Origin of the sequence: Spiroplasma turonicum (assembly GCF_001262715.1) — a bacterium.
GTDB lineage: Bacteria > Bacillota_I > Bacilli_A > Mycoplasmatales > Mycoplasmataceae > Spiroplasma_A > Spiroplasma_A turonicum.
In genome coordinates, this window is record NZ_CP012328.1 from 1 (window position 1) to 115,343 (window position 115,343).

Genomic DNA, 115,343 nt, shown 5'->3' on the forward strand with positions numbered 1-115,343 from the left:
TTATCCACAAAAATATCTTTTATTTATTCTTTTATAAAGTTATTAACAACTATTTATCAACAATAAATTATAATTTTATTATCAAAATAAAGGAGGTTTACAATGAAAAACTCAGAAATCTGAAAAAAAACTAAAGAATGATTAATATCATCCGATCTTGTAGAACCTAATATTTATGATGAATATATTAAAGTTGCAAATCTCGAAGAGTTATGTGAAGAAGAAAAAGTTATAGTGGTTAAATCAGAACTATCAAAGTGATATTTAGAAAACTTAGCCGAACCTATAAAAAACAACATTTCTGATAATGTTGGAAAAGACATCAAGTTAACAGTTTTAACAAAAGAGGAATTCGAAAAAGAAAAAGAAATAAAATCGATAGTTTCTTTAAAAAAAGAACGATTATTAGTAAGTGGGTACACATTTGAAAATTTTATTACTGGATCTAGTAATATAAACGCGCTTAATGCCGCTAAATCAGTAATCGAAAATTTAGGCACAAAATGGAATCCTTTATTTATATACGGAGATTCTGGTCTTGGTAAAACTCACCTTCTAAAGGCTATTTCTAATGAGGTTTCTAAAGAAAATGTTGGCTTAAATATAAAATACTTTACTTCTTCAGATTTTAGAAAAAATATCCTGGACTCTTTAATGGATGGCTTCAAAGAGATTGAAATGACTAAAACTAAAATGAACGACATAGATGTCATCTTAATAGACGACATACAATTTCTGGCAAATAGTGGTAAAACTAATGAAATTTTCTTTAATATATTTAATTCATTTGTTGAAAATAATAAACAAATAGTCCTTTCATCAGATAAATTCCCGGAACAGCTTAATGGGTTCGACAAAAGAATGGTATCAAGGTTTTCTCAAGGTCTTAGTGTAAAAATAGAAAAACTTGACAATGAAACGTCACTTAACATAATTGAATATAAATGCAAGATAGCAAACATTAATTTATCTAGCGAAAGTAAAAAATACATCTCGTCTTTTTTTGGAACAGACGTGAGAAAGATAGAGGGTATAATAAACAAAATTGAATTCTATTTTATACAAAATAAACATAAACCTGGTGAATTGATAGATGTCGATTACATATCAAAAATTCTTGAAGATTATTCTTTTGCCCCAGGTGGAGAAATAACAGTTCAAAAAATAAAAGATGTTGTCAGTCAATACTATGGTGTTAATATAAAATCAATAGACAGTAGTATAAGGGTCCAAAATGTTGTAAAAGCAAGACATGTGGCAATGTATTTAACTGGTGAACTATTGAAAAAAAATTATTCTGAAATTGGACTTGCTTTTGGTGGAAAAGACCACACAACAGTCCTGAACGCATTTAATAAAATAAACAAATTTTTGAAAGAGGACAAGCTTTTCCGCTCGGCTTTGAAAAAAATAAAAAAGGATATAGTATCGTAAACTTTTTTCTAAAATAGCAGTAAAAAACTGTGGTTTTTAAGGTTATCCACATATTAATAGTATAATAATAATAATTTTAATAATTATATAATAGGAGGAAATATGTTCTTTAGTATAAATAGAATTGCTTTAATTGAAGAAATTAACAAGTGTAATCGGATTATAGATATTAAAACGCCTTCTCCATCTATTACAGGTATATTGATAGATGTAAATATAGATTCTTTGTCTCTAACTTCGACTAATACTGTTGTTTCAATAAAAAGTCTTGTTAGACTAAATGAAATGAATTTAAATATAAAGCAAGTTGGTAGTATGTTGATAAAAGGAAAATACTTCTTAGATATTTTAAAAAAAATGGATGATGATATTGTAAACATTTCTTGTGTTGAAAACAACGTTGCAGTTTTATCTGGTAAAAAACTTGAATTTTCTTTAAATATATTAGATTTTAATGAATATCCAAATTTAGCTTTTAGAGAAAAAGGTGACTCAATCAATGTAAATTGTTTTGACCTTAAGAAGGCTCTTAATCAAACAATAATTTCTGTTAACGAATGAAAACAAAAAATAGTTTTATCAGGTTTGAATTTTGCTTTGAAAGACGGGGCTTTTTATATAACTGGTACTGATGGATATAGGGTTTCAAGAAAAAGATTGAACTTTTGATCTACTAATATTGAAAATAAGTTTGAAACAAACATTCCGTATAGAAGTGTTTTGGAAATTATCAAACTTTTGCCAGATAATGGAGAGTGTAAAATTGTAATAGTTGATAGTTATACTTCTATTGTTATAAATAACACTGTTTTTCAAACTACAATCTTAGAAGGACAATTTCCTGATGTAAATGCTGTATTTCCAAGTGATTTTAATACAACAATATTTGTTGATAATAAAAAGTTTTTTAAATTAATTTCAAGGGCTGATTTACCAAATGATGATAATTCAATACCTGTTGTAAATATGATTCTTGAAGATGAAAAAATAATCATTAAATCAAGTATTCATCAAGTAGGTAGTTTTGAAGAAACATTTGAAGAATTTGAACTTAAAGGTATTGATAGCCAAAGCATTTCTTTTAATTCTAAATATTTAATTGATTCTTTAAAAACTTTTGAAACCAAAACTCTTGAAATCAACCTTATAGATTCTAAAAAACCAATAGTGATTTCTTCTGCTGAAGATGATAGTTTAAGTCAAATAATATTACCAATGTTTACAAGTTAATCATTAATGACATGCTTTATACATAATATGCTTTAAATGTTATAATTATTAGGTAGAAAAAAGGTTATTTATGAATAATAATTATAATGCAGATCAAATCCAAATTTTAGAAGGTTTAGAAGCGGTTAGAAAAAGACCGGGAATGTATATTGGAAATACAAATAAAAATGGATTACATCATCTTGTTTGAGAAATAATTGATAATTCTGTTGATGAAGCTCTTGCTGGTTATTGTAATGAAATTACTATTGTAATTACAACTAATAATGAAATTATTGTTAAGGATAATGGAAGAGGAATACCAATTGATATCCATCCAAAAACTAACAAAACAACTTTAGAAACCATCTTCACAGTTTTACATGCTGGAGGTAAATTTGATGAAAGTACCTATAAAGTATCTGGTGGATTACACGGAGTAGGTGCTTCAGTTGTTAATGCATTATCACATTATGTAATTGCTTATGTAATGAGGAATGGTGAAATATTTAAGCAAAAGTTTTCTAATGGTGGTAAAGATGCAACTGAAATTGAAACAATTGGTAAAACAGATGGTAATGGAACAATAATCTGTTTTAAACCAGATGAAACTATTTTTAAAGAAACTACTGACTTTGACTTTGATGTTATAAAAAATAAAATTAAACAACTAGCTTTTCTTAATAAAGGTCTAAAACTTAATTTATATGATCAAAAAACTGATAAAGAAGTATCGTTTTTATTTTATGACGGTATCAAGGATTATGTAAAAGAAATTAATAGTGGTAAAGAAAAAGTTAATAACAAAATTTTTTATGTTAACAAAACTGATAATGAAATTGAAGTTGAAGTAGCAGTACAATATAACGAAAACTATGATGATAATTTATTCTCTTTTTGCAATAATATTTTTACTTCTGAAGGTGGTTCTCATGAAGAAGGATTTAAAACTTCATTATTAAAAGCAATACACTTATATATTGATAATTTGAAGCAATCTAACAACCTAAAGTTTATTTGAGATGATTTAAAAGAAGGAATTGTTGCAGTTGTTTCTATTAGACATAGAGATCCTTTGTATGAAGGTCAAACAAAAGCAAAATTATCTAACAATGATGCTAAGGAAAGTGTTTATACTGTTGTTCTTGAAAACTTCAAGGAATACTTATTAAAAAATCCTGATGATGCAAAAAAAATCATCGACAAAATCACATTATCACAAAAAGCAAGGAAAGCAGCTCAAAAAGCAAGAGAAGACACAAAAAGAAAATCAGTCTTAACAGGTTTCTCTTTACCTGGGAAACTTGCTGACTGTGAATCAAAAAACGTCGAAGAATCTGAATTATACTTGGTCGAAGGTGATTCAGCTGGTGGTAGTGCAAAATTAGGAAGAAACAGAAAAAACCAAGCTATTCTTGCTTTAAAAGGAAAAGTTTTAAATGTTGAAAAAGTTAAACAAAGCAGGGTTTTTGAAAACACTGAAATACAATCTATAATAGCAGCTGTTGGTACAGATGTTAAAAAAGATTTAGATATTAAAAAACTTAGATATGGTAAAATAATAATCATGACTGATGCTGATGTAGATGGTTCTCATATAAAAGTCCTTTTATTAACTTTCTTTTATAGATATATGAAAGAACTAATTTTAAATGGAAATATTTATATTGCTCAACCACCATTATATAAAATTTGAAATAATAAAAATGTTAACTATGCTTATAGTGACAGTGAATTAGAAGATTTAAAAAAAGAAATTTATAACGGAGTGAAATTTAATATTCAAAGATATAAAGGTCTTGGAGAAATGGATCCAATGCAACTTTGAGAAACAACAATGGACCCTTTAAGCAGAACAATGTTAAAAGTTACTGCTGAAGATGCATTTTTAGCAAATGAAGTTTTCTCTAATCTTATGGGAGATAATGCCGAAGAAAGAAGAAAATTTATTATAGAAAATGCAAAGTTTGTTAAAAATATCGATATCTAGAAGAGGTATTTTATGAAAAATATAAATAACACTAATAGCAAAATATTAGAGGTTGACATAAAAACAGAAGTTGAAAGAGACTTTTTAGAATACTCAATGAGTGTTATTGTAAGTAGAGCGCTTCCTGATTTAAGAGATGGTCTTAAACCAGTTCAAAGAAGAATTGTTTATGCAATGAATGAACTTAAAATTTTTTCAGATACTCCTCATAAAAAATCAGCACGTATTGTTGGGGAAGTTATAGGTAAATATCACCCTCATGGTGATTCATCAGTTTACGAAGCTATGGTTAGAATGGCTCAAGATTTCTCATATAGATATCCTTTAGTTGAAGGACATGGTAACTTTGGTTCAATTGATGGTGATGGTGCAGCAGCTATGCGTTACACTGAAGCAAGGCTTGCAAAGATCTCCTCATTATTATTAAAAGATATTGATATGGAAACCGTTCCTTTTGTTGATAATTATGATGCAATTGAGAAAGAACCAGTTTATTTAACTGGTTATTTCCCTAATCTATTAGTAAATGGTGCAACAGGTATAGCTGTTGGTATGGCAACTAATATTCCACCTCACAACTTAACTGAAGTTGTTAATGCAATTGTTGAAACAATCAAAGATGATAAAATAACCATAGAAAAAATCCTTACATTTATTAAAGGTCCTGATTTTCCAATGGGTGCATTAATGACAAACGGAAAAAGCATGATAGAAGGTTACAAAACCGGTAAAGGTAGTGTAACACTTAGAGCAAAAATATTAACAGAGCAAACAGAAAAAAAATCAAGAATTATAATTACTGAAATACCTTATCAAACTAATAAATTGAGAATAGTTGAGAAAATAGCTGAACTATATAAAAATAAAATAATTATTGGAATAAGTGATATTAGAGATGAATCAAATTATCAAGGGATAAGAATAGTTGTAGAATTAAATAAAAATGCAAATGTTCAATTGATAATAAAAAAATTATATAAGTATACTAATTTACAGTACAACTTTCCAATAAATATGCTTGCTTTAAATAATGGTAAGCCTGAAGTTTTAAATATTAGAGATCTAATTAAGTTGTATATTAACCATCAGGTGTCTATGATTGTTAAAAGAAGTATCTATGAAAAAAACAAGTTAGATGAAAAATTGCATATTCTTAATGCACTAAAAATTACAATTGATAATATTGAAGAAGTTATTAAAATAATAAAAGAATCAAAAACCACTTCAGAGGCAAGTATTAATCTTACTTCTAGATTTGGATTTGATGAAAGACAAATAAAAGCAATTTTAGATATGAGACTTCAAAGACTTGTGTCTTTAGAACATGAAAAAATAGTAAATGAAATTGAAGAAATTATAAAAAGAATTAATTATTTAATTACAATTATAGATTCTAAAGAAATACAAGAAAAAATACTTATAGAGCAATTAGTAGATATAAAAAATAAATTCGGCGATGCAAGAAGAACAGAAATCATTGAAGAAGAAGATACTCAAATAGAAGAAGAAGAATTAATTCAAGATGATCAATTTTTATTAACTTTAACAAAAGATGGGTACATAAGAAGAATTAAATTAGAAGAGATAAAAACCCAAAAAAGAGGCGGTAAAGGAACTCTATTGAATCCAATAAGTGAAGATGAAATTATTATATCTACAATCGGTAAAACAAAAGATGAAATTTTGTTTTTTACTAATATAGGTAAAGTTTATAAAATTAAAGGTTATAAAATTCCAATATCTTCTAAAAACTCAAGAGGTATTCCATTAGTAAATTATATAGGTATAAGTCAATCAGAAAAAGTAACTTCAGTACTGTGTTATAAACACAACAAGAGTGAAAACTTATTCTTACTAACTGAAAAAGGTATTGCTAAAAGACTTTCAATTAAAGAGTTTGAAAAAATAAATAATATTGGTAAGCTAGTTATCATACTAGATGATAAAGATAAATTAGTATCAGTAGTTTCAACAAAAGGAAATGAAAATTTACTAATTGCTTCTTTAAAAGGTAAAATTTTAAGGTCATCAGAAGATAACTTCAGAACAATGTCTAGAGGATCAAGAGGAGTTATAGCAATAAAATTAGATAATGATGATAAAGTGGTTTCTGCATGTTCAACAACAAAAAATACAATGATAGTAACTATTTCTGATTCAGGTATTTTGAAAAAAACTTTAATCGAAGAAATAAATCTTTTGGGTAGAGGATCAAAAGGTATTTTAGGAATGAAATTAAATGAAAAAACTGGAAATTTAAAATACATATTTTCAATAAGAGAAACAGATGAAATTATAATGATTTCTTCAGATGGTAAAACAATTAAACTTTTAGCTAGTGATATAAACTTACAATCTAGAAAAAGCACTGGTGTAATTGGTTTTGACATAATAGATTCAGAACACGTTTCATCAGTTTCAATAAAGTTTAATAAATAAATTGTTTCACGTGAAACATTTTAAAAATGTTTCACGTGAAACAATATTTAAAAAATATAATGTAATTCTATAAAATTATGATAATATATATTTGTCATTGTAAGGGTGACGTTCGAACTTGGTCAGGACCGGAAGGTAGCAGCCATAAGAATCTAGTGCCTTGTACATTGACTTTTTTTTACTTTTTTTAGAGGTTTTTTTATGCAAGAGAATATTTTTTTTAATACTTTATATAAATTAATTAAAAAATGTAAAAAAACAAAAGATGTTCCAGTAGCTTCAATTTTAATTAAAGAAGACAAAATATTATTTAAAAGTTATAATACTAGACAAAAAAAATATAAATTTAATAACCATGCAGAAATACTAGTGATAGATAAGGCATTCAAAAAAACAAAGAAAAAAAATTTGTCTGAATTTACATTATATGTTAATTTAAAACCTTGCATAATGTGCATTGCAACTTTAGAACAAACTAATATTAAGAACGTTTATTATTGACTTGAAAATGAGAAGGTAGACTATTCATTAATTAAGTCAAACATAAAATTTAATAAAGTATATAATATAAGTCAAGAAGAGTTGTTTAAAAAAGAGTTAAAAAACTTTTTTAAAGAATTAAGGGGTTAAAAATGGATAATAAAAAAACATTATATAGAAGATACAGACCTAGCAACTTTAATGATTTAGTTGGTCATGACACTGTAAAGGATATTCTTGAAAGTCAACTAAAAAAAAGATCAATAACACATGCTATGATTTTTGCTGGTCAAAGAGGTACAGGAAAAACATCCTTAGCAAGAATTTTTGCTAAAGTGATTCAATGTAAAAAACCTATTAATGATATTGATCCTTGTAATAATTGTAATAGTTGTAATGAGTTTAACAGAGAATCACATCCGGATTTTTTTGAAATTGATGCAGCTTCTAATAACGGGATTGATGAAATAAGAAGTATTAAGGCGAATATTACAACTTTACCAGCTTTATCAAAATATAAAGTATATATAATCGATGAAGTTCATATGCTTTCTAACTCTGCTTTTAATGCTTTATTAAAAACTTTAGAAGAACCTCCTAAACACGTAATATTCATATTGGCAACCACTGAACAAAATAAAATACCTCCAACAATAATATCAAGATGTCATGTATATAATTTCAATAAACTAAATCTTTATGATATGAAAAAAAAACTTATAGAAGTTTCTACTCTTGAAGGATATACATTAAATGAGGAAGTGGCCAACGAAATTTTTTATATAAGTGATGGATCTTTAAGAGATGCTTTAAATTATTTAGAACAATGTATGACAGTTTCTGAGAATGTTATTACAATTGATAAATTAAAAAAATTATTTTATGTCTCTTCTAAACTAGAAAAAATTAATTTGTTAATAAATGTATTTAAAAAAAATATAGACTATGTTATTACAATGATTAATGACTTTGATAAGAAAGGAATAGACTTTTCAATATTCTTATTAGGTTTATTAGAAATTTTAAAAGAAATTATAGAGTATAAAATATGTAACAATAAGCTTTATTTAAAAGTGTTAGAAGAAGAAGAAGCAAAAAACTTTTTGAGTTTTCATACTAGCTCAATAATACAATTAACAGATTTATTAACAGAAGCTTATGTAAAAACAAAAAATACAAGCATAGGTGTTCAAATAATCTTACTACAAATAACTAAATTTCATTTTAATAAACTTATAAGTGTTAATAGTGAGGCCAGTCCATTACAATATGAAAAAAAAGATTTAAATGATAAAACATTAGTAGAACAAAATAAAAAACAAAATATTAAAGAGACAGATAAGAGCAACGCTCATGTAAGTGAGAATGTATTCAATAATAAAACTATATTGTCACTTGACGATGACAAAAAAGATTATCAATTAAAAGAACTATTAAGAAATAATATTAATAATGATATCAATGTTTATTTCGACAACTCGAAAGTTATAAATGAATTAATAAATGCAAATAAAGAAAAAAGACTATTAATAGAAAATAAATTAAATGATTTTTTTAGTCTATTAGATTTAGAAAATGATTTATCAAACATTTTGATACCTTTGTATTCTTCAAAAGTAGTAGCTTCAAGCAATGAGTGTGCAATATTTGTTTTAGATAATATAACATTAACAAATTGAATTATTAATAAATTAGAAATAAATGAAATAAGAGACAAGATTTTTAATTTTTTTGAAATACAATTTTTAATCCCAATTACTAAAGAACAATGAATACATATAAAAACTGAGTTTATGGATCTAAAAAATCAAAACAAGTTACCAACATATATTAAGCAAGACTACAATAGTTTTTCATACAAAAAAACAAAACTTTCTGATGATAAGGAAGATAAATTTTTAAATGATGTAAAAGAACACTTTAATGACTTTGATATAGAGGTTGAAAAATAGGATGAAGGATTTAGTAGAAAGACTTAAGAAAATAGAAGGAATTACAGAAAAAACAAGTGAAAAAATAATTTTTGACTTAATTGAAAATGATAATAAATTAACTCTTTTGAAAGAAACTTTAGATTATATAGAGAAAAATTATAAATCATGTGAGGTATGTAATTATTATAAATTTAAAAATATCTGTGATTTTTGTGACAATAAAACAAGAGATAAAAATCTTATTTGTGTAGTAACATCAAAAAAAGAAGCAAAAAAAGTCTTTAAAAGTAATTATAAAGGTTTAATACATGTCCTTAATGGTGAAATAAATCTAAATAAAAATATATTACCAGAATCAATACACTTACCAAATTTATTTGCTAGAATAAGTAAAGAAACAGAAGTGATAATAGCCACTAATCTTACTTTTAATGGTGAAGTTACTGCAAATTATATATTAAATAGTTTAAAGAATGAGTGTAAAAAGATAACTAGATTAGCAAGAGGTATTCCATTTGGAGGTTCATTAGATTATTTAGATGATGAAACCCTTACAAATGCAATCGAAAATAGAAAAATAATAAAAAAATAAAAAAAGGTGGTTCATATGCTTTTTATTTCACTTGAAGGAATTGATGGTTCTGGAAAAACAACTATATCTAAAATGATAAAAGATAACTTATCACAAAAAGGTTTTAAAGTTTTACTTACTAGAGAACCTGGAGGAGAGACCTTCGCAGAAGATATTAGACAAATGATTCTTGATAAAAAAAATATTATAACACCTTGAACAGAAACACTTTTATACATAGCTGCTAGAAAGCAACATTTAGATAAAGTTGTTATACCTGCATTAAAGGCTGGAACCATTGTTATATGTGATCGTTTTATGGATTCAACTTCTGCATATCAAGGTTATGCAAGAAATGTTGGAATGGCAGAAATAGATGAAGTTCAAAATATTGTGTTAGGTTCTACAAAACCGGATTTAACTATTTTTTTTGATATAACACCAAAAGAAGCTCATATAAGGCTGTTAAAAAGAAAAAGAAAACCAGACAGATTAGAAAGTGAAGATTCAGTATTCCATGAAGCAGTATACGAAGGTTATCAAATCTTAATTTCAGAAAATACTGACCGTATAAAAGTGGTTAATTCAAGAAAACCAATAAATGAAGTTTTGCAACAAGTAGATTTTCTTATTAACGATGCTTTAAATGAAAGACTATCTAAAAATGACTAAAAATGATTTTCTACTTAGTTGTTCACTTTCAATGAAAAAAAAACAACTACATCATGCAATAATAGTTCTTTCAAATAATCAAACTATTTTAGATTCTTGTAAAAATGATTTTGTAAGAGTCTTATTTTGTTTAAATAACAACATCGAATATGATAATTGTGATTATTGCATAAAAAACAGTTATCAAAGTAATTTCAATATTGCAACTATAGATGGATTAAATTCAAACATAAAAAAAGAAGAAATCCTAAAAGTTATTAATAGATTTTCACACTCATCATTCAACTTTTCTGAAAAAAAACTTTATGTTTTAAGAAATGGTGAAAGTTTAAAAGAAAACGCTGCTAACACACTTCTAAAATTCCTTGAAGAACCCACTAAAAACACTTTTTGTTTAATCTTGTCAAATGATATTTCAAAAATTTTACCAACTATTAAATCAAGGTGTTTGCTGTTCAACATCACAGAAGATGTTAATATTAAACTTAATGATAATTTATGGGATTGTTATAATGAAAAAAACGAATTAAAGTTATTAAAATATTTCACTGATCTTAAGAATGTTGAAAAAAAAGAAGTTATTGAAAGATTAAATTATAACTTTAAAATATTTATACTTAAAAATAGTTTATTAGCAGAAAAAATTTTAGATTCAATTAATAACATAAGCATTTCAAATTATTACATCTTAGAGATTGAATATTTATTTAATATTTTTATTAAGGAGATAAATGAAGCTTAAAAATAATTTACTTTGTTATAAAGACTTATATATATATCAAGAAAGCAATCATTTTAATTTTTGCTTAGATTCTGTTCTCCTTGCAAGATTTGTTGTATTAAATAGTAAAACCAAGAGATTAATCGACGTAGGTACTAATAACTGTGTTATCCCTTTAATATTGTCAAGATACACATCTTCTAAAATAACTGCTGTGGAATTACAAAAAAGCTCGAGTGATATAGCAAATGAGAATGTTATGCTTAATAATAAACAAAATCAAATAGTTGTTTATAATGAAGATATAAACCAATTTTGTATAGATAAAAATAATATGTTTGATGTTGTAATTTGTAACCCTCCTTTTTTTAAAGTTAGTAAAGGTTCAAAATTTAAAGAATCTCAAGAAATATCAATTGCAAGGCATGAGTTAAAATTAACACTTGATCAGTTAATTAAAAGTTCAAGAATTTTATTAAATAATGAAGGAAAATTATATATGATACATTTGACAGATAGATTTGATGAAGTTATAACTAAATTATGTGATAAAGGTTTCGTGGCAAAAAAAGTAAGATTTATATACTCAAAGAAAAGTAGTTTAAAAAGTGATAAATTTCTTGTGGAAGCAAAGCTTTCAAACAAACAAGGTTGCACAATAATGCAACCACTCTATGTTCATAATGAAGATGGCACCTATACAGATGAAGTTAAGAAATATTTCAAGGATTAATATGAAATTAAAAAAAAATAAAAAGTACATAGTTGCTGTTTCTGGCGGACCAGACAGTATGTATCTTTTACATAATCTCGTCAAAAAAAATTTTAAAAACTTAGTAGTATGTCACGTTAATCATAATTATAGAGTTGATTCAATTCATGACCAGTTACTTGTTGAAGATTATTGTAAAAAAAACAATATTTTATTTTATGTAAAAAATATATATTATGAAACAAAAAATAAAAATTTTGAATCTTGAGCTAGAAACGAAAGGTATAGTTTTTTAAAAGAAATATTAATAAAAGAAGAAGCTGATGCAATTTTAACGGGGCATAATAAAAATGATCATATAGAAACATATTTATTACAAACTCAAAAAAACAAAATGGTTAAATTTTATGGTATAAAAAATAAAACCCATATAAACAATTGCCTAATTTTAAGACCAATATTAAATTTAAAAAAATCTACTATTATTAAAAAAATGAATAAATTTAATTTGCTCTATGCAATTGATACAACTAATTATGATACAAAATATTCTAGAAATAAAATACGCAAAAATTTATCTGAAAGCAGTTTTAAGTATTATGAAAAATTGATATATATAGAAAATAAGGAAGTAGATAAATATAATAAAACAATATTAAAATTATTGCCAAAACAAAAAAAGTATTTTGACTTAAACACTTTTACTAAAGATAATGATTTTAACCTGAGATATTTTTTTAAATATGTTGAAGAAAATTATAGAGTCACAGAAATATTAAAATCTAAAAAAGCAAGATTAAAAGAAATAATTAGACAATTGTCTTCTGATAAGAGTTACATAAATATAAGCATTAACTCTTTTAATATAATCAAAGATTATAACAGAGTATATATAGTTAAAAACTCTACGGTTGAAGTTTTTGAGTCCTTTTCTAAACCTCAAGGGTTTGAGTGAACACAAAATGAAAAAACTAATTTAATATACACTAACAATTGGGTTAAATGACAATCAAAATTATATTATAATAAAAAAAGATTAAAAGACTTTTATATGAATAAAAAATTTAGTTATTTAAAAAGATTTAAAACTATATTAGTGTTTGATCCTGTAGACAAAGTTATTTTAAATAAAATATGTTAGAATAAAATAGATTTAGAAAAAGCGAGCGGAGTTTAATGAAAAATAAAAAAACTTTATGAATTATTATTATTACATTACTTCTTTTGGTTGTTCTTGGATTTGCAATATACAGTTTTATAGCAGGTTCAGCTGAGAAACTATCATATCAGCAATTCCAAGACTTACTTAGTCAAAATAAAATTGTGACAAGTTCTCTAGAAGAAAAAATTTATAACGGTGTTCATGTTATTTCTGGGGTGTATGAAAAAAATGGCTCACCTCATAGATTTGTTGTAGGTATAAACAACCAACAATATGATTATTTGCTAAATAATCCTATGTTTAGAGACATTGTTAGTCAGATTGTAACAAACCAAGAAATAACTTCACCAATCTGAACATTAGCACAGTCATTATTACCAGTTTTAATTATGGTTGGTGTCTATGTTTGAATCTTTAGTGCTATGTCTAAAGGTGGAATGGGCGGTGGAATCCTTGGAGGAAAATCATCAAGACCAAGACAAATTAAATCAGATGTTAAGTTTTCTGATGTAGCAGGTATAAATGAAGAAAAAACTGAGTTAGTAGAATTAGTAGATTACTTAAGAAACCCAAATAAATATGCAATGATGGGTGCTAGGGTACCAAAAGGTGTTCTTATGGAAGGTCCACCAGGAACTGGTAAAACATTATTAGCAAAAGCAGTTGCCGGAGAGGCAAATGTTGCATTTTTTACAATGGCAGGTTCAGAATTCGAAGAAATGTTTGTAGGTTTAGGAGCAAGCAGGGTTAGGGACTTGTTTGGTGATGCCAAAAAAGCTGCACCATGCATCATATTCATTGATGAGATTGATGCTGTCGGTAGAAAAAGAAATACAGCAATGGGTTCTGCTACAAATGAACAAACTCTAAACCAATTACTTGTTGAAATGGATGGTTTTGGTTCAAACTCAGGTGTCATAGTAATGGCTGCAACAAATAGAGTTGATGTTTTAGATCCAGCTTTATTAAGACCTGGGCGTTTTGATAGAATTATACAAATTTCACTTCCAGATATTCGTGAAAGAGAAGCTATACTAAAACTCCATGCAAGAAACAAATCTGTTTCACCAGAAATTGATTGAAAACGTGTAGCTGAAAGAACACCAGGTTTTTCAGGGGCACAGTTAGAAAATGTTCTTAATGAAGCAGCAATTTTAGTTGTCCGTAATAAAAGAAAGATGATAACTTTAAGTGACATTGATGAAGCTATTGATAGAGTTGTCGGAGGTCCGGCTAAAAAATCAAGAGCAATGACTATACAAGATAAAAAAGTAGTTTCATATCACGAGGCTGGTCATGCATTAATAGGTTTAAAATTAGACTCTGCTTCAAAAGTACAAAAAGTGACAATTATTCCTAGAGGTAATGCTGGAGGTTACACAATAATGACTCCTAAGGATGAATCTAACTTCTCATCTAAAGAAGATCTTTTTGCCTCAATAGCAGGATATCTTGGTGGTAGGGCTGCTGAAGAAATTATGTTCGGTAAAGATAAGATTACAACTGGAGCACATGATGATCTAGATAAAGCTACTAATATTGCAAGAAGAATGGTTACTCAATTCGGAATGTCTTCACTTGGTCTTACAAAATACCTTACTATGCAAGAAGAATCATATGGTCAAACCAAAGGGGTATATTCTGATGAAGTAGCATATAAAATTGATATAGAAATTAATACTATATTAGATAATTGCTATAAAATTGCACACGATATAATCAGTAAGAATTTAGAAACTTTAGAACTAATTGCAGAATCATTACGTGTATTAGAAACAATAACTGCAGAACAAATTGAATATATTAATAAGTACAATAAACTTCCAAACGAAGTAATTCTTGAAAAAGAACGTATGGAAAAAGAAGAAAAGAAAAAAAATGCTGGTGAAATTTTAGAGTTCGAACCAGATGAGGATGAAAAAAAATAGCATTAATCTGCTATTTTTTTTAAAGAAAGGAATTTAAATAATGGATTTACAAATAAGAGCTATAAGCAACAATAGAAGTGTAAAAATATCTATAGTAGATATAACAGAGGGTTTAAAAGAAATATCAAGTTTGCAAAAACTAGATAAGGTTGCAACCGAGGCTATAGGTAAAACAATTATAAACACAAGTTTAATAAGTTTATCAATAAAAGATGGCTCAAAAGTAGTTACAAATATTAATGGAATGGGTTATTTAGGCTCAATAATAGCCGAGTTTGACAATAATAAATTTAGAGGTTATGTTCAGAACAAAACAGTTGACTTGACAAAAATTCAAGAAAGTAAAGACAGTCTACTTTCTCAATCAGTTGGTAAAAATGGCTTTTTACAAGTTTCAAGATATGAAAAAAATTTAGTTGAACCTTACACATCACGAGTGGAAATAGTTTCAGGAGAAATAAATCTAGACTTTATGTATTATTTACAAAAAAGTGATCAAATTAATTCTTTGATAACTTCAAGCGTTATTTTTGAGGACAATAACCTTAAAAAAGCCTGCGGGATTATGATTCAAATGTTACCAAATTTTAAAAATGAAGATATTGATTTCATAGAAGAAAAATTAGGAACATTGAGCCATCTTTTAGATACTCTTGAAAAGTCAACAAATTACGATGCTTTAATTAAAGATATCGCAGAAGACGCAAAAATTTTGGAAAGTAAAGAAATTAAGTTTCAATGTAGTTGTTCACTAGAGAAAGTTCTCTCTTCTATAAAACTATTAGATAAGGAAGAACTTGAGAAAGCAATTAGGGATGGTGAAGTAATTGAAGTAGTGTGTGATTTTTGCACTAAACAATATAACATATCACCTAAGGAAGTTGAAAAATTAATTGAATAGTGTGTTAAAATTTAGTTAGTGTACTTTTATAATAAGGGAGATTAATATGAACGAAAATGTTAGAGAATTTACGATAGTTGAAAAACCTGTTTTTAATGAAAACGATGAATTTAAAGAACTTAAGCAAAAAGTAAAATTTCAAAAACAAACAACATCTAAATATTCTAAAAGAATATTAACAGGAAATATTATTTCTACAACTGGTAATAAACCAGATACTAATAAGTATGTTATTGAACTTTATAATGTTAAAAAATGATACCAAACAGGTGATGTATTAACACCAGTTTTAAGAGGTGTAGATCTTAAAATTGAAAAAGGAAAGTTCATTGTAATATTAGGACCCTCTGGTTCAGGTAAAACAACACTATTAAACACAATCTCAGGGCTTGACAAAACTTCTGAGGGTGATGTTTTTGTATTAGGAAGTAATTTATCACTTCTTAAGGATTCACATTTAACAAAATTTAGACGTGAGAATGTAGGATTTATTTTTCAACAATATAATTTACTTTCTAATTTAACTGCTAAGGAAAATGCTGAGGTTGGAGAAAATCTAAGTAAAAGAAAAGATAATAAAATGTCTTTGGTTGACATATTTAAGACTATTGGAATGGAAGATCAAATGAATAAATACCCCCATCAGATGTCTGGTGGTCAACAACAAAGGGTTTCTATTGCAAGAGCACTTGCAAAAAATCCTGAAATTCTATTTGGTGATGAACCAACAGGAGCTCTTGATGAAGAAATGGGTAGAAGAGTTTTGGAAATACTTGTTGATATAAAAAATAAGTATAGAACTACTGTAATAATTGTTACACATAATCCAAATATTAGTGAAATAGGAGATACAGTAATACATGTTAAAAATGGTTTAATAGATAATATTAAACAAAACATGAATCCAAAAAAACCAACAGATATTGATTGATCATAAAATAGTACTTTTAAGTACTTTTTTATTTGCTTAATAAATAAGTATATAATAAAAATAAGAGACGGAGGTAATTATGCCAATATTTACATTTAGAGGAGAAAACCTTGATAAAGTAAAAGAATATCATAATAAAATAGGAGAATTAGCATTATTAGTTAATGCAAAAGTAGAAAATTTTGTATTTATGTTTGAACCTATAAACCTTATTACTAATGAGAGAGACTTTAATGTTCTTTATGTTACAGTTGAATGATTAGGTAGACCGCTTAAACAAGAGGTTGTTGCAAACCATTTACAAGAGTTTTTTGGCAAGCACTATTCAAGAATATATTTAAAATTTACTGAAATAAATAACTTTATGTATTTGAATGGTTCTTTAATAGGTTAATGAAAATTAAAAATATTGAGATAAATGGAAAACTCTTTCTTGGCCCTATGGCAGGAACTACTAATAGTGCATTTAGAACCATATGTCGTGAAAAAGGAGCTTCTTTAGTTTATGCAGAAATGGTGAGCATGGAAGGGCTTATTCATAATAATAAAAAAACAAAAGATATGATATATGTTTCTAAGATTGAAAAACCTACTTCATTACAAATATTTGGTTATGATGTAAATTCATTCGTTGAAGGAACTAAAATTGTAGATTTATATTCGGATTGCGATATTATAGACATTAATATGGGTTGTCCAGCTCCCAAAGTTGCATTAAGAAGCCAAGCTGGAGCAAACCTTCTTAATTATCCCGAAAGAGTCGGAGAAGTTATAAAAGCAGTTGTTCAAAATACAAATAAACCTGTTACAGTTAAGATGAGAATAGGTTGAGATGAAGAAAATAAAAATGTAGTTGAACTTGCTAAAATTGCAGAATTAAATGGTGCTAGTGCAATTGCTGTTCATGGAAGGACAAGAAACCAATTCTATAAAGGTAATGCCGACTGAAGTTGAATAAAGAAAGTTAAAGAAAATGTAAATATTCCAATAATTGGTAATGGTGATGTTGTAGATGGACCTTCAGCAAAAAAAATGTTTAAAGAAACTAATTGCGATGCGATAATGATTTCAAGGGCAGCACAAGGCAACCCATGAATATTTAAAGAAATAGATTATTACTTAAAAACAAATAATTTTTTGGATAAACCAGATTTAAATGAATGGAAAGAAACAATTATAAGGCATGCAAAATTATTAATAGAAGAAATTAATGAAGAAAAAGCAATGCGTGAGATGAGAAAACAATTAGTTTGATACATTAAATCTTATATTAAAAGCCCTAATTATAAATCAATGCAAGAAAAGGCAGTTTATATAAATACTTATGAAGATTTAGTTAATGTATTAAATTTATATTAATTTGAGAGGTTAAAAAAATGAAAAACAATTTTGATAGAAATTTTAGTGAACAGGAGTTAGTAAGAAGAAAAAAATTAGAGAGTTTAATCAATTCTGGCAAAGACCCTTATGTTGAAAATAATTATGATAGAACCCACATGATATTAAACATAATTGAGGAATTTGATAATTTTTCTAAAGAAGATCTTGTAAAAATAAGTGCTGGTAATATAATAAGCACTGCAGGTAGAATTAGATTATTTAGAGAAGCCGGTAAAAAAGCTATATTTGCTAACATTCAAGATCAGGACGCTTTAATACAACTTTATGTAAGAGAAGATGAAATAGGTGAAGAAAATTTTATTCACTTTAAGGATTTAGACCTAGGTGATATCATTGGTGTAAAAGGAATAATGATGAAAACAGACCATGGAGAACTAACTATAAGAGTAAAGGAATATACACTTTTAACTAAAGCTTTAAAACCTTTACCAGATAAATATGCAGGTATAACTGATATAGAAGAAAAATATAGAAGAAGATATGTTGATTTAATAGTTAACCCAGAAACTAAAGAAGTTTTTAAAAAAAGAAGCAAAGTTATTAGAACTATTCAATCTGTTTTGGATGAAAAAGGTTATATGGAAGTTGAAACACCAATTCTTCATCTTATAAAAGCTGGAGGAGATGCAAAACCATTTGTTACTCATTATAATGCTTTAGATACTAACTTTTATTTAAGAATAGCAACAGAACTGCATTTAAAAAGATGTATAGTTGGTGGATTTGAGGGTGTCTATGAAATCGGAAGATTGTTTAGAAATGAGGGTATGAGTACTCGTCACAATCCTGAGTTTACTTCAATTGAAATATATGTTGCATATAAAGAATTAAATTTTTTAATGAATATTTGTGAAGAGATTTTTAGAACTTGTGCATTAAAAGTAAATGGTACTACAAAAGTTAACTACGCAGGTATTGATTTTGACTTTTCTAAGCCTTTCAAAAGATGACACATGGTAGATGCTATTAAAGAAGTTTGTGGCGTTGATTTTTGAAAAAAAATGACATATGATGAAGCAAAAAAATTGGCTGATACTCATAAATTAAAATACGAAAAGTATCATTTCTCTGTAGGTCATATAATAAACCTATTCTTCGAACACTATGTAGAAGACAAAATAATTGAACCGACTTTTATAATTGGCCACCCTAAGGAAATTTCACCTTTGTCTAAACTTAATAAAGATGACAATAGGTTTACAGATAGATTTGAATTATTTATAAATAAAAGAGAATATGCTAATGCTTTTGCTGAACTAAATAATCCTATTGATCAATATGAAAGATTCTTAGATCAAATAAAACAAGCAGAGGCTGGTGATGAAGAGGCATCAGAATTAGATATTGATTTTATTGAAGCACTGGAGTATGGAATGCCTCCAACTGCCGGAATTGGAATTGGAATTGATAGGCTTGTTATGTTGCTAACTAATTCTGACTCTATAAAAGATGTTTTATTATTCCCACAATTAAGACCTAGAGGTAATTAATGAAATATGGAATTGTTCTTGGGTATGTCTCAAAATTAAATTTTAAAGAAACATTAAAAGCTATTGAGTTAATAAAAGATAGCTTGTTTTTTGATGTTCGTTCAAAATTTAAGCTAATTGCAGTTGATAGCACAATAGTAACAGATAAAAAAGAATGATTAAATGATGATTTCCAACAAACTAAAAGACCAATAGATTTTGATATAACTGAATTCAAAGACTTTGGTGAAATAATGTTATCAAATAATAAATGAAGAAGAAAAATTATTTCAAAAATTGAACACTTGGAATTAAAAAAAGGAATTATATCAAAATTTACAACAATTGATAGAGATACAAAAGCAAGCAATACTAGTTCTGTTATTTATGAAGAGTTAGGGATAGAAATTGTTTCTAAAGAAATTGATATGAAGTTTTTAGATAAAACATTAATAGATATTTATACTCTAATTTACAATGTTGATAAAAAAGTGAGTAGTGAATTTAAGATATTAAAAACCTCACATTTCTCTAAAACTTTAACATTTGTTACTTATACTAAATTACGTGAACTATATCCATTATTAACTTTTAAAGAAAGAATTAATAAATTTGCTAAGGAAAATGGTAGCTTTGTTTTGAAAGATTATGTTGAAAAAATTATCAACCACAAAAGTATGAATAACTTTTCAGAAGACGTTTTTAATTTTAAAACATACTCAAAATTGTATGTTTATAATCATGAGTGTGAAAAAGCAATGTCATTAGGGTATGCTTCATACCAAGTTGATAGAGAAGTTTTAAGAACACAAAACCTTTTACTAAAAGAAAATTATAAAAATAATACAAATTATAACTTTTTAATAAAAGCAAACAAATTACCAATTACATTAAGTGCTGGAATATTTGTAAATAGAGTTACGATGACAATTACAGAGAAACAACATATTGCTGAAGTACACTCTTCAATATGATCAAACGAATTTATTGAATATTGTAACTCTAATAAAATAAAAATACTATAATAAGGAGTTTTATGTTTACTGTAATAATAGTTGCAAATGGTGGTTCAGAAAGATTTGGAGATGAGAACAAATTACTAACAAAAATTGATGGTGATTTTCTTATTAACAAAACAATAAATGCTTTTAAAAAAATTAATGAGTTTGATCAAATCATTTTAGTTTCTAATGATGAAGTTTTTAATGTTATTGATAAAAATCTAATTACTTATGTAAAAGGTGGAAAAACAAGGTCCTTATCAGTAATGGAAGGTCTTAAATTAGTTAAAAATAATTATGTTATGATTCATGATGGGGCAAGACCATTCATATCTAAAAAACTTGTGGAAAAAATAATGTACTATCAACTTAAATTTGATGCAGTGGTTCCTACTTTACCAATAACTAGCTGTTTAAAAAAAATGGTAAATAAGAAAATTACTACAATGAATAGAGAAATTTATTTTACAACTCAAACTCCTCAGTCTTTTAAAACAGAACTAATCAAAAATGCTTATAATTGCTTAGATGAAAATTGATTAGATGATATCCAAGCTGTTGAAAAAATTAAAGGTATAAAAATAAAAACTATTAACGGAGATGAAAAGAATAAAAAAATAACCTTCAAAGAAGATATTTTTAATTATTTGGTATAATCACATTATAAGGAGTTTTTTATGAGACCAGATGGAATTTCTAAAGCCGGGGCTATAGTTTCAATTGTATTTGCTGGATTAATTATATTTGTTTCAATATTATGTGCTTTGGCTTTTGGCATAACTGCAATCGCAGCATCTAGTGCACAAGAAAACAAAAACGGTTATTCAGGTGCAACTGCAGCTGTAGCTTCAACAGTTATTATTGTGTTTTTTATTATTTATGCCTCTATTCAAATACCTACAATAGTTCTTTGTAGTTTAATGTTAAAAGGTAAATTGAAATCAAATATCGCTCCAGGAGTTGTAGCATTAATTCTCTCAGGACTAATTGGGGGAATATTAATATTATGTGGAAAAATGGAATAATTATTCTATTTTTTTTATTAAATAATATATAATAAAAAAGCGAGTTAATTTAAAATTAACTCCTTGCCTTTTTTTAGGCCAATAGACCAAAAGGAGAAACATGATTAGAAAGTATGAAATTATGTACATTGTTGACAAAGATGTTGATGATGTAAAACAAGTTGAAAAAAAATTAAATGATATTTTAACTGCTAATTCAGGTAAAATCTTAGAATCTGAAAATTGAGGTTTAAAGGATTTTGCATATGAAATAAATAAAAAGAAAAAAGGACATTATATTGTTTTAATTGTTGAAACAGATTCAACAAATATAGCAGAGTTTGAACGTATATCAAGAATTGATAAAAATGTAGTTAGATATTTAGTGATAAATACTGAAAATGAAAAAAATTATATTCAATCAACTAAGTATGCTAAAACAGATATGTCTAAATATAAGGAAGAAAGAAAACCAAATAGACCATATGAAAGAAGATTTAAAAAAGACGATAATTTTGTAGAAAAAAAAGAAGCAAAAGAAGAAGCAAAAGAATCTAATGTAGAAAAAGTAGAACCAAAAGCTTAGAAGGTGTAAATAATGAATTCTGTAAATTTAATTGGAAGAATAACAAAAGACCCAGAATTAAGAACTTCAAAAGACAATAGAGCTTTTGTTGCTTTTACACTTGCTGTAAACGAATTTTATGGTGGAAAGCAATTTACTCAGTTTGTTCCTTGTTTTGCATGAGAAAAAACTGCGGAGAACATGGCAAAGTTCATCAAAAAAGGTGGACAGTTATCTGTTGAAGGTTCATTAAATGTTAGGCAAGAAAATGTTAATGGACAATATCAACAAAATGTCTTTGTAAGAGCTAATAGAGTTCAGTTTTTATCAAGTAATAACCAAGAAGTAGCACAAAACCAAGAAAGATATTCAAACTTTACAAGTCAAGGCAATGTTTCCTTACAACAATCAAATGAACCATTGAACTTTGATATTGCAGAAGATGATAAAAACCAAGTAGATGATGACTCAATTTTATGAGATGATTAAAGGAGAATAAATAATGGTAAAAAAATTTGTAAGAAGAAAAAAAGTTAACTTTTTTGCAAAAAACAAAATTGATTATATTGATTATAAAGATGTTGATTTATTAAAAAAATTCATATCTATTAACGGACAAATCCTACCAAGAAGGGTTACAGGTACTTCACCTAAACACCAAAGAATGCTTGCAGTTGCAATCAAAAGATCTAGAACAATGGGTTTACTACCATTTATAGTTCAATAATTTAAATACACCCAATATAGGGTGTTTTTTATTTGTTATAATAATTTTGGTGATTAAATGAAAGTTATATTATTAGAAAATTTAAAAAACTATGGGAAAAAAAATGATGTTGTTGAGGTGTCTGATGGTTATGCTAAAAACTATTTAATACCTAAAAAACTTGCAAAAGTTGCATCAAAAAATGAATTAGGTCATTTAAATGTAATTAAAAACAAAGAACAAGAATATCAAAAATTAGAAAACGAAAAAATTACTAAAATTATTGAATATATAAAAGATATAACATTGAAATTTACTTTAAAACTAAATGATAATAAAGCATTTGGGACTGTTTCTTTAAACCAAATAGTTGATGTTTTAAGTAAAAGTTATAATTTAGACATAGATAAAAAAAAGTTCGAGAAACATGAAGTTTTAAATAAAGTTGGATTATATTATTTAAAAATAAAATTGGCAAAGGATAGAATTGCAACATTAAAGGTTGAAATAGAAGGTAAAAATTAGATGATTGAAAGTAACAAAAAAGGTAGTAACATTGCTTTGATTGATGCAGAAAAGACTGTTTTAGCTATAGCGATGCACTCTCCAAAAGCTTGTTTTGAAATTATGAGTCAATTACAAAAAGAAGATTTCTTTATTCATGAACATAGTTTAGTATTTAATGCTATTAATGATTTATCAACTGATAGTAAAAATATAACTCTTACAAATCTAATTGACAAACTGGAATCATCAAACAAATTAAAAGAAGTCGGGGGAATTGAATATTTGTCAAACATACTTAGCTTTTTTGTTACTGATGAAGGTTTTGAAGATTATGTTGAACTTGTATTTAAAAACTCAATAGGTAGACGTTTAGATAGAGAACTTGAAAATATTAAAAAGTTAAGAGAGACAAACACCCCAATTGAAGAAGTGTTTTTATTAACTCAGCAAAGAATATTAGACATAAAAACTGATATACATAAAGATGAAGCTACAGAAATAAAAGAAACTATAATTCAAGTAATTAAAAAAATTGAACAATTAGAGAAAAACGGTGATTTAATTAATGGTGTTCCATCTGGTTTCTCGGAGCTAGATCAAATGACTAACGGTTGACAAAATGGAGATTTTATAATTTTAGCAGCTAGACCTTCAATGGGGAAAACTGCATTTGCATTAAATTTAGCATTGAATGCAGCTTTGTATAATAAAGGAGTAGCATTTTTTTCACTTGAGATGCCTAAGGAACAACTTGTTCAAAGAATATTAAGCGCAAAATCTAAGGTTAGTTCTTCTACTTTAAAAACTGCTCAGGGAATAACACCTGAGTTATGAAAACGAATTTTTGCAAGTGGTGAAGAAATTAAAAATATGAATATTATTATAGATGACTCACCTGGTTTAAATGTTTTACAGTTACAATCTAAATTAAGAAAAATGAAAAGAGATTTCAATATTGACATATGTATAATTGATTATCTTCAATTAATTTCATCAATTTCAACGAGATTTGAAAGTAGACAAAATGAAGTAGCTGCAATCTCAAGACAATTAAAAAAAATTGCCAGAGAATTAGATATGCCAATAATATGCTTGTCTCAATTATCTAGAAGAGTTGAGACAAGAGAACAAAAAGTACCTATAATGTCTGATCTTAGGGACAGTGGAGCTATTGAACAGGATGCAGACATTATAATGTTTTTATATAGGGAAGCATACTATGACAATAAGGATATTGTTTATGACAATTCTAGTCAAACTGATGAAACTGATGTTATAATTTCAAAGCATAGAAATGGACCTACTGGTACAATAAAAATAAATTTTATGAGAGATTATGGAAAGTTCCAAGATCAAATAAAAAAATAATTATTACAAGGAGAAAATATGAAAAAACTATTATCAATAATGACTTCTATATTAGTAAGTTCTTCAACAGCTTTATCAACTATTTCTTGTGGCTCTGCTCCAACTGATAGTCTTGATATACTTGTAGCAGGAGAAAAAGAATATGAACTTAATTGAAGAGGTGAAGATAAAAAAATTGAAGCATTTGATTTATTTTCAAATGATAAAAATAAACTCTTAACTAACCTAACTATACAAATCTTAGAGGCTATAACTTACAAAGACAGTAAGTACCAAAATGCAGACAAAAGAGAAAAAGAAAAAAAATTTTTAGGGGACTCAGGACTAGGAATGTCATTAGACTATATATTGAATGATTCTTATAATGGAAAAAAAGCAAACTTAGAGTTTAATGATGACACTACTAAAAATGAATTTATAGAAGATTACACAAAATCATCTAAAAATACAAGATTTAAATCATTTAATTATGATGTAAAAGATGTAAAACTTGATGATTTAAACTTATCAGCAAAGCTTAATGATGAAAAAAACGTGACAACATTCAATGGCTCAAATACTTTTGGCGTTGCATTAAAAAAAGAGTATAACGAAAATGGAGAATTAGATTCATCTAGTGAACTTATAAATGAAGAAGGTTTTTTTGTAGAACCAAGACAAAAAAGTTTAAAAAATTATTATGATTTAACATGAGAGAAATATGTACCTAAATTATTTGAAAATGATAAAGCTAATTATTTTTCTGAATACAAAGATAAAAAAGTTTTTGCAATGTCATCAGATGATGCTGATAGTTTTTATGACACATTAACATCAAACATTACTGTAGAGTCTAAAAAACTTGTTGAAGGCACTGATAAAAAAACATTTAACTTAATCCATAAACAATTGGAAGACAAGGCCGACAAAACAGAAATTGGTTTTTTGATGCCATCAGAATTCTCATTTAAGGAAAGCAATATAAATTCAAGTTTGTCAGATTTCTCTGAAGAAGCATATGATATTTCAAATGGTGCTAAACTTTTCAAACAAAAAGAAGGTAATGATATACAAGCACAAGACTCAAAAGAAACAAAAGATAGAACATTTGTATATACAAGTACAGAAAAAATGCCTGATGTTGTCTTGGATTTTTTAGTACCAGACAATCAAAACGACAAAAGCTATGAAATAAGAATCAAAGGGATGAATAATTTGGTTGTTGGTCTATCACTAGCTAACTTTAAAATTAGTGAAGTTAAAGATGATAGCAAAGGTAAAACAAGAACTGATCAGATTTATTATTGATATGAACCAACAATATATCAATTTTCAAAAAACAGTTTTTTCAAAATAGGGTCTGAAAATATGTTTAACTCTTTAGAGGTTGAAAATGTTGAGATTATTATAAGTAAAAAGTAAATATTAGAAACTCAAACTATTATTTACTTTTTTTTATGAGATAATTATAATTATTTAAGGTGTATGCAGATGAATTATTATATTAGATTTGAAAATAATTATTTTAGCGTTGTGGATTTTAATAGTAACAATGTAATAGCATCTTTTATTAATGAAGAAGATGCTCATAGGTTCATTCAATCTGTTACTCAATTTTTTAATCCAATGTTTAATATGTTTAATTCATCTTTTAATCCAATGTTAAATAGTCCATTTAGCACTTTTCAGCCAATTCCAGAATTGGGGTTTGGATTCATGCCAACATACTATACTAATAACTTTTCTAATAATTATAGATCTTTTTTACCTATGTTCACTGACTATGCACCTCAATTAATACCTTTAAACTCATTTAATCAAATACCAACCCCACTTCAAAATAACTTAGTAGCTAATCAACCAAACAATTACCAACAACCAAACAATTACCAACAACCCAATAATTACCAACAACCCAATAATTACCAACAACCCAATAGTTACCAACAACCCAATAGTTACCAACAACCCAATAGTTACCAACAACCCAATAATTACCAACAACCAAACAATTACCAACAACCAAACAATTACCAACAACCAAACAATTACCAACAACCCAATAGTTACCAACAACCCATAGATTTCTCAGATTATAACCAGTATCAAAAATGAAATTCACAACCTCAACAAAGACGAATTAATAATAACAAATTAGATCAGTTTAAAAACAGATATGAAAATTTAAGCCAAATCAAAAACAACCCTTATGAAGATTTAGTAGATGAATATTACAAGGAAAGTTCTAATAATTTAGTACCTAAAAAACAAAGTAAATTTCTTACAAATAAAAAGAACAAGCGAGATGAAATTTTAAATAGAAATCCAATAACAGAAGAAATGCTTAAATTTGATATCTCTCCAAAAGACCCTATTATATTTAATGATGAGACTTTATCAATTGATGATACAGTTTTTAACGAAGATAAAACTGGTGCTATTGTTAAAGATTTTGAACCTGATTTGTATTTTAATAATACTGATGATGATAGTTTAGGAGAATTGTCAGCCTACAAGGACATAAATCCTGAAAAGGCAAAAAAAAAAGAACAAGAAAGTCTCGAAAACCAGGAAAACAATAAAAAAATAGACTCATTAACGAATTCTCAATTTAATACTAATGAAGAGGAAGATAATAAAGAATCTTTAAAAGATAGGATTGAAGAAATACTCAAAAAAGACAAAACTATAAATGCGCAAAAAATTGATTTTAACAATGAAGTCATTCAATCTGAACCTAAGGATTCTTTGAATTATAAAAAAGATGTTTTAGAAGACACTACTATTAATAATATTGTAAATGAAGGCTATGAAGTAGTCGATGAGATAATTGAAGACCCTTCTTATTTAAATGAGGATTCACTTATAATAAATCAGCCAACTAATATGCAAAGTATAGAAAAAGCTGATGATATTAAAGAAAATTATACTAAAACTAATATTGAACAAGTTAGTGAAACTAATGTTGAACAAGATACATATGTCAAAAATGAAACACCAAATGTTATAGATTATGGTCCTATTGAAGATGATTTTAATAGTGATGTAGTTATCAATAACAAAAGCATGAACACTCAGTCAATTTTAAGTACCGATGAATACTTAAAGCTTATTGATTTAGAAGGAAAAAGTCAACCAATAGTAAATCAAAAAATGGATAAAACAAAGTCTATAACTAGTTTATATGAAGATAATCTTGTTACAGCAACCGGTATGATCTCTAAAAATGATGACATTATTGATTTAGGTCCAGTCCAAGAAGAAGATGAGATATTTTCAACTCCTAGAAGAGATGCAGAATTAGAAGATTATGAAAATTTTGCAGTATCAAAAAAAGAAAAAAAAATATTGAAACGCATTGAAAAAAAAGAACAAAAATCAAAGAAAAAGAAAGTTTAATTTAGTTAATGGAATGAAAAAAATATATTAATAAAGATTGATTAGATGTTTTTGAACAATTAAACATAAATGAACAAATAAATACTGTATGGACAAAGATTAACGATTTTGATAAAACAACCCCAAAAAAAAATTACATATTTAATTTATTTAATCATATACATATTGATGATATAAAAGTTGTTATAATTGGTCAGGACCCATATCACGACATTAATCAAGCTGATGGTATTGCTTTTAGTACATTTGAAAATAATAAAACTCCAAAAAGTTTACAAAATATTTTTAAAGAATTAAAAAGGGACTTAAATATTGACCATAGCAAAAATAATAGTTTGTTAGGTTGAGTAAAACAAGGTGTGTTTTTGATTAATACTTGCTTGACAGTTGAGTTACATAAACCGAACTCTCATTCTAAGATGGGCTGACAAAATATAGTTTTAGATATACTTAATTATATAAATAAAAAAAATAAAAATATTATTTATTGTTTATGAGGTAATTCAGCAAAAAATATATATAATAATTTTAAGAAAAAAAATGGTAATGTTATTATGACTACTCATCCATCGCCATTTAGTTATTATAAAGGTTTTTATGAAAGTGATGTATTTTCAAAAATCAACCTTTTATTAGAAGAAAGAAAAATGAAAGTTATAGACTGAAGTTTATAAGGGGTATTTATGGAAAAGATAAGTAACTGACTTTTAGATGGCAACAATCTTGCTTATGCAATGTCAGGTTTAATCGGAGCATTCATTTTAGCCTATTTTGTTTATAATACTTTTTCTTTTGTTGTTCTTAAAGAAAGGTATCATGGTATAAGATTTACAACAAAAAATATTGCATATATAACAATGTTTACAGCAATAAATGTAAGTGTAACTGTTGTTATTTCATTGACAATACCAATTACAGTATTCCCTCCTATAAGAATTGCATTTGAAGGAGTTATGGTTAAAATTACAGGATTTATTTTTGGTCCAATTATTGGGGTTTTGGTAGCTTTAATTACAGAGGTACTTGTCATGATATTTGTACCATCATTTATACACCCAGCCTTTATAATAGTCGTTATCTCATTTGGGTTTATTGCAGGTATTGGTTCTAGTTTATTAAGACTTGGAAAAGGATATAATTGAGCTAATATGCTTTTAATTAATTTATTCTTTATATTATTTTCAGTCTTTATATTAGTAATAATTGATTATTTCACTGGAGAAATTAATATTTTCGGTATAAAAGTTACCAAGGAAGTTTACAAATGATTCTTTGCAGGATCCACATTGACCTGTTTGTTTTTTGTTTGAGTTGTTTATTTTTCTTTACTTTATAAGAAAAATACTAAATCACTTCACGTTCTTTTACCAATAATATTATTTGCTTCTGCATCTGAGTACCTTTCTACATCGATTATATCGGCATGGGGTGATGCTGGATTTTTAGGAATTGATGGTTCAAAAGGTTATAGTGCAATGCTTATAAGTAGATTAGTCCAAGCACCACTTAAAATATTGTTTAATGCCACAGTGCTTTACTTTACATACAAAGCTGTACACCCACTAATTAAAAGAGATAGATAAGGATTTTATTAATGAAAATTTTCGATTCATTTACGGGTAGTTTAAAAAATATTGACACTAAAAATATAACTATGTATACTTGTGGACCTACGGTTTATGATTATATTCACATAGGCAATGCACGTCCCTTAATATTAGCAGATACTTTAGTTAGGTTTTTTAAATATCTAAATATTAATTATAATTATTTATTAAACATAACTGACATTGATGACAAAATAATTAATAAGGCGTTGTCTTTAAAAATATCAGAAGAAGAGCTTGTTGAAAAATATAGGAATGCTTTTCTTGTAGACATGAAAAACCTTAATTTAGTTCCACCAACATCTATTATTTCAATATCATCAAAAATTGATGAAATTATTTTTTTTATAGACGATTTATTAGAAAAAAAATTTGCATATATAGTAGATGGAAGTGTTTATTTTGATATATCAAAATTTAAATCTGAGTATGGAAATCTATCAAAACAAGATGTTTCAAAATTATTGGCTGGTGTTAGAATTGATTTGGAAGAAAACAAAAAAAACCCAGGAGATTTCGTTTTGTGAAAAAAAACCGATACTGGTAAGAAATGATTATCAAAGTGAAGCCTTGGCAGACCAGGTTGACACACTGAATGTGCACTTTTAATTGATAATTATTTTAAAAAAACAATCGATATACATATTGGTGGTATTGATTTAAAATTCCCCCATCACGAAAATGAACGAATACAGTTCTTAGCTAAAAATAATATAGAAATTTCAAAAAATTGAATGCATAATGGTCATTTAGCTCTAGAAAATGTTAAAATGTCTAAGTCATTAGGTAATATAATTACCGTTAAGGATTTTTTAAGCGACTATGACGCCAATACTTTAAAGTATATATTTTTGACATCAAGTTACAGGCAACCATTAAATATTACAGAACAACACATAAAACAAGCAGAAGATTGAAATGAAAAAATATATAAATTATTAAAAACGCTTAATTGAAAATTAGCAATTAAAGAAGTACTGGAAGATTTTAAAACTCCAATTGATGATGACTTTATTCCATATAACTTTGAAGAAAAGTTTATAAATTATATGTCAGATGATTTAAACACACCTATGGTGATTACTCTAATAGATGAAATAATCAAATATTTAAATAAACAAATTAAAAATGGAAAAGTTGATTTATGTTTTTCACATTTGAAAAGTTTATTGAAATGTTTAGGCTTTAAGTATGATATAAAAGAAATTAATGAAAATGACATAAAAAATTTAATGGAATGAAAAGGCGCACAAGAAATAAAAAATTATCCTTTAGCTGATAGTTTAAGGAAAAAATTAATAGAAAGAAATATTATATAAAATGACTAAAAATGATTTAATTGCTTATGGTAAAAATGTAGTTGAAAATATAATTATAAATAGACCAAAGTTAATTAAGAGACTTTTTATTTTAAAAGGTAATTCTTTTACTCCATCTATTTTTAGTACTATAAAAAAATATAATATTTTATGAGAATCATTGGATAAAGACATTTTTATCAAAATGTTAGTTGATAAAAAAAGTGTACATCAAGGATATTTAGCCATATTAAAAGATTTTGAATATGCAAAATTCTCTTTAACTGAAAATCAAAATATTAAAACTATTTTGATGTTAGATAAGATCCATGACCCACATAACTTTGGAGCAATTATAAGATCTTCAAGTTTATTGGGTGTTGATGCAATTATAATGAAGGACATCAATCAAGTTGATGTAACTTCTTCAGTAATCAAAGCTTCATCAGGTACTATTTACAATATTCCTATAATAAAAGTCAAAAATCTATCCTCTTCATTAGATAACTTAAAGAAAAAAGGATTTTGGATCTATGCTTCTGCTTTAAATGAAAAAAGTGTAAGCTTAAATACAATCAATATATATGAAAAAAAAGTTATTATTTTAGGTAATGAAGGAGAAGGTATCTCTAATAATCTATTAAATAATTCAGATTTTGTTTTTAAGATTAAAACGACAAATGTAATTGATTCCTTAAATGTATCTGTTGCTTGTGGAATAATTCTTTATAATTTTTTTATAAATAGAACGGAAGATTAAATTGCAAAACATATATTTTAAAACAAAAAGCATATTATCTGAAATTGTTGATCAAAAGTTTAAAAATAAAATAAATGAATCAGAGCTAACTTATTTAAAAAATATTTTATACAAAACAGTAATAAATGAACATAGAAAATTATCTTTTTTACAGTTGGATGTTGATGATTTTATACACACAGTATATAAAACTCTTATTGAAGTTGATGAAAAGTACGATAAAGAAACAAAAATACCATTACCAGCGTATGCAAACTATATATTAAAAAAGAGAATATTAGATTATGCAAAGTTTCTAAGAAGAAATAAGAGGTTAGCTACAATTGAAGCTATAAATAGTAATAGAGGCGAAATGTTTGGTTCTTATATTTCAAATTTAGATAAAGACTTAGATATATTCTCATTTAACAACTATAATTATATTAAAACAAGACAGGACGTAAGGATCATATTGAACACTTATTTGAATTCTAATGCAGATTCCATATCTAAAAAAGTCGCAGTTATGATATATGAAGGTCATAGCCAAAAAGAAATAATGGAAACATTAAATATATCTAGAAGAAAGTTTTTAATTATTAAAGAAAATTTAAAAAAATACTTTAATAGTTTAATAAATTAAGATAGTAATATATAATATTGTAAGAAAGTATTGTGAGTTAAATGTCAACAAGTAAAAATAAAGTCATTATTGTGTGTGTAAATTGTTTATCAAGAAATTACACTTTTAACAAAAGTTCTTTAAGTCAATCTGAAAGATTAGAAATTAAAAAGTTCTGCCCAACATGTAATACGCATGTTCTTCATAAGGAGACAAGATAAAATGGATGACAAAAAAAAGCTTTCAAAAGAAGAAAAAGCTAAATTGAAGTTAGAAAAAGCTAATACAAAAAAAACTTTAAAAGAAGAAAAGAAAAAACAATTTGATGAGTTATTCCAAACAATCCAAGGTCATGATGGAACTCATGAAGGAAAACTTAAGGCTGCCAGAAATAAAAAAATAAAAAAACATAAAGACAAAATTAGTTTAAAGCAAGTAGCTAAAGAAGGACCTGTAAAGTTTTTAAAAGAAATAAATAAAATTAAATGATCTACAAGAGAAAACCTTAGTATGAAGTTCTTATGGGTTATTGTTTTCATACTTATATTTGGTATATTTTTCTTTTTGGTTGACTATGGACTACAACATTTATTTGTAGAAATTAAAATAATTTAATAAGGAGTATTATGGCAATAGATTTAATTAATATGGAAGAAGAGTTAGCATCATATAAGGGACAATGATTTGTAATAAACTGTAATAGCGGGCATGAAGATAGTGTTAAAGCAGATTTACTTCAAAAAATTGAATCATCAAACCTTGAAGAAAAAGTTTTTGATATAAGAATATCAAAAAGCCCTGTTATGGGAAAAAACAATAAAATCATAGATAAAAATAAATTTCCTGGATATATTTTTATAAATATGCACATGACAGATGAAACATGATTCATTATTAGAAACACACCAGGTGTAACAGGTTTTATTGGTTCATCAGGTAGAGGTGCAAAACCTTTACCACTAACTAGTGAAGAAGTTTTTAGGTTATTGAATCAAGATGAAGTCTCAAACAAAGATAAGAAATTCTCAAAAGGTAATGCAAATCAGCCAAAAAAAGAAAAAGTCTTATTTGAAGCAACTTTTAAACTTAAGGATGTTGTTTTGGTTAAAGATGGGCCTTTTGCCAATACTGAAGGACAAGTAATTGAAATGGATTTCGAAAAAGGTATTGCCATAGTAAACATTGAATTATTTGGAAGAATTACACCAACTGAATTTGAATTTGCAAGTTTAAGCCTTGCATACAAATATTAGTTTAGGAGAGTTTTGAACATAAAAAAAATAAGAATAAATCTTGAAAATGGAAAATCTATGACATTCGAATTATTCCCAGATATTGCACCATTGACTTGTGCAAATTTTATAAGTTTAATAGAACAAAATTACTTTAACGGTTTAATATTCCACCGAGTTATAAAAGGATTTATGATACAAGGTGGAGGTCTTTTTGAAGATATGTCTGAAAAAAAAGGTGCAAAAGAAATTAAAGGAGAATTCTTGTCTAATGGATGAGAAAACAAACTATCACATGATAAAGGTGTTATCTCTATGGCTAGAACAATGGTAAAAGATAGTGCATCAAGCCAATTTTTTATTGTAACAGGAAACGCTAAATTTTTAGATGGAGAGTATGCAGCATTTGGCAAAGTTGCAGATAAAGATAGCTTAGATATAGCTTTAGAAATTGAAAAAGTTGAAACAAACTCATCAAATTTTTATGATGATGTACCTGTAAAACCAATAATAATTAAAAACATAGAAATATTATAAATAATTTACACTATATGTGATATTATTATTTATGGCAGATTTTTATTGTGGAAGTATAATTAATTTTATGCGATTGGACCACAGCGAAACAGGAGGTGTTTATCGTGGCAAAAAAAATCACACGTATAGCAAAACTTGAATTTATGGCAATGCAAGCAAAACCAGGAGCAGAACTAGCTTCACTTGGTATCAATATGCCTCAATTCACACAACAATTTAATGAAGCCACTAAAGATAGAGCGGGAGAAGTAGTACCTGTAGTAATTACAGCTTATGATGATAAATCATTTGATTATGTATTAAAAACAACCCCAGCTGCATTTTTGTTAAAAAAAGCAGCGAACATTCAAAAAGGTTCAAAGAAACCGGGAACAGAAATTGTAGCAACACTTGATGTTAGCGAAATAAGAAAAATAGCAGAGTATAAGTTACCTGATTTAAATGCAAACTCAGTTGAGGCAGCAATGAATACTATAGCAGGAACTGCAAGAAATATGGGTATTAAAATTGAAGGTATGTCTTCTAAGGAAGGTAAATAATTATGCCAAAGTTAAGTAAAAAGTTAAAAGAAGCACATACTAAGGTTGATAAAACTAAACAATACCCAATTAATGAAGCTATAAAAATCGCTAAAGAAACATCAACAACTAAATTTGATTCAACAATTGATATTGCATTTAATTTGAATGTAGACCCTAGACATGCAGATCAACAAATTAGAGGAGCGCTTGTGCTTCCTGGTGGAACTGGTAAAACTCAAAAAATCTTAGTTCTAACAAAAACAAAATTAAAAGAAGCAATTGACGCAAAAGCTGATTTTGTAGGTGGTACTGAATTAATACAAAAAATTCAAAAAGAAAATTGGTTTGAATTTGATGTTGTTGTCGCAACTCCAGAGATAATGGCTGAGTTAGGTAAAATTGGTAAATTATTAGGAACAAAAGGACTTATGCCAAATCCTAAAACTGGTACTGTTACAACTGATGTTGTTTCTGCAATAAATGATATTAAAAAAGGTAAAGTTGAATATAGAACCGACAAAGAAGGTAACATACATTCAATTATAGGTAAAGTTTCATTTAATGATGAAAATATATTAAAAAATTACAATGCAATTCTAGATGTAATTAAAAAAGCCAAACCAGCAGCAGTTAAAGGTACATATATTAAAAATGTATCAATATCTACAACAATGGGACCTGGAATCAAAGTTTTAGTTGATTACTAGAATTATTAAAAAAATAATGCTATTATATTTATGCTATTCATACCAAAGAAAGTAACGGAGTAAAATCTTAATAATGTTACCGAGGAATGATCATATTTGAATTATTTCAAATGTAATTTAACCTTGGTATTAACCAAGGTTTTTATTTGGTTAATAGTAATTTTACATAGAAGGGGGAACCGATTTGGCAACTTCAAGACCAGCGCATGCAAAAAAAACACAAGTAGTTAATGAAATTGTAAGTAAAATAAAAAATTGTAAAGGTATGGTTATCGCTGAGTATAAAAATCTTTCTGTAGCACAAATTACAGATTTAAGAAATCTTGCTTTGGAAGAAAATGTATTTATAAAAGTTTATAAGGATTCATTATTCACAAGAGCAATGGAAGAACTAAAAATAAACGGATTAGATGCATTTTTAACTCAACAAAATATATTTTTATTCTCAGAGGAAGACCCAATAAAACCTGCAAAACTTGTGGCAAAGTTTAGCAAAAAAAATCCTGATTTAAAATTAAAAGCAGGAATTTATGAAGGGAATGTAATGGATACAGCTGCAATAACAGAAATTGCAATGCTACCTTCAAAAGAAGAACTATACTCTATGTTTGCTTCTTCACTTATATATCCATTGAGACAGTTTATGTTAACTGTTAAAGAAATAGCTAATACAAAAAAAGATTAAAGGAGAATTACAAAATGGCAATTACAAAAGATGATATAATTAAAGCTTTAGAAGAAATGAAGTTAACAGAATTAAATGATTTAGTAAAAGCAATAGAAGATCATTTCGGTGTTGTTGCAGCTGCTGCAGTTGCAGCGCCAACAGCAGATGGTGGAGCAGCATCAGCTCCTTCTGAAGTAAGTGTGATGTTAACAAGTGCTGGTGGAAATAAGGTTGCAGTTATAAAAATTGTTAAAGAAATAACAGGACTTGGTTTAATGGAAGCTAAAAAATTAGTTGATGGTACTTTACCTGCTGCTTTAAAAGAAAATGTTAAAGTTGAAGATGCAGAAGAAATTAAAAAACAATTAGTTGAAGCAGGGGCTTCAGTAGATTTAAAATAATTACTTAAACAACTAAAAAAAATAGCAAGCATACATGCTTGCTTTTGCATTTTAAAAAAACTAATTTAAATCTATTGAAATACGTGTCTAATTAGTATAGAATCTATGTGCGTGTATTTCATTTTGATTGGGGGACACTAAATGAACTATAAAGTTAAAAAAATAAATGCGCTTGTTGAAAGAAGAGATTACTCAAAAGTATCTGGAAACTTAGAGCTTCCGAATTTGATTGAGTTACAAACTGCAACATTTGATTGATTTAAAAAAGTTGGTATTGACGAGGTTTTCTCTGAAGTATTTCCAATTATGTCTATAGATGGAAACATTGTTCTTTCTCTTACTAATTGAGAATTTAGAGAACCAAGAATGTCAATGGTAAAAGCAAAAGAAGAATCAAAGATTTATGATGCTCCAATATATGCTGATCTTTCATTAACAATACATATGGAAGATGTTGAAATATTTAAAAGTAATATAATTGGTTCGCCTGATGCCTTCTTAAAAAACTGACTTCAAGAAAAACTTGAAGCAAATACTATTGAATTTAAAAATGGTAAAGATAATCTTTACTTTTTTGAGTTTAAAAGTAAGTATGGAGATAAAGACTCAATCCAGATTGAATTAAAAGAAGAAAAAGATGACTTCTATATTGCCACAATTGATATATATAAAACAGGTGAAGTGTTCTTCGGAGAATTTCCATTAATGACAGATAGAGGTACATTTATAATTAATGGAAGCGAAAAAGTCGTTGTTTCACAATTGGTAAGATCGCCTGGAAGTTATTTCAAACAAGAAATGAACAGAAAAAATGGGGAAATGATTTATTTTGCTGACATCATTCCATCAAGAGGTACTTGATTAGAATTTGAACTTGAAACTAAAAAAACACTTGATAATAAGATAGCAAGTATTTTTAATGTAAAAATTGATAAGTCTAGAAAAACAACTGTATCAAGTTTATTAACAGCATTCAAAATGGATAAAGATGAAGTATTGTCATTATTTGATAATAACAGAGTTATGGAATTAAGTTATGAAGCTGATACATTAACTGGAGACTTAAATATAGACTATGAAAATCAAGTACAAGATATTTATAAAAAAATTAGACAAGGTGAAACTGCAACATCAGACGGTGCGAGCAAATATCTTTATGGTCTTTTATTCGACAAAAGAAAGTATGATTTAACAAAAGCTGGTAGATTTAAATTACAACAAAAGTTAGCAGTAAAAAATAGATTAATTGGAAGAATTTTAGCTGAAGATATAATTGATAAAAATGGTAAGGTTGCATTTGCTAAAGGATTAGAAGTTTCTAAAGATAATATAGATGAAATTGATTTAGTTTTAAGTGATGGTGCAATGATTAAACACATAAACTTTAATAAAGCAATTGAATCAGGTAACGAAATTCAAGTAATAAGAGTTTATAAAGATAATGATTTAAGAGATGAAATAGAAACAATAATTGGTATTACAAAAAATTCATCTGATGAATTTATAAATATTCCTGATATAGTTGCTACAATATCTTATGCGTTAAATTTGTCTAATGGAATTGGTGAAATTGATGATATTGATCACTTAGGTAACAGAAGAGTTAGAACAGTTGGAGAATTATTACAAAACCAATTTAGAATTGGAATGATGCGTATTGAAAAAAACGTTCGTGAAAAACTAGCTACTTCAAACCCATTTAAAATGAAACCATCAGGAGTTATAAATAACAAACCGTTAACTGCAATAATTGGAGAGTTTTTTAACTTGTCACAATTATCACAATTTATGGACCAAACTAACCCACTTGCAGAACTTACAAACAAACGTAGATTAACAGCATTAGGACCAGGTGGATTAAGTAGAGATAGAGCAGCACTTGAAGTTAGGGACGTTCACCCTTCTCACTATGGAAGAATTTGTCCTATCGAAACACCTGAAGGACCAAACATTGGATTAATTAATAACTTATCAACATACGCAAAAATAAACGAATATGGTTTCATCGAAACACCATATAGAAAAGTAAAAAATAAAAAAGTATATTTAGATCAATATGAATATTTAACTGCAGACAAAGAAAAAGAATACGTTGTAGCACAAGCTAACATAAAAATGTCTGAAGATGGTACTATACTTGATGATCAAGTTATCGCAAGATATCGAGGAGATGACATCATGGTTAATGCAGCAGATGTAGACTATGTTGACGTATCTCCTAAACAGATAGTTTCTATAGCCACATCTTGTATTCCATTCCTAGAAAATGATGATGCTAACCGTGCACTTATGGGTGCAAATATGCAACGTCAAGCTGTTCCATTAATAGATCCTGAATCACCTGTTGTTGGTACTGGTGTTGAATTTGAAGCAGCTAGAGACTCAGGAGATGCTGTTGTTGCAACTGAAGATGGAATAGTAAAATATGTGGATTCTCGTAAAATTATAATTGAGCAAAATAATGTAGTTAAAAATTACGACTTAAATGATTTCAACAGATCTAATAATGGAACTGCAATAACACATATACCAATTGTTAAAGTTGGAGATAAAGTAAAAAAAAGAGATATATTAGCTGATGGTCCTTCAATGGAAAAAGGTGAACTAGCATTAGGTCAAAATGTTGTAGTAGCATTTACCACTTGAAATGGATATAACTATGAGGATGCTGTTATAGTTTCTGAAAGAGTTGTTATTGATGATAGATTTACTTCAATTCATATTGATGAATATACAATCGAAAGAAGACAAACTAAACAAGGTCAAGAAGAAATAACAAGAGATATACCAAATGTTTCTGAGACTGTGAAAAAAAACCTTGATGAAGATGGTATAGTTGCAATTGGTGCAGAAGTAAAAGTAGGAGATATTTTAGTTGGAAAAGTAACACCAAAGTCTCAAACACAATTGTCTCCAGAAGATAAATTACTACATGCAATCTTTGGAGAAAAATCAAGAAATGTAAAAGACAACTCTCTTAGAGTACCCAATGGTGGTGAAGGAATTGTTAAATCTATAAAACGATTTAGTAAAGCAAATGGTCATGATTTACCAGCTGATATATTAGAAGTTATAAAGGTTTATGTAGTTCAAAAACGTAAAATCCAAGAAGGGGATAAAATGGCAGGTAGACATGGTAACAAAGGTGTTATCTCAAAAATTCTACCTGTTGAGGATATGCCACATATGGAAGATGGTACTCCTGTTGATATTATGTTAAACCCTCAAGGTGTGCCATCTCGTATGAATATTGGTCAAGTTTTAGAAATTCACTTAGGAATGGCTGCTCAAAAATTAGGAGTAAAAATAAGTACTCCTGTTTTTGAGGGTGTAAAAGAACAAGATTTGAAAGAAATAATGACTGAAGCTGGTATGACAAACTTTGGTAAGGTTAAGTTAATTGATGGTAGAACTGGTGAAGCCTTTGACAAACCAATATCTGTTGGTGTTATGTATATGTTGAAACTTTCTCATATGGTTGACGATAAATTACATACAAGAAATATTGGTCCATATTCTTTAATAACTCAACAACCACTTGGTGGTAAAGCACAAAATGGTGGTCAAAGATTTGGGGAAATGGAAGTTTGAGCACTAGAAGCTTATGGTGCAGCTTATACTTTACGTGAAATATTAACAATAAAATCAGATGATATAAAAGGTCGTATAAAAACTTACGAGTCAATTGTAAGATCAAAACCAATTCCTAAACCTGGTATTCCAGAATCATTTAATGTTTTAACCAAAGAAATTATGGGTTTAGGTTTTGATATGCACATGATTGATGAAAATGGTAACAAGGCACCAATAAGTGCTTATGATGATACTGAAATTGATATCGATGAACTAAATGACTTTATGGAAAATAGTTCAAACAATTTAGAAAACAATGATGATTTTGATGAGTTTGTAGAACCATCAGAAGAAGAACTTCAAGACTTAGATATTGAAGATTTCACTGACATAGATTTTGATGATAAAGATTTTAGTGAATAGAAGGAGAAACTAAGGTATGGTTAATAAAAATAAAAGAATGATAAAAATTGAGCTAGCTTCTCCTGAAGTTATAAGAAGCTGATCTCGTGGTGAGGTCACTAAACCTGAAACAATAAATTATAAAACACTCAAAACCGAGAAAGAAGGTTTATTTGACGAAAGAATATTTGGACCAACTAGAAACTATGAATGTAGTTGTGGAAAGTATAAAAAAGTCAAAAATAAGGGTAAAATATGTGAACGTTGTGGTGTTGAGATAACAGAATCTATTGTAAGACGTGAAAGAATGGGTCATATTGAATTAGAAGAACCTGTTACACATATTTGAATGCTTAAAGTTGCACCTTCAAGAATTGCTTCTATTCTAGATTTAAAAACTAAGGAAGTTGAAGAAGTGGTTTATTTCGTAAGTTACATCGTTTTAGACCCAGGTAATTCAAAACACCTTAAAAAAGGTCAAGTTTTAGATTTAGGTAATGGTAAGGCAAGTATTAAAACGAGAGAAAAACTTTTAAAAACACTTGAAGACTTACGTGAAAACTTGAAACAAGAGGAATTTTCTTTTAAACGTGCTACAAAATTAATTGAGCAATTAAGTACGACACAAAGTCCTTTTTCAATGGATGAAGCAGCCACTTTTATTTCAAGACACACAAATGCAAAATTTGGTATTGGAGCAAGTGCTGTTGAAGATTTACTTAAAGGTATTAACCTTGATGAGGAAATTAAAAAAATTAAAGAAGATTTAAAAGAGAAAAAAGGTTCAACAGATCAAAGTAAGCTAATGAAAAGACTTGAAATCTTAGACTCTTTAAAAAAATCAGAATCTAGACCAGAATGAATGATTTTAAGAGTTATACCTGTTATACCTCCTGATATTAGACCTATAATTCAATTAGACGGTGGTAGATTTACAACATCAGAAATAAATGACCTATATAGAAGAATAATAATAAGAAATGAGCGTTTAAAAAAAGTTAAGGCAATGGGAGCGCCAAGTATAATTGTTAATAACGAAAAACGTATGCTACAAGAAGCGGTTGATGCACTATTAGATAATGAACGTAAACCTAGGCCAGTTATTGGTAAAGATAAGAGAGCATTGAAGTCTTTAACTTCAATCTTAAAAGGAAAACAAGGTCGTTTCAGACAAAACTTACTTGGTAAACGTGTTGATTATTCAGGAAGATCAGTTATTGCTATTGGTCCGGATTTGAAAATGTATCAAGCAGGTATTCCAAGAGATATGGCAATAACATTATTTAAACCATTTGTAATTAAAAAACTTCAAGAAGATGGACATGCTGAAAATGTAAAAGTAGCAGAAAAATTAATATTGGCTAATGACTCAAAAGTTTGAGACGTTTTAGAAGAAGTAATTAAAGATAGACCAGTTCTTTTAAATAGAGCACCAACTCTTCATAGATTAGGTATCCAGGCATTTGAACCAAAACTAGTAAAAGGAAAAGCAATAAGGCTTCACCCTCTTGTTACAACTGCTTTCAATGCCGACTTTGATGGAGACCAAATGGCTGTCCATTTACCAATAAGCGAAGAAGCTGTAGCTGAGGCAAGAGCATTGATGCTTGGTTCTAAAGCGATTTTGGGTCCAAAAGATGGTAAACCAATTGTTACTCCTACTCAAGATATGATATTAGGTAATTATTATATTACAACTGAAGAAAAGGAATCTGATAATCCGGAGTTATTAGGTCAAGGTACTTTATTCTCATCATATAATGAAGTTATATTGGCGTATGAAACAAAAAGTGTTTCTTTAAATGCAGTTGTAGGAATACCTGTTAAAGAACTACACAATAAACCATTTGATGAACAAGACCTTGATAAAATTTTAATAACAACAGTTGGTAAAATTATATTTAATCAAATGTTCACAGAGAAGTTTCCTTGAATTATTAACTCTAATATATGGAATGCAGAGGCTGAAGTTAAGAAGTTTTTAGTTAGCATAGATACAAATATAAGAGACTATATTGAAAAAGATTACGTTTTACAACAGCCTATAAAGAAAAAAGAACTATCTTTAATTATAGAACGTTATTTCCAATCTTATGGAGCGCAAAAGACAGCTCAAATGTTGGATAATATGAAAGACCTTGGATTTAAATTTTCTTCTAAATCAGGTACTACAATAAGTGCAGCAGACGTTGTTGCATATACTGAAAAATTCGAAGATTTCAAAATTGCTGATGAAAAAGTAAAAAAAATTACTGAATTTTACAATTCAGGTATGTTAACTAAAACAGAAAAAAAACGTCGTGTTATTGCTGTTTGATCTAATGTTAAAGACACAATCCAAAACAAACTTGAACAAATATTAAAACATGATTTAAAAAACCCTGTTTTTGTTATGGCTGACTCTGGTGCTCGTGGTAATGTTTCAAACTTTACACAACTTGTTGGTATGAGAGGTCTTATGAATGACCCCAAAGGTGATATTAAAGAAATACCTATTAAATCTTCATTCCGTGAAGGATTAACTGTGTCAGAATATTTCATATCTACTCACGGTGCGCGTAAAGGTATGGCAGACGTTGCCTTAAAAACAGCTGACTCAGGATATTTAACACGTAGGTTAGTTGATATATCACAAGAAATAATTGTGACTCAAGAAGATTGTTCACCTGCCAAAGGATTTTGAGTTCACTCAATTATCGAAACAAAACATGACAATGTAATTGTTCCGTTAAGAGACAGATTAATTGGACGTTATACATTTGAAGATGTTGAAGACAAAAATGAAAATGTAATTGTTAGTGCAAACGAATTAATAACTGCAGAAGTGGCTGACAGAATTATTGAATCAGGAGTTGATGATGTTCAAATCAGAACTATATTAACTTGCGATACTGAAAGAGGAGTTTGCCAAAAATGTTATGGTATTAACTTAGCAACTGGAGAAGTTGTAACAATTGGCGAACCAGTAGGTGTTATTGCAGCACAATCAATTGGTGAACCAGGGACTCAACTTACAATGCGTACATTCCATACTGGTGGGGTTGCTGGTGGAGCTGACATCACCCAGGGATTACCACGTATTAAAGAATTACTTGATATAACAACTCCTAAAGGTTCTATAGCAATAATTTCACAAATTGATGGTATTGTTAAAGAAACTAAAGAAGAGGATGGCATTGTTTCTATTGTAGTCGAATCAGACCAAGACGAAAAAAGATACAAATCTCAATATGGTGCAATCCTTCGTGTAGCTGAAGGTGAACATGTAACAAGAGGGCAAAAGTTAACTGAGGGTGCTGTTAATATTAAAGAATTATTAGAAGTAGCACGTGTTGAAGATGTTCAAAACTATATCTTGAAAGAAGTTCAAAAAGTTTATAGATTACAAGGTATAGAAATTTCAGATAAGTATATTGAAATTATTATCAAGCAAATGCTTAATAAGGTAAAAATCATTGACTCAGGGGAAACTGAATTATTACCTGGTGAAGTTATTTCAGCTAAAGCTTTCAGAAACGAAGTTAAAGAAGCTATATTGAATAATAAAAAACCACCACTTGCAAAAAATGTAATATTTGGTATTAAGAAAGCCCCACTTGAGTCTGACTCTTGACTTTCATCTGCATCATTCCAAGATACAGCAAGAGTAATAGTTAAGGCTGTTATAAAAGGAAAAGTTGATAAATTAGAAGGTCTAAAAGAAAATATTATGTTAGGAAACCTAATACCTGCAGGTACAGGTTTAACTGGAAGTGAAGAAATTATTAAAAAAGGTAAAGAAATTTACGAACAAGAATATTAGTAAATCAGGGGTGTCCCTGATTTTTTTGCAAATAAATGGTATATTTAATCTAGGAGGATTATATGAAAATATTTATAGGTAATGATCACACTGCTATTGAAATGAAAAACAAAATAGTAGAGTACTTAGAAAATAAAAAATATGAAGTCATTAATATAGGAACAGATTCTTCTTCTGCAGTAGATTATCCTGACTTTGGTTATAACACTGCAAAATTGGCAGTTGAAAATAATACTTTAGGCATTGTTATTTGTGGCAGCGGTATTGGAATCTCAATTGCTGCAAACAAAGTTAAAAACGCAAGAGCTGCTCTTTGTTATGATGAGAAAGCTGCAGAAATGGCTCGTAAACATAATGATGCTAATATATTAGCTTTGGGTGCAAGAGTCATAGCTGTTCAAAAAGCACTTGACATTATTGATGTTTTTATTAGTACAAGTTTTGAAGGTGAAAGACACCAAAATAGAGTTAATAAACTAAATAATTTATAAGAAGGAGAATATATGTCATTTAATATAATTAAACACCCATTAATAATTGATAAACTTACAAGAATGAGAAAAGTTGAAACTTCTTCAAAAGATTTCAGAGAAAACCTTAATGAAATAGGTCAATTAATGGTATATGAAATTTTTAGAGATGTTCCTGTAAAAGAAATAGATATTAACACACCTGTAATAAAAACAAAAGGTTATACAATTGATATACCTGTTGTTTTGATTCCAATAATTAGAGCGGGTTTAGGTATGACGGAAGGTATTCAAAGGTTAGTACCAACTGCTAGAATTGCACATATTGGTTTGTATAGAAATGAAGAAACGCTAGAACCAGTACAGTATTATGCAAAAAAAACAAAAAATATAGACAAAAGTTATGTCATAGTTGTAGACCCTATGCTTGCAACAGGAGGGAGTGCTTCTAAAGCAATTGAAATAGCAAAATCATGGGGCGCGAAACAAATCAAGTTTGTATGTCTAGTTTCTGTACAAGAAGGTGTAGATAAATTACAAAGAGAACATCCCGATGTAGATGTATACACTGCAAGTTTAGACCCAGTTTTAAATGATGATGGGTTCATAGTCCCAGGTTTAGGTGATGCTGGTGACAGAATTTTTGGTACCAAATAATTTAAAAAAATTTAAAATAATTATTTATTTAGGAGTAATATTAAATTGATGGAACTGGATTGAACGATGAATGTATACAAAAATAAAAAATTTTTTTTATATTTAATTAGTTTAATCTTGGTTTTCTCAGTAATCTTAACTTTAATAATACTAAAGAAAGTTAATTATCCGTGATTAGTTGGTTATTTTTTAGGAATATCTTGTAGCTGGTCTGGTTTTTTTTATAATCAATTTTTAGTTAAAAAACTATTATCAACTATTGACCCTTTCTTGTACTTAATGTTGTTTATATTAAAGTTAGGAATTTACATAGTTCCATTCCTTATAAGTTTTTATTTACAAAATATAGTTTCGCCTATTGGAATTTTAATTGGTTTGTATGGTGTTTTTTTATTACCTTTTATAAAAAATAAAACAAATAATTAAAGTCTATATAGTTGATCTATTGAAAAAAGGAGGAGGTTAGATGGTCTCATTTTTGGTTAAAGACGGATTGTTTGATGGATGATTATCTTTAACTCCGCAATTATTTTCAATTTTTTTAACATTTGTAATAATATGCACGTTTTGTATTACTTACAATGTTAAAATTAGGAACCATGATGAAAATAAAGAGTTGTCTGGTTTTTTAGTGATTACGGAAATGTTTGTAAGTAAGGTTGAAGGTATAGTTATATCTGTAATGGGCAAAGAACATAGAAAATTAACTCCATATATAATGTACATTTTTATGTATATTGTTATATCTTCTATTGTTGCATTATTTGGTTTTGAACCATTAACAACTTCATATACAACCACACTTTCACTTGCATTTGTAACATTTATAGGAATATATTATTTTGGTATAAGATATCAAAAGTTAGCATTCTTTAAAAAATACTTAAATCCTGTTGAATTAGTTGGACAGTTTGTTCCTCTTATTTCACTTTCATTTAGGTTATTTGGAAATATGCTGGGTGGAAGTGTTATATTAGCACTTTTATACACAGCATTAATAAACTTTCAAGGTAGCTTTGCTGGTGGTTCAGAATCAGTTTCTCAATCAATAATTGGGGACTGAACTACACAGTATAAATACTTTTGGTCTGGTTTAAATATATTTACCATTATATTAATGCCATGACTTCATTTATATTTTGATTTATTTGATGGAGTAATTCAATCAATTGTATTCTCAATGTTGACATTATCATATTGATCTAGTGCAGCACATGGAGAATCTGAAGAAGAGTAAAAAGGAGACACATTTATGTTTGCAGAAGTTTTAAGAAATTCTTGTATTTTAACAGGAGGTTCATTGATTACAATGTTACCTATTTATACATTATTTTCACAATTTTTATTTTTAGCTGAAGGAGACGGTTATAAATTACTAGGTGCAGGTATCTGTAGTTTTGGTATGATAGGTGCGAGCCTTGGTCAAGGGTTAGTAGGTTATGGTGCTTGTCTTGCAATTGGAAGAAACCCAGAAGTAGCTCCAAAAGTTACTTCAACATTAATTATTACTGCTGGTTTTGCAGAATCTGGTGCCATATATGCTTTAGTTATTAGTATTCTTCTAATATTTGTTGCATAGTATGATTAATTTTTTAGATGATAGTCAAAAATATGGTCTACCAAATATTATTGAGGGTTTATTTCCAAACTTACCAATATTAATAGCACACATTTTATCAACAATTGTCATTATATTATTGTTATCTAAATTAGTTTACAAACCTTTTAGACAAGCAATAAAAGATAGAAGAAAAAAAATTAATGCATTATTAGATGAGGCATCATCAAAACAAACAATTGCAAATAAAAATAATGCTGATGCAGCAAGATTTTTAGAAAAAGCAAAAGATGAAGCAAAAGGTATTGTTGACTCTGCAAGATGACAAGCTGACAGTATAAAGTTTGAAATTATTAATAATGCAAAAAAAGAAGCTCAAAATATTCAAGAACATGCTAATAAGATTTTAGATTTTGAAAAAAATGAAGCTCGAGAAACTATAAGAAAAGAAATTATAGATATTGCTTTTGATGTTGCTGAAAAAGTTGTTGCTAAATCTATATCAAAATCTGATAACGAAAAACTAATTAATGATTTTTTAGATAGTATAGACGGAAATTAAGTATGGAAAACCAAAGTGTAATTCATAATTGAGCAACAGCATTATCAGAAATTGCGAGAGAAACAAATAAGTTAGATGTTTATATTGATAATTTAAAAGATCTTCTTAATTTATTTGAAAATAACTATGAATTTGAAAAGTTTTTTTCAAACAGTTTTATAAATGAAAAGGATAGAGAATTAATTATTGATAAAACATTGAAAGATAGTTTTGACATTAACATTGTAAATGCTATTAAATTAATGATAAAAAGAAAAGTGTTTGGTTCAATTCAACCAATTTTTAAATACGCATTAAAGCAAATTTGAGAGTACAAAAAAATTGAGCACGGTATCATATATTCATCATTTGAGTTACCATCAAATACTATTTCAATGATTGAAAAAAAGTTATCCTCTAAATTAGGTAAAACTGTGAACTTTGAAAACATTATAGATAAAGATATAATAGCTGGAATAGTTGTAGAGGTTGCAAACAAGAGTTACGACTTCTCAGTTAAAGGTAAAATAGAAGATATGAAAGTTAAAATTAAGGAAAACAGAAATTAAGAGGTGATCATGATGTCGCTTAAAATTAATGAAATATCAGAAGTAATTAAAAAGCAAATAAAAGATTACGAAAAAAAAATTATAGAGTCTGAAGAAGGTAAGGTGGCAAGCATCGGTGACGGTGTTGCCTTATTGTATGGTTTAGATAATGTAATGATGGGTGAATTATTATTATTTCCAAATGATATATATGGAATGGTCCTAAACCTTGAAGATGGTGCCGTTGGTGCTGTTGTAATGGGGGATGATTCTAAAATCAAGCAAGGTGACAAAGTTCTAAGGACTAAAAAAATAGTTGAAACTGCCGTTGGTGATGAATTATTAGGACGTGTACTTAACGGAATAGGTATGCCAATTGATGGTAATGGCCCTCTAAAAAATAAAAAATTTAGTTATGTGGAAAAAATAGCACCAGGAGTTATGTCTAGAAAATCAGTTAATCAACCTTTAGAAACAGGAATACTATCTATTGATTCAATTATTCCTATTGGAAAAGGTCAAAGAGAATTAATAATAGGTGATAGACAAACTGGAAAAACAGCTATTGCAATAGATGCAATTATTAATCAAGCAGGTAAAAACGTCAAATGTATATATGTTGCTATTGGACAAAAAGAATCAACAGTTGCTCAAGTTGTTGAAAAGCTAAAAAGAGCAAACGCAATGGACTATACAGTCGTAATATCAGCATCAGCCTCAGAACCTGCTCCAATGCAATATATTTCACCATACACTGGTGTCTCAATTGCAGAAGAATGAATGGCAAATGGTGACGATGTTTTAATAATATATGATGATTTATCTAAACATGCCATAGCTTATAGAACTCTAGCATTATTATTAAGAAGACCACCAGGTAGAGAAGCTTATCCTGGAGATGTATTTTATTTACACTCAAGATTACTTGAAAGAGCTGCTAGGGTTAATGAAAAGTTTGGTGGTGGAAGTATAACTGCTTTACCAATTATAGAAACGCAAGCAGGAGATATTTCAGCTTACATACCTACAAATGTTATTTCAATAACAGATGGTCAAATATTTTTGTCAGAACAATTATTTAATTCTGGTATCAGACCTGCTGTTGATACAGGTTTATCAGTTTCAAGAGTTGGTTCATCTGCACAAATTAAAGCCATCAAACAAACTGCTGGAACTTTAAAACTTGAATTAGCACAATATTATGAATTACAAGCATTCGCCAAGTTTGGAAGTGACCTAGATGATGCAACGAAAGCTACCTTAGATCATGGTTCAAAGATTGTGGAACTTTTAAAACAAAGACAATATAAACCAATATCACAAATTGATCAAGCTATAATATTACTTGCAATTAAAAAAAGACTTATTAAATGGTTACCTCTTTCAGAAATGGGAACTTACAAAGAATCAATAATGAGTTTTTTTACAACAGATAAAAATGGCATAGCTTTAAGAAAATTATTAGAGACAGAAAAAGAGTTTAGTGAAAAACTTGAAAAAGATATTTACAAACAACTTGTTCTACTTTTAAAAACTCAAACATCAAAAATAAAAGGTTGAGTAGTTTCTGACTATGGCGATGAAAAAGAATTTCAAGGGCTTTAGAGTATGGCAAATTTAAGTGAGTTAAAAAATGAACTTAGATCAACCAAAGATATTGGTAAAATTACAGGTGCTATGGAACTTGTTGCAACAGCAAAATTGAAAAAGATATCAAAAAGATTGGGTAATATCCAAAATTATTTAACCGAAGTTTATGAAATCTTCAATTACATAATTTCACACACAAGTGATTCTAATTTTATGAAAAGAGATGGCCAAGTATTAAGTAAAACTTTATGAATAGTTATAGGGTCTAACCTTGGTCTATGTGGTGGATATAACTCAAGTGTATTGAAACTACTAAAAAAACATGTTGGCCAACAAGATTTAGTTTTCCCAATTGGTACAAAAGTATATAATTTTGCAAAGTTTAATAATTATAATATTTATAGGTCTTTAACAAACATTGATGTAGACTTTTCAAATGAACAATCTAGAGAACTTTCTATCTGACTTTTAGAAAATTATTTAAAAAAGGAATTTGACTCGATAAAAATAATATATACAAAGTTTGTAAATAATGTTACATTTGATGCGACTGTTATGAATATGTTACCGATAGAAGTTCCTAAAGAAAAAAATGATAATGATGATCTTACTCTTGAACCAGATGCATCTACTGTTTTGCAAACAAGCGTTACAATGTATCTCAACACTATCTTATTTGGAACTATTATTGAATCACAAGTTTCAGAGCAAGCAAGCAGAAGACTTGCAATGGAGTCTGCTACAAAAAATGGTAAAGAAATTGCTGATAAATTAAGTATTTTATACAATAGAAAACGACAAGAGAGCATTACTCAAGAAATTAGTGAAATTGTTGGTGGTGCAAATGCACAAAATGGTTAATGGAGGTATTTAAAATGAATAAAGTAACGGAAGGAAGAGTAGTTCAGGTTCTCGGCCCTGTTGTGGATATTAAATTTAAAAGTTCAGAATTACCAGAGTTGTTTAACACAATTGAAGTAGACAATAATGGCGTAAAACTGGTCTTGGAAGTAGTACAACATATAGGTGATGATCTAGTTAGAACCATTGCTATGGGACCTACAGAAGGAATGATAAGAGGAAAAAAAGCTGTTAATACAGGTAGACCAATCTCAGTTCCAGTAGGTGATAAAGTTCTTGGTAGAATGTTCAATGTATTAGGTGATCCAATTGATGATAAACCTCCGGTTAAAGATGCTGAATTAATGCCCATACATAGACAAGCACCCAGTTATGATGAATTAGCTACATCTGCTGAAATTCTTGAAACAGGTATTAAAGTTATCGACTTAATGATGCCATTTGCAAAGGGTGGAAAAATTGGTTTATTTGGTGGAGCTGGAGTAGGTAAAACAGTTTTAGTACAAGAGCTTATAAATAACGTAGCTAAAGCACATGGTGGTATATCAGTCTTTGCTGGAGTTGGAGAACGTACAAGAGAAGGTAATGACTTATACTACGAAATGATTGAAGCAGGTGTTATTGATAAAACTACGCTAGTTTTTGGTCAAATGAATGAACCACCAGGTGCAAGAATGAGAGTAGCACTAACAGGACTTACTATTGCTGAATATTTTAGAGATTTTAAAAAACAAGATGTTCTTTTGTTTATTGACAATATATTTAGATTCACACAAGCTGGGTCAGAAGTTTCAGCTCTATTAGGAAGAATGCCGTCTGCTGTTGGTTACCAACCTACTTTATCAACTGAAATGGGAGCATTACAAGAAAGAATTACTTCTACAAAAAAAGGTTCTATTACTTCTGTTCAAGCAGTTTATGTTCCTGCCGATGATTTAACTGACCCAGCACCTGCAACTACATTTACCCATCTTGATGCAAGAGTTGTTCTGGATAGAGGAATTGCATCGCTTGGTGTTTATCCAGCAATTGACCCTTTAGGTTCAAGTTCAAGAATGTTAGATCCACAAATAATAGGTGAAGAACATTATCAAATAAGCTTAAAAGTACAAGAAACATTACAAAAGTATAAAGAACTTCAATCAATTATTGCAATATTGGGAATGGAAGAGTTATCAGAAGAAGATAAAATAATAGTTAATAGAGCAAGAAAAGTAAGAAACTTTATGTCACAACCTTTCACTGTTGGAGAAAAATTTACAGGAAGATCAGGTAAGTACGTTCAAGTTAGTGATACTATTAGATCATTTAAAGCAATTTTAAATGGTGAATTAGATAATGTACCAGAAGTTTTATTTATGTATGCAGGTTCTATCGATGATGTTTTAGAAAGATTTAACGAGAAAACAAATGGATAAAACTCTTAAGTTAAAAATTGTTACTCCTGAAGAAACATATTTAGATGACATTGATGTCGAGTCTATAACTATTTTAACAACTGCTGGTAAAATAACTGTATACAGTAATCATGCTCCAATTGTTTCTACACTTGTTATTGGTAATATGAAATACACCATTAACAATGTAACAAAATACATACACTTACACCGTGGGATATTAAAAATTTCTCACAATCAGGTGAAAATCATAACACAACGATTATACGAAGTTGATGAAAACGGACAAAGATTATAATAAAGAAAACTTGGCTAAGCCAAGTTTTCTTTATCTTCTAATATTTGTTTTCTTTCCAAATATCTTTTTTGTTGTTCTTCATAATCACCAAGAATCATTTTTGTGAATGCCCACATTCTTTCCCTTTTCAAAAAACCCATAAATCTAACATAATTAACTCTTAATGGCCTGAAGTCGATTCTTCCGATCTCTACATTATTTAATATTTTAGTTATTTTTTTGTTTTTAAGAACATGTTCTTTGCACTCTTCTAGTTTTTTTTGTTTTTCAATTGGAAAGTCATCCATGTTTTCAAATATACTTTCTACATTTCCATATTTAGTAATTAATTTAATTGCTGTTTTATAATGAAGCCCTTTTACTCCTTTTATGTTATCTGATTGGTCACCAAGAAGTGATTTTATATCAGGTATTTGATGTGGCAAACACCCAAACTTCTCGTTTACTATATCTTTTGTAACAATTTCCCTATCAGCCTTTTTAGATTGTTGAGAAACTATAGTAACATTATCACTAACTAGTTGATAAGTATCTTTATCGTTTGAAAAGATTTCAACATCATATCCAAGTTTAACAGCAATTCTTGAAATAGTACCCATTATATCATCACCTTCATAACGTTCTTTTTCATATCAAGGTATATTTGCAGATGTTAAAAAATCTCTCACTAGTTGCATTTGTGGTATAAGCTCAGGAGGTGTATCTTTTCTTGTTGCTTTATATTCTGGATATATTTCTCTTCTTCAACATTCTTTACCAACATCAAAAGTTACTATTATTGTGTGGTATTGTTTTGACTTAATAAGTTGGTAAATATTAGCAACAAAAACATAAACTGCATTTATTAATTTACCTTCTCTATTAACAGCTACTTTTTTCCTTTTAAGACTACCATAATAACCTTTATGTAATAGATGATAACCATCGATTATTACAACTTTTTTCCTATTCATACATTCTTGCCTTTCTGTTTAAAAATAATCAAATTTTTCATATAGTATTTCTATTTTAAATAATATTTCTTTTAATAATTCCTTTGTTTTTATAAAAATAGTAGATATAACTTTTTTATCATCATATTTCAACTTTAAATCTTTAGTTTCATTGATTTTATTTATACAATTAATTATTTGTTTACTATCTTGTATGTTAAATTTAATTACAAGTTTGTAAAAAAGTTTTGCTTTTTTTATAACTATATTTGTAAGAATACTAATTGCATTTGAACAGTATGCTCTTTTTAAGTTACCAGTACCAAGTTTTACACCACCAAAATACCTTACTACTAGTATTGCAATGTTTGTTAAATTTTTGCTATTTATAATATTTAAAAGAGGTTCACCAGATGTACCAGAAGGCTCTTTATCATTGTGATATCCATATACCGCATTTTTAAAACCATATTTGTATGCATAACAATTATGACTTGCATTGTCGCTTTTGTTATTTTTTAAAAATACTTCTAATTCATCTTTATTACTGATTTTACAAATATAGGTGATAAATTTTGATTTTTTTACAACTTCTGTTTTTTCTATAACAGTTTCTATTTCTAATACATTGAAATAATCCACTTTATCTACCAATCTAATTTTATAATTATAAGTCTGCAAAAACAATAATATAGTTTTTTAAAACAAATATAAAAAGATTTTATTTTTACTAAAATATTTTTATATTTGCTTTAAGTAGTAGATTTATTGTTTAATTATATTATTGCATAAAAATAGCAAAGAATTAATATTTTATGATTAATAAGAGGTATAATTAATTTAGTTTTTTTATATAAAGGAGTTTTTTAAATGGCAAGAGACAAAGTCATAATTAAAAATCATGGTAAAACAGCAGATAAGATTATAGCATTAGAAGAAAAGTATAAAGATATTAAAGATGAAGATTTTATTAATAAAACTGCTGAATTTCGTGAAAGACTAAAAAACGGGGAAACATTAGATGATTTACTTATTGAAGCGTTTGCAGTTGTTAGAGAAGCTGCTTCAAGAGTTTTAGGATTAAAAGCTTATAGAGTACAGTTAATAGGGGCTATTATATTACATCAAGGAGATATTGCAGAGATGAGAACTGGGGAAGGAAAAACCTTAACTGGTCTTTTTCCTGCATATTTAAACGCATTAACTGGAGATGGTGTTCACGTTGTTACAGTAAATGAATATTTATCACAAAGAGATAGTGAAATAAATGGTAGAGTTTATAGTTTACTTGGATTAACAGTTGGATTAAATGGTAGATCTCTTAATAAGGATGAAAAAAGACATGCCTATGCTCAGGACATAACATATACAACAAATGCAGAACTAGGTTTTGATTATTTAAGAGACAATATGGTTTATCATTTTGAACAAAAAGTACAAAAAAAATTAAATTATGCAATAATTGATGAAGCTGACTCAATATTAATTGATGAAGCTAGAACACCTTTAATTATTTCTGGTGGTAGTCAAAATAGAATTAATTTATACAAGGCTGCAGATACGTTTGCAAAGCAAATATCTAGAGAAAAAGATATAGAAATTGATTTAGAGTTTAAACAAGTTTATTTATCTGAAACAGGAATTGAAAAAGCTCAAAGTTATTTTAGTCTAGAAAACTTATTTGACGTTAAAAATACAGAACTATTTCACTTAATTATGAATGCCTTGAAGGCCAATTATACATTTAAAAAAGAAGTTGAATATACTGTACAAGATGGGGAAATTGTTTTAATTGATCAATTCACAGGAAGAATTATGCCCGGTAGAGCATATAGTGACGGTTTACATCAAGCACTACAAGCAAAAGAGAATGTGGAAATTGAAGAAGAAACAGTTACATTAGCGACAATAACATATCAAAACTTTTATCGATTATATAATAAACTTTCTGGAATGACAGGTACTGCAAAAACAGAAGAAGAAGAATTCTTAAAAATTTATAATACAAGAGTTATTTGTTGTCCTACTAATAAACCTATTATAAGAAAAGATGAACCTGACCTAACTTTTGGTACAAAAAATGCAAAATTAAAAAAACTTGTCTCTGACTTAGTTGAATTAAATGAATTAGGAAGACCTGTTTTAATAGGTACAACGTCTGTTGAATCATCAGAACAAGTTGCAAGATATTTGGAAAAAGCTGGACTTAAATTTGAAATGATAAATGCAAAAAACCATCATAGGGAAGCAGAAATCGTAGAAAAAGCTGGTCAAGTTAAAGCAATAACATTAGCAACTAACATGGCAGGTAGGGGAACAGATATTAAATTATCAGATGAGACACGTAAACTAGGTGGATTGTTTGTAATGGGTGTTGAAAGAAACGAAGCGAGAAGAATTGATAATCAATTAAGAGGTAGAAGTGGTAGACAAGGGGACCCAGGTACTTCAAGATTTTATGTTTCTATGGAAGATGAATTAATGGTTAGATTCTCAGCTCCAAAATTAAGACAGTTATTCTTAAAATTAGGTGATGACCATATAGAATCAAAATTATTAACTCGTTCAATTACAAATGCACAAAAAAAATTAGAAGGTTTAAACTTTGATCAAAGAAAAAATGTTTTAGATTATGATAATATTTTAAGTCAACAAAGAGAAGCAATGTATTCACAAAGAGACTCTATTTTATTACAAGATGATTTAAAAAAAGTTATAGCAAGATTTCAATATACAGTTGCTTTTGAAACTGTAGAAAGCAACTCAGAACTTGTAAGGGGAGAAAGTCTTATTAACATTAATTCATTAATTAATACAATTGATTCAAAATTAGTTGCAGCAAATGCAATAAAAGAAGAAGATTTAAAAGGTTTTGAAAAAACTCAAATTGCAAAACTACTTCAAGAAAAAATGATGGATTATTATTTAGTTAAAATAAAAGATGTCCCTGAAAATGTAATTACAGAATTAGAGAGAAGAACAATTTTACAAGCATTTGATAAACATTGAACAAGACATATAAATTTATCGCAAAAATTAAGAAGTGGTATTTATCTACAACAATACGCTCAAAATAACCCATTACATGAATATGTTGAAGAATCTGCAAGGTTATTTAATAGAATGAAAGTTTTAATTGCTCAAGAATCTATAGAAAATCTAAATGAATCATTTGTAAGATCAATTGATGATAGTGAAGTCAAAGAAACTAAAGAAAAGAAAGTTATTGATGTAACAGATAAAGACATAAATGATATATTATCTGAATGAAATATTGATAAAGAGAAATTTTCAAGACCAGTGGTAGAAGAAAGATTTAATCAATTACAAGAAGAATTAAAAGATGATTTACAAAAACTTGAAAGAGTAAGATTTCAATTCTTTATATTAAATGGATTAATGACAAAACTAGATGAAATATATCAAGAGCAAAATAAAAGAAAAATGGAATTAAGTCAAGAAGATGTTGACAACCTTCTTAATAAGTATGATTTACTTGGTAAAAAGTTTACTAAAGAAGATATAAAAGAAAAGGTTGATTCTGCTTTGGTTGGTAAAAACGAAGAAGAGCGTAAAACTATAATGATTGATGCTCAAATTTTAATGGCCATATCAGAAAAATTAAATAGTGTTAAAGAGTATGTGGTTAAAGATAAAAAAGGTAAAGTCAAGAAAGTAATAAAAGTTAAAGACGATGGGTCAATTGACCCAGATGAAATAAAAGATACCGAACAAGTACAGACCAAAGTTAAAATTGGTTAATAAAGGTATCTTTTTTTTAACTTGGAACTAGAAATTATTCTTAAAATAAATTTCAATGTTGGAAAATTTATCATTAAAGAACTTTTGTTGTAGTAATCTTAATTATGGAGAGATTATTATTTCTCTATAGTTTTTATTTGTAAAACTGTTATACGTTTAAGGAGGTATACTATGGCAGAAAAATTTGCTATCAATGTTTATTCAGAAATTGGAGAATTAAAATCTGTTCTCTTACATAGACCAGGTAATGAATTAGAAAATTTATCACCCGATCTTTTAGAAAGATTATTATTTGATGATACACCTGACTTATTGGTTGCGCAAGCAGAGCATGATGCATTTGCAAAAACTTTAAAAGAAAATGGTATTGAAGTATTATATATTGAAAAACTTACAGAAGAAGTAATAACTGAAAAACCAGAATTAAGAAATTTCTTATTAGAAAAGTTTTTAGAAGAATCAGGTTGTGATCCAAAGTACTTAGAAAAATTGAAAACTTATCTTCAAAATCTTTCTAATAAAGACTTAGTTGATAAAATGATTGCTGGTGTTACAAAACATGAATTAAATGTGACTATGGATGATGGGTATCCTTTAGTAGTAGATCCATTACCAAACATTTTATTTCAAAGAGACCCATTTGCATCAATAGGTAATGGTGCAACTATAAACCAAATGCATACAATTACAAGAAGAAGAGAAACTTTATTTATTGATATTGTTCTAAAAAATCATAGTAGATTCAAAGATAAAGTTAACTTTTGATATAACAGAGATGAAGAAGGTAGCGTAGAAGGCGGAGACATTTTAGTATTAAATCAAAAAGCTTTAATAATTGGTGTTTCACAAAGAACTGATTTGAACGCTATTAAAAAAATTGCAGATAGAATTATAAATGATAATTCTATACCTTATGAAAAAGTTATTGCTCTTGACTTAAAAACTAAAAACAGGGCCTTTATGCATTTAGACACTGTATTTACAAACGTTGATTACGATAAATTTATAGCCCACCCATTAATATTCGAAAATATTAATGAGTTTGAAATTTTTGAGTTTACAAAGGAAGGTATGAAAAAAGTTGATAAAAAATTAGAAGAATACCTTTCAGAGTTAGTTAATAAACCGGTTAAATTTATCAAGTGTGGGGGAGAAGACCCAATTGCACAAGCAAGAGAACAATGAAATGATGGAACAAATGTATTGACAATTAAACCAGGTGAAGTTATTGCATATTCTAGAAACCATATTACAGTTGATAAGTTAAAAGAGGCTGGAATAAAAGTTCATGAGATAGCATCTTCAGAACTATCACGTGGTCGTGGAGGACCAAGATGTATGTCAATGCCAATTTGAAGAGAAGATATTTAGTGATAATAGGAGATTATAAAATATGGCAATAAACTTAAAAGGAAGAAGTTTTCTTAAACTATTAGATTTTACTCAAAGAGAAATTTATTACTTATTAGATTTATCTAAACAGTTAAAAGAAGCGAAATATGCAGGAACTGAGCAAAAACCTTTAACTGGAAAATCTGTGGCGTTATTATTCCAAAAAGATTCGACAAGAACAAGATGTGCTTTTGATGTTGGAGCTTTTGAATTGGGAATGCACCCAGTATATTTAGGACCCAGTGGAAGTCAAATGGGAAAAAAAGAATCTATTGAAGATACTGCAAAAGTTTTAGGAAGAATGTTTGATGGAATTCAATTTAGAGGATTTAAGCAGCAAGATGTAGAATTACTGGCAAAATATTCTGGTGTACCTGTGTGAAATGGTTTAACTGACCAATGACACCCAACACAAATGCTTGCTGATATAATGACAATCCAGGAAGCTAAAGATATAAGAAACATGGATGGTATTAAACTAGTATACTTTGGTGATTCACGATTTAATATGGCAAATAGTTATATGGTAGTGTGTGCAAAATTAGGAATGCATTTTGTTGGTTGTGCACCTAAAGAACTCTGACCAGATGAAGAACTACTTATTAATTGTCAAGAAATAGCTAAAGAAAACGGTGGATCAATAACAATGACAACTGATTATAAAACTGCTGCTATTGATGCAGATGCTATCGCAACCGATGTATGAGTTTCAATGGGTGAAGACTCTTCTGTTTGAGGTAACAGAATAAAAGAATTGACACCTTACCAAGTAAATATGGAAAAAATGAGACAAGGTAAAAAAGAAGTTATATTTTTACATTGTTTACCAAGTTTCCATGATGATCAAACCGAAGTTGCCAAGTCAGTTATTAAAGATTTTGGTGGAAATGGTGAATTGGAAGTTACAAATGAGGTTTTTAATTCAAGTTACTCAAAAGTATTTGAAGAAGCCGAAAATAGACTACATACTATAAAAGCAGTTATGTTAGCAACCATTCGTGGTTAGTTTGGAAAGGAGTAACTAACAATATGAGCGAAATTAAAACCAAAAAAAAGTTCAAATTTAAACTTCCAACTGCATTCACAATATTATTAGCAATAATATTGTTAATAATATTGATATCTTGAATACCTGGAACAACAGGTGATTACACTGATGCAGAAGGAGTTGTTCATGAAGGCGGTCCAGCAGGTATATTTGACTTATTTTTAGCGCCTATGAAGGGTTTACAAAGTAAGGTAGACATTGCAATATTTGTTTTAACACTTGGAGGTTTTTTAGGAATAGTAATCGAATCTCAAGCTTTAGACGCAGGTATTGGAAGACTTGTTAAAAAAATGAAAGGACACGAGATCTGAATAATTCCAATAATTATGTTTCTATTCTCAATAGGAGGAACTGTTTATGGAATGTGTGAGGAAACTATAGCACTTTATCCTGTTATCATTCCAGTGCTTTTAGCAGCTGGTTTTGACGTTATGACTGCAGTACTAACAATACTATTTGGAGCAGGTATTGGTGTAATATCTTCAACATTAAACCCTTTTGTTATTCAAATTGCTGTTGATAATGCTCATGTAGACGGTTTAGGAACTTCAACTGGAATAGTTTGAAGATTATTGTCTTGAATTGTATTAACATCCGGCGGAATTGGCTTTGTAATGTTTTACGCAATTAAAGTTAAAAAAGATCCAAGCAAGTCACCAATATATAAAGATAAAGACATGCATGAAAAAATGTTTGCTATATCACAAGACTTGCCAGAGTATACAAAAAAAAGAAAAGCAATTATGGCATTGTTTTCTATAACTTTTATTATAATGATAATATCTTTAATTGCCTGAGGTCAATTTGGTGTCAGTGCTTTTGATTCCATGACTATTTGGGTTAAAGATAAAGCACCATACATTTCAAGATTTTTTAGTTCAATTGGTAATTGATATTTTCTAGAAATATCAGCATTATTTTTCTTTGCATCAATTATAATAGCTTGCCTTGATTGAAAAGGTGAAGAAAATTATGTTAATAGTTTTATTAGAGGGTCAGCTGATATCTTATCAGTTTGTTTAGTTGTTGCCTTTGCTGCAGGTATTGGTTTTATAATGGAAGAAACTGGTATGCAACAAGTTTTGGTAAAAAGCTTATCGAATCCACTATCTAATCTTGGTAAAACAGGATTCATATTTATTGCCTTTATATTCTTTTTATTAATTTCAATAGTTATGCCGTCGACATCAGGTTTTGCAACAGCAGTATTTCCAATACTTGGTCCTGTTGCAAATGGTATAACCCCGGGATTAGCTTCTGGTACAATAACAGGATTTTCAATGGCAAATGGTATTGTAAATTTAATTTCCCCAACAAGTGCAATTTTAATGGCTGCTTTGTCGCTTTCTAAAATTTCATATGATAAATTCTTAAAAGCAAGTTGACCATTAATTTGTGGACTATTAGTAGGTTGTGCATTACTACTAATTATTGGAAGTTTACTTCCTTTATCAAATACTTCACCATGATTCTAGGAAAAAAAAGTGTCTAGAATTGTTGTAGCGTTAGGTGGTAATGCACTAGGAAACACCCCTAATGAACAAATTAAAATAGTCAAAGAAACAGCTAAATCTATGGTGGATTTAGTTCAAAATGGGGATGAATTAATAATTTCACATGGTAATGGGCCACAAGTTGGTATGATAAATAACTCATTTATAGAAGCTAATAAAAATAATAGCAAAATACCCTTAATGCCTTTTCCAGAATGTGGGGCAATGTCTCAAGCATACATTGGGTTCCACCTTCAAAATGCTATATTAAATGAGCTTAAACGAAGAAACATTAATAAAAATGTTGTTACACTAATTACCCAAGTCGAGGTAAGCGTTAATGATGAAGCTTTTAAAAATCCAACAAAACCAATTGGTTCATTTTATTCTGAAAGTGAAGCTAAAAAATTGTCAGAAGAAAGTAATTTAGTCTTTAAAGAAGATTCAGGTAGAGGGTGAAGAAGAGTAATTGCGTCGCCAAAACCAATTAGAATCATTGAACAAGATATTATAAAAGAACTTATTTATTCTAATTGTATAGTTATAACAATTGGAGGAGGTGGGATACCAGTCATAAAAACTAAAGATGGTTTTGAAGGGGTAGCAGCTGTTATTGACAAAGACTTTGCTAGTGCAAGGTTGGCTGAAGATGTAGAAGCAGATTGTTTGATGATATTAACAGCAGTTGAAAAAGTTGCTATCAATTATGGTAAAAATAATGAAGAGTTATTAGATGAGTTATCAATTGAACAAGCAAAGAAATACATCCAAGAAGGGCAATTTGCACCTGGTAGTATGTTACCTAAAGTTGAAGCAGCAATTAACTTTGCAACTTCAAGTTCAAACAGAAAATCAATAATTGCTGATTTATCAAATTGCAAAAATGCCTTATGCGGACTATCAGGCACTATTGTAAAGATTAAATAAATTAAATAAATTAAATAAAATAATAAAATCACAAAGAAATTTGTGTTTTTTTTAAAAAAATAGATAAATAAGTTGATTTTAATATTTATTTATGTAAAATAGATTTTACTTATTACTAGGAAAAAAACCTAGATTTTTTAGTTTTAATGGCGGTGGAAAAATGGAAAAAGAAAATAGATTATTTGATTTAGTAACAGAATACAAACCAGACGGAGACCAACCTAAGGCAATAAAAAGTTTAGTTGAGGGTTTAAATGAAAATAAAAAACATCAAGTCCTTTTGGGAGCAACAGCAACTGGAAAAACATTTACAATGGCAAATGTTATCAAGGAAATAAACAAACCAACATTAATTCTGGCGCATAATAAAACTTTAGCAATGCAGTTATATATTGAGTTGAAAGAGTTTTTCCCAAGAAATAGAGTTGAATATTTTGTATCTGATTTTGACTTTTACCAACCAGAGGCTTATGTTGCTGCAAGAGATTTATATATAGATAAAGATGCACGACGTAATAATGATTTAGCAATGCTAAGATTAAGTGCAATGAATGCTTTGGTAACAAGAAAAGATGTCATTGTTGTAGCCAGTGTTGCTGCAATATATGCAAGTCAAGACCCAAATGAATATAGTAAAGTATTTTTTGAATTAAAAGTGGGTCAACAAATATCTAAAAAAAACTTATTAACTTTTTTGGTTAGAACTGGTTACGTGCGAAATGATACATCTCTTGAAATGGGATGTTTTAGTGCTAAAGGTAATGTTATAAAAATTGCTCCAAGTTGGACAGACAGTTATAATGTTAGAATATCTTTGTTTGGTGAAGAAATAGAAGCAATTGAAATGGTAGATTCTCTAAACAATAATGTAATTGATAGATTAAGATTATTTACTGTATTCCCTGCTTCTGCTTATGTTACTAATTTTGACAAACTTAAAATAGTTATTGAAAATATAAAAAATGAGTTGAAACACCGAGTTGATGAACTAAATAAGTTAGGAAAATTTATAGAGGCAGATAGGTTATTAAAAAGAACCAATTATGATTTAGAGACAATGGCAGAGTTTGGTGTATGTAATGGAATTGAAAACTATTCAGCTCATCTTGATTTTAGAATGCCAGGAGAAGCACCATTTACAATTATTGATTATTTTGGTGATGATTTTTTAACTATAATTGATGAATCACACATGATGCTTCCACAAGTTAGAGGGATGTTTAACACAGATAGAAGCAGAAAAACAACTCTTGTGGAATATGGTTTTAGACTCCCTAGTGCTTTAGATAATAGACCACTAAACTTTGAGGAATTTTCATCAAGACTAAAAAATGTAATTTACACTTCAGCAACTCCAGGAGATTATGAGTTAGAACTTACAAATAATGAAGTCATACAACAAATAATTAGACCAACAGGTTTAGTCGATCCAATTATTGAAATCAGACCAACACTTGAACAAATTGAAGATATTATAAAAGAAATACACTTGAGAGTAGAAAAAAAGCAAAAAGTATTAATTACTACTCTAACAATTAAAAGTTCTGAAGATATATCATTTCATTTACAATCAAGAAATATTAAAGTTGCATACTTACATTCAGAATTAAAGACTCTTGAGCGTAATCAGGTAATAAACGATTTAAGAAAAGGAGTTTATGATGTTGTAGTTGGTGTCAATCTTTTAAGAGAAGGTTTAGACATACCAGAGGTTAGTTTAGTTTGTATACTTGATGCAGATAAGCAAGGATTTTTAAGAAACACAAGAAGTTTAATCCAAACAATAGGGAGAGCCGCAAGAAACTCAGAGGGAAGAGTTATTTTTTATGCTGACACAATTTCAAATGCAATGAAAGAAGCAATTGAAGAAACTGAAAGAAGAAGAACTATACAGATTGAATACAATATTAAACACAACATTACTCCTAAAACTATAAGTAAAAAAATAGTTGACATTGATGGAGAGTTTAATTTAAAAGACAAACTTAATAAATTATCAAGTGGTAAATCAAAACAAAAAAAACTTGAAAAAGAAAATATTATAAAAGATTTAAGAAAAAAAATGTTGAAAGCTGCAAAAGAGGAAAATTATGAAAAAGCAGCTGAGCTTAGAGATTTAATTATTGAAATCGAAGCTAGTTAGGAGCAAAATGCAAAATAAAATTATAGTCAAAGGTGCAAGAGAGCACAATTTAAAGAATGTTGATTTAGAAATACCTAAAGAAAAAATAGTTGTTTTTACAGGTTTATCTGGAAGTGGTAAGTCATCGCTTGCATTCAACACTATTTACGCTGAAGGTGAAAGAAGATATATTGAATCTTTATCTTCCTTTTCAAGACAGTTTTTAAAAACAGTTGAGAAACCAGATGTAGATGAAATTGAAGGCTTAAGTCCTGCAATTTCAATTGATCAAAAAACAACAAGTCATAATCCAAGATCAACAGTTGGAACAACAACTGAAATCCATGACCATTTAAGAATTCTTTATGCCAATATTGGAACACCATATTGTATTAATGGTCATGGACCAATCAAATCATCTTCATTAAAAGAAATTGTTGAATCAGTTAAGTTAGATTCTGACGAAAATGAACAACTTTATATATTAGCACCTGTTGTAAGAGACAAAAAAGGAACTCATAAAGAACTTTTTTTAAAGTTAAAAAGAGAAGGGTTTTTGAGAGTACAGATAAATGATGAAATTATCGGACTGGATAATGACATAGATTTGGAACAAAACAAAAGACATAATATTGATATAGTAGTAGATAGAGTCGTTTTTAAAAAAAACGATGAAGAACTTCAGTCAAGAATTTATTCAGCAATAGAAGTTGGTTTAAATTATTCAAAAGGTTTAATCAAAACTTATTACCCAAATAAAAATAAAACATCAAAACTATTTTCAACAAATTATTCATGTAGAGAGTGTGGTTTTGCAATACCAAATCTAGAACCGAATTTATTTTCTTTTAATAAAAAAGTGGGAGCTTGTTATACTTGTTCAGGATTAGGTGTTAATTTAGAGGCTGATCCAGAATTGATAATGCCAGACACAAGTTTATCAATAAATGAGGGAGGAGTTTTATACTATAAAAATTTAGTTGGGACTCAAAACATAGAGTGACAAAAGTTTAAACTATTATGTTATCAATATTTAATCGATTTAGATGTACCATTAAATACATTAAGTAAAAGTCAAATAAAAAATATTTTGTATGGAAGTGATGAACCTATAGAGACAAAAATTGTTACCTCATCTGGTAATATTTTAAGATCTTATGATTATATAGAAGGTGTAGCAAATTTAATTGAAAGAAGATATGTAGAGACAAAATCAGAAGATAATAGAAAGTATTATGGAAAGTACATGATGTCCAGAGTATGTAAAACTTGTTCTGGAAAAAGACTAAATGAAATTGCTTTATGTGTGAAAATAGATAAACTTTCAATATCAGATTTCACAGAATTAACTATCCAGGATAATCTAAATTTCTTGTTAGAAATTAAATTAACTGATAATCAAATGAAAATTGCAAGTTTGGTTTTAAATCAATTAATATCAAGAATAAGTTTTTTAAATGAGGTTGGTTTGGATTATCTTACATTAGCAAGATCTGCAACAACTTTATCTGGTGGTGAATCACAAAGAATAAGACTAGCCAAACAACTAGGTTCAAAACTATCTGGTGTTCTTTATGTTTTAGATGAACCTTCAATAGGTCTTCACCAAAGAGATAATGATAAATTAATTCAAACTTTAAAAAAATTGAGAGATTTAGGAAATACTCTAATAGTTGTTGAACATGATGAAGATACAATGAAGGAAGCGGATTGAATTGTAGATATTGGTCCTAAAGCTGGTATAGACGGTGGTCAAATAATAGCTGAAGGTACATACCAAGATATTTGTAACAATCCTAATTCAATCACAGGTCAATATTTATCAAAAAAATTAACTATTCCTGTACCAAAAAAAAGACGTGGTGGAAATGGTTTAAAAATTGAAATTATTGGAGCTACAGAAAATAATTTAAAAAATATTGATGTAACTTTACCATTAGGTAAATTTATTACAGTCACTGGTGTTAGTGGTAGTGGTAAGTCTACTTTGGTAGAAGAAGTTATTTACAAAGGATTAAAAAAAGAGCTACATAAAGAATTGATTAGAGCAGGTAAATATAAAAAAATAAAAGGATTTGAATATATAGATAAAATAATTTATGTTTCCCAAGACCCTATTGGTAAAACGCCTCGTTCTAACCCTGCAACATATACATCAGTTTTTGATGATATAAGAGATTTGTATGCTGAAGTCCCAGAAGCAAAAATTAGAGGATATAAGAAAGGTAGATTTAGTTTTAATGTACCTGGAGGTAGATGTGATACCTGTCAAGGTGATGGTGTTATTAGAGTTGATATGCAGTTTCTAGGATTTGTTGAAGTAGTTTGTGAAACTTGTGATGGTAGAAAATATAATGAAGAAACTTTGCAAGTAAAGTATAAAGGTAAAAATATTTGAGACGTACTTAATATGACTGTAAAAGAAGCAAATGACTTTTTTGAAAATATACCAAAGATAAAAGAGAAACTAGAAACTATATTAGCAGTTGGCCTAGGGTATATCAAATTAGGTCAAAATGCCACAACTTTATCTGGTGGAGAAGCACAAAGGGTTAAACTATCAACATTTTTACTAAAAAAACAAACTGGTAAAACATTATTTTTATTAGATGAACCAACAACAGGATTACATATTGATGATGTAAAAAGATTAATAGAAGTTTTAAACATTTTAGTAGATCAAGGAAACACGGTATTAACAATCGAACATAATCTAGATTTTATAAAAGTATCTGATTATGTAATTGATTTGGGACCTGAAGGTGGAAGTAATGGAGGTCAAGTACTTGTAACCGGTACACCAGAACAAATTATTAATTGCGAAGAAAGTTTCACAGCAAAATATTTAAGGGAGTATTTAAATGATTAAGGTAGATGATATATTTATAAAAACAAACTCTCTATTCAGTAAAAAGTATAATTTAAAAAAGTTGTTATCAGATATCGGTAATCCACAAGATAATTTAAAAGTTATAAATGTAGTTGGTACTAATGGAAAAGGTTCGACTTCTAAATTCATATATGATGGCTTATTAACAAAATATAAAAATGTTGGATTATTCACATCACCCGCCTTTCTTTATCAAAATGAAAGAATACAATTAAATAATAATTTAATTGGAGATGATGAATTAAAAAGTATTTATGACTATTATGAAAAAAACTATTTGCAATACGAACTAACTTTTTTTGAGATATGGACATTTATTGCAATACTGTTTTTCTCAAAATATAAAATGGACTATGTGGTTGTTGAAGCAGGTATTGGCGGTTTATTAGATTGCACAAATTTATTCAATAACCAAGTAGCTGTTTGTTTAACATCAGTCAGTATGGACCATGAGGAATTATTAGGTAACAGTATTGAAAGTATTATTAATCACAAAATAAAAATCACAAAAAAAAATAGTCCTGTATTTATAAGTGAAGACAATTTTATTTATAAAAATTTTATCGATAACTATAAGGATATTAAATTAATATATACAAATAAAATTAAAACAGAAGTTGATTATCAATCTGCAAATGCTGGTTTAGCAAAAGAATTGTTAAAATACTTAAATGTTGATTTTACAAATTTTATCGCGCCAGTTGGAAGATTTACAATTTTAAATGAAAACCCATTATTTTTAATAGATGGTTGTCATAATATTGATGGTGTAAAAAAGTTTGTTCAAGAAATTAAAAAATATGGGGATTTTATTTTTCTATATGCTTCAAGTAAAGAAAAAGATCATAATCAAATCATTAATTATTTAAAGGAAAATGTTAGTAATCTATATATCACAGAATTCGACCACATTAAATCTTGAAAAATATCTAATGAAATAAAAGCAAGATTCAACTATGTTAATAATTGAAAAATATTTTTGAACAAAAACATATACAATAATATTGTAGTTTGTGGAAGTTTATATTTTATCCCACAAGTTTTTGAATGATACAGGAGTGAATTAGATGAATAATTGATATGTCATAACTAATGTTATAGGTGCATTAGGTTTAGTAGTTTTATTTATAGTAGCTTTATGAATGGAAGGTTTTACATTCAAAAAAATATCTGTTAAACACATTGCTGCATTGTCAATGTTATGTGCTGTTAGTGCAGTTTTAACTGGTCTATCTTATAAAATCTCAGAAGCAATTTTTGGAGGTTTTAATATTAGATTAGCACTTGGAGATTGAATAATATTCTTAATAGGAATGCTTTTGGGGCCACTTTGTGGAGTAATCGCAGGAGTGTGTACAGATACATTAATGACATTATTAACTCCAAATAGTTTTGGGTATCATTGTGGTTATATGTTCTGTAAATCTTTATTAGGGTTAGTTGGTGCACTTGTTTTCGTTTTTCGTAATCGTAAATATATACTTGCAAAAGTAATAGTTATATATTCTATTGTATTTATTTTTCAAAGTTTAGTGTTTAATCAAATATGAATGATGTCTTGAAAAGGTAATGCTGCGTGACTAGATCTAATTGGTAAGCTAATTAAATTACCAATATCATTAAGTATATATACTTTCTTAGTTTATACTTCATTCATTGCTCTACAGCCAATATTAAATAAATGGTCTACTCATGATGTATGATGTTATAGAAAATCTGATAATAAAGAAATAAAAACTAATTTGAACGAGAAGGTATAATATGAGAATCTTAAAAGCAAAAGACATTATAACAAATTTTGGTTTAGAAACTTTATCAAGTAACGAAGAACTTTTAGAAAATAAAGTTGAAGTTTATGGTGTTAATAGAGCAGGGCTTGAATTAGCAGGTTATTTTGAAGAAGGAAAAAAATCTCATAGAATAATAATGATGTCTACAAAAGAATATCAGTATATTATGAACTTTAATGAATCTGAAAGAAAAGAAAGATACAAGAATTTATTTAAACTTAATGTTCCACTTATAATAATTACTAAAAAGTTTGCTGATTCTTTATTAATTGATTGTGCAAAGTCTAATAAAGTTTTAGTTGCAAGATCTTCATCTGAATCTACAAGTAACTTCACACAAACTTTATTGGAATTTATGGATGATTATTTTGCTCCAACAACTGAACTACATGGTTCCTTAATAAATGTATTCGGTAAAGGAGTTTTACTAGTTGGTGAATCAGGAATAGGTAAGTCAGAGATTACTTTAGACCTTATAAAAGCAAACCATTTATTTGTTGGTGATGATAGAATTGTTGTAGTTAGAAAATACAATGAGCTCTTTGGTAAAAGTCATGAAATTTTAAAAAATCTTGTTGAAGTTAGAGGTATAGGAATTGTAGATGTATCTAAGACAAACGGTTATCAGGTAATTATGAATGATACAAAAATAGATATTGTAATTGAACTATCTCAATTTAAAAACAATGGCACAGATGATTATGATAGAATTGGAAGCGATTTTCAGACTTACTCAATATTAGGTGCTAAATTACCCTACATCAAAATACCTGTTGCTACAGGTCGAAATATTCCAAATATCATTGAAGTAGCTGTAGCCAAATTAAAACTAAGACAAAACTCTAATTACCAAGACGAGATTGAACTTATCGCAGAAAGAACTCAAAACTATAATGATTAATTTCTTAAAATCAGGGGAATGAGTAAATGGAAGTCCAATTCCCGAAAACATTTTCCCTATGGAAGATGGTAGGTATTCTGATAGTCTTTCTTTTTTGTACTCTATTTTTATATTTATAGGAGTAATTGCGGTTATTGCTTCTTCAATAGTTTGTCTAAGAATAAAAAAAATACCATTGAAAGAGTTTATAAATGGTATTTACATATCTATTCCTGTTGCAATAATAGGGGCTAGCATGTTCGGAAAACTAGGTTCAACAGGTGAGGATTGAAAAATATATAGATTATTTTTTTTCTGAGAACCTGGACTAAGTTTTTTTGGTGGTATGTTATTTGGGAGTTCAGCTGCTTTTATTTGGTTTTGACATAAAAAAAGAACAACAAAAATATCTATATGGGTATATGCAGACGCCATAGTTCCAAATGTATTAATTGGTCAGTCAATAGGTAGATGAGGAAATTTATTTAATCATGAAATAATGGGTAAACAAGTATCAGATTCACAAATGAATAAAATAACTTGATTACCTGAGTTTATATGACACAGACTTTTTTATTTTAGAAATCCACAAACTGGTGAGGAACTAACTTCATTACAATTTAGAGAACCACTATTTTTGTATGAATCAATTGCAACATTTTTATTTTGAATAATAATTATTTTTTTAATCCCTAACATTTGAAAATTAATTAATAAAAAACCTTACAATTTAGACCCTTATGCATTCCCATGTAAGCGTAATAAAACTGCGAAATGATTAGTACAAGAAAAGCTAATCAACTATAATACTCAAATACCAATTGTGTATTTAAAAAATAAAAATAATGAGTTTAGTATGAGTATGTCATGAGTATGAAAGAAAGCTTTCACATTGTATGAGGCTGATAATGTTAAAAATAAAGAATTTCAAAAAATAATCGATACAAGAAAGCAAGAAGTAATTAAGGCAGAAAAAAACTACACCAAGTTAAAAAAAGACATTAAGGAAAAAATTAAAAAACTTAAGCTGCTCAATAATTACAAAGATAAAATTAAAGAATTAAAAAAAGATACTAACTTTATACAATGAAGAAAAAATAAATCAAGAATAAGAGAATTTGTAGGCAGAAACTCTAAAGAACTTTATAAAATAAACAATCCTTTAGACCTTAAAGTTTTACATTGTGGTGCAATAAGTTCAATTTATATAATATTTATATCCACATTAAGGATTTTGCTAGATTCATTCAGAGATCCTTATGAGTTATCTGTTAAAATGTTACCTGTTTTAAATTATTTATCTTTAACAGGAATTTTAATTATGGGTATAATTTTGTTAATTTTTTCACAATTTATAACACCAAAAAAATGAAGAGAAAGTGGATGATTATATGAAAAATCATATTAAAACAGATTACGACTTAGTTATAGTTGGCGAAGGTCCTGCTGGTTTATCTGCAGCTATTTATGCATGCAGGGCAGGACTTAAAACAATTTTATTAGAAAATTCTACACCCGGTGGTAAAGTAATGAAAACAGATGAAATCGAAAATTACCCAGGATTTAAAAACATCAAGGGGCCTGATTTAGGATTTCATTTTTATGAACAAGCTTTGAATCTAGGTGCTGAAGAAGCGGGAGCAGGTATAAAAGATTTTGAAAAAAAGGATGATATTTTTTTCATAACTTTAAGTAATGATAAATTAATTACTTCTTTAACAATGATAATTGCAACCGGAACAAAAGAAAATCTATTGAATATTCCTGGAGAAAAAGAATTATATGGAAAAGGTGTTTCTTACTGTGCTACTTGCGATGGAGCGTTTTATAATGAAAGTCAAGAAATAGTTGTTGTTGGTGGAGGATATTCTGCAATTGAGGAAGCAATTTATTTAACAAGATTTGCTGGTAAAGTTTACATAATTCATAGAAGAAAAGATTTCAGAGTTGATAAAAAAAGTTTAGAAAAAGCAAAAAGTAATCAAAAAATATCATTTTTATTAGATAGTGCAGTGGTTGCTATTAATGGAAACAAGTTTGTTGAATCTGTTATTGTTAAAAATCTAATTACAGAACAAGTTCAATTACTTGAAGTTGCTGCAATTTTCCCATTTATTGGTCATAATCCAAATACTCACTTTATTAAAAATAAAGAGATTTTAAATAACGAAGGATATATTATTACAAATGAAAAAATGGAAACAAATATAGCAGGATTATTTGCTGCTGGTGATGTTAGGGAAACACCTTTTAGACAAATTGCGACTGCAGTATCTGATGGTGCTATTGCAGGACAATTTGCAGTAAAATATATAGAAAATATAAACTAATTTATTAATTACTTATGATAAAATAACAAAGTTAAAGGTAGTGGTTATTAATGTTATCAAGTTGATTACAAGGCAATAATTGGTCTGAAGAAAATGTAGGCACAAGAGTTTATAGTGATTATGGATTTGTTCATATTTATGCTTTGACCATGACACTTGGTGTTATATTATCAATAGCAGGATGTGCCGTTCAATTCTATAGAAAAAAATTGAATTTTAGAGAACTTTGAATAGCGGCTGTTATTGTTGTACCAGTTGGTCTACTTGGAGCAAGCTTTTTTGGTAAATTAAATGCTCAAAATGGTAGTAATGCTGACGGCGTAGGCTTTTTTGGTTTATTTGCTTTTTGAAAGGCAGGAATGTCTATTCATGGTGCAATTTTTTCAACAGTTACAGTTGGTATAATCATGTTCAATATTGTTTCTGTACGTAACAAAGTTTCAGTTTGAGTATATGCTGATTCAATAGCTCCTAATGTACTTCTTGGTCAAGTAATTGGTAGATGAGGAAATTTTTTCAATCACGAATTATTTGGAAAACCAGCAGGTCTTTATGAAGATAAAAATGTAATGTCTTGATTACCAGCTTTTATAAGAGATAATATGGCATTTAGATATACTGGAAGTAGTACAAATGATCTTATACAAGGTCAAGTTTATGTTATGCATCCAATATTCTTGTATGAATCTTTTTTCTTATTAGTAAGTTGATTAATAATTACCCTTGTTTTACCATTTATTGGAAGATGAATTGGTAAAAAACCCTGAAAATTAAATCCAGAAAAATATAGTTTTGATATAAAATACTCATATAAATATTTTTTTACTAGAAAAAAAGAAGAAGGTAAAAAAACATATTGAGATGTTTGAGAAGAAGCAACATCTTTAAATTTTGAAGAAAAACAAAAAGATAGATATATAAAAGAAATTGATAATATAAATGATAAGAACCCAATAATAAGAAGGTTTAAAAAAGGAAAATTATTAATTGATACTAACAACCCAAACAAATATCTATTAACAAGAAGCGGTGTTGAATTTGGAGGCTATTTCTTTGCTTGAAATTTTATTCGTTTTATGCTCGAATTAGATAGACCAGATGATCACTTATTTATAATGTATCAAAAAACTTTATCATTAACACTTATAGGGTTAACTGCATTTTCAGGTTTAGTCATAATCTTTTTAACACAGTGAATACTACCTTATTTTATAAGGAAACCTGGTTATATTTATGAACAGCATTATTTTTATGTTAATAATGTAAAAGATAAAAGTGAAAATAAACATATAGTTAAAAACACTGAACCAAATCCAAAAGTTCTAAAAGCACAAGAGAAGTTAAAAAAACAATTAGAAAAGAAAAATAAATAATGTCTTTTGCTCTTGAAGTAAAAAATGAAATTTTAAGTTTAAACTTTTCAAAAAAACAAATGCATATGCTTTTAGTTGGATTTTTGAAATTTAATGGTGAAATATTATATAATAATAATGAAGTCTTATTTCAAATATCAAGTAGTAATAATAGTTTAATAAGAGGTATTTTTAAAATTCTGAAAAACTTTTACCTTGATGACTTTCAAACAGCTGTAATTGAGTTACCAAAAAACTCTAGCAACAAAAAGCTGTATAGAATTTTATTAACCAAAAATGTTAAGCAGTTTTTAACTGAAAATAATATATTTGATTTTAATAAAAATCATAAAATTATTGAGATCCCATATTTTAATATTTTTAATACATTTGAATTACATCAAGATTTAATTAGAGCATATATATCCGGGGTATTTATTGCTGTTGGTAGTGTAAATTCCCCAGATACTTCTAATTATCATTTAGAACTACAATTTAAAACTATTGATGAAGCTAATTATTTTACAAAAATAATGAGTTTTTATAAGTTTGATTTTAGAATTGTATCAAGAAGAAAAAATTATGTAGCATATATAAAAAAATCAATGTTAGTGTCAGATTTTTTAAAATTTATAGATGCTTCAGAATCAGTTATGAATTTTGAGAACAGTAGAATTAATAGGGACTTGAAAAATAATCTTAATCGATATATGAATATTGAACTTTATAATCAGAAAAATTCTATTATAACAGGTAGTAGACAAATTAAAGAGATTACATTTATTAAAGAACAAGGTGCTTTCAATTTATTGTCAGAAAAAGCACGTACACTTGCTGATTTACGATTAGAAAACCCCGACGTTTCTTTTTCTGAACTAGTTGAGTTATTAGAAGAAAGAAATATAAAAATATCTAAATCAGGTGTTAGTAATTTATTTAAAAACATAAGCAAAATATCACAACAATTAAAGGAAGGTTAACATGGAAAGAAACAATATTTTAGAAATTTTTAGTTATAATATGAAACGTTTAAGACAAAATGCAAAAATCACTCAAGAAGAATTAAGTTTTAGATCAGGATTGCACAAAAATTATATATCAGATGCTGAAAGAGGTAAAAGAAATATATCACTAAAAGCAATTGAAAAGTTAGCAAAAGGTCTTGAAATAGAATTAACAGAATTCTTTTTATTAAATAATTAATAAACAATTACTTTAGTATAATCATCATAAAAAGGATGATTTCTTATATTTTTATAACCAATATTTAAAAGTCTTACTTTGAATCCTTTTCTTTTAAGATTTTTATAAATATTCAAATTGCTTCTATAATCATTACTGATTAGAAGTATTTTTTTATTCTTATCAATTTTCTTAAAGTAATTAAAATTAAAAGTTCAATAAGGAATGTTTGTGGTGTTAATTAAATGATGTTCTTCGTACTCAACATTATTTCTTAAATCAACCACCTGTCAATTTTTATTATTAATTATACTTTTTAACTTTTTTGAATTAACAACCCTATACTTTTTATTAAAGGAATTTGATTTAAATATTTTTTGTAATAATTTAAAAATGATATCTAATCACTGCATATACAAACCTCTTTGTTAAATCTATTTTAGCATATATGTAAAACTGTTAGTATATATAAAACAAGTTATAAATCATTTATTTTTTGTATAATTTTGCAATAATATAGTAAGATATATATATTGAATGGAGGTAAAGTATGAATTTATTAGCATCAGCTTCTCAAAAAGAAATGTCTAATCAAATTATACTTGTTTTTGAAGTTATAGCATTAATTGTTTCTCTTCTTATGATAGTAGTTGGATTAATTCAAAATAAAAGTTCCCAAACAGGTTTAAGTGCTTTGAATGGTGGTAATGATGAATTGTTCTCTAACTCCAAAGAAAGAGGAACTGACAAAACAATGTCAATTTGAATGTTTAGTTTAGGTATAATTTTATTTGTAGTAACAATAGTAATTGGTATAATAACAAACACTATTCTTAAATAGTGTTTTTTCATAGAGGATAGAATTTTGGAAAATAAAATATTAAATTACCTAAAAAAAAACGAATTGACAACCCTAACAGAAATCATAAACACATTTAATAATAAAGATGAAATAACAAATGTTTTAAAAAAATTAAAAGATGAATATAAAATCGGTTGGTCTAATGATAACAAAATTTATTATATTAATAACAAATATAAAATTGGTTCTATTAGAATTAATGACAAAGGTTTTGGATTCGTAAAAAATTTTAATAATCTAGAAGAAGATTTTTTTGTTGCGCCTAATTCATTAAATGGTTGCATTTCAACAGATGAAGTTGTTTATACTGTCGAAAAAGAATCTGATGATAGAATGAAAGCTAATATAGAAGCTATATCAAATAGAATTAAAAATTCTTTAGTTGGTGAACTTGTTAAAAGCAAGTGTGGAAGATTTATTGATTTAATAATTAGTGAACAAGGTTTTAAAAATTATAGAATTGTTATGGTTAATCAAAAAGACTTTAAATTAAAACCCGATCTTATATTAAAAGTTAAAATACTTGATGTTAGAGATAAAAAGTTATTTGTAAAAATACAAAAAATTATAGGTAATTCAAATAAGGCGATTGATCGCATAGTTTCAATTGCATATGAATTTAATATTAAACCTGAGTTTTCACCATTAGCTTTAAAACAAGCAGATGAAGTAGCTACTAAAATAGATTTTAATAATAATGAAATTAAAAGAAGATTAAAAAATTCATTAACAAATAAATGCTTAGTTACAATTGATGGTGAAGACTCAAAGGATTTAGATGATGCTGTATATGTTGAGAAACTAGTCAATGGTTATAAATTAATTGTTGCAATTGCAGATGTTTCTTATTATGTAAGACCATTTAGTGAACTTGATAATAGTGCACTCTTCAAAGGAAACTCAGTTTATTTAGCAAATAAAGTTATTCCAATGTTGCCTGAAAAACTTTCAAATGGTGTTTGTAGTTTAAATCCAAATGAAGATAAATTATGTATGGTTGCAGAAATTGATTTTAGTAATGATGGTAAGGTAATTAAGAAAAAAGTTTACGAATCAATTATGAATTCCAAAGCAAGACTTACTTATAATGAGGTTAACGAAATTTATAATGGCAATAATCCAAATAAAAGAAATGATGAAATTTTGGATATGTTATTTGTAGCAAAAGAACTACATGATTTTATTGAAACAGAAAGACAAAATAGAGGTTCAATAGAGTTTGAAATTTCTGAACCAAAAATAATTTTAGATAAAGAATTTAATGTTATTGATATTGTAAAAAGAAATAGAGGAATAAGTGAAAAGTTAATTGAAAATTTTATGGTAAGTGCTAATGAGGCAGTTGCAACAATTGTATTTGATAAAGAGCTACCATTCATATATAGGAACCATGATATTCCAAAAGAAGAAAGTTTAAAAGAGTGATATTCTTCTTTAAAAGCTTTGGGAATAAATGCAAAACTAAATGATAAAGAAAAATTAAACCCTAAAAAAATTCAAAGTGCATTAAACGAAATAGAATCACAAGTTAAAGATGAAACTGAGCGGGAAGTTATAAATATAACATTATTAAGATATATGGAAAAAGCAGAATATGGTCTTGATAATATTGGTCATTTTGGTTTAGCGAGTGAATGTTACACTCACTTTACTTCTCCAATCAGAAGATATAGTGATTTATTGGTTCATAGATATTTGAAACAATATATAATAGAGCATGATTTGAAAGAAAATAAACTTAAAAATAATGAGAAGTTTATCTCTAAAGCTTCAAGTATTATAAATGAAACTGAAAGAAATGCTGTTTCTGCTGAACGTGAAGTAAATAAAGTTTGTATGTGTGAATTCATGAAAGATAAAATAAATTTTGAATATAGTGGTGTAATTTCAGCAGTGTTAAAGTTTGGTATTTTTGTCCAATTATCAAATTGTGTAGAAGGATTGGTTCATATATCAGAACTTAAAGACTATGTTTATGACACTGAAAAAGGCATTATGATTAATAAGAACAATAATACTTTAAGACTTGGACAAATTGTTAAAGTTAAAGTAAAAAATGCAGATGTTAAAAAAAGAGTTATTGATTTTGTTTTAATTTAAAGGAGCATTTTATGGGAGAGTATGTAATATTAAAAAATAAAAAAGCATATTTTAACTATTTTATCCTTGAAACTTTTGAGGCTGGTTTGGTATTATCGGGACCAGAAATTAAATCGATAAGAGCAAAAAATGTATCAATTGATGAATCATTTATTCTTATTAGAAAAGGTATTCCTGAAATAATTAACATGAATATAAAGAAGTATGAATTCGCAAATAATATTTATTTTGATGCAACCAGAAATAGAACTTTACTTTTACACAAAAAGCAAATTAAAAAAATTATTCAACAAGTCAAACTTGAAAAACTAACAATAGTTCCACTCAAACTGTATTTAAAAGGGAACTTTGCTAAACTTGAGATTGGGCTTGCAAAAGGTAAAAAATTATATGATAAAAGAGAGGTAATTAAAAAACGTGATGTTGAAAGAAAATTACAAAGATTTACAAAAAATTAATAAAAAAATTTTGGCAAAATGTTTTATAATTATCTTATGGGGGTGTCCTGGTTTCGACAGGATATTTTCACTCATAGTTGCAGTGGTTTGGTAGACCTAAATACTTCTAGGTTTGATAAAATGCAAACGAAAATAAAAACGAGTTTGAAATGCCAGCATTCATGATCAATAATGCATCAGCTGGAGTTGCATTAGCAGCTTAATAAGCAAAGGCTTATAGCATTCAACGTTAAAATGTGTTTTTGTGCTTCATATTTTAACGTATTACCTAGTACAATAGAGTTTAATTAGTGGGAATTAAACTTGAATCTCAAATCCACAAAAACTTGTAGAAGTTTTGTTAGTTTATTTCTACAAGTAAAACAAAACTAAATAAACTGTAGAAGCTATGGGTCGGAGTATTTTGGACGCGGGTTCGATTCCCGCCATCTCCACCATTTTTTTATGTTCGATTAAAGAATAAGAAAGGTTTGTGATTATTATGGATATATGATCTTCAATATTGATAATTCTTTCTTATTCCTTGATAATTTTTGTCTTTTATTTATTTACTTGAGGATTCTCAAGACATTTATTTGCTAAAATTAGTTTATATTATCAATTTTTTTTAGGAATCATTTTTGGTTTTTTATCAACATTTACAATAGCTATAAGTAGTATAATCATGGCAGATAAAACCAATTTGTTTTTAACAATATTTGTTCCAGTTATTTCATTTTGACTATTAGTGTTTTTTGTAAGTTGATATGCATCTATAGGAGTCGCTACTTGAAACATACTAAATCTATTTGTATTTTCAAGTTTATTTTCACAATATTTTGGTTCTATAAATGAAGGGTTTTCAAGAACTTTAATTATTATTTTTTATACAGTTCCATTTATAACAAGTATTTTGAAAAGATATTTTTTAAAGAAAACCTCTTTATGATTGTTGGTCTCATTAAACATACTAACTATTTTCATTGCTTTATTATCATGAAACTTTATAGAAAACAATATAGAATCGTTAAATCTTAAAATGTTAATAGTTTTAATAACAACATTTGTTTCATACATAATTTATTTATTAGCTCAGACAGTAGACCAGATCTATATTCATGCTTTAAAATTACAAAATATTGTTGTCTATGAAAATGAACATTATTTAAACTTTTCATCTGCACATTTTCAAATACTTGATTTAATAATGCAAAAAAAAATTAGATATGCAATCTATTGTAACTTTTACATTGCTAGTTTTGAAAAGTTTGAAAACAAGGTTAGTAATGTAATTAGAGATTATATATTTAGCAGTGTAGCAAGCGATTGTTATAATAACATAACTAAAAACTTTGATAATGCAATTTTTTTTAAACCTAATTATAAAACGTTTGGTGTTTTTATCCCTCTAGGTAACGATGTCAATTTACAAATAGATAAAAATAAAGATTTATTAAAATTGTTTAAATTATTCCAAAGTATAAAAAATGTATTTACAATTAAAAATCATAAAATAAAAATAAATATTAGGAGTGCTAACAGCATTTATGGTATACATTCAAATGATTTAGATAAATTAAGTGATTTCAATAATTATTTAATTAAGAATCAAGCAACAATTGTTGATGATTTTAATCTAATAGCTAAACCAAACGAAATTTTATTAGATAAAAATAAAATTAGAAAAATCGCTTCATTAAATGAGGTTGTTAATTTAAATTTACACACAACCTTATATGAACCTATTTATAATATTATTAATTGAAGTTTTGAAGGATATTATTTAAATGGGATGATTAATGGCGAAGAATTTGATTCATCCAATTTTAAACCAAATGAAAAATTAATTGATGATATGGGGTTATCAAGTTTATTTTTAAGATATATTAGTCTGAATTCTTTGAAAGATTTATCAAGAAAATATTCAAAAGAAATAATCCAAAAACTAATTTTTGTTAACTATGATAGTGACTATTTGTCAAGTTCGGAATTTGATAAAGACGAATTTTTATTTAAATTAAAAAACCTTAAACTAAATTTAAAAAACATTGTATTAAATTTTAAAATGGATAAAGAAATCAATAATAAAGTTGTTTTAAAAAACAATATAATGTTTTTAAAGAGTAATAACTTTAAAATTTCAATATCAAACTTTGGAACCGAACTATCTGATTATGGTTTAATCCATTGTTATGAACCTGATTTTATTTTTTTAGTCGAAGAGGTTTCACAGCATATAAATGGAAATGAATTTTATAAACAAATCATATTAGAAGCAATAAAAATTTCAGAAAAAATTGAATCTAAGATTATTGCAACTGGCGTTAATAGTTATATAATATACAAAAGGTTAAAAGAATTAGGTATTAAAAATTTTATGGGAGACTTAATTGGAAGCTCTTCAGAATTAAAATTAGAAGTACCAGAAGAACTTAATTATTTATTGAAAAAGTAAAGGAAAAATATGAGTACGGATACGAAAAATCAAGAAATTATAGATAAAATAAATGAGTTTATTGACAAACATGATGTTAAAAGTTTAAGAGATTATGTAGATAAATATTATCCATATGACTTAGCAGAAGCTTTATATGAATTAGAAGAGAATAAAATCATTCTTTTAATCAGACTTCTTACAACCGATCAAAGTGCGGAGTTATTTCCTTATCTTGATCCAGAAATTCAAGAAGAAGTAATTGCAGCAATGAACTCTAAAGAAATAAGTGAAATCTTTGAAAATTTATATAGTGATGATATTGTAGATATTCTCGAAGAAATGCCTTCAAACATTGTTAAAAAAATATTAAGGTCATCAACACCTGAGTCTAGAGCTCAATTGAACACAATTTTAAAATATGATGATGACACTGTTGGTAGCATTATGAATGTTGAATATATTAGATTCAGAGATAATTGAACTATTAAGGAATGTATTGAAGAGTTAAAAAATAACATTGATTCATTAGAAGAGCAAAACACTTTTTTTGTTGTTGATAAACTAAATAACTTAAAAGGAGTTGTTGATCTTAAATCTTTACTATTTGAAAGTCACGAATTGAAAGTAAATGATGTAATGGACGAAAGATTTATTTCAGCTTATACAAGAGATCATCAAGAAACAGTTATTGATTTATTTAAAAAATATGAATTATCAATAATACCTGTGACAAATAGTCAAAAAAAACTTGTAGGAGTTGTAACTTTTGATGATGTATTCGAAGTTATTGAAGAAGAAGTTACTGAAGATATTCATAAAATGGCTGCAATTACTCCTACTGAGGATGAATATTTTAAAACAAGCATATGAAAAATGATGAAGTCAAGATGTATATGACTAATATTGTTAATGACATTAGCAACATTTACTCAAGTGATTATATTTTTATTCTTAAAGGCTTTTATAAATTTAGACATTGATAATAACGGTTCATTAAATATAATGTCAGGATTTTTTTATATTGTAATTATGATTCTTCCCATTACAAATGTAATATCAAGCACTTCAGGTAACAGTGTAATCCAATCATCAACTATGGTTGTTCGGGCAATGTCATTAAAAGAAGTAACAACAAAAGATTTTGGTAGAGTACTTTGAAAAGAATTTAGAGTTTCAATCCTAACAGGTTTAGTTCTTGTTTTTATAAATTTAATACGATCACTTATAATTTATGCGATTCAATTTAAAGGTGACTTATCAGGTGCAATTGTATGATATACTATCGCAATTACATCAATTGCTCTCTTTTTAAGTTTAATAATTTCAAAACTTGTCGGTGGATTATTACCATTAATAGCAAAAAAAATGAAGTTAGATCCAGCTATAATGGCTTCACCAATTCTTTCAACCTTTATTGATATGGTTTCTGTAACTATATTTTTTGGAATAACATATGTATTTTATGTAAACGTAATACTATAGGAGAAAAATGAGATTAAGAAATAAAAATTGAACGATTGATTTTATAAAAAACAACTCTATATGAATGTTATCTAACAAAAACTATGAAGAATGTAATAACAAATTTGATAACAATAACGATATAAATATAGAGATAGGATGTGGCAAAGGAAATTTTATTATTCAAAAATCAACTACGAATGACTTAAATTTTATTGCTATTGAAAAAGAAAGAACAGTAATTGGTGTGGCTTTAAAAAAGGCTATTAGTAATTTTGAAACACCAAAAAATAATTTAAGATTTCTAAATCTTGATGCACTAAGTCTGGATACTTTTTTTTCAAATGAATCTATATATAAAATTTATTTAAATTTTTCAGACCCTTGGCCAAAAAAAAGACATACAAAATATAGACTTACATTTATAAAATATTTAGATTTATATTATAGGTTATTGAAAAAAAATGGTTCAATAGAAATGAAAACAGATAATGAAAATTTATATTTATTTACACTAGAAGAGGTTAAAAAAACTAATTTTAAAGTAATTTTAAATTGTGATGATTTGTATTCTAATCAAGAATTATTAACTGACAATATTGCTACAGAATATGAAACAAAATTTCATTCTGAAGGAAAAAAAATAAAAAAAATAGTCTTAATTAAAGAATAGAGTTTTCTTTACTTTTCTTATAGTACTCTATGTATTTAATTTTAAAGTCCTCAATTTGATTAATTAAGTAAGCAGTTACACCGAAGTACAATCAAAGGTAGACTGAATTTATACATAATAAAATTAAATACACCCAAAAGGTTTTCTTAGCAACGCTTAATCATGAATCTTTAGTTATTATTGACCCACTAGATAGTTCAACAAAATAAGCTACTACAACTAAAATTATTAAAAAAATATTTGAAAATGAAGATTTTATTACAGTTACTTCATAATCTGAATTATCATCTTCTTTTGTTATTTCAATTTTGTAAAATAAGCTTACTGAAGACTTACTTAAATTAATCATTGTTGCAATAAAATAAATTAATAGAAAATTAAGCTCAATTATGCAACAGTATACTACTTTATCTTTTTTTTCTAAGGGTAGTACTAAAATTATCACTAATGAAATTAATACCATAACAAAAGTTATTGAACCAAACCAAAGGATTGGCTTCTTTATTGGCTTCTTTATTAAGTTAAAATCCATATATTTCACCTAAATTTAATTATATATAAATATTTAAATATTTTAAGTATAATAAATTTATACTAAAAAACATTTAGTTTAAATATGGGTTTTTAAAGTTTATAAATGGTTTATTTTTTATTAAAGAAAGGATTAATAATGACACCACATATAAGTGCTAAAAAAGAGGAAATAGGGAGTATAGTTTTAATGCCCGGCGACCCTTTAAGAGCAAAAAAAATAGCAGAAACTTTTTTAGAAGATTATAAACTAGTAAATGAAACAAGAAATATGTATATATACACAGGTTTTTATAAAGGAAACAAAATCACTATTGCAGGTAGTGGAATGGGTTGCCCAAGCATCGGGATTTATTCATATGAACTTTTTAAGTTTTATGATGTTGATTATATTATAAGGGTTGGGTCAGCTGGTAGTTATAATGAAAAGATAAATGTATATGATATTTATAATGTTAAAGATGCTTTTGGCGAAAATAATTATGCTAAACTTGCTGCAAACATAGATGAAACTATTATTCCAGCCAGTAAAGAAGTTTTTGAAAAAATAAATGATGTAGCTGAAAGACTTAAATATAATATATTTACTGGAACAGCACACTCTTCTGATGTTTTTTACAGATTAGGGGACTCTCTTGAATTTGCTAATAAAAATAATTTAGATGTTGTTGAAATGGAGTCTTTTGCTTTATTTGCTAATGCAATAGTTACCAATAAGAAAGCAGGTTGTTTATTAACTGTCTCTGATAGTTTCATAACTAATCAAATAACAACTTCTGAAGAAAGACAAAATAATTTTATGAAAATGTGTGAATTAGCATTGGAATCATCAATAGAATTACTAAACAATTAATTATGTTATAATATTAATCTATAAAAATGGAGGTAATTGTATGACAAACACAAAAAATTTATCTAATGAAATATCATCAATAATATCAGTTGAAAATAATGATTTAAAAAATGAAAATGCTAACATGAGTGGAGATACTCCAAGTGGAAAAATGATGAAATTTGCATCAATTACTTCAAAAGAGTATGCTTTAGATAATTTACTTGAAAAAAAAATCGCAGATCTACATAGAAAATCACTTATACATATTCATGATTTAGATTATTATGCTACAAAATCTGCAACTTGTGTTCAATATAATCTTGATGAAATCTTTAAAAATGGTTTTTACACAAGAAATGGTTACATTAGAGAACCCAAATCTATTGCTGTATATGCAGAACTTGCTGCAATTGTATTTCAAACTGCTCAAAATGAGATGCATGGTGGACAAGCAATACCAGCATTTGACTTTTTTATGGCAAAAGGAGTAGCTAAGTCATTTATAAAAAGATTATTTGAAAACATTATTTCATATCTTGAAATCTTAGATGTAAACTTTGAAAGCGAAGTATTAAGAAATATAATTGAAAGTGCTGATTATATTGGATTGAACAACACAAATGTGGATAAACTATATGAAGAACTTAAATCATTTGAAATTCCTAAAAAAGTTGTTCAAAAACTTGTTAATAATGCAAACAAAAAAGTTATATCTGACACAGACCAAGCTATGGAAGGTTTTATTTACAACCTAAATACCCAGCATTCTAGAGGTGGAAATCAAGTTGTTTTCTCATCAATAAATTTAGGTACTGATACTTCAAATGAAGGTAGACAAGTTATAAAATCTTTATTTAAAGCACTTAGAAACGGATTAGGAAATGGTGAAACATCAATATTTCCAATAGTTATTTTTAAAGTTAAAGAAGGTATTAACTTTTCAGACTTAGATAAAAAAAGAGCTGACAATTTGAACCAAAACGATTGAGATAGTATAAATGACTGAAATACTAGAAACTTTGACTTATTTTTAGATGCTTTAAAAACAACAAGTACAAGATTATTTCCTAATTTTATGTTTTTAGATCAACCTTATAATAAACATGAAAAATGAGATATTAATGATGAAAATAGATGAATGTTTGAACCTGCAACCATGGGATGTAGAACAAGAGTTTTTGAAAATATTAATGGTGAAAAAACAAGCGTTGGTAGAGGAAATCTTTCATTCACATCTATAAATTTACCTTATTTAGCTTTAGAACTTTTAGAAGAAAAAGGATTATTGATTAATTCTTATATTGATAGAGAAAGAACTAATAGAGATGAAATAAAGTTTTTATTTCTTAACAAAGTAAATAAAATTTCAAATGATATTTGTCAACAATTATATAATAGATATAAATTTCAAATATCTGCAATTGCAAAAGAATTCCCATTTTTAATGAAAAATAATGTTTTAACTGGTGGAGAATTGTTAAAGGTAAATGACAGTGTTGAAGAAGTGTTTTTAAAAGGAACTCTAACAATTGGATTTGTAGGTTTAGCAGAAAGTTTAAAGGCACTTATTGGATTGCATCATGGAGAAAGTGATGAAGCACAAGATCTTGGTTTAGAAGTCGTTAAAGAAATGAATAAAGTTGCACAGGAATGAAAAGAAAAGACACACTTAAATTATGGAGTTATAGCAACTCCTGCTGAATCAGTCGCAGGTAGAATGGCTAAAATTACAAAATCAAGATTTGGTACAATAAATGAAGTAACATCAAGAGATTACTTTACAAATTCTAATCACGTTCCAGTTTATTACAATTTGACAGCATATAAAAAAATTATAATTGAAGCTGCCTACCACGAACTTACTTTGGGTGGAAATATTAGTTATATTGAATTAGATGGAGAAGCTAAAAAAAATCTACATGCAATCTTATCTGTTGTTGATTTTATGAAAAAAAGTGGTATAAATTATGGTAGCTTAAACCATCCAGTTGATAGATGTAAAAAATGCCATTACACATCATTAATTCAATTAAATTGTCCAAAATGTGGTGCAAATGACATTTCAAGAACTAGAAGAATTACTGGTTATTTAGTTGGTGATTTAGATGGATGAAACTCAGGAAAACAAGCCGAAGAAAGCGAGAGAGTAAAACATTTAAAACAATATAATGAAAATTCTTAAAATATTTAAGGAAACAATAAGCGATGGACCTGGAATTAGATATTCAATATATGTTGCTGGCTGTTTACACGCTTGCAAAGGCTGCCATAATTTATTAAGTTGAAGCTTTAAACTAGGTAAGGATTTTGATCAAAATTATGAAAAGCAAATAATTTCTGACTTGAAATCAAACCCACTTTTGAGCGGTGTTACATTTTCTGGTGGCGACCCAATGTTTAGTGCAAAAGAAGTTTATAAATTAATAAAAAGAATAAAAAAAGAAACGGGTCTTAACATCTGATTGTATACAGGATTTACCATTGAGGAAATTTATAATCAAAGAAATAATGGTGAAGAAGAACTATATAGATTTAAAATATTACATGAAATTGATATTTTAGTTGATGGTAGATGAGTTCAAGAACTTTATGACCCTTCATTAGATTTTCGTGGTAGTAGCAATCAACGCTTAATTGACACAAAAAAATGATTGATAGATATAAAAAACAATAAAAACCTTTAATTGGTTTTTTTTATGAAATGGGGTTTTTTAATGCTAATATTAGCCATAGAGTCCAGTTGTGATGAGTTTAGTGTCTCTGTTATGGAAAATGGAATAATTAAGTCTAACATAATATCGAGTCAAATCAAAGATCACATAATACATGGTGGAGTCGTTCCTGAGTTAGCTTCCAGACTTCATACTAAAAACTTCCCATTTGTATTGATTGATGCTATAAATGAGAGTGGAATAAAAATAGAAGATGTTGATTATATTGCATATACTAATAACCCAGGTTTAATAGGTAGTTTAATAATTGGTAGGTTAGTTGCAAATACAATTGGTTATTATTATAAAATTCCTACTATTCCTTTAAACCATATGGAAGGTCATATTTATTCTGCAAATATCGAGGAAAAATTTACTTATCCAGTTTTGTCTTTAGTTGTTAGTGGCGGTCACACACAAATACAATTTATAAAAAAACCACTAAAATTTGATATAATAGGTTCAACTATTGATGATGCTATAGGTGAGTGTTTTGATAAAGTTGCAAGGGTACTAGGACTACCTTATCCAGGTGGTCCAGAAATTGATAAAAGAGCAAAACTTGGAAGAGATGATGCTTATATATTTCCTAAAATGAAAATCATTGATAAATTTAATTACTCCTTCTCTGGTTTAAAAACAGCAAGTATTAATCTAATAAGAAAAGCTATGTCAAATAATTCGTTAGAAATTAATGATTTTTGTGCTTCTTTTCAAAAAAGTGCTATTGATTATTTACTTGAAGGGTTTGAAAATGCAATAAATTATTTTAAACCTAAAACAATATCTTTAGCAGGTGGAGTTAGTGCTAATAATTTTTTAAGAAATAGAATTTTTTCCATTGGAACCAAGTATAATATATTTAAGATACTAGTACCGAATCTTAAGTATTGTACAGATAATGCAGCCATGATTGCAGAATTATGTAATGAATATATAAAGAAAGAATTTAAAACATAAGGAGAGAAATAATGAGGTCTTTTTTAAGTAAGTTAACTACTATTGATGAAAATGATTTGACAATTAAAGAAAAGAAAATTGTAGATTTTATAAAAAGTCATTTAAAAGAAATTGTCGATACAAATATGAAAATAGAAAGAATGGCACAAGAGGCCGGAACAGGATATAGTGCAATTTATGGTTTATTAAAAAAATTAAATATTAAAGGATTTAGAGATTTTGCAATTTCTCTTGCTAATGATGTTGAAAACCAAAAAATAAATGTTGCAAAAAACGATGAAAATGTTGTTCAGGGTTATATTAATATAATCAAACAAAACTATGCATTAATTGAAAAAAAAGATATATTTCAAACATTAACTGTTATAAGAAATTCTTCAAGAGCTTTTATATGTTATTGAGAAAACTTATTATCAGGTCCTGCACAAGAATTATCAAACTTTTTTTATAAAAATAATTTAGATACTTTCTTATTGGATAGTGATCAAGATACTTTAAAAGAAAGAACAGATAGCTCTAAAGAAAATGATGTATTCATATTCTTTACAAGATATGGTAACTCAAGTAGATTAGATAAATTTATAACTGAAATTGGACGTAAAAATAGAAAAATAATTTATATATCTGGTAAAGTTGCGTCACCAAATATAGTTCAATATTTATCATCAATACATACATTAATTGTTGATAATCCTGACGAATCTATTTATAAAGGACATATATCTAATTCAGTTCCTTTTAATTATTTAAACGATTTATTAATATATCATTTTATGAATTCAGAGTCTTAGGAGATATTATGGCAGATATAATTAAAATTGAACCTTATTTTTCTAAAAAAATTTGGGGTGGTCAAAAATTAAAAGATTTTGGCTACAATATTGGAAATGACAATATCGGAGAAGCGTGAGTTTTAAGTGCACATCCAAATGGTATGTCTTATTTGATGCTAGATGATAAAAAAGTATCTTTACTTGATTTTTACAATACAAATAGAACTTTTTTTGGAAATTATCCAGGAGAATTTCCAATTTTAGCTAAAATAATTACTGCTAATGATAATTTATCAGTCCAAGTTCACCCTACTGATGAGTATGCATTAAGAAAGCACAACTCTCTTGGTAAACCTGAAAGTTGATACATTATAGATTGTGAAGAAAACTCTAAATTAATTTATGGTCATTCAGCAAAAAACATTGGTGAATTTAAAAAAGCTATAGAAGATAATAAATGAGATTCAATTTTAAATAAAGTAAGTATTAAAAAAGGGGATTTTTTATATGTTGAACCAGGTAAAATTCACGCCATAACACCAAATGTAACTCTTTTTGAGTTACAAAGGTCTAGTGATATAACATATAGGCTTTATGATTATGATAGAATTGATAATGGAAAAAAAAGAGAATTACATATAGAAGACTCTTTAAATAACATTGTCATACCTGATACTATGGAAAATATTATTACAGATAAAAAAGACTTTAATTTTGAATCTGAATTTTTTTCTATTAACAAAATAAATGTCCAAGAAAAATTTACTTACATAAAACCTTTAGATGCTAAATGAATGAACTTTACAATACTAAGTGGTGAAGGTAAAATTAATAATGTAAAATTAAAAGCCGGGGATACAGCAATATGTGACTCGCTACTAGAATTTTTTGAGATTAAAGGTAAAATAGAGATAATATTTTATTGAGTTTAGTTTTAATTTAAATAAAAGTAGCAACTAATTTAATTATTTAAACAATTATTATAAATTTAAAAAAGGAGACATCATGGAAATTTATGAACTATTAAAAGGGAAAAATATCAAAAATGAACAAGAAGTTAAAGTCGTTGCAAGAGTTAGATCTAATAGACCTGGTAAAGCAGTAGGATTTTTAGTTATAAATGATGGTACAAGTTTACTTGATTTACAAGTTGTTTATAAAAGCAATCTTGATAATTTTAATGATATTTCTCAAGTTAGAGTTAGTTCTATAATTGAAGTAATAGGTAAAATCCTTTTAACACCTGATAAAGAACAAAAACTTGAGATTCAAGCTGAAGACATAGTCATATTAGATGAAGCTTCACAAGACTATCCCTTACAAAAGAAAGAACATTCACTAGAGTTTTTAAGAGAAATATCTCATCTTAGGTCAAGAACAAAAACTTTCCAATCTATATTTAAAATTAGATCAGTTGCAGCATATGCAATTCATAGGTTTTTCCAGGAAGAAAACTATGTATATGTAACTACTCCAATAATTACTGAAAATGATGCAGAAGGTGCTGGGGAATCATTTATAGTTACAACATTGAAAAATGATGAATACGAAAAAGATTTCTTTGGTAAAAAAGCTTGTTTAACTGTTTCAGGCCAATTAAATGGTGAAGCATATGCTCAAGCATTTAAGAAAATTTACACATTTGGACCAACTTTTAGAGCAGAAAATTCTAATACTTCAAAACATGCAGCTGAGTTTTGGATGATTGAACCTGAAATTGCGTTCGAAGATTTAAATTTTAATATTGCACTTATCGAAAAAATGATTAAATTTATAATAAATGAAGTGTTTAACAAATGTAGTGATGAATTAGAGTTTTGTGACAAAAACTTAGAAAAAGGTTTAATAAATAAATTGAAGCACATTTCAAACTCTAATTTTGAGAGAATAACATATACAGATGCAATTGAAGTACTAAAAAAAGCTGTTGATAATGGCCAAAACTTTGAAGAAAAAAACATATTCTTTGGTTTAGATTTAGGCACAGAACATGAAAGATTTTTATGTGAAAAGCATTTTGAAAAACCAACATTTATCACAAACTACCCTAAAGAAATTAAAGCATTTTATATGAAACAAAACTCAGATGGAAAAACAGTTGCTGCAACTGATTTATTAGTTCCAGGTATTGGTGAATTAGTTGGTGGTAGTCAAAGAGAAGATAATTATGAAAAACTTGTTGCAAGATGTGAAGAATTGAAAATTGATGTTAAAGGTTTATCTTGATACAACGAATTAAGAAATTTTGGATATTATAAGTCATCAGGCTTTGGTTTGGGATTTGAAAGACTTATTATGTATATTACTGGTGCAAGCAACATTAGAGATGTTATTCCATTTCCAAGAACTCCAAGAAATTTATTATTTTAGAAATAAAAATATAATATAACTTAAAATAAATGAATTACTTAATGTTCATAAATAATATTTTAAATGTTCAATATTTTGAACATTTTTTTATTTTTGAATTGATATAAAACATAATAATTTTTATACTTTTTAATATAAATAATGAACCCCAGTATTTTTATACAAGTAGAACATCTAAAGCACTATTAGATTTTTTAACAAACAATGCAAAATTTTTAGAAAATTTTACAATTTTAGTAAAAAGAATTATAATAAAAATGGAGGAAATTATGAAGGAATTAGAAGACTTATTTAAAAAAGTGCAAGTTGCATTTGAAGAATTTTCACATTTTTCACAAGAAAAGGTGGATTATATATTCAAAATGGCAGCTCTTGCAGCAAATGAAAATAGAATTTATTTAGCAAAGTTAGCAAAAGAAGAAACAAAAATGGGAATTGTCGAAGACAAAATATTAAAAAATCATTATGCCAGTGAGTTTATATATAACAAATACAAAAACTTGCAGACTGTTGGTACCTTTATGGAAAATGAACCTGGTGGATTAGAAAAGGTTTATGAACCTATAGGTGTTGTTGGAGCTGTTATTCCAACAACAAACCCTACAGCTACTGCAATTTTTAAGTGTTTATTGTGTTTAAAAACTAGAAATGCAATTATCATATCACCACATCCAGGTGCTAAAAAATGTACTGTTGAGGCAGCAAGAATTGTTCTTGAAGCAGCTGTAAAGGCAGGGGCACCGAAAAATATTATAGGTTGGATTGAATCTCCTTCACTTGAAGGAACTGAGTATGTTATGAAAAACTCAAACATCATTCTTGCAACTGGTGGACCAGGAATGGTAAAGGCTGCATATTCTTCTGGTGTCCCAGCAATTGGTGTTGGAGCTGGTAATGCACCCGCAATAATTGACGATACTGCTAATATTGAACTTGCAACATCATCTATTGTACAATCAAACACATTTGATAACGGAGTTGTATGTGCAACAGAGAACTCGGTTATTGTACTGGAATCAATTTATGATAAGGTAGTTAAGTCTTTTGAAAAGAAAAATACTTATATAGTAACTAAAGAAGAAGAGAAAAATAAATTTAGAAAATCCATGTTTAAGGAAGGAAAGTTTGGTCTATTAAATGCTGAATTAGTTGGTAGAAGTGCATTAGAGGTTGCAAATTTAGTTGGAATAAAAGTACCTGAAACTACAAGATTTATATTAGTTGAAGCAGAAAGAACTGATCACGATGAAGCCTTAGCCCATGAAAAACTTTCAACATATGCAACATTATATAAAGCTAAAAACTTTGATGATGCAATTAAAAAAGCAGAGGATGTTCTGAAATTAGGTCCTGGGCACACAGCTTCTTTATTTATAAATAGAAAAAGCTCTGTAGAAAAAATAGATAAGTTTAAAACATTAAACCCTGGAAGATTATTAATTAACTCTCCTTCCTCATTAGGTGGAGTAGGAGATATGTATAACTTTATTTTGGAACCAAGTTTAACTCTTGGATGTGGAACAAAAGGAGGTAATTCATTTTCACAAAATGTTACACCCTTAAATTTATTAAATGTTAAATCACTTGTGGAAAGAAGAGAAAATATGCAATGACTAAGATTACCAGAAAAAATTTATCATAAATATGGTTCATTAGAAGTGGCTCTTGAAGACCTTAAAGACTGAAATATAAATAATGTGTTTATAGTTACTGATAAAGTTATAAACAAATTATATGGAAAAAGATTAACTTCAAGATTAGATGAATTAAAAATAAAATATACCATTTTTGATGATGTTGAACCAAATCCAATGTTATCAACTACTTTAAAAGGAGCAAAATTACTTGAATCTTTAAAAGCCGATGCAATAATTGGTATCGGCGGAGGTTCTTCGATGGATGCTGCTAAATTAATGTGATTATATTATGAAAGTGAAGAAGAAATTGATTTCAAAGATTTGGCTGTAACATTTGCAGATATAAGAAAAAGAATTGTTAAATATCCATTGACAGGTAGAAAATCTAAAATGATTTGTATACCAACAACTTCTGGTACTGGATCAGAAGTGACTCCATTCTCAGTTATAACTGATGATCAAGACCATAAAAAATACCCTCTTGCTGACTATTCATTAACACCAAATATGGCAATAATAGACCCTTCATTAACAATGACAGTACCTAAAGGCGCTACTAATGCTCCTGCTTTAGATGCTTTAACTCACTGTATGGAATCATATGTTTCGGTTATGTCTACTGATTATACAGATTCTTATGCCTTACAGGGGGCAAAAAACATTTTTGAATACCTACCAAGAGCATATAAAGACGGTTCAACAGATAAAGAAGCTAGAGAAAAAGTAATGAATGGTGCAGCGTTTGCAGGAATTTCATTTGCTAATGCATTTTTAGGTATTGTTCATTCACTTTCACATAAAGTCGGTGGTTATCATAATGTAATACATGGAGCTGCAAATGCTATACTTTTACCTTATGTAATAAGATATAATGCTGCATGTGTTATGGAGGGTGGAAAACAAGGTTACTTTTCACAATATGAGACACAAAACTCTATGGAAAAATATGCAAATATGGCCAAGTTTGTTGGTGTTAAAGGTAAAAGTGATGAAGAACTTGTTGATTCCTTAATAGAAAAAATACAAACTTTAACAAAAGAAGTAGAATTAAAGTCAAGCTTTAAAGATTATGGAGTAGATGAACAAGCATTTTTAAACTCTTTAGATAAGATGTCAGAAGATGCATTTGATGATCAATGCACTGGAGCAAATCCGAGATATCCATTAATAGAAGATATTAAAAAACTTTATTTAGATGCATATTATGGTAAAGAAGTACAAAAACTTGCAAAATAAAAAATACTAAAATTTACTAAATAAATTTTAGTATTTTTTATCAATAAACTATTCTCTATTTTATAAAATATATTAAAAAATACAACTTTTTTTAGAAAAAATTCTAATAAGGTTTATAATATATATCAAAGGAGAGAAAAAATGAAATTTAAAGAATGAGAAGGATTTCAACCTGGTGAATGGGTTGATGAAGTTGATGTTAGAGACTTCATTCAAAAAAATTATACACCTTACATAGGTGATGACTCTTTCTTGAAAGGTCCTACTGAAAATACAAATAAGTTGTGAGCAGAAATAATGGAACTTACTAAGAAGGAAAGAGAAGCTGGAGGTGTTTTAGATGTTGATGATGATGTTCCATCAACAATAACATCACATGCTGCGGGATATATAAAAAAAGAACTTGAAAAAGTTGTGGGATTACAAACAGAAAAACCTTTTAAAAGAGCTCTTATGCCATGGGGAGGAATTAACATGGCAGTTCAAGCAAATGAATCATATGGTTTCACAGTTTCAGATAGAGTAAAAGAAATTTTTACTAAGTATAGAAAAACACATAACCAAGGGGTTTTTGATGCATATACTCCAGATATGAGAAAAATCCGTAAAAGCCATATTGTTACAGGTTTACCAGACACATATGGAAGAGGTAGAATAATTGGAGATTATAGAAGATTAGCTCTATATGGATCAGATTTTCTAATAGAGCAAAAAATTAAAGATGCTACATTATATGATGGTGAAATGACAGAGGACAAAATAAAGCTAAGAGAAGAAATATCTGAACAAATTTCAGCATTAAAAGATATAACTAAAATGGCTTCAAGTTATGGTTTTGATGTTTCTAAGCCAGCTAAAAACGCCTTAGAAGCATTTAACTTTACATATTTAGCATATTTAGCAGCTATTAAACAAAATAATGGAGCAGCAGAATCATTTGGTAGAACTGCTACATTTCTAGATATTTATATAGAAAGAGATTTCAAAAAAGGAATCCTTACCGAAGAAGAAGCTCAAGAGCTGGTTGATCATTTAGTTATGAAATTAAGAATAGTAAAATTTGCTCGTACTCCTGCATACAATCAAATTTTTTCAGGAGACCCTGTCTGAGCTACTGAATCAATTGGTGGAATTGGTTTGGATGGACGTACATTAGTTACAAAAAACTGTTATAGATATATACATACTTTATCTAACATGGGACCTTCACCAGAACCCAATTTAACTATTTTATGATCAACAAATCTTCCAAATAATTTTAAAGAATTTTGTTCAAAATACTCAATTATGTTTTCATCAATGCAATATGAAAATGATGACATAATGAGAACTACTCATGGAGATGATTATGCTATTGCTTGTTGTGTTTCACCAATGAAAGTTGGTAAACAAATGCAATTTTTTGGAGCAAGAACAAACTTGGCTAAAACATTATTGTATGCAATAAATGGTGGAATTGATGAGATATCTAAGGAACAAATAACACCAATTTTTGAACCAGTTCAAACAGGTGATGGTCCATTAGACTTTGCCGAAGTTTGAAAAAAACTTGATAATATGATGTCGTGGGTTGCAGATAAATATGTAAATACACTAAATGTTATTCACTACATGCACGATAAATATTATTATGAAAGTGCAGAGATGTGTTTCTATGATACAGAGGTTCATAGGTTCTTTGCTACAGGTATTGCAGGACTATCAGTAGTTGCTGATTCATTATCAGCAATCAAATATGCTAAGGTTTATCCAGTAAGAGACGAAAATGGTATTGTAGTTTCTTATAAAACTGAAGGAGATTTCCCAAAATATGGAAACGATGATGATAGAGTTGATAACTTAGCTAAGGATATTGTTAAAATATTTATGAATAAGGTAAGATCTCATAAAACATACAGGGGTTCTGAGGCAACAATGTCAGTCTTAACTATTACATCAAATGTAGTATATGGTAAATCAACAGGTGATACACCATGTGGAAGAAGATATCCAGAGGCTTTCGCACCTGGAGCAAATCCTATGCATGGAAGAGATTGTTCAGGAGCTGTTGCTTCATTAGCATCTGTTTCAAAAATACCTTTCAAACATGCTGCTGATGGTATATCAAATACATTCTCAGTAATTCCTAATGCATTAGGAAAAGATGAAGATATGATAATACCAGGAGAAATAAAAATTTCAGGCAAATTGCCTAAATAGTTTAAAATAAACTTAAAAGATTATATAATATAAGTAAGAAAAGGAGAGATTGTTATGAAAACAAAAGCATCACAACAACAAATAGAAAACTTAGTAAATATGTTAGATGGATATATGGGTCATGGTGGACATCACTTAAATGTAAATGTTCTGGATAGAGAAATTTTAAGAGATGCACAAAAACACCCTGAAAGCTACCCTCAATTAACTATAAGGGTTTCAGGATATGCAGTTAACTTTGTTAAATTAACAAAAGAACAACAAGAAGAAGTTATATCAAGAACCTTCCATGAATCTATGTAATTAAAGAGGAATATACTTCCTCTTTTTTAGGTAAAAATGATGATAACAGAAAATAATACAGTTGGATATTATAACAGTATCGAAACTTTTGGTGCTGTTGATGGTCCAGGGTTACGTTTAGTAATATTCTTGCAAGGTTGTTTGTTAAGGTGCAAGTATTGTCATAATCCAGAAACACTTGAATTTACTAGAGATAAAATGATTACAATAGATGAAGTTGTAAATTTATATAATAAAAATAAGTCTTTTTATAAAAATGGTGGAGTCACTTTATCGGGTGGTGAAGCAACAACACAAATCGATTTTTGCATTTCATTATTTAAAAAATTAAAAGAATTAAACATAAACACATGCTTAGACACATGTTTTGGAACATATAATTCAATTGATAAAGTAAAAAATAAATGAAAAGAACTTCTTGAATATACAGATTTAGTTTTAGCAGATTTAAAACACATAGATAATGAAAAACACATTAATTTGACATCGCGACCAAACACTAATATATTAGAAGCCATTAAGTTTGTTGATGAATGCAATACAAAAATGTGAGTTAGACATGTTTTAGTACCTGGTTGAACAGATGACGAAGAAGATTTAAGAAGGATGGCAAGGTTTATGAAGGAACTTAATAATATGGAAAGATTTGAAATGTTACCATATCACAATATGATGATTCCAAAGTACGAGAACCTGAAAATGAAGTTTTATTTAAGAGATGTTAACCCACCAACAAAAGATTATATTGTTCAATGTAGAAAAATTATAGAAAATGAATTAAAAAAATAATTACACACCAATTAATGGTGTTTTTTTGATTATAAATGTAATTTTTAAACTAATAAAATAGTGTAAAATTAAATTAAAGTAGAAAGAAGAATCACTATGTTAATTTCATTTATAACAGTAATCCCTAATACAAGTGAAGAATTCAAAGAATCTATTGAAAGTGTTATTAAACAAAATAATTATGAAGATTATGAGTTAATTGTTATACTTGATAAACTTAATCACGAAACAAATATGGACGAGTATTTTATTAATTTGTTTAAAAAATATAATAACATAAAGTTAATTTTTAACAATGATAGACATGGATCTTCATATTCTTGAAACTTAGGTCTCGACATTTGTAGTGGAAAATATGTTAAGTTTATTTCTCAAGGAGATACAATTGATAATGATTTCATAAAATCTATTAAAAAGTATATTGAAGAGAATAAAAATAATATAGACATAATTGAATACAGCTTTTTGTTAAAAAGTGACAAAGACATACAGTCTAAATCTTATTTAGAACCTAATAAAGTTTATAATTTAAAAGAAGATTATAAGCCTTTTGCATATACAAATAATCTATTGTTTAATAAATTATTTAAACTTGAAATTATAAAAAATTTTAATTTCAATTTTAGAAACCAGGTAAGATTTGATATGTTGTTTATTTATAAATTATTGAGCCAGTCAAAAACATATTTATATTTAAACTCCAAAAACTATGAAAATATAATATTAAGACCAGTACAATACTCAATTTTTGATATTGTAAATCAATGAACACATATTTTTAATTACTACAGACGTATAAAGAAATATAATGAAATTTCAGACTATTTAAAATATTCTTATTATAAAACCATACTTCATATTTGAATATGAACAATCTCTAAAACTGATAATAAATTACTTATTAAAAAAGCATTAGAATTTGCAAATAGAAAATATGAAAACAAAAAATCAGATTTCATAAAAAATAATAAAGTATTTTTAGAATCAGAAGATTTAACTTTTAAAACATTAGCTGAAAATTTTTCTAGTTATTATAAAGATAAGCTTAAGAATATTAAATAGATGAAGTCAACAAAAAAAAGTATTTATCAGTATGAAATTACATTTAAGGACCCTTCAGTTTTCTTATTATTGATTGCTAGATTAATTGATTTATTAATAGCTTCATTGCCTATGATTATATTTTATATATTTTATAAAATAAATGATTTAAAAAGTGCGCTAATAGTTTTTTCTATATACCACTTAATAATCTTCTTTTATTTTGTTATGATTCCTTATTTTTCTAGTGGTAACACAGTGGGTAAGTGGATATTTAATCTTAGATTAAAACTTGATAATAAAAATAAGTATTTTTCAAAACTTTTGCTTAGAGAGTTTTATTATTTATATATACCTTTTATTGTTCAAATATTAGCAAACATAATATCAATTGTAATTTTTAAATATTATAATCCTGGTGAAAATGATTCTAAGTTAAATGGGTGAACACTTTCAATTATAGTAAGAAATATTGGAAATATCTTTTTATCCGTTTGATTTTTTTATATAGCTATCACTGTTTATTTAAACAAAAATAATAGATCTGCAATTGATTCAAGACTTGGAATTAATGTAAAGTTATTGTCTAAGAAACTTATTATCAATAATAAAAACGATAAAAAAATAATAGAAGTAAATCATCCGGGGGTTTTTAATATGGAAGATGTTTTAAAAAAAGATTTAGATAATTTTAGTAATATAAATAGTTTAATTAATAGTTGGGTAGATAGTTCTTTTATAAATGGTGCTGTATTAATTATCAAAAAAAATAATAAAGTAGTATTAGACAAACAGTATGGTTACAATGATACTTTTAATAAAGTTAAAATGAAAAGAGATCAAATATTTAGAGGATACTCAATAACAAAAATTTTAACAGCAATAGCAACTTTAATGCTTGTTGAAAAAAACTTATTAAGCCTTGAAGATGATGTAAGTATTTATTTACCCCATTTTAAAAAATTAAAGGTTATTGATAATGGTATTATTAAACCTATAACAAACAAAATAAAAATAAAAAACTTATTAACAATGACAAGTGGTTTAGCGTATGGAGGTAAAAAAACACATACTGAAAAGGAGACAGAAAAATTACTTATAAAATTGAGAAATAAAGATTTGACCTATGATGAATTTATAGAAGAGTTATCAACAATCCCATTAGAGTTTGAACCTGGTACAAATTGAAAATATGGAATATCATATGATGTTTTGAGCGCTATAATTGAAAAAGTATCTAAACAAAGCTTTAGAGATTTTGTAAAACAATCAATCCTTGATAAACTTAATATGCAAGACACAGATTTTTATATTAAAGATAAAGATCGTGAAGCACTTGTTTATAAATTAATAACAGAAAATGAAAACAATAAATTAGAGGAACTTAAAAACTTTAATTTTCTGTTACAAGATTTGTATAATCAACCGATTATATCAATGGGAGGTTCTGGACTATTTACTACATGTCCAGATTATTTAAACTTTCTTAGTTTTTTACTAACAGGAAAAGACAACCAAGGTCAAACAATTATATCTAATAAAATGCTTGCTTTAATGAGAAGCGATCAAGTATTAAGTTTGAAAAAGTATCTTTATATGAACATCAATGATGATTATTCATATGGTTATGGTGTGAGGGTTAGATTAAATAATTCTATTGAACCACTTACTACAATAGGTCAATTTGGATGAGATGGTTTATTAGGATCTAGTTGTATTATCGATCCAAAAAATGAAGTAATTTTATGTTTTATGACAAGTGTTAAACAAAATAATGATACTATTGTTAGGGAACTACAAAAAAGTCTTTACGAAGATTTAAAAAAAGCTTAGAGGTAATATGGATAAATTTTTTATAAATTTGAATAATGAACAACTAGAAGCAGTAACAACTGTAGATGTACCTGTAAGAATTATCGCTGGTGCTGGTAGTGGTAAAACTAGAGTGATAACTTCAAAGATTGTTTATTTAATTGATAATGCTGGTATTGAACCAAAGAAAATTTTAGCAGTAACTTTTACTAATAAAGCTGCTTCTGAAATGAAAAATAGAGTTGAAAAAGCACTACCAAATTTATTAAATAAACCTATGATAACAACTTTTCACTCTTTATGTGTAAGAATATTAAGAGAAGATGGTAATTACATTGGTTTATCGAATGATTTTACAATAATTGACTCTGCAGACCAATCAAGGATTGTGAATAAAATAAAAAAAGATTTAAATATTAATGAGGAACTAACTTTTAGCACAAAAAAGATAATATCGAAATTAAGTGGTTGAAAATCTAAAAGATTATCAATTGATTATTTAATAGATAACTTAATTAATAATGAAGAAAAAAAAATAATTAGAATATATGAAAAATATTTACAAGAATTAGAAGACAAAAACTATGTTGATTTTGATGACTTAATTTTAAAAACACATCTGTTGCTTAAAAATGATGAAGAAATTAAAAATAAATGGAGAAACAGATTTAATTATATTCTTGTTGATGAGTTTCAAGATACAAATTACGATCAATATGATTTAGTAAAATGGTTATCAAGTACTAACAATCTTACAGTTGTAGGAGACCCAGATCAAACAATTTATTCTTGAAGGGGAGCTAAAATAAAAATAATTCTTGATTTTAATAATTATTTTAAAAATGCTAAGACCGTTTTTCTAAATCAAAATTATAGATCAACAAAAAATATACTTGATTTAGCAAATCATTTTATTGATAAAAATGAACAAAGAGAAAAAAAATACATTCATACTCAAAATGATACTGGTCAAATAATTAAAGTTAAAGAAGCAGCATCTAGAAATTATGAAGCTAAATTTGTAGCAAAAGAGATTAAAAGATTAATAAAAGAGGGAAATTACAACTTTTCTGATATTTTTGTTTTATACAGAGTTAATGCTTGATCTCAAGAATTCGAAAAAGAGTTTCATAACAATGGAATACCTTTCCAATTAATTGGAGGTTTCAAATTTAAAGATAGAAAAGTAATTAAAGATGTGACTGCTATGATTAAAGCCGTAACATTTAAAGATAATTTATCAGTTGAACACTTTTTATCACTTATACCAAAGGTAGGTAAAGTTTCAATCGAAAAACTTGTTAATTTATCAGATGAACTTAACATAAGTTTATATAATTTATTAACTGAAAATATTAATACTGCATTTTCTATAAATAAAAATTTAAATGATATACATAATGCACTTCTTAAAGGTTCAGAACTTGTAGAAAAAAATATTTCAGTTTTAGAAACTTGTAATAAATTATTGGAATACTCTGGTTATTTAACTAGATTTAATCCAAGAGATAATGAGGATCGCGAATCAATTAGTAACATTAATGCTTTTTTAGATCAAATGTCTAACTATGATAAACAATATGTTCATACTAAGGAATCTAATATTTTAAAAGATTTTTTATATAATGAAGCATTAGTATCTGACCAAGATGATCTAGAAGTTGTAAATAAAGTAACATTACTCACTATTCATGCTGCTAAAGGTCTTGAGAATAAAGTGGTTTTCATCGTGGGTGTAAATAGAGATGTATTTCCTTCTTATATGAGTTTTATGTCTAAGGAATCATTGGAGGAAGAAAGAAGAGCATTTTATGTTGCTATGACTAGAGCTCAAGAGTTATTATATGTTTCATATGTAAGCGGCGAGTATTCTAATATTTCAAAAGGCAGCTTAATACAGTCCAGATTTATTGAAGAACTTAATCCTGATTTATATGAATTAGAGACAAACATTTTTTTCCATGATAGTAATACATATACAAGTAATAAACCAAAATATGATGTAAATACAAGTGAAATAAAAAAAGAAGCTATGAAACTTGCTAAAGGTGATAAAATAGAACATATAGTTTTTGGAGAAGGTTCAGTTATTAAGGTTCAAGATAAATACATATCTGTAGCATTTATAAACCCAACACATGGAGTAAAAATGGTTCCAATTAATTCATCAACTTGAAAAAAATATAATTAACATAATTTTTATACAAATTTATGTATAATGAAAGAGTAAGAACAAGGAGGAAAAAACATATGACTTCATTTACAGCAAAAGTTATTGATCCAGTAGGGTTGCATGCTAGACCAGCTTCAGTCTTAACAAAAGAAGCTTCAAAATTTACATCAGAAATTAAAATTAAAACTGGTGATAAAGAAGGAAACCTTAAATCAATAATGAACGTTATGGCTTTGGCAGTTAAGTCAGGTGCAGAAATAACAATAGAAGCAACTGGTTCTGATGAAAAAGAAGCAATTTCAGCTATAGAACAAGCAATGAAAGATAACTCAATAATTTAATAAAAAATAAAAATTATAATGTATATTTAAAAAATACAATATGGTATTTTTTTTTCTCTAAAAAAGGAAGGTATATTATGGCAAAACAAAAAAACAACTATTATAGTGAGTCTTTATCTCCTATTGAATATGCAATGAATAAATTTGAAGGTAAAATGCGCTCAGTTAATTGAAATGTTATTAATGATGACAAAGATTTAGAGGTTTGAAATAGAGCAACTCAAAACTTTTGATTACCAGAAAAGATACCAGTTTCTAATGATTTAGTGTCTTGAAAAACTTTAGAACCAAATTGACAACAACTAATCACAAGAACTTTTACTGGGTTAACACTGCTTGATACAATTCAAGCTACAATTGGAGATATAGCACAAATCCCAAACTCATTAACAGACCATGAACAAGTTGTTTATGCCAACTTTTCTTTTATGGTAGCAGTACATGCAAGATCGTATGGTACAATATTTTCTACTTTATGTTCAAGTGAACAAATTGAAGAAGCGCATGAGTGAGTAATAAACACAAAAAGTCTTCAAGATAGAGCAAGAATATTGATCCCATATTATACAGGAGATGATGTTCTTAAATCTAAGGTCGCTGCAGCATTAATGCCAGGATTTTTACTATATGGTGGATTTTATTTACCATTTTACCTTTCTGCAAGGGGCAAACTCTCAAATACATCAGACATAATAAGATTAATTCTGAGGGATAAGGTTATACATAACTATTACAGTGGATATAAATATCAAAAAAAAGTTCAAAAATTAGACGTTAAAAAACAAGAAGAAATGAAAAAATTTGTTTTTGATTTATTATATGAATTAATAGATCTTGAAAAAAAATATCTATTAGAACTTTATGATGGGTTTGGTATAGCTGATGATGCTATTAGATTCAGTGTTTATAACGCAGGAAAGTTTTTACAAAACCTTGGTTATGAATCTCCATTTACAGAAGAAGAAACAAGAATTGATCCAGAAATTTTTACTCAATTATCAGCAAGAGCGGATGAAAACCATGATTTCTTTTCTGGTAATGGTTCTTCTTATATTATGGGTATAACAGAGGAAACAGAAGATGAAGATTGAGAGTTTTAACTAAATGCATAATGACATAATATTAGTAGATGATGAAAATGTCACAAAGCCAACTGGAGAAGTTCATGTAGTTTATTTCTCTTCTATCTCTAATAATACTCATAGATTTATTGAAAAGCTAAATATAAATAATTCAAGAATTCCATATGATTTAAATGAGGAATTAAAAATTAATATGGACTATGTTTTAATTACACCCACATACGGTGGAGGCGGAAGCGACACAGCTGGTGCAGTACCAAAACAAGTTATTAAATTTTTGAATAATGAAAATAATAGAAGTTATTGCAGAGGTGTTGTTGCATCTGGAAATACTAATTTCGGAGACTCTTTTGCAATAGCAGGTCCAATCTTATCAAAAAAATTAAGTGTACCTCTTCTATACCAATTTGAACTTTTAGGTACATCACATGATGTTGAAACATTAAAAAATATATTAATAAAGTTTTGAAACAAAGGGGATTAGTATGAATAATAATATATTAGACAATGAAGAGTATATAAAACTAAACGCAAGATCAAAAATTTTTGTTAAAGATAAAGATAATTTTATATTAGATAAAGAAGCAGCTAAATTATATATTGAACAACATGTTAAGCCTAATTCAATGACTTTTAATAGTATCGACGAAAGAATTAAATATTTGATTGAAAATGATTACTATGATGAAGAAGTAATAAATAAATATAAAATGAATGAAATTATAGAGTTAACAAATTATGCATATACTTTTAATCATTCATTTCCAAGTTTTATGGGTGCTTTAAAGTTCTATAATGCATATGCATTAAAAACTTTTGATGGAAAGCTTTATTTAGAAAATTACGAAGAAAGAGTTCTAATGAATGCTTTATTTTTAGCGGGCGGAGACTTTAACAAGGCTGAAGATTTATTAAAACAAATTATATTAAATAGATATCAACCAGCAACTCCAACATTCCTAAATGCAGGAAAAAAACAAAGAGGAGAATATGTATCTTGTTATTTGCTTAGAGTTGAAGACAATATGGAATCTATAGCAAGAGCAGTAACTACATCGCTTCAACTTTCTAAAAGAGGTGGAGGTGTTGCGCTTTGTTTAACAAATCTAAGAGAGTTTGGTGCACCAATTAAAAATATTGATAATCAAGCTACAGGTGTAATACCTGTAATGAAAATTTTAGAAGATTCATTTTCTTATGCAAATCAACTTGGTCAAAGACAAGGTGCAGGAGCTGTATATTTAAATGTTCATCACCCAGATATTATTTCATTTTTAGATACAAAAAGAGAAAATGCTGATGAAAAAATAAGAATTAAATCTCTATCTTTAGGTGTTGTGGTACCAGATATTACATTTGAGTTAGCAAGAGAAAATAAAGAAATGGCTTTATTTAGTCCATATGATGTTGAAAAAGTTTATGGAAAAGCCTTTTCTGATATTTCTGTTACAAAAGAATATGAAAACATGGTAAATAACCCTAAAATTAAAAAAACATACATAAATGCAAGAAAATTATTCCAAACAATTGCAGAACTTCATTTTGAAAGTGGATATCCATACTTGTTATTTGATGATACAGTTAATAATAGAAATGCACACAATGGAAGAATTGTTATGAGTAATTTATGTAGTGAAATTGTTCAAGTAAGTACTCCAAGTACATTCAAAGATGATCTAAGCTTTGTAAAACTAGGAGAAGATATTTGTTGTAATTTAGGAAGTTTAAATATAGCAAAAGTTATGGAAAGTGGAAAAGAGTTTAAAGATGTTGTGTTTGATGCTGTTTATTCTCTAGACTACGTTTCAAGAAATTCTGATTTAAGAAGTGCGCCATCTATTGAAAATGGTAATAGAAACAATCATGCTATAGGACTTGGTGCTATGAACTTACACGGTTTTTTAGCAACTAATGAAATATATTATAATTCTGAAGAAGCTGTAGATTTTACAAATATGTTTTTTTATGTAGTGGCTTATAATGCTTTCAAAGCTTCAAATAAACTTGCTAAAAAATATGGAGCTTTTAATAATTTTAAAACCACTAAGTTTGCAGACGGTTCTTACTTTAACAAATACACTGAATGTGAAGAAAATAAATGAACTCCAAGTACAAAAAAAGTTAGAGAAATATTTAACAAGTATAATGTTGAAATACCTTCTAAGGATGATTGAATTAATCTTGTTGAAAAAATTAAATCTAATGGTATAGCAAATTCACATTTATTAGCAGTAGCACCAACAGGTTCAATTAGTTACTTGTCTTCTTGTACACCAAGCCTTCAACCTGTAGTTGCACCAGTTGAAGTTAGAAAAGAAGGTAAATTAGGTAGAGTTTATGTTCCTGCTTACAATATAAATTTTGATAATATGGAATATTATGCCATGGATGCTTATACAGTTGGACCAGACTGAATCATTGATATAGCAGCAGCAGCACAACAACATGTAGATCAAGCAATATCTTTAACATTATTTATGACTGATAAAGCGACTACAAGAGATTTAAATAAAGCATATATTAGAGCATTCAAAAAAGGATGTGCCTCTATTTATTATGTAAGAGTTAGACAAGAAGTATTAGAAGATAGTGAAAACTATGATTGTGATGCTTGTGTAATTTAAAATCTAAAAAACTTTTAAGTTTAAATTTAGATTTTTTTTTTATTCTAATTTTGCTAAAATTATTAAGAAAGGAATACATTTATGATTGAAATCAAAAAAATAGCAAGAAAAATAGGTGGATTTAGTTTAAAAGAAGTAACTTTTAATATAAATGATGGTGATGTAGTTGCTTTTGTCGGTGATAACGGAGCAGGAAAAACCACAACTATTAAAGCTTTATTTGGGGAGTTAAAAATTGATAGTGGGGAAATTTTAATAGATGGAGAAAGTATTTTTGCTAACAACAATCTAAGAAGAGTTGCATTTTTCCCTGATTCAAACAATGTTCCTTTAAATATGAAGTTATCAGATTACTTAAAATACATTTGTGCTGCAAATGATTTATCAAAAGAAGAAACTGAATTAAATACTGAGTTTGTATATAGACTATTAGAATTAAAACCATATAAAGATAAACTTATAAAAAAATTATCTTCTGGTTGAAAAAAGAAAGCTATAATGGCAAGTGTACTTATTAGAAAGCCTAAATACATTATTTTTGATGAGCCAACAGCAAATGTTGATGTAGAATCAAAACTTTATTTTATGGATATATTCAGATTATTAGCAAAAGTCGGAATTACAATTCTTATAACTAGCCATATTATTGAAGAGTTACAAGAAGTGGCGAACCATTTAGTTTTAATAAAAAAAGGAACCATAGTTCACGATGAATTATTTGATAACAAAAAAGAAAAAATTATGGATGTTTATAAGAAACACATGAACAGTCCAATTAAGGATTTATCTATTTTAAATAAACTATATAGTTCAAAAAGAAAGGAAAACTAGTATGGATTCCAATTTATTAAAAAAAAGTAACAATCATAATTCTTATAAAAATTTTAACAATTTATATGCTATAAACTTAAAAATAACTTTAAAGTCTCCTGGTATCTTAACAATGGGTATTATAATGGCAGCTCTATTATTTATACTATTTATTATTGAGTTTTCAGTAGAGTACTCAATAGAAGCAAGTTATTCTACATATAGAGATATTGTTTATATATTTATAAGCTTCACAGTATTGCTTTACACGCTTGTTTCAAGTTTTTATCTTTACAAAAAACAAAATAAAACAGGTATTCAAGCTATTGAATTACGAGCTGGATATACAGTATTAAAATCTTTCTTGATTAGACAATTCGTTCAATTAACTTCCTTTTTTATATATGTTTTACCAGTTATTATTTTGTCTTTTTCTTTTATTTACATTTTTAATATGACAATATCATTTTATTTTGGCACTGTTTTTTCACAAATATTTTTTATATTGTTTTTAGGTCTATTCTCAACAATAATTATAAATTCATTTGTATTATTGTTTAAAACCGCGATGTCAGCATGTTTATCAACAATTTTTATTATTATTTTATCTTTAGTACCTTTTATTTATAATTTATCTAAAATAATGAATAGCAATAAAGAAATACAAAGTTACATATCAACAAACTTAAAATTAAAGTCAGGTTATGATTTTTATGATAATTTTAAAAATAATCAAGAAATAAATTATATTTTCAGTGATGAATCTAAAAATCAAAATTCTAGTACTCTTGAAAACATATATGAAAATTATAATAGTGCGTTATTTAATTTGGATAATGATAGTGTATATAATAGACTAAAAAGTGATGATATAAAATTATGAAGATTCAATGAAAGAAATTCAAATGATCCTATTCTTGTTTATCCTATTAAAAAAGGTGCGGTTTTATTTAACTATATGTTAAAAAATGAAAATCAAGAAAATGATAACAAAAGTTGAACATTATTAAATAATACTAATATTGGAAAGCTATTATTAAATATTAATAAACAGCTATTGGATATAAATTTTGAAAGCTTACCAAAAAAATTTAGTAACATAAAACCAAATATTTATAACTCATATATATATTCAACAAACAATAAATTAAATGTTACATTAGAAAACTTATTAACAGCATTTAATAATTATCTTCCCCAATATAATGATCTTGCAGAATTTATAAATAACTTTTATATAAGAAATTATGAATATTTAACAAATAATAATAGTGAAAACATTAAATTATTAGATACCATAAGCACAAGTGGTGAAAATGGTAATAACAGTTGATTAAAATGAGATGAAGGTATAAAGAACATATCAGGTAGTCCGGACAAAGATATTGTTGAACAAAATAATAATTATAAAAAAAAGTATGAAAAATTTCCTGAGTTATTGATTTTTAATTCAATATTATTAGGTTTATGAAAAAATAGTATGATTTTCAATGTTTATGATAAGTTAGATGTAAGTTACTCATTAGATTCTTATGAAAATTTTAAACAAAAGTTCTCAGGAGCTTCTACAAACATTATTTTACATTTCCCAATGATGTTTAGTGGTGTTTTTATGAACCCAGTCCAAGATGATAGTTTAAGCACTATAGCTACTTTATCGGTGTCAAAACCATCAGCCTATATAAGTAATATTTTCAGTTTTGAAAAATATGCTCCAGAAAACAAAATTAATACAAATAATCCCGCTCTTGAACCAATATATAAAAATAGTAATTTAGAATATTCTTCTTACTTTATAAAAGGGCTAGCATTCTTTATTTATTTATTACTTGTATCACCAATAGTTTATTTTAACTATATTTTATTTAAAAGAAAGGCAAAAATTTAGGTATATATATGATTGAACTTAAAAACATTACTAGAGAAGTCGGTGGATTCTTACTAAATAAGGTTAGTTTTAAAATAAAAAAAGGTTCAGTTGTTGCATTTGTTGGCGATAATGGTGCCGGAAAGACAACAACTATTAAAGCTATGTTTGGCGAACTTAATTTGGATAGTGGTTCGATAACAATTGATGGTGAAGATATTTTTAAAAATAATAATCTCAGAAAAGTTGCATTTTTCCCTGATTCAAATAATGTTCCAATGGAATTGTCTTTGAGAGATTATGTTAATTATTTGTGTTCAGTTAATGGAATGAGTAAAAAAGAAATTAAAAATAATTCAAAAGAAGTTTTTAAAATGTTGGGTTTAGAAAAGTTTGTAAATAAAAGATTGGGCCAATTGAGTGCGGGATGGAAAAAACGTGCTATAATGGCAAGTATTTTGGTTAGAACCCCAGATTACATAATACTTGATGAACCCACAGCAAATGTTGATGTAGAAGCTAAACTATCATTTATGAATATATTACATGAGTTAAGAAATATAGGAGTTACAATTTTAATTACTAGTCATATCCTAGAAGAATTACAAGAAATGGCAAATTATTTAGTTTTAATAAATGAAGGCCAAATTGTTTATGAAAGTGATTTTGATAACAAGAAAGAAAGCATTGCAGATATATATAAAAAATTTAGACTAAATAAAGTTGATAAAGAAAAAATTCTTAAAGAACTTTATCAAAATGAAGGAGCAAGTACTAATGAGTTCAAATAATGGATTAGAAAATAAGGAAATTAAAATTCCTAAAAAAAATAAAAATAGAACTAAATCAAAAATTAGAACTTTATTCTTAATAAATTTAAAGAGAGTTTATTTTAATAAAGGTATAATTGCAATGGCTTGTGTTTTTTTGATTTTATCATTTATATTTGCACTCTCATTACCGACTACTGTCGATAGTTCGTTTTTTATTGGTTTTACAATTCAGTTTTTTTTATTAGTTTTCTTTTATATTGTTTTTATAACTCTGTTAATTAATGACTTGTTCAAAAGACAAATGATTGATGGAGTTCAAATTATAGAAATTCGATCTGGAATTAAAATTCATAATTCTTATATGATGAGATATTTATTATATTTAACAGTTTCATTTGTAATATCTACATTAAATCTTATTATAAATATAATATTCAAATCAGGTGTGATGTTTTCAAATAATGAAGTTTCGAAATTAATATGGAGTACAATATTGTTCTTTTTCTTATTTACAATTATATGAGCCCCAATTATTATCTCTATTAATGTCTCAGTAAGTGTAGCTGGATCAATTGTTCTAAATTTATTCTTAGGAACAATTCTAATTTTTTCACAATTTATATCAGTAATAGCTTTTCAAATAGCAGTAAACAACAATTTTAATGATGTGAAATTATCATCATTAACTGCTTGAACTGCAAAAACAGATATTTCTTATTCAATGTATGAAAATTTTAAAAATGATGGTTCAATATCTAAATGATATGAGGATGAATATTTTATTGATACTATAAATAAAAACCTAGAAAATATTTATTCAAAAGTTGAAAATGACGAACAAAATCAAAATTATAAATTCTCCTTTAATAATTGAAGTGAGCTTCATAATATTCAAAATAATAAGTTTTCTTCAAATAGTCAAAACATAAGTGCTGAAACTGCTTTGGGAGAATCTTTAATTGGATTTAGAACAAATTATGCAATTAAAATAGATAACGAAGGAAAACCAATACATATTCTAGATAATACAAAGCTATTTATCTTATTTGATAAAATGTTTAATTTATTAAATGATAATTTTATTAGTAACGAATCAAGAGCACCTTATAATAACGCTGATAAAAAAACGTTTTTATCTGAAGAAAATGATATAACTAGTTATATTGATATATCAAATTTAATAGACTGATTTATAAATCAAAATGAACTTAGGGAGTATAAAGAACTTTTGATTTGAGCAAATAAAGAATATAACAAATATGCTACATCATTTGCAGCAGCTTCTAGTTCTAATTACTACTCATCAGAAATATACTACTTCCTACAAACTTATTCAAAAAATTATTTACTATCTAATTGAAAAAAGAATATACCATATGATACAAATGATACAAAATTAATAAATTATAATAATAATGTTGATAAAGTTTATAATAGATACCCTGAATTAATATTAATAAATTGATTTATAATTAGTAATTATATAAATGGTATAAAAGCAGATATTACTACTCAAGAAAACACAACTTTTAAATCTTATTTAAATAAACTGGATAATAAAGCTATTAGCTCAACTTCTATGGTTTTATATAATCCGTTTAGTCATTTCTGAAATTTATATTTCAACTCATTTACTGAAGCAATACCAAATGATTTATTTAACTCTTCATTAAATGATGTTTGACAAGGTCCAAGAAGTTCAATAAAAAACTTCAGCGAATTAGAAAAATATAATTCAAAAAGTAGAATTGATGATAAATTATACCCTATTTATAAAGAGTATAAACCAAATTATACATTAACATTTAGCATTACTGGAGCTTATGCATTTTACATATTATTTTCTATTTTAATAACTTTTATATCATTTTTAATATTTAGAAAGGTATCAAGAATCTAAAAACCATAAGTGGTTTTTTTTATTTATTATTTTTAGGAGTTAATTAATCACCTTATTTTTTATGTATAATATATATTGAATATTAGGAGGTAACAACAATATGAGCAATAAATACAGTGGTATTGGAGCAAGCAATGGTATTGCTCTTGCTAAAGTATATATATTAAAAGAAGAACCAATTGTAATTAATGATTCTCCTGTTAAAGATATTGATTCAGAAATTAATATTATTAATGAATCAATAGTAAAAGCAAAGAAAGATTTATTCGATTTAAAAAATATAGCACTTGAAAAACTTGGTGAAGAAAAGGCTGCTATATTTGAAGCTCATGCTTCAATATTAGAAGACCCAGAAATGGCAAATGAATTTGTTAGTTTAATTAAGGAAAAGAATTGTTCAGCTTCTAAGTCAATTAGTCAAGTTGCAGAAAAGTATATCGCATTATTTAAAGGTATGGAAGATGCTTATTTTCAAGAGAGAGCAGCAGATATTAAAGATGTAACTGAAAGACTTTTGAGATACGTTCTTAATTTACCAGTACTTGATTTAGCAACTATAAGTGAAGAAGTAATAATTGTTGCTGAAGATCTAACACCATCACAAACTGCTCAACTTAATCCATTATTTGTAAAAGGTTTTGCATGTAATGTTGGTGGTAGAACTAGTCACGCAGCAATTATGGCAAGAAGTCTTGAAATTCCTGCAGTATTAGGTCTTAAAAATATATTAACAAATGTTAAATTAAATGACCTTATTGCTATAAATGGTTCAAATGGTGAAGTCGAAGTTAATCCTAAGGATAAAAAAGTTTGAGAAGATTTAGCAAATAAATTTAAACAAGAACAAGAAGAATTAAAAAAAATGAAAGAACAACCAACAATAACAAAAGATGGCTATGATAAGTTTATTCTTGAAGCAAATATAGGTAGCCCTAAAGATGTTGCCTCTGTCTTAGACAATGGTGGAGAAGGTATTGGTTTATTTAGAAGTGAATTCTTATATATGGATAATGATCACTTCCCAACCGAAGAAGAACAATTCCAAGCTTATAAAGAAGTTGTAGAAAAAATGAATGGCAAACTTGTTGTCATAAGAACATTAGACATAGGTGGGGATAAAAAATTATCTTACTTTAAGTTCCCTGAAGAAATGAATCCTTTTTTAGGATATAGAGCAATAAGATTTACACTAGATAGAAAAGATATTTTCAAGGATCAAATACGTGCTTTATTAAGAGCAAGTGCTTATGGACACATTGGAATAATGTTTCCAATGATAGCAACTGTTGATGAGTTTTTAGCTGCTAAAAATTTCACTTTAGATTGTAAAAAAGAATTAGAAAAAGAAGGCCACAAAGTAGGTTCAGACTTAGAAATTGGTATGATGGTAGAAATACCTGCAGCAGCAGTTAATGCCGAGAACTTTGCTAAATATGCTGATTTCTTCTCAATTGGAACTAATGACTTAATTCAATATACAATGGCAGCTGATAGAATGAGTGAAAATGTATCATATTTGTACCAACCTTTTAACCCTTCTATTTTAAAACTTTTAAAAATGACAATTGATGGAGGGCATAAACATAATCGATGAGTAGGGATGTGTGGTGAAATGGCTGGAGAACCTGATGCAATACCATTATTAATGGGTTTAGGTTTAGATGCTTATTCAATGTCTGCAACAAGTATTTTAAAAGCAAGAAGCATAATGTCAAAACTAACTTTGAATGAAACACAAAGTCTAGCTAAAAAGGCATTAGAATGTGAAAACACATCACAAGTTTTAGAATTAGTTAATCAATTAATGCAAAATAAATAATAATTTTTAATTCTTTATTTTTGAATTAATATTATAAAATAATATTAGAAAGAAGGTACCTTAATGGGTTTATTTACAAAAAACAAAAGTTTAGAAGTTTTTTCACCTGTAGATGGAGAAGTAATTAGCATATCTGATGTTGAAGATGAAGTTTTTTCAGAAAAAATGTTAGGTGATGGTTTAGCTATTATTCCAAGTAACGGAAGTTTTTATGCTCCAATCGAAGGAAAACTTGTTACAGTTTTTCCAAGTGGACATGCTTATGGTATTTTAGCAAAAAATGGAGTAGAAATATTACTTCATATTGGTATAGATACTGTATCACTTGATGGTGAAGGTTTTGACATTAAAGTAAAACAAAATGATAGTGTTCAAGTAGGGGATTTACTTGCAATAGTAGATATTGAAAATGTATCTAAGAAAGTACCTTCTATACAGACACCATTAATATTTACAACTGAATCAATGGATGGCAAAAAAATTGAAATCTTAAAAACAGGTAAAGTCAATAAAGGTGACTTAATAGCAGTTGTTAAATAAAACAATAAACTTAAGTTTATTGTTTTTTTGTGAAAGGAAATTTATGAGTAACACACAAATTATAATTTTAGACTATGGTAGTCAATATACTCAACTTCTTGCAAGAAGAATTAGAGATTTAAATGTATATACAGAAGTAGTTGATCATAATATAAAAGCTACAGATATTCAAAAATACAAAAACATCAAAGGAATAATTCTTTCTGGTGGACCTTCAAGTGTTTATGAATTTGAGTCATATGATATTGATGTTGATATATTTAAACTAGGTATACCAATCCTAGGAGTGTGTTATGGTATGCAATTAATTGCTAAAAAATTTGGCGGTGTTGTTGAATTAGCTAATAATCAAGAGTTTGGTAAGTCAACTTTAGTTATTGAAAATACTGAATGTGTATTATTTAAAGACTTAAAAGAAAGTCAGGTTTGAATGAGTCATGCAGATCATATTGTAAAAATGCCTGAAAATTTTACAATTGTAGGAAAATCTGAAAACTCAATCGCTGCAATTGAAAACAAAAATCTAAAAATATATGGTATTCAATTTCATGCTGAGGTTACACATTCATTATGTGGTGAGACAATAATTTCAAACTTCTTATTTAATGTTTGTGATTGTCAAAAAGATTGAACAATGACAAAGTTTATAAGCAGCTCTTTAACTGAAATTAAGTCTATTATAAAAGATGAAAAAGTAATATTAGGTCTTAGTGGTGGAGTAGATTCATCAGTATGTGCTGCATTACTATCAAAGTCAATTGGGAAAAATTTAACTTGTATTTTTGTGGACACTGGTTTATTAAGAAAAGATGAAGCAAAAAAAGTAATGCAAAACTACTCTAAATTTGAAATGAATATTAAATTAGTAGATGCAAGTAGTATATTTTTTGAAGCACTTAAAGGTGTTAAAGACCCTGAACAAAAAAGAAAAATCATTGGAAGCAAATTTATAGAAATTTTTAATGAAGAATCTATAAAATTAGAAGGGGTTAAGTTCTTGGCACAAGGTACCATATATCCAGATGTAATTGAATCATCATCTGATGGTCATACTTCAAAAACAATTAAGTCTCATCATAATGTGGGAGGATTACCTAAAGAAATTAATTTTAAGTTAATAGAACCAATAAGAACTTTATTCAAAGACGAAGTAAGAAGAGTAGGTAGAGAACTTGGTTTAGAAGATTCTATACTGAATAGACATCCATTTCCTGGTCCTGGATTAGGAATAAGAATTATTGGAGAAGTTTCAAAAGAAAAAGCTGATATTCTTAGAGAAGTTGACGATATTTTTATAGAAAAATTAATAGAAAAAAAATTATATAATAAAGTTAGTCAAGCCTTTGCAACAATTTTACCTGTTAAAACAGTTGGTGTAATGGGAGACAATAGAACATATGAATATCTAGTTGCTTTAAGATCAGTCAATACAATTGATTTTATGACTGCATCTGCAAGTGAGTTACCTTGGGAATTTTTAAATGAAGTAACAAATGAAATTATTAATAAAGTAAAAGGTGTTAATCGTGTTGTTTATGATATTACATCAAAACCACCAGGAACAATTGAGTGGGAATAAAAAATTGAGGAGTTAAAATGAGTTTAGAAAATTTAAACGGAAAAATAATAAGTGAAG

General features: G+C 27.4%; 102 protein-coding genes, 2 other RNA genes, 1 pseudogene and 1 other annotated feature (1 of these 106 running past the window's edge). Of the genes and pseudogenes, 101 read left to right on the forward strand and 4 right to left on the reverse strand.

From position 1 onward, the window contains the following. Window positions 1-102 precede the first annotated feature (102 nt). The 54 genes from dnaA to STURON_RS00275 all read left to right on the forward strand — a co-directional run bounded on the left by dnaA (window position 103) and on the right by STURON_RS00275 (window position 52,511). On the forward strand, window positions 103-1,434 hold the full coding sequence (gene dnaA, locus STURON_RS00010; protein WP_075047864.1) for a chromosomal replication initiator protein DnaA: 1,332 nt from the start codon (window positions 103-105) through the stop codon (window positions 1,432-1,434). A 102-nt stretch (window positions 1,435-1,536) separates the two neighbouring features. Next, a complete protein-coding gene (dnaN, locus tag STURON_RS00015) occupies window positions 1,537-2,664 on the forward strand; it encodes a DNA polymerase III subunit beta (protein WP_075047865.1) in 1,128 nt (375 codons plus the stop codon). Between the two features lie 70 nt (window positions 2,665-2,734). Beyond that, window positions 2,735-4,633 (forward strand): DNA gyrase/topoisomerase IV subunit B, encoded by a 1,899-nt coding sequence (locus STURON_RS00020; RefSeq protein WP_075047866.1) that lies wholly within the window; start codon window positions 2,735-2,737, stop codon window positions 4,631-4,633. 12 nt (window positions 4,634-4,645) lie between these two features. Then, window positions 4,646-7,072, forward strand: coding sequence for a DNA gyrase subunit A (gene gyrA, locus STURON_RS00025; RefSeq protein WP_075047867.1), 2,427 nt, complete (start codon window positions 4,646-4,648; stop codon window positions 7,070-7,072). 90 nt (window positions 7,073-7,162) lie between these two features. After that, window positions 7,163-7,250: signal recognition particle sRNA small type (gene ffs / locus STURON_RS00030), an RNA gene on the forward strand. Window positions 7,251-7,273: 23 nt separating this feature from the next. Then, window positions 7,274-7,702 (forward strand): deaminase, encoded by a 429-nt coding sequence (locus STURON_RS00035; protein ID WP_075047868.1) that lies wholly within the window; start codon window positions 7,274-7,276, stop codon window positions 7,700-7,702. Window positions 7,703-7,704: 2 nt separating this feature from the next. Beyond that, the gene (dnaX, locus tag STURON_RS00040; protein ID WP_075047869.1) at window positions 7,705-9,504 is read left to right on the forward strand and encodes a DNA polymerase III subunit gamma/tau; all 1,800 of its coding nucleotides are present in this window, start codon (window positions 7,705-7,707) and stop codon (window positions 9,502-9,504) included. Window position 9,505: 1 nt separating this feature from the next. Further along, complete coding sequence (locus STURON_RS00045) at window positions 9,506-10,078, forward strand: toprim domain-containing protein (RefSeq protein ID WP_075047870.1); 573 nt, start codon at window positions 9,506-9,508, stop codon at window positions 10,076-10,078. A 15-nt stretch (window positions 10,079-10,093) separates the two neighbouring features. Further along, window positions 10,094-10,729, forward strand: a complete 636-nt coding sequence (gene tmk, locus STURON_RS00050; protein WP_075047871.1) for a dTMP kinase — start codon at window positions 10,094-10,096, stop codon at window positions 10,727-10,729. Between the two features lie 31 nt (window positions 10,730-10,760). Next, complete coding sequence (locus STURON_RS00055) at window positions 10,761-11,471, forward strand: DNA polymerase III subunit delta' (protein WP_158500499.1); 711 nt, start codon at window positions 10,761-10,763, stop codon at window positions 11,469-11,471. Then, window positions 11,461-12,183 carry a tRNA1(Val) (adenine(37)-N6)-methyltransferase gene (locus STURON_RS00060; protein ID WP_075047873.1) on the forward strand — a complete coding sequence of 241 codons (723 nt, stop codon included), beginning with the start codon at window positions 11,461-11,463 and terminating at the stop codon, window positions 12,181-12,183. Before STURON_RS00055 ends, STURON_RS00060 begins: the two co-directional genes overlap by 11 nt. A 1-nt stretch (window position 12,184) precedes the next feature. Further along, window positions 12,185-13,303, forward strand: coding sequence for a tRNA lysidine(34) synthetase TilS (tilS, locus tag STURON_RS00065; RefSeq protein ID WP_158500500.1), 1,119 nt, complete (start codon window positions 12,185-12,187; stop codon window positions 13,301-13,303). Window positions 13,304-13,338: 35 nt separating this feature from the next. Continuing rightward, window positions 13,339-15,252, forward strand: coding sequence for an ATP-dependent zinc metalloprotease FtsH (ftsH, locus tag STURON_RS00070; protein WP_075047875.1), 1,914 nt, complete (start codon window positions 13,339-13,341; stop codon window positions 15,250-15,252). A 40-nt stretch (window positions 15,253-15,292) separates the two neighbouring features. Further along, window positions 15,293-16,153 carry an Hsp33 family molecular chaperone HslO gene (locus STURON_RS00075; RefSeq protein ID WP_075047876.1) on the forward strand — a complete coding sequence of 287 codons (861 nt, stop codon included), beginning with the start codon at window positions 15,293-15,295 and terminating at the stop codon, window positions 16,151-16,153. 46 nt (window positions 16,154-16,199) lie between these two features. Then, on the forward strand, window positions 16,200-17,090 hold the full coding sequence (locus tag STURON_RS00080) for an ABC transporter ATP-binding protein (RefSeq protein ID WP_075047877.1): 891 nt from the start codon (window positions 16,200-16,202) through the stop codon (window positions 17,088-17,090). 73 nt (window positions 17,091-17,163) lie between these two features. After that, entirely contained in the window at window positions 17,164-17,478 is a 315-nt protein-coding gene (locus STURON_RS00085; protein ID WP_075047878.1) for a DUF1904 family protein, read from the forward strand. Beyond that, on the forward strand, window positions 17,478-18,443 hold the full coding sequence (gene dusB, locus STURON_RS00090) for a tRNA dihydrouridine synthase DusB (RefSeq protein WP_075047879.1): 966 nt from the start codon (window positions 17,478-17,480) through the stop codon (window positions 18,441-18,443). The genes STURON_RS00085 and dusB overlap by 1 nt, the downstream gene beginning before the upstream one ends. Before the next feature lie 17 nt (window positions 18,444-18,460). Then, on the forward strand, window positions 18,461-19,975 hold the full coding sequence (gene lysS, locus STURON_RS00095; protein WP_075047880.1) for a lysine--tRNA ligase: 1,515 nt from the start codon (window positions 18,461-18,463) through the stop codon (window positions 19,973-19,975). Then, window positions 19,975-20,979, forward strand: coding sequence for a class-II aminoacyl-tRNA synthetase family protein (locus STURON_RS00100; RefSeq protein ID WP_075047881.1), 1,005 nt, complete (start codon window positions 19,975-19,977; stop codon window positions 20,977-20,979). The genes lysS and STURON_RS00100 overlap by 1 nt, the downstream gene beginning before the upstream one ends. A gap of 11 nt (window positions 20,980-20,990) precedes the next feature. Beyond that, a complete protein-coding gene (locus STURON_RS00105; RefSeq protein WP_075047882.1) occupies window positions 20,991-21,611 on the forward strand; it encodes a 2-C-methyl-D-erythritol 4-phosphate cytidylyltransferase in 621 nt (206 codons plus the stop codon). Window positions 21,612-21,632: 21 nt separating this feature from the next. Beyond that, on the forward strand, window positions 21,633-21,980 hold the full coding sequence (locus tag STURON_RS00110) for a hypothetical protein (RefSeq protein WP_075047883.1): 348 nt from the start codon (window positions 21,633-21,635) through the stop codon (window positions 21,978-21,980). A 100-nt stretch (window positions 21,981-22,080) separates the two neighbouring features. Further along, window positions 22,081-22,545 (forward strand): 30S ribosomal protein S6, encoded by a 465-nt coding sequence (rpsF, locus tag STURON_RS00115; RefSeq protein WP_075047884.1) that lies wholly within the window; start codon window positions 22,081-22,083, stop codon window positions 22,543-22,545. A gap of 12 nt (window positions 22,546-22,557) precedes the next feature. Further along, the gene (locus STURON_RS00120; RefSeq protein WP_075047885.1) at window positions 22,558-23,013 is read left to right on the forward strand and encodes a single-stranded DNA-binding protein; all 456 of its coding nucleotides are present in this window, start codon (window positions 22,558-22,560) and stop codon (window positions 23,011-23,013) included. A 10-nt stretch (window positions 23,014-23,023) separates the two neighbouring features. After that, on the forward strand, window positions 23,024-23,251 hold the full coding sequence (gene rpsR, locus STURON_RS00125; RefSeq protein ID WP_082236149.1) for a 30S ribosomal protein S18: 228 nt from the start codon (window positions 23,024-23,026) through the stop codon (window positions 23,249-23,251). Between the two features lie 57 nt (window positions 23,252-23,308). After that, window positions 23,309-23,755 carry a 50S ribosomal protein L9 gene (gene rplI, locus STURON_RS00130; protein WP_075047887.1) on the forward strand — a complete coding sequence of 149 codons (447 nt, stop codon included), beginning with the start codon at window positions 23,309-23,311 and terminating at the stop codon, window positions 23,753-23,755. Then, window positions 23,756-25,105, forward strand: a complete 1,350-nt coding sequence (dnaB, locus tag STURON_RS00135) for a replicative DNA helicase (RefSeq protein ID WP_075047888.1) — start codon at window positions 23,756-23,758, stop codon at window positions 25,103-25,105. Between the two features lie 18 nt (window positions 25,106-25,123). Further along, a complete protein-coding gene (locus STURON_RS00140; protein ID WP_075047889.1) occupies window positions 25,124-26,506 on the forward strand; it encodes a hypothetical protein in 1,383 nt (460 codons plus the stop codon). A 69-nt stretch (window positions 26,507-26,575) separates the two neighbouring features. Further along, window positions 26,576-28,483 (forward strand): hypothetical protein, encoded by a 1,908-nt coding sequence (locus STURON_RS00145; protein WP_075047890.1) that lies wholly within the window; start codon window positions 26,576-26,578, stop codon window positions 28,481-28,483. Between the two features lie 8 nt (window positions 28,484-28,491). Beyond that, complete coding sequence (locus STURON_RS00150) at window positions 28,492-29,157, forward strand: uracil-DNA glycosylase (RefSeq protein ID WP_075047891.1); 666 nt, start codon at window positions 28,492-28,494, stop codon at window positions 29,155-29,157. A gap of 9 nt (window positions 29,158-29,166) precedes the next feature. After that, a complete protein-coding gene (locus tag STURON_RS00155) occupies window positions 29,167-30,066 on the forward strand; it encodes an ECF transporter S component (RefSeq protein ID WP_075047892.1) in 900 nt (299 codons plus the stop codon). A gap of 11 nt (window positions 30,067-30,077) precedes the next feature. Further along, complete coding sequence (gene cysS / locus STURON_RS00160; RefSeq protein WP_075047893.1) at window positions 30,078-31,409, forward strand: cysteine--tRNA ligase; 1,332 nt, start codon at window positions 30,078-30,080, stop codon at window positions 31,407-31,409. 1 nt (window position 31,410) lies between these two features. After that, a complete protein-coding gene (rlmB, locus tag STURON_RS00165) occupies window positions 31,411-32,148 on the forward strand; it encodes a 23S rRNA (guanosine(2251)-2'-O)-methyltransferase RlmB (RefSeq protein WP_075047894.1) in 738 nt (245 codons plus the stop codon). 1 nt (window position 32,149) lies between these two features. Then, window positions 32,150-32,770, forward strand: coding sequence for a hypothetical protein (locus tag STURON_RS00170; RefSeq protein WP_075047895.1), 621 nt, complete (start codon window positions 32,150-32,152; stop codon window positions 32,768-32,770). Between the two features lie 41 nt (window positions 32,771-32,811). After that, complete coding sequence (gene rpmG, locus STURON_RS00175) at window positions 32,812-32,970, forward strand: 50S ribosomal protein L33 (protein ID WP_075047896.1); 159 nt, start codon at window positions 32,812-32,814, stop codon at window positions 32,968-32,970. 1 nt (window position 32,971) lies between these two features. Continuing rightward, window positions 32,972-33,364 (forward strand): preprotein translocase subunit SecE, encoded by a 393-nt coding sequence (gene secE, locus STURON_RS00180; RefSeq protein ID WP_075047897.1) that lies wholly within the window; start codon window positions 32,972-32,974, stop codon window positions 33,362-33,364. Window positions 33,365-33,375: 11 nt separating this feature from the next. Beyond that, a complete protein-coding gene (gene nusG / locus STURON_RS00185; RefSeq protein ID WP_075047898.1) occupies window positions 33,376-34,002 on the forward strand; it encodes a transcription termination/antitermination protein NusG in 627 nt (208 codons plus the stop codon). A gap of 12 nt (window positions 34,003-34,014) precedes the next feature. Beyond that, window positions 34,015-34,518 carry a peptidylprolyl isomerase gene (locus STURON_RS00190; protein WP_144416168.1) on the forward strand — a complete coding sequence of 168 codons (504 nt, stop codon included), beginning with the start codon at window positions 34,015-34,017 and terminating at the stop codon, window positions 34,516-34,518. A gap of 104 nt (window positions 34,519-34,622) precedes the next feature. Beyond that, window positions 34,623-35,057 (forward strand): 50S ribosomal protein L11, encoded by a 435-nt coding sequence (gene rplK / locus STURON_RS00195; RefSeq protein ID WP_075047899.1) that lies wholly within the window; start codon window positions 34,623-34,625, stop codon window positions 35,055-35,057. Between the two features lie 2 nt (window positions 35,058-35,059). Next, entirely contained in the window at window positions 35,060-35,746 is a 687-nt protein-coding gene (rplA, locus tag STURON_RS00200) for a 50S ribosomal protein L1 (RefSeq protein ID WP_075047900.1), read from the forward strand. Window positions 35,747-35,770: 24 nt separating this feature from the next. Beyond that, window positions 35,771-35,900 (forward strand) — a sequence feature (ribosomal protein L10 leader region). 30 nt (window positions 35,901-35,930) lie between these two features. Further along, a complete protein-coding gene (rplJ, locus tag STURON_RS00205; protein WP_075047901.1) occupies window positions 35,931-36,431 on the forward strand; it encodes a 50S ribosomal protein L10 in 501 nt (166 codons plus the stop codon). Between the two features lie 14 nt (window positions 36,432-36,445). Further along, entirely contained in the window at window positions 36,446-36,814 is a 369-nt protein-coding gene (gene rplL / locus STURON_RS00210) for a 50S ribosomal protein L7/L12 (RefSeq protein WP_075047902.1), read from the forward strand. 141 nt (window positions 36,815-36,955) lie between these two features. Beyond that, on the forward strand, window positions 36,956-40,810 hold the full coding sequence (rpoB, locus tag STURON_RS00215; protein ID WP_075047903.1) for a DNA-directed RNA polymerase subunit beta: 3,855 nt from the start codon (window positions 36,956-36,958) through the stop codon (window positions 40,808-40,810). 16 nt (window positions 40,811-40,826) lie between these two features. Then, window positions 40,827-44,591, forward strand: a complete 3,765-nt coding sequence (gene rpoC, locus STURON_RS00220; RefSeq protein ID WP_075047904.1) for a DNA-directed RNA polymerase subunit beta' — start codon at window positions 40,827-40,829, stop codon at window positions 44,589-44,591. Between the two features lie 62 nt (window positions 44,592-44,653). Next, window positions 44,654-45,082 carry a ribose 5-phosphate isomerase B gene (gene rpiB / locus STURON_RS00225; RefSeq protein ID WP_075047905.1) on the forward strand — a complete coding sequence of 143 codons (429 nt, stop codon included), beginning with the start codon at window positions 44,654-44,656 and terminating at the stop codon, window positions 45,080-45,082. A gap of 12 nt (window positions 45,083-45,094) precedes the next feature. Next, a complete protein-coding gene (gene upp / locus STURON_RS00230; protein WP_075047906.1) occupies window positions 45,095-45,718 on the forward strand; it encodes a uracil phosphoribosyltransferase in 624 nt (207 codons plus the stop codon). A 48-nt stretch (window positions 45,719-45,766) separates the two neighbouring features. After that, a complete protein-coding gene (locus tag STURON_RS00235) occupies window positions 45,767-46,144 on the forward strand; it encodes an MG406 family protein (protein WP_236681166.1) in 378 nt (125 codons plus the stop codon). 40 nt (window positions 46,145-46,184) lie between these two features. Next, window positions 46,185-46,955, forward strand: a complete 771-nt coding sequence (locus STURON_RS00240; protein ID WP_144416170.1) for a F0F1 ATP synthase subunit A — start codon at window positions 46,185-46,187, stop codon at window positions 46,953-46,955. Window positions 46,956-47,027: 72 nt separating this feature from the next. Next, window positions 47,028-47,297 (forward strand): ATP synthase subunit c family protein, encoded by a 270-nt coding sequence (locus STURON_RS00245; RefSeq protein WP_075047908.1) that lies wholly within the window; start codon window positions 47,028-47,030, stop codon window positions 47,295-47,297. Between the two features lies 1 nt (window position 47,298). Further along, window positions 47,299-47,838 (forward strand): F0F1 ATP synthase subunit B, encoded by a 540-nt coding sequence (gene atpF, locus STURON_RS00250; RefSeq protein WP_075047909.1) that lies wholly within the window; start codon window positions 47,299-47,301, stop codon window positions 47,836-47,838. A gap of 2 nt (window positions 47,839-47,840) precedes the next feature. After that, complete coding sequence (locus STURON_RS00255; RefSeq protein ID WP_075047910.1) at window positions 47,841-48,386, forward strand: F0F1 ATP synthase subunit delta; 546 nt, start codon at window positions 47,841-47,843, stop codon at window positions 48,384-48,386. Window positions 48,387-48,398: 12 nt separating this feature from the next. Then, window positions 48,399-49,970: a F0F1 ATP synthase subunit alpha gene (gene atpA, locus STURON_RS00260; RefSeq protein ID WP_075048895.1), complete on the forward strand. Its 1,572-nt coding sequence runs from the start codon at window positions 48,399-48,401 to the stop codon at window positions 49,968-49,970. 3 nt (window positions 49,971-49,973) lie between these two features. Next, the gene (gene atpG, locus STURON_RS00265) at window positions 49,974-50,816 is read left to right on the forward strand and encodes an ATP synthase F1 subunit gamma (protein WP_075047911.1); all 843 of its coding nucleotides are present in this window, start codon (window positions 49,974-49,976) and stop codon (window positions 50,814-50,816) included. Between the two features lie 14 nt (window positions 50,817-50,830). Further along, window positions 50,831-52,234: a F0F1 ATP synthase subunit beta gene (gene atpD, locus STURON_RS00270; RefSeq protein ID WP_075047912.1), complete on the forward strand. Its 1,404-nt coding sequence runs from the start codon at window positions 50,831-50,833 to the stop codon at window positions 52,232-52,234. Then, a complete protein-coding gene (locus STURON_RS00275; protein ID WP_075047913.1) occupies window positions 52,227-52,511 on the forward strand; it encodes a F0F1 ATP synthase subunit delta/epsilon in 285 nt (94 codons plus the stop codon). The genes atpD and STURON_RS00275 overlap by 8 nt, the downstream gene beginning before the upstream one ends. Window positions 52,512-52,525: 14 nt before the next feature. Here STURON_RS00275 and STURON_RS00280 read toward each other — a convergent pair whose 3' ends face one another. Together STURON_RS00280 and STURON_RS00285 are read right to left on the reverse strand one after the other, a co-directional pair. Continuing rightward, window positions 52,526-53,464 (reverse strand): 5'-3' exonuclease, encoded by a 939-nt coding sequence (locus STURON_RS00280; protein WP_075047914.1) that lies wholly within the window; start codon window positions 53,462-53,464, stop codon window positions 52,526-52,528. An 18-nt stretch (window positions 53,465-53,482) separates the two neighbouring features. Then, a complete protein-coding gene (locus STURON_RS00285) occupies window positions 53,483-54,097 on the reverse strand; it encodes an IMPACT family protein (protein WP_158500501.1) in 615 nt (204 codons plus the stop codon). Window positions 54,098-54,313: 216 nt separating this feature from the next. Between STURON_RS00285 and secA the strand changes: the two genes are divergently transcribed. The 15 genes from secA (at window position 54,314) to STURON_RS00360 (ending at window position 74,632) form a co-directional block, all read left to right on the forward strand. Beyond that, window positions 54,314-57,205: a preprotein translocase subunit SecA gene (secA, locus tag STURON_RS00290; protein WP_075047915.1), complete on the forward strand. Its 2,892-nt coding sequence runs from the start codon at window positions 54,314-54,316 to the stop codon at window positions 57,203-57,205. A gap of 171 nt (window positions 57,206-57,376) precedes the next feature. Further along, the gene (locus tag STURON_RS00295; RefSeq protein WP_075047916.1) at window positions 57,377-58,576 is read left to right on the forward strand and encodes an arginine deiminase; all 1,200 of its coding nucleotides are present in this window, start codon (window positions 57,377-57,379) and stop codon (window positions 58,574-58,576) included. A 22-nt stretch (window positions 58,577-58,598) separates the two neighbouring features. Then, on the forward strand, window positions 58,599-59,603 hold the full coding sequence (argF, locus tag STURON_RS00300) for an ornithine carbamoyltransferase (protein ID WP_075047917.1): 1,005 nt from the start codon (window positions 58,599-58,601) through the stop codon (window positions 59,601-59,603). 23 nt (window positions 59,604-59,626) lie between these two features. Further along, window positions 59,627-61,120, forward strand: coding sequence for a YfcC family protein (locus tag STURON_RS00305; protein WP_075047918.1), 1,494 nt, complete (start codon window positions 59,627-59,629; stop codon window positions 61,118-61,120). A gap of 9 nt (window positions 61,121-61,129) precedes the next feature. Then, entirely contained in the window at window positions 61,130-62,065 is a 936-nt protein-coding gene (gene arcC, locus STURON_RS00310; protein ID WP_075047919.1) for a carbamate kinase, read from the forward strand. A 160-nt stretch (window positions 62,066-62,225) separates the two neighbouring features. Next, complete coding sequence (uvrB, locus tag STURON_RS00315; protein ID WP_075047920.1) at window positions 62,226-64,208, forward strand: excinuclease ABC subunit UvrB; 1,983 nt, start codon at window positions 62,226-62,228, stop codon at window positions 64,206-64,208. A 7-nt stretch (window positions 64,209-64,215) separates the two neighbouring features. Beyond that, on the forward strand, window positions 64,216-67,056 hold the full coding sequence (gene uvrA / locus STURON_RS00320; RefSeq protein WP_075047921.1) for an excinuclease ABC subunit UvrA: 2,841 nt from the start codon (window positions 64,216-64,218) through the stop codon (window positions 67,054-67,056). Next, on the forward strand, window positions 67,049-68,152 hold the full coding sequence (locus STURON_RS00325) for a bifunctional folylpolyglutamate synthase/dihydrofolate synthase (RefSeq protein ID WP_075047922.1): 1,104 nt from the start codon (window positions 67,049-67,051) through the stop codon (window positions 68,150-68,152). Before uvrA ends, STURON_RS00325 begins: the two co-directional genes overlap by 8 nt. After that, a complete protein-coding gene (locus tag STURON_RS00330; RefSeq protein WP_075047923.1) occupies window positions 68,145-68,837 on the forward strand; it encodes a folate family ECF transporter S component in 693 nt (230 codons plus the stop codon). The genes STURON_RS00325 and STURON_RS00330 overlap by 8 nt, the downstream gene beginning before the upstream one ends. 1 nt (window position 68,838) lies before the next feature. Next, a complete protein-coding gene (hprK, locus tag STURON_RS00335) occupies window positions 68,839-69,768 on the forward strand; it encodes an HPr(Ser) kinase/phosphatase (protein ID WP_075047924.1) in 930 nt (309 codons plus the stop codon). After that, window positions 69,761-71,155 (forward strand): prolipoprotein diacylglyceryl transferase, encoded by a 1,395-nt coding sequence (locus STURON_RS00340; RefSeq protein ID WP_075047925.1) that lies wholly within the window; start codon window positions 69,761-69,763, stop codon window positions 71,153-71,155. Before hprK ends, STURON_RS00340 begins: the two co-directional genes overlap by 8 nt. Continuing rightward, window positions 71,139-72,077 (forward strand): thioredoxin-disulfide reductase, encoded by a 939-nt coding sequence (gene trxB / locus STURON_RS00345; RefSeq protein WP_075047926.1) that lies wholly within the window; start codon window positions 71,139-71,141, stop codon window positions 72,075-72,077. The genes STURON_RS00340 and trxB overlap by 17 nt, the downstream gene beginning before the upstream one ends. A 50-nt stretch (window positions 72,078-72,127) precedes the next feature. Beyond that, on the forward strand, window positions 72,128-73,450 hold the full coding sequence (locus STURON_RS00350) for a prolipoprotein diacylglyceryl transferase (protein WP_075047927.1): 1,323 nt from the start codon (window positions 72,128-72,130) through the stop codon (window positions 73,448-73,450). Next, on the forward strand, window positions 73,450-74,409 hold the full coding sequence (gene whiA / locus STURON_RS00355) for a DNA-binding protein WhiA (RefSeq protein ID WP_075047928.1): 960 nt from the start codon (window positions 73,450-73,452) through the stop codon (window positions 74,407-74,409). The genes STURON_RS00350 and whiA overlap by 1 nt, the downstream gene beginning before the upstream one ends. A gap of 1 nt (window position 74,410) precedes the next feature. Beyond that, window positions 74,411-74,632 (forward strand): helix-turn-helix domain-containing protein, encoded by a 222-nt coding sequence (locus STURON_RS00360; protein WP_075047929.1) that lies wholly within the window; start codon window positions 74,411-74,413, stop codon window positions 74,630-74,632. Here STURON_RS00360 and STURON_RS00365 read toward each other — a convergent pair. After that, window positions 74,629-75,024, reverse strand: coding sequence for a rhodanese-like domain-containing protein (locus tag STURON_RS00365; protein WP_075047930.1), 396 nt, complete (start codon window positions 75,022-75,024; stop codon window positions 74,629-74,631). The two genes, STURON_RS00360 and STURON_RS00365, sit on opposite strands and share 4 nt — an antisense overlap. A gap of 137 nt (window positions 75,025-75,161) precedes the next feature. Between STURON_RS00365 and secG the strand changes: the two genes are divergently transcribed. From secG to trmB, 7 genes are all read left to right on the forward strand, one after another. After that, window positions 75,162-75,452 (forward strand): preprotein translocase subunit SecG, encoded by a 291-nt coding sequence (gene secG, locus STURON_RS00370; protein WP_075047931.1) that lies wholly within the window; start codon window positions 75,162-75,164, stop codon window positions 75,450-75,452. A 24-nt stretch (window positions 75,453-75,476) separates the two neighbouring features. Next, a complete protein-coding gene (gene rnr, locus STURON_RS00375; protein ID WP_075047932.1) occupies window positions 75,477-77,573 on the forward strand; it encodes a ribonuclease R in 2,097 nt (698 codons plus the stop codon). Window positions 77,574-77,584: 11 nt separating this feature from the next. Further along, window positions 77,585-78,031, forward strand: a complete 447-nt coding sequence (gene smpB / locus STURON_RS00380) for an SsrA-binding protein SmpB (protein WP_075047933.1) — start codon at window positions 77,585-77,587, stop codon at window positions 78,029-78,031. Between the two features lie 38 nt (window positions 78,032-78,069). Next, window positions 78,070-78,468, forward strand: a transfer-messenger RNA (tmRNA) gene (gene ssrA / locus STURON_RS00385). A 227-nt stretch (window positions 78,469-78,695) separates the two neighbouring features. After that, entirely contained in the window at window positions 78,696-80,465 is a 1,770-nt protein-coding gene (locus STURON_RS00390) for an EAL domain-containing protein (RefSeq protein ID WP_158500502.1), read from the forward strand. Between the two features lie 9 nt (window positions 80,466-80,474). Beyond that, entirely contained in the window at window positions 80,475-81,929 is a 1,455-nt protein-coding gene (gene mgtE / locus STURON_RS00395) for a magnesium transporter (protein ID WP_075047935.1), read from the forward strand. Window positions 81,930-81,936: 7 nt separating this feature from the next. Next, window positions 81,937-82,581, forward strand: a complete 645-nt coding sequence (gene trmB / locus STURON_RS00400) for a tRNA (guanosine(46)-N7)-methyltransferase TrmB (RefSeq protein ID WP_075047936.1) — start codon at window positions 81,937-81,939, stop codon at window positions 82,579-82,581. On the opposite strand, the gene STURON_RS00405 is transcribed toward trmB, so the two are convergent. Further along, window positions 82,571-83,113 carry a hypothetical protein gene (locus tag STURON_RS00405; protein ID WP_075047937.1) on the reverse strand — a complete coding sequence of 181 codons (543 nt, stop codon included), beginning with the start codon at window positions 83,111-83,113 and terminating at the stop codon, window positions 82,571-82,573. The genes trmB and STURON_RS00405 overlap by 11 nt on opposite strands. A gap of 138 nt (window positions 83,114-83,251) precedes the next feature. Here STURON_RS00405 and deoD point away from each other — a divergent pair, with 138 nt between their 5' ends. The 25 genes and pseudogenes from deoD to guaB all read left to right on the forward strand — a co-directional run. Continuing rightward, complete coding sequence (gene deoD / locus STURON_RS00410; protein WP_075047938.1) at window positions 83,252-83,965, forward strand: purine-nucleoside phosphorylase; 714 nt, start codon at window positions 83,252-83,254, stop codon at window positions 83,963-83,965. A gap of 40 nt (window positions 83,966-84,005) precedes the next feature. Continuing rightward, on the forward strand, window positions 84,006-86,129 hold the full coding sequence (locus tag STURON_RS00415; protein WP_075047939.1) for an anaerobic ribonucleoside triphosphate reductase: 2,124 nt from the start codon (window positions 84,006-84,008) through the stop codon (window positions 86,127-86,129). Further along, window positions 86,116-86,631 (forward strand): anaerobic ribonucleoside-triphosphate reductase activating protein, encoded by a 516-nt coding sequence (nrdG, locus tag STURON_RS00420; RefSeq protein WP_075047940.1) that lies wholly within the window; start codon window positions 86,116-86,118, stop codon window positions 86,629-86,631. Before STURON_RS00415 ends, nrdG begins: the two co-directional genes overlap by 14 nt. Before the next feature lie 30 nt (window positions 86,632-86,661). Continuing rightward, window positions 86,662-87,618 carry a tRNA (adenosine(37)-N6)-threonylcarbamoyltransferase complex transferase subunit TsaD gene (gene tsaD, locus STURON_RS00425; RefSeq protein WP_075047941.1) on the forward strand — a complete coding sequence of 319 codons (957 nt, stop codon included), beginning with the start codon at window positions 86,662-86,664 and terminating at the stop codon, window positions 87,616-87,618. 11 nt (window positions 87,619-87,629) lie between these two features. Further along, complete coding sequence (locus tag STURON_RS00430) at window positions 87,630-88,409, forward strand: MurR/RpiR family transcriptional regulator (protein ID WP_075047942.1); 780 nt, start codon at window positions 87,630-87,632, stop codon at window positions 88,407-88,409. A gap of 8 nt (window positions 88,410-88,417) precedes the next feature. Then, window positions 88,418-89,323, forward strand: coding sequence for a type I phosphomannose isomerase catalytic subunit (locus tag STURON_RS00435; RefSeq protein ID WP_075047943.1), 906 nt, complete (start codon window positions 88,418-88,420; stop codon window positions 89,321-89,323). Between the two features lie 73 nt (window positions 89,324-89,396). Next, window positions 89,397-90,761, forward strand: a complete 1,365-nt coding sequence (gene asnS, locus STURON_RS00440) for an asparagine--tRNA ligase (protein WP_075047944.1) — start codon at window positions 89,397-89,399, stop codon at window positions 90,759-90,761. 269 nt (window positions 90,762-91,030) lie between these two features. Beyond that, the gene (gene adhE / locus STURON_RS00445) at window positions 91,031-93,634 is read left to right on the forward strand and encodes a bifunctional acetaldehyde-CoA/alcohol dehydrogenase (RefSeq protein WP_236681161.1); all 2,604 of its coding nucleotides are present in this window, start codon (window positions 91,031-91,033) and stop codon (window positions 93,632-93,634) included. Window positions 93,635-93,775: 141 nt separating this feature from the next. Continuing rightward, window positions 93,776-96,133: pseudogene (gene pflB / locus STURON_RS00450) on the forward strand (formate C-acetyltransferase); the annotation flags it as partial. A 42-nt stretch (window positions 96,134-96,175) separates the two neighbouring features. Continuing rightward, window positions 96,176-96,925 (forward strand): pyruvate formate-lyase-activating protein, encoded by a 750-nt coding sequence (pflA, locus tag STURON_RS00460; RefSeq protein WP_075047948.1) that lies wholly within the window; start codon window positions 96,176-96,178, stop codon window positions 96,923-96,925. A gap of 96 nt (window positions 96,926-97,021) precedes the next feature. After that, window positions 97,022-97,987: a glycosyltransferase family 2 protein gene (locus tag STURON_RS00465; RefSeq protein ID WP_075047949.1), complete on the forward strand. Its 966-nt coding sequence runs from the start codon at window positions 97,022-97,024 to the stop codon at window positions 97,985-97,987. Next, on the forward strand, window positions 97,988-99,799 hold the full coding sequence (locus tag STURON_RS05615; protein WP_082236152.1) for a serine hydrolase: 1,812 nt from the start codon (window positions 97,988-97,990) through the stop codon (window positions 99,797-99,799). Between the two features lie 7 nt (window positions 99,800-99,806). After that, complete coding sequence (locus tag STURON_RS00480) at window positions 99,807-101,969, forward strand: ATP-dependent helicase (RefSeq protein ID WP_075047950.1); 2,163 nt, start codon at window positions 99,807-99,809, stop codon at window positions 101,967-101,969. A 59-nt stretch (window positions 101,970-102,028) separates the two neighbouring features. Continuing rightward, on the forward strand, window positions 102,029-102,292 hold the full coding sequence (locus STURON_RS00485) for an HPr family phosphocarrier protein (protein ID WP_075047951.1): 264 nt from the start codon (window positions 102,029-102,031) through the stop codon (window positions 102,290-102,292). A gap of 77 nt (window positions 102,293-102,369) precedes the next feature. After that, on the forward strand, window positions 102,370-103,392 hold the full coding sequence (gene nrdF, locus STURON_RS00490; RefSeq protein ID WP_075047952.1) for a class 1b ribonucleoside-diphosphate reductase subunit beta: 1,023 nt from the start codon (window positions 102,370-102,372) through the stop codon (window positions 103,390-103,392). A gap of 4 nt (window positions 103,393-103,396) precedes the next feature. Continuing rightward, window positions 103,397-103,858, forward strand: coding sequence for a class Ib ribonucleoside-diphosphate reductase assembly flavoprotein NrdI (gene nrdI / locus STURON_RS00495; protein ID WP_075047953.1), 462 nt, complete (start codon window positions 103,397-103,399; stop codon window positions 103,856-103,858). A gap of 1 nt (window position 103,859) precedes the next feature. Then, window positions 103,860-105,998: a class 1b ribonucleoside-diphosphate reductase subunit alpha gene (nrdE, locus tag STURON_RS00500; RefSeq protein WP_075047954.1), complete on the forward strand. Its 2,139-nt coding sequence runs from the start codon at window positions 103,860-103,862 to the stop codon at window positions 105,996-105,998. An 81-nt stretch (window positions 105,999-106,079) separates the two neighbouring features. Further along, window positions 106,080-106,829, forward strand: coding sequence for an ABC transporter ATP-binding protein (locus tag STURON_RS00505; protein ID WP_075047955.1), 750 nt, complete (start codon window positions 106,080-106,082; stop codon window positions 106,827-106,829). 1 nt (window position 106,830) lies between these two features. Next, complete coding sequence (locus STURON_RS00510) at window positions 106,831-108,696, forward strand: hypothetical protein (RefSeq protein WP_075047956.1); 1,866 nt, start codon at window positions 106,831-106,833, stop codon at window positions 108,694-108,696. 8 nt (window positions 108,697-108,704) lie between these two features. Beyond that, window positions 108,705-109,466 (forward strand): ABC transporter ATP-binding protein, encoded by a 762-nt coding sequence (locus STURON_RS00515; protein ID WP_075047957.1) that lies wholly within the window; start codon window positions 108,705-108,707, stop codon window positions 109,464-109,466. Then, window positions 109,453-111,348: a hypothetical protein gene (locus STURON_RS00520; protein WP_075047958.1), complete on the forward strand. Its 1,896-nt coding sequence runs from the start codon at window positions 109,453-109,455 to the stop codon at window positions 111,346-111,348. The genes STURON_RS00515 and STURON_RS00520 overlap by 14 nt, the downstream gene beginning before the upstream one ends. A 100-nt stretch (window positions 111,349-111,448) precedes the next feature. Continuing rightward, window positions 111,449-113,167, forward strand: coding sequence for a phosphoenolpyruvate--protein phosphotransferase (gene ptsP / locus STURON_RS00525; RefSeq protein WP_075047959.1), 1,719 nt, complete (start codon window positions 111,449-111,451; stop codon window positions 113,165-113,167). 63 nt (window positions 113,168-113,230) lie between these two features. After that, window positions 113,231-113,707, forward strand: coding sequence for a PTS sugar transporter subunit IIA (locus STURON_RS00530; protein ID WP_075047960.1), 477 nt, complete (start codon window positions 113,231-113,233; stop codon window positions 113,705-113,707). Window positions 113,708-113,750: 43 nt separating this feature from the next. Next, window positions 113,751-115,286: a glutamine-hydrolyzing GMP synthase gene (guaA, locus tag STURON_RS00535; RefSeq protein ID WP_075048898.1), complete on the forward strand. Its 1,536-nt coding sequence runs from the start codon at window positions 113,751-113,753 to the stop codon at window positions 115,284-115,286. Between the two features lie 17 nt (window positions 115,287-115,303). Beyond that, a protein-coding gene (gene guaB / locus STURON_RS00540; protein ID WP_075047961.1) for an IMP dehydrogenase crosses the window boundary here: on the forward strand, window positions 115,304-115,343 show its 5' end (the start). It continues 1,430 nt past the right edge of the window; the window shows 40 of its 1,470 coding nt (coding positions 1-40); the start codon lies at window positions 115,304-115,306; the stop codon falls past the right edge of the window.